Source organism: Tunturiibacter gelidiferens (genome assembly GCF_014201335.1).
GTDB classification, from domain to species: domain Bacteria; phylum Acidobacteriota; class Terriglobia; order Terriglobales; family Acidobacteriaceae; genus Edaphobacter; species Edaphobacter lichenicola_E.
Map to the genome: position 1 here is coordinate 1 of NZ_JACHEB010000006.1, position 115,343 is coordinate 115,343.

The 115,343-nt window shown below is 57.0% G+C and carries 94 protein-coding genes and 2 pseudogenes (1 of these 96 running past the window's edge); 46 read left to right on the top strand and 50 right to left on the bottom strand.

Annotated elements, in window-relative coordinates; translation table 11 throughout:
* Nucleotides 1-379 precede the first annotated feature (379 nt).
* A complete protein-coding gene (locus HDF14_RS13365; protein ID WP_183977509.1) occupies nt 380-1,255 on the bottom strand; it encodes a hypothetical protein in 876 nt (291 codons plus the stop codon).
* Between the two features lie 599 nt (nt 1,256-1,854).
* Between HDF14_RS13365 and HDF14_RS13370 the strand changes: the two genes are divergently transcribed.
* Nucleotides 1,855-2,235: a hypothetical protein gene (locus HDF14_RS13370; protein ID WP_183977511.1), complete on the top strand. Its 381-nt coding sequence runs from the start codon at nt 1,855-1,857 to the stop codon at nt 2,233-2,235.
* A gap of 364 nt (nt 2,236-2,599) precedes the next feature.
* Nucleotides 2,600-2,803 carry a hypothetical protein gene (locus HDF14_RS13375; RefSeq protein ID WP_183977513.1) on the top strand — a complete coding sequence of 68 codons (204 nt, stop codon included), beginning with the start codon at nt 2,600-2,602 and terminating at the stop codon, nt 2,801-2,803.
* Between the two features lie 10 nt (nt 2,804-2,813).
* Here the strand turns inward: HDF14_RS13375 and HDF14_RS27565 are convergent, their stop codons facing one another.
* The 5 genes and pseudogenes from HDF14_RS27565 to HDF14_RS13400 form a co-directional block, all read right to left on the bottom strand.
* A complete protein-coding gene (locus HDF14_RS27565; RefSeq protein WP_406707220.1) occupies nt 2,814-3,188 on the bottom strand; it encodes an FtsX-like permease family protein in 375 nt (124 codons plus the stop codon).
* 178 nt (nt 3,189-3,366) lie between these two features.
* Nucleotides 3,367-3,741 (bottom strand): annotated as a pseudogene (locus HDF14_RS27570) (ABC transporter permease); the annotation flags it as partial.
* Nucleotides 3,672-4,505 (bottom strand): FtsX-like permease family protein, encoded by an 834-nt coding sequence (locus HDF14_RS13390; protein ID WP_183977519.1) that lies wholly within the window; start codon nt 4,503-4,505, stop codon nt 3,672-3,674. The pseudogene HDF14_RS27570 and the gene HDF14_RS13390, both read right to left, overlap by 70 nt.
* 123 nt (nt 4,506-4,628) lie before the next feature.
* A complete protein-coding gene (locus tag HDF14_RS13395; RefSeq protein WP_183977521.1) occupies nt 4,629-5,504 on the bottom strand; it encodes an ABC transporter permease in 876 nt (291 codons plus the stop codon).
* A gap of 11 nt (nt 5,505-5,515) precedes the next feature.
* Entirely contained in the window at nt 5,516-5,854 is a 339-nt protein-coding gene (locus tag HDF14_RS13400) for a PadR family transcriptional regulator (protein WP_183977523.1), read from the bottom strand.
* Between the two features lie 978 nt (nt 5,855-6,832).
* Here HDF14_RS13400 and HDF14_RS13405 point away from each other — a divergent pair.
* Nucleotides 6,833-7,069, top strand: coding sequence for a hypothetical protein (locus HDF14_RS13405; protein ID WP_183977525.1), 237 nt, complete (start codon nt 6,833-6,835; stop codon nt 7,067-7,069).
* A 193-nt stretch (nt 7,070-7,262) separates the two neighbouring features.
* On the opposite strand, the gene HDF14_RS13410 is transcribed toward HDF14_RS13405, so the two are convergent.
* The 4 genes from HDF14_RS13410 to cysD are packed head-to-tail and all read right to left on the bottom strand — an operon-like array spanning nt 7,263 to nt 11,277.
* Complete coding sequence (locus HDF14_RS13410) at nt 7,263-8,015, bottom strand: sulfite exporter TauE/SafE family protein (RefSeq protein WP_183977527.1); 753 nt, start codon at nt 8,013-8,015, stop codon at nt 7,263-7,265.
* A gap of 21 nt (nt 8,016-8,036) precedes the next feature.
* The gene (locus HDF14_RS13415) at nt 8,037-8,726 is read right to left on the bottom strand and encodes a phosphoadenylyl-sulfate reductase (RefSeq protein WP_183977529.1); all 690 of its coding nucleotides are present in this window, start codon (nt 8,724-8,726) and stop codon (nt 8,037-8,039) included.
* The gene (gene cysN / locus HDF14_RS13420; RefSeq protein WP_183977531.1) at nt 8,716-10,311 is read right to left on the bottom strand and encodes a sulfate adenylyltransferase subunit CysN; all 1,596 of its coding nucleotides are present in this window, start codon (nt 10,309-10,311) and stop codon (nt 8,716-8,718) included. Before cysN ends, HDF14_RS13415 begins: the two co-directional genes overlap by 11 nt.
* On the bottom strand, nt 10,312-11,277 hold the full coding sequence (gene cysD, locus HDF14_RS13425) for a sulfate adenylyltransferase subunit CysD (RefSeq protein WP_183978018.1): 966 nt from the start codon (nt 11,275-11,277) through the stop codon (nt 10,312-10,314). It lies immediately after the preceding gene.
* Between the two features lie 646 nt (nt 11,278-11,923).
* Between cysD and HDF14_RS13430 the strand changes: the two genes are divergently transcribed.
* Nucleotides 11,924-15,124, top strand: a complete 3,201-nt coding sequence (locus tag HDF14_RS13430; protein ID WP_313899569.1) for a TonB-dependent receptor — start codon at nt 11,924-11,926, stop codon at nt 15,122-15,124.
* Between the two features lie 343 nt (nt 15,125-15,467).
* Here HDF14_RS13430 and HDF14_RS13435 read toward each other — a convergent pair whose 3' ends face one another.
* A complete protein-coding gene (locus HDF14_RS13435; protein ID WP_183977533.1) occupies nt 15,468-16,025 on the bottom strand; it encodes a cadmium resistance transporter in 558 nt (185 codons plus the stop codon).
* Between the two features lie 223 nt (nt 16,026-16,248).
* Here HDF14_RS13435 and HDF14_RS13440 point away from each other — a divergent pair, with 223 nt between their 5' ends.
* Nucleotides 16,249-17,658 carry a glutamate decarboxylase gene (locus HDF14_RS13440; protein WP_183977535.1) on the top strand — a complete coding sequence of 470 codons (1,410 nt, stop codon included), beginning with the start codon at nt 16,249-16,251 and terminating at the stop codon, nt 17,656-17,658.
* A 106-nt stretch (nt 17,659-17,764) separates the two neighbouring features.
* On the opposite strand, the gene HDF14_RS13445 is transcribed toward HDF14_RS13440, so the two are convergent.
* From HDF14_RS13445 to HDF14_RS13460, 4 genes are all read right to left on the bottom strand, one after another.
* The gene (locus tag HDF14_RS13445; RefSeq protein WP_183977537.1) at nt 17,765-18,613 is read right to left on the bottom strand and encodes a hypothetical protein; all 849 of its coding nucleotides are present in this window, start codon (nt 18,611-18,613) and stop codon (nt 17,765-17,767) included.
* 201 nt (nt 18,614-18,814) lie between these two features.
* Nucleotides 18,815-19,960 carry an alpha/beta hydrolase gene (locus HDF14_RS13450; protein WP_260698262.1) on the bottom strand — a complete coding sequence of 382 codons (1,146 nt, stop codon included), beginning with the start codon at nt 19,958-19,960 and terminating at the stop codon, nt 18,815-18,817.
* 31 nt (nt 19,961-19,991) lie between these two features.
* Nucleotides 19,992-21,359, bottom strand: coding sequence for a M20/M25/M40 family metallo-hydrolase (locus HDF14_RS13455; protein WP_183977539.1), 1,368 nt, complete (start codon nt 21,357-21,359; stop codon nt 19,992-19,994).
* Nucleotides 21,359-22,306 carry a tRNA pseudouridine synthase A gene (locus tag HDF14_RS13460; RefSeq protein ID WP_183977541.1) on the bottom strand — a complete coding sequence of 316 codons (948 nt, stop codon included), beginning with the start codon at nt 22,304-22,306 and terminating at the stop codon, nt 21,359-21,361. The genes HDF14_RS13455 and HDF14_RS13460 overlap by 1 nt, the downstream gene beginning before the upstream one ends.
* 688 nt (nt 22,307-22,994) lie before the next feature.
* Here HDF14_RS13460 and HDF14_RS13465 point away from each other — a divergent pair.
* Complete coding sequence (locus tag HDF14_RS13465) at nt 22,995-25,091, top strand: TolC family protein (RefSeq protein ID WP_183978024.1); 2,097 nt, start codon at nt 22,995-22,997, stop codon at nt 25,089-25,091.
* 122 nt (nt 25,092-25,213) lie between these two features.
* Here HDF14_RS13465 and HDF14_RS13470 read toward each other — a convergent pair whose 3' ends face one another.
* Nucleotides 25,214-25,645 carry a PEP-CTERM sorting domain-containing protein gene (locus tag HDF14_RS13470; RefSeq protein WP_183977543.1) on the bottom strand — a complete coding sequence of 144 codons (432 nt, stop codon included), beginning with the start codon at nt 25,643-25,645 and terminating at the stop codon, nt 25,214-25,216.
* 264 nt (nt 25,646-25,909) lie between these two features.
* Between HDF14_RS13470 and HDF14_RS13475 the strand changes: the two genes are divergently transcribed.
* Nucleotides 25,910-28,072 (top strand): thioredoxin domain-containing protein, encoded by a 2,163-nt coding sequence (locus HDF14_RS13475; RefSeq protein ID WP_183977545.1) that lies wholly within the window; start codon nt 25,910-25,912, stop codon nt 28,070-28,072.
* 135 nt (nt 28,073-28,207) lie between these two features.
* On the opposite strand, the gene HDF14_RS13480 is transcribed toward HDF14_RS13475, so the two are convergent.
* Both HDF14_RS13480 and HDF14_RS13485 read right to left on the bottom strand, forming a co-directional pair.
* Nucleotides 28,208-31,765, bottom strand: coding sequence for a TonB-dependent receptor (locus HDF14_RS13480; RefSeq protein ID WP_183977546.1), 3,558 nt, complete (start codon nt 31,763-31,765; stop codon nt 28,208-28,210).
* A 543-nt stretch (nt 31,766-32,308) separates the two neighbouring features.
* Entirely contained in the window at nt 32,309-33,238 is a 930-nt protein-coding gene (locus HDF14_RS13485; RefSeq protein ID WP_183977548.1) for a mechanosensitive ion channel family protein, read from the bottom strand.
* Between the two features lie 107 nt (nt 33,239-33,345).
* On the opposite strand from HDF14_RS13485, the gene HDF14_RS13490 reads away from it, so the two are divergent.
* Entirely contained in the window at nt 33,346-33,696 is a 351-nt protein-coding gene (locus HDF14_RS13490; RefSeq protein ID WP_183977550.1) for a hypothetical protein, read from the top strand.
* A gap of 45 nt (nt 33,697-33,741) precedes the next feature.
* Here HDF14_RS13490 and HDF14_RS13495 read toward each other — a convergent pair whose 3' ends face one another.
* The gene (locus tag HDF14_RS13495) at nt 33,742-35,433 is read right to left on the bottom strand and encodes a S8 family peptidase (RefSeq protein ID WP_183977552.1); all 1,692 of its coding nucleotides are present in this window, start codon (nt 35,431-35,433) and stop codon (nt 33,742-33,744) included.
* Nucleotides 35,434-35,673: 240 nt separating this feature from the next.
* Here HDF14_RS13495 and HDF14_RS13500 point away from each other — a divergent pair, with 240 nt between their 5' ends.
* The 4 genes from HDF14_RS13500 (at nt 35,674) to HDF14_RS13515 (ending at nt 44,139) form a co-directional block, all read left to right on the top strand.
* A complete protein-coding gene (locus tag HDF14_RS13500) occupies nt 35,674-37,956 on the top strand; it encodes a sodium-translocating pyrophosphatase (protein WP_183978026.1) in 2,283 nt (760 codons plus the stop codon).
* 185 nt (nt 37,957-38,141) lie between these two features.
* Nucleotides 38,142-40,328: an alpha-ketoacid dehydrogenase subunit alpha/beta gene (locus tag HDF14_RS13505; protein WP_183977554.1), complete on the top strand. Its 2,187-nt coding sequence runs from the start codon at nt 38,142-38,144 to the stop codon at nt 40,326-40,328.
* Between the two features lie 138 nt (nt 40,329-40,466).
* Nucleotides 40,467-42,686, top strand: coding sequence for a DUF1800 domain-containing protein (locus HDF14_RS13510; RefSeq protein WP_260698264.1), 2,220 nt, complete (start codon nt 40,467-40,469; stop codon nt 42,684-42,686).
* A gap of 130 nt (nt 42,687-42,816) precedes the next feature.
* The gene (locus HDF14_RS13515) at nt 42,817-44,139 is read left to right on the top strand and encodes a DUF1501 domain-containing protein (protein ID WP_183977556.1); all 1,323 of its coding nucleotides are present in this window, start codon (nt 42,817-42,819) and stop codon (nt 44,137-44,139) included.
* 266 nt (nt 44,140-44,405) lie between these two features.
* Here the strand turns inward: HDF14_RS13515 and HDF14_RS13520 are convergent, their stop codons facing one another.
* Nucleotides 44,406-44,804 (bottom strand): DoxX family protein, encoded by a 399-nt coding sequence (locus HDF14_RS13520; RefSeq protein ID WP_183977558.1) that lies wholly within the window; start codon nt 44,802-44,804, stop codon nt 44,406-44,408.
* Between the two features lie 52 nt (nt 44,805-44,856).
* Nucleotides 44,857-45,789, bottom strand: a complete 933-nt coding sequence (locus tag HDF14_RS13525; protein WP_183977560.1) for an alpha/beta hydrolase — start codon at nt 45,787-45,789, stop codon at nt 44,857-44,859.
* 98 nt (nt 45,790-45,887) lie between these two features.
* Between HDF14_RS13525 and HDF14_RS13530 the strand changes: the two genes are divergently transcribed.
* From HDF14_RS13530 to carB, 3 genes are all read left to right on the top strand, one after another.
* Nucleotides 45,888-46,199: a Rieske (2Fe-2S) protein gene (locus HDF14_RS13530; protein ID WP_183977566.1), complete on the top strand. Its 312-nt coding sequence runs from the start codon at nt 45,888-45,890 to the stop codon at nt 46,197-46,199.
* Between the two features lie 396 nt (nt 46,200-46,595).
* Nucleotides 46,596-47,735, top strand: a complete 1,140-nt coding sequence (carA, locus tag HDF14_RS13535; protein ID WP_183977575.1) for a glutamine-hydrolyzing carbamoyl-phosphate synthase small subunit — start codon at nt 46,596-46,598, stop codon at nt 47,733-47,735.
* Between the two features lie 73 nt (nt 47,736-47,808).
* Nucleotides 47,809-51,123, top strand: a complete 3,315-nt coding sequence (carB, locus tag HDF14_RS13540; RefSeq protein ID WP_183977582.1) for a carbamoyl-phosphate synthase large subunit — start codon at nt 47,809-47,811, stop codon at nt 51,121-51,123.
* 26 nt (nt 51,124-51,149) lie between these two features.
* On the opposite strand, the gene HDF14_RS13545 is transcribed toward carB, so the two are convergent.
* Nucleotides 51,150-51,635: a hypothetical protein gene (locus HDF14_RS13545; protein WP_183977584.1), complete on the bottom strand. Its 486-nt coding sequence runs from the start codon at nt 51,633-51,635 to the stop codon at nt 51,150-51,152.
* Nucleotides 51,636-51,757: 122 nt separating this feature from the next.
* On the opposite strand from HDF14_RS13545, the gene HDF14_RS13550 reads away from it, so the two are divergent.
* Nucleotides 51,758-52,822: a dihydrodipicolinate synthase family protein gene (locus HDF14_RS13550; RefSeq protein ID WP_183977586.1), complete on the top strand. Its 1,065-nt coding sequence runs from the start codon at nt 51,758-51,760 to the stop codon at nt 52,820-52,822.
* A gap of 3 nt (nt 52,823-52,825) precedes the next feature.
* Here HDF14_RS13550 and HDF14_RS13555 read toward each other — a convergent pair whose 3' ends face one another.
* The 6 genes from HDF14_RS13555 to HDF14_RS13580 form a co-directional block, all read right to left on the bottom strand.
* On the bottom strand, nt 52,826-53,809 hold the full coding sequence (locus HDF14_RS13555) for a tetratricopeptide repeat protein (protein ID WP_183977588.1): 984 nt from the start codon (nt 53,807-53,809) through the stop codon (nt 52,826-52,828).
* 144 nt (nt 53,810-53,953) lie between these two features.
* Nucleotides 53,954-54,712, bottom strand: coding sequence for an OmpA family protein (locus HDF14_RS13560; RefSeq protein WP_183978030.1), 759 nt, complete (start codon nt 54,710-54,712; stop codon nt 53,954-53,956).
* Nucleotides 54,713-54,795: 83 nt separating this feature from the next.
* The gene (locus HDF14_RS13565) at nt 54,796-56,166 is read right to left on the bottom strand and encodes a PD40 domain-containing protein (protein WP_183977590.1); all 1,371 of its coding nucleotides are present in this window, start codon (nt 56,164-56,166) and stop codon (nt 54,796-54,798) included.
* A gap of 96 nt (nt 56,167-56,262) precedes the next feature.
* Nucleotides 56,263-57,132: a TonB family protein gene (locus HDF14_RS13570; protein ID WP_183977593.1), complete on the bottom strand. Its 870-nt coding sequence runs from the start codon at nt 57,130-57,132 to the stop codon at nt 56,263-56,265.
* Nucleotides 57,071-57,484, bottom strand: coding sequence for an ExbD/TolR family protein (locus HDF14_RS13575; RefSeq protein WP_183977595.1), 414 nt, complete (start codon nt 57,482-57,484; stop codon nt 57,071-57,073). The genes HDF14_RS13570 and HDF14_RS13575 overlap by 62 nt, the downstream gene beginning before the upstream one ends.
* Before the next feature lie 2 nt (nt 57,485-57,486).
* Nucleotides 57,487-58,275 carry a MotA/TolQ/ExbB proton channel family protein gene (locus tag HDF14_RS13580; protein WP_183977597.1) on the bottom strand — a complete coding sequence of 263 codons (789 nt, stop codon included), beginning with the start codon at nt 58,273-58,275 and terminating at the stop codon, nt 57,487-57,489.
* Nucleotides 58,276-58,442: 167 nt separating this feature from the next.
* Between HDF14_RS13580 and recN the strand changes: the two genes are divergently transcribed.
* From recN to HDF14_RS13620, 8 genes are all read left to right on the top strand, one after another.
* Entirely contained in the window at nt 58,443-60,137 is a 1,695-nt protein-coding gene (gene recN, locus HDF14_RS13585) for a DNA repair protein RecN (protein WP_183978032.1), read from the top strand.
* 389 nt (nt 60,138-60,526) lie between these two features.
* A complete protein-coding gene (locus tag HDF14_RS13590) occupies nt 60,527-61,540 on the top strand; it encodes a 4-hydroxy-3-methylbut-2-enyl diphosphate reductase (protein ID WP_183977599.1) in 1,014 nt (337 codons plus the stop codon).
* Between the two features lie 32 nt (nt 61,541-61,572).
* Nucleotides 61,573-63,597 (top strand): squalene--hopene cyclase, encoded by a 2,025-nt coding sequence (gene shc / locus HDF14_RS13595; RefSeq protein WP_183977601.1) that lies wholly within the window; start codon nt 61,573-61,575, stop codon nt 63,595-63,597.
* A gap of 35 nt (nt 63,598-63,632) precedes the next feature.
* Nucleotides 63,633-64,769: an adenosyl-hopene transferase HpnH gene (hpnH, locus tag HDF14_RS13600; RefSeq protein ID WP_183977603.1), complete on the top strand. Its 1,137-nt coding sequence runs from the start codon at nt 63,633-63,635 to the stop codon at nt 64,767-64,769.
* A gap of 2 nt (nt 64,770-64,771) precedes the next feature.
* Nucleotides 64,772-65,218, top strand: coding sequence for a hypothetical protein (locus HDF14_RS13605; protein WP_183977605.1), 447 nt, complete (start codon nt 64,772-64,774; stop codon nt 65,216-65,218).
* 79 nt (nt 65,219-65,297) lie between these two features.
* Nucleotides 65,298-66,308: a hopanoid-associated sugar epimerase gene (gene hpnA / locus HDF14_RS13610; protein ID WP_183977607.1), complete on the top strand. Its 1,011-nt coding sequence runs from the start codon at nt 65,298-65,300 to the stop codon at nt 66,306-66,308.
* Complete coding sequence (locus HDF14_RS13615; RefSeq protein ID WP_183977609.1) at nt 66,305-67,051, top strand: phosphorylase; 747 nt, start codon at nt 66,305-66,307, stop codon at nt 67,049-67,051. Before hpnA ends, HDF14_RS13615 begins: the two co-directional genes overlap by 4 nt.
* Before the next feature lie 13 nt (nt 67,052-67,064).
* Nucleotides 67,065-68,141: a zinc-dependent dehydrogenase gene (locus tag HDF14_RS13620; RefSeq protein WP_183977611.1), complete on the top strand. Its 1,077-nt coding sequence runs from the start codon at nt 67,065-67,067 to the stop codon at nt 68,139-68,141.
* On the opposite strand, the gene HDF14_RS13625 is transcribed toward HDF14_RS13620, so the two are convergent.
* A complete protein-coding gene (locus HDF14_RS13625; protein WP_260698266.1) occupies nt 68,138-69,583 on the bottom strand; it encodes a sigma-54-dependent transcriptional regulator in 1,446 nt (481 codons plus the stop codon). The genes HDF14_RS13620 and HDF14_RS13625 overlap by 4 nt on opposite strands.
* Nucleotides 69,576-72,554 (bottom strand): GAF domain-containing sensor histidine kinase, encoded by a 2,979-nt coding sequence (locus HDF14_RS13630; protein ID WP_183977613.1) that lies wholly within the window; start codon nt 72,552-72,554, stop codon nt 69,576-69,578. The genes HDF14_RS13625 and HDF14_RS13630 overlap by 8 nt, the downstream gene beginning before the upstream one ends.
* A gap of 328 nt (nt 72,555-72,882) precedes the next feature.
* Between HDF14_RS13630 and HDF14_RS13635 the strand changes: the two genes are divergently transcribed.
* Complete coding sequence (locus HDF14_RS13635) at nt 72,883-73,809, top strand: alpha/beta fold hydrolase (protein WP_183977615.1); 927 nt, start codon at nt 72,883-72,885, stop codon at nt 73,807-73,809.
* A 4-nt stretch (nt 73,810-73,813) separates the two neighbouring features.
* Here HDF14_RS13635 and HDF14_RS13640 read toward each other — a convergent pair whose 3' ends face one another.
* Nucleotides 73,814-74,500 (bottom strand): alpha/beta hydrolase, encoded by a 687-nt coding sequence (locus HDF14_RS13640; protein WP_183977617.1) that lies wholly within the window; start codon nt 74,498-74,500, stop codon nt 73,814-73,816.
* 65 nt (nt 74,501-74,565) lie between these two features.
* On the opposite strand from HDF14_RS13640, the gene HDF14_RS13645 reads away from it, so the two are divergent.
* Nucleotides 74,566-75,606: a M20/M25/M40 family metallo-hydrolase gene (locus HDF14_RS13645; protein ID WP_183977619.1), complete on the top strand. Its 1,041-nt coding sequence runs from the start codon at nt 74,566-74,568 to the stop codon at nt 75,604-75,606.
* Between the two features lie 11 nt (nt 75,607-75,617).
* Complete coding sequence (locus tag HDF14_RS13650; protein WP_183977621.1) at nt 75,618-76,235, top strand: YdcF family protein; 618 nt, start codon at nt 75,618-75,620, stop codon at nt 76,233-76,235.
* A gap of 21 nt (nt 76,236-76,256) precedes the next feature.
* On the opposite strand, the gene HDF14_RS13655 is transcribed toward HDF14_RS13650, so the two are convergent.
* Complete coding sequence (locus HDF14_RS13655; protein WP_183977622.1) at nt 76,257-76,631, bottom strand: DUF3592 domain-containing protein; 375 nt, start codon at nt 76,629-76,631, stop codon at nt 76,257-76,259.
* A gap of 71 nt (nt 76,632-76,702) precedes the next feature.
* Here HDF14_RS13655 and dnaE point away from each other — a divergent pair, with 71 nt between their 5' ends.
* The 6 genes from dnaE to HDF14_RS13685 all read left to right on the top strand — a co-directional run bounded on the left by dnaE (nt 76,703) and on the right by HDF14_RS13685 (nt 84,960).
* A complete protein-coding gene (gene dnaE / locus HDF14_RS13660) occupies nt 76,703-80,239 on the top strand; it encodes a DNA polymerase III subunit alpha (RefSeq protein ID WP_183977624.1) in 3,537 nt (1,178 codons plus the stop codon).
* Nucleotides 80,240-80,289: 50 nt separating this feature from the next.
* Nucleotides 80,290-81,147 (top strand): acetyl-CoA carboxylase carboxyltransferase subunit alpha, encoded by an 858-nt coding sequence (locus tag HDF14_RS13665; RefSeq protein ID WP_183977626.1) that lies wholly within the window; start codon nt 80,290-80,292, stop codon nt 81,145-81,147.
* Nucleotides 81,148-81,178: 31 nt separating this feature from the next.
* Nucleotides 81,179-82,213, top strand: coding sequence for a CPBP family intramembrane glutamic endopeptidase (locus HDF14_RS13670; protein WP_183977628.1), 1,035 nt, complete (start codon nt 81,179-81,181; stop codon nt 82,211-82,213).
* Between the two features lie 137 nt (nt 82,214-82,350).
* Nucleotides 82,351-83,463, top strand: coding sequence for a hypothetical protein (locus HDF14_RS13675; protein ID WP_183977630.1), 1,113 nt, complete (start codon nt 82,351-82,353; stop codon nt 83,461-83,463).
* A gap of 199 nt (nt 83,464-83,662) precedes the next feature.
* Entirely contained in the window at nt 83,663-83,842 is a 180-nt protein-coding gene (locus tag HDF14_RS13680) for a hypothetical protein (RefSeq protein ID WP_020713649.1), read from the top strand.
* Between the two features lie 209 nt (nt 83,843-84,051).
* Nucleotides 84,052-84,960, top strand: coding sequence for a dimethylarginine dimethylaminohydrolase family protein (locus HDF14_RS13685; RefSeq protein ID WP_260698267.1), 909 nt, complete (start codon nt 84,052-84,054; stop codon nt 84,958-84,960).
* A 181-nt stretch (nt 84,961-85,141) separates the two neighbouring features.
* Here the strand turns inward: HDF14_RS13685 and pyrF are convergent, their stop codons facing one another.
* Both pyrF and HDF14_RS13695 read right to left on the bottom strand, forming a co-directional pair.
* On the bottom strand, nt 85,142-86,026 hold the full coding sequence (gene pyrF, locus HDF14_RS13690) for an orotidine-5'-phosphate decarboxylase (protein ID WP_313899571.1): 885 nt from the start codon (nt 86,024-86,026) through the stop codon (nt 85,142-85,144).
* Between the two features lie 140 nt (nt 86,027-86,166).
* Entirely contained in the window at nt 86,167-88,083 is a 1,917-nt protein-coding gene (locus HDF14_RS13695) for a DUF1570 domain-containing protein (protein ID WP_183977631.1), read from the bottom strand.
* Nucleotides 88,084-88,132: 49 nt separating this feature from the next.
* Here HDF14_RS13695 and htpG point away from each other — a divergent pair, with 49 nt between their 5' ends.
* Nucleotides 88,133-89,998, top strand: coding sequence for a molecular chaperone HtpG (gene htpG, locus HDF14_RS13700; protein WP_183977632.1), 1,866 nt, complete (start codon nt 88,133-88,135; stop codon nt 89,996-89,998).
* 65 nt (nt 89,999-90,063) lie between these two features.
* On the opposite strand, the gene HDF14_RS13705 is transcribed toward htpG, so the two are convergent.
* The 6 genes from HDF14_RS13705 to HDF14_RS13730 all read right to left on the bottom strand — a co-directional run bounded on the left by HDF14_RS13705 (nt 90,064) and on the right by HDF14_RS13730 (nt 94,033).
* Nucleotides 90,064-90,819 (bottom strand): anti-sigma factor family protein, encoded by a 756-nt coding sequence (locus HDF14_RS13705; RefSeq protein WP_183977633.1) that lies wholly within the window; start codon nt 90,817-90,819, stop codon nt 90,064-90,066.
* The gene (locus HDF14_RS13710) at nt 90,803-91,345 is read right to left on the bottom strand and encodes a sigma-70 family RNA polymerase sigma factor (RefSeq protein ID WP_183977634.1); all 543 of its coding nucleotides are present in this window, start codon (nt 91,343-91,345) and stop codon (nt 90,803-90,805) included. Before HDF14_RS13710 ends, HDF14_RS13705 begins: the two co-directional genes overlap by 17 nt.
* A gap of 32 nt (nt 91,346-91,377) precedes the next feature.
* Complete coding sequence (locus HDF14_RS13715; RefSeq protein WP_183977635.1) at nt 91,378-91,815, bottom strand: c-type cytochrome; 438 nt, start codon at nt 91,813-91,815, stop codon at nt 91,378-91,380.
* Nucleotides 91,812-92,315: a heme-binding domain-containing protein gene (locus HDF14_RS13720; protein WP_183977636.1), complete on the bottom strand. Its 504-nt coding sequence runs from the start codon at nt 92,313-92,315 to the stop codon at nt 91,812-91,814. Before HDF14_RS13720 ends, HDF14_RS13715 begins: the two co-directional genes overlap by 4 nt.
* A 14-nt stretch (nt 92,316-92,329) precedes the next feature.
* Nucleotides 92,330-93,340, bottom strand: a complete 1,011-nt coding sequence (locus HDF14_RS13725) for a metallophosphoesterase family protein (protein ID WP_183977637.1) — start codon at nt 93,338-93,340, stop codon at nt 92,330-92,332.
* Nucleotides 93,341-93,583: 243 nt separating this feature from the next.
* Nucleotides 93,584-94,033, bottom strand: a complete 450-nt coding sequence (locus tag HDF14_RS13730) for a group II truncated hemoglobin (protein WP_183977638.1) — start codon at nt 94,031-94,033, stop codon at nt 93,584-93,586.
* A 220-nt stretch (nt 94,034-94,253) separates the two neighbouring features.
* On the opposite strand from HDF14_RS13730, the gene HDF14_RS13735 reads away from it, so the two are divergent.
* From HDF14_RS13735 to thiS, 6 genes are all read left to right on the top strand, one after another.
* Nucleotides 94,254-94,853: an isochorismatase family cysteine hydrolase gene (locus HDF14_RS13735; RefSeq protein ID WP_183977639.1), complete on the top strand. Its 600-nt coding sequence runs from the start codon at nt 94,254-94,256 to the stop codon at nt 94,851-94,853.
* 17 nt (nt 94,854-94,870) lie between these two features.
* A complete protein-coding gene (locus HDF14_RS13740) occupies nt 94,871-95,260 on the top strand; it encodes a winged helix-turn-helix domain-containing protein (protein WP_260698268.1) in 390 nt (129 codons plus the stop codon).
* Between the two features lie 94 nt (nt 95,261-95,354).
* Nucleotides 95,355-96,104 carry an SDR family NAD(P)-dependent oxidoreductase gene (locus HDF14_RS13745; protein ID WP_183977640.1) on the top strand — a complete coding sequence of 250 codons (750 nt, stop codon included), beginning with the start codon at nt 95,355-95,357 and terminating at the stop codon, nt 96,102-96,104.
* A gap of 104 nt (nt 96,105-96,208) precedes the next feature.
* The gene (gene thiD, locus HDF14_RS13750; protein WP_260698269.1) at nt 96,209-97,015 is read left to right on the top strand and encodes a bifunctional hydroxymethylpyrimidine kinase/phosphomethylpyrimidine kinase; all 807 of its coding nucleotides are present in this window, start codon (nt 96,209-96,211) and stop codon (nt 97,013-97,015) included.
* Nucleotides 97,016-97,261: 246 nt separating this feature from the next.
* Nucleotides 97,262-97,618, top strand: coding sequence for a hypothetical protein (locus tag HDF14_RS13755; protein WP_183977641.1), 357 nt, complete (start codon nt 97,262-97,264; stop codon nt 97,616-97,618).
* Between the two features lie 27 nt (nt 97,619-97,645).
* Nucleotides 97,646-97,864, top strand: a complete 219-nt coding sequence (gene thiS, locus HDF14_RS13760) for a sulfur carrier protein ThiS (RefSeq protein ID WP_183977642.1) — start codon at nt 97,646-97,648, stop codon at nt 97,862-97,864.
* Here thiS and HDF14_RS13765 read toward each other — a convergent pair.
* Nucleotides 97,840-99,048 carry a glycosyltransferase family 4 protein gene (locus tag HDF14_RS13765; RefSeq protein WP_183977643.1) on the bottom strand — a complete coding sequence of 403 codons (1,209 nt, stop codon included), beginning with the start codon at nt 99,046-99,048 and terminating at the stop codon, nt 97,840-97,842. The two genes, thiS and HDF14_RS13765, sit on opposite strands and share 25 nt — an antisense overlap.
* Nucleotides 99,049-99,115: 67 nt before the next feature.
* Nucleotides 99,116-100,198: an acyltransferase family protein gene (locus tag HDF14_RS13770; protein ID WP_183977644.1), complete on the bottom strand. Its 1,083-nt coding sequence runs from the start codon at nt 100,196-100,198 to the stop codon at nt 99,116-99,118.
* 362 nt (nt 100,199-100,560) lie between these two features.
* On the opposite strand from HDF14_RS13770, the gene HDF14_RS13775 reads away from it, so the two are divergent.
* Nucleotides 100,561-103,920 carry a TonB-dependent receptor gene (locus tag HDF14_RS13775; protein ID WP_183977645.1) on the top strand — a complete coding sequence of 1,120 codons (3,360 nt, stop codon included), beginning with the start codon at nt 100,561-100,563 and terminating at the stop codon, nt 103,918-103,920.
* Between the two features lie 260 nt (nt 103,921-104,180).
* The gene (locus tag HDF14_RS13780; RefSeq protein WP_183977647.1) at nt 104,181-104,351 is read left to right on the top strand and encodes a hypothetical protein; all 171 of its coding nucleotides are present in this window, start codon (nt 104,181-104,183) and stop codon (nt 104,349-104,351) included.
* Between the two features lie 765 nt (nt 104,352-105,116).
* Here HDF14_RS13780 and HDF14_RS26635 read toward each other — a convergent pair.
* From HDF14_RS26635 to HDF14_RS13805, 5 genes and pseudogenes are all read right to left on the bottom strand, one after another.
* Nucleotides 105,117-106,309, bottom strand: a pseudogene (locus tag HDF14_RS26635) (VIT1/CCC1 transporter family protein).
* Between the two features lie 42 nt (nt 106,310-106,351).
* Nucleotides 106,352-107,164, bottom strand: coding sequence for a hypothetical protein (locus HDF14_RS13790; protein ID WP_183977649.1), 813 nt, complete (start codon nt 107,162-107,164; stop codon nt 106,352-106,354).
* Nucleotides 107,157-108,533: a multicopper oxidase family protein gene (locus HDF14_RS13795; RefSeq protein ID WP_183977658.1), complete on the bottom strand. Its 1,377-nt coding sequence runs from the start codon at nt 108,531-108,533 to the stop codon at nt 107,157-107,159. Before HDF14_RS13795 ends, HDF14_RS13790 begins: the two co-directional genes overlap by 8 nt.
* An 87-nt stretch (nt 108,534-108,620) precedes the next feature.
* Nucleotides 108,621-109,184: a YceI family protein gene (locus tag HDF14_RS13800; protein WP_183977660.1), complete on the bottom strand. Its 564-nt coding sequence runs from the start codon at nt 109,182-109,184 to the stop codon at nt 108,621-108,623.
* Nucleotides 109,185-109,241: 57 nt separating this feature from the next.
* Nucleotides 109,242-110,372 carry an NAD(P)/FAD-dependent oxidoreductase gene (locus tag HDF14_RS13805; protein WP_183977662.1) on the bottom strand — a complete coding sequence of 377 codons (1,131 nt, stop codon included), beginning with the start codon at nt 110,370-110,372 and terminating at the stop codon, nt 109,242-109,244.
* Nucleotides 110,373-110,587: 215 nt separating this feature from the next.
* Between HDF14_RS13805 and HDF14_RS13810 the strand changes: the two genes are divergently transcribed.
* The gene (locus HDF14_RS13810; protein WP_183977664.1) at nt 110,588-110,857 is read left to right on the top strand and encodes a hypothetical protein; all 270 of its coding nucleotides are present in this window, start codon (nt 110,588-110,590) and stop codon (nt 110,855-110,857) included.
* Between the two features lie 35 nt (nt 110,858-110,892).
* Nucleotides 110,893-111,252 carry a hypothetical protein gene (locus tag HDF14_RS13815; protein WP_183977666.1) on the top strand — a complete coding sequence of 120 codons (360 nt, stop codon included), beginning with the start codon at nt 110,893-110,895 and terminating at the stop codon, nt 111,250-111,252.
* 91 nt (nt 111,253-111,343) lie between these two features.
* Here the strand turns inward: HDF14_RS13815 and HDF14_RS13820 are convergent, their stop codons facing one another.
* The 3 genes from HDF14_RS13820 to HDF14_RS13830 form a co-directional block, all read right to left on the bottom strand.
* Nucleotides 111,344-111,979: a DUF2306 domain-containing protein gene (locus tag HDF14_RS13820; RefSeq protein ID WP_183977668.1), complete on the bottom strand. Its 636-nt coding sequence runs from the start codon at nt 111,977-111,979 to the stop codon at nt 111,344-111,346.
* Nucleotides 111,980-112,085: 106 nt separating this feature from the next.
* Nucleotides 112,086-112,799, bottom strand: a complete 714-nt coding sequence (locus HDF14_RS13825) for a methyltransferase domain-containing protein (RefSeq protein ID WP_183977670.1) — start codon at nt 112,797-112,799, stop codon at nt 112,086-112,088.
* Nucleotides 112,789-113,850: a type III polyketide synthase gene (locus HDF14_RS13830; protein WP_183977672.1), complete on the bottom strand. Its 1,062-nt coding sequence runs from the start codon at nt 113,848-113,850 to the stop codon at nt 112,789-112,791. The genes HDF14_RS13825 and HDF14_RS13830 overlap by 11 nt, the downstream gene beginning before the upstream one ends.
* Nucleotides 113,851-114,484: 634 nt before the next feature.
* Between HDF14_RS13830 and HDF14_RS13835 the strand changes: the two genes are divergently transcribed.
* Nucleotides 114,485-115,162 carry a response regulator gene (locus HDF14_RS13835; protein WP_183978044.1) on the top strand — a complete coding sequence of 226 codons (678 nt, stop codon included), beginning with the start codon at nt 114,485-114,487 and terminating at the stop codon, nt 115,160-115,162.
* Nucleotides 115,143-115,343 carry the start of an ATP-binding protein gene (locus HDF14_RS13840; RefSeq protein WP_183977674.1) on the top strand. Its footprint extends 1,269 nt past the window's final position, so the window shows 201 of its 1,470 coding nt (coding positions 1-201); the start codon lies at nt 115,143-115,145; its stop codon lies beyond the right edge, outside the window. Before HDF14_RS13835 ends, HDF14_RS13840 begins: the two co-directional genes overlap by 20 nt.

The following is a 115,343-nucleotide window of genomic DNA, read 5'->3' on the forward strand; positions in this document are numbered from 1 at the left end:
GCTTTGGGGAAGGTGGAGCGCAACATTGCGTCGGCATACTGAGTGGTGTTACCGGCTGCGAAAGCGAACTTGGAGAAGATGGGGGAGCGGAGGACAGGCGCTACGTCAGAGGCTGCGTCCATGACGAAAGGCTTCCTGCCAAGTTCTTCACGTCGAAGGAGAGCGCGATGGGAATGAGCACGGTAGGAATGGTGGTGATCCTTTCCTGAACTGGATCGCGGCCCCGCAACGCAAGGCCGGATTGGCAATAGGTGTGTGTCGTCTACAGGGACGTCGCTGGATTTCTTTCGCAAAGAGTGGTCGGACGCAGGAGAACTTGCGCTCCCATGGCCAAGCAGATAAAGCGGTTGTTAACTGACTAAACTCATCTCATTTTGTTTCATGAGAGCCATCCGAAATCCGAAAGGTCGGCGATAGGTTCAGTGAACGAACAGGAGCCGAAGCCAATAGCGAAGTTCTCTCGCGCTTCTCTGATTTGTTTCGTGGATAGTTCCTGATCGCGCCATGCAAGAGCGTGACTGCTCCAGCGAAAGGCGGTAGGATCGTGTTCCTTCAACACTGCCAAAACCTCCTCTTCTGTTGCTCCGTAATAGGCGATGACCGCCGCGACGAAGACATTGATGAAACCGTTCATCAGAGCGAATGCGCTCCCCGGTTCATACGTAAGCTGTTGAACGGAACGCAAAGGATGATGCAGTCCAGCCGTTGCCTTGAAGGGGACCTTTGCTTCGGCGCAGGCGACGAGAAACTCCGCGACCTGCTCGGCGGAGGGGATGGCATCGGCAGTAACTCCTCCAGTGCGAATCTTTGCGCGCGCGTTCCCTTCCTTCAGTGCAGGAATAATTTGCCTACAATTCTTCAGCGGAAATTCAACGTAGAGAGTTGTATTTGGGGTTGCGTCTGAGAGCAGCTTATGCACTTCAACCAGATCTGCAGCCTTGGACTCGAGGACGTCAACAACTGCGACCCTCTGATCGAGCGCATATATCAGGCGAGCATCTTGCTGCGCATTGCCCGTGCTGAGTGCGCCCAGGAGCCATGGTGTCAGCTCCTCGTCGCTGCCAACTTCCATCATTGCCGCGGTGAATTCTGGCAGCCTCGCAACCGGGACGATCAAGCGTCCCAGAGCCCATGCATTTTTACCAGAGCGGTAATTGGCATAGTTCCGAATCGACGTTAGCATATCGAGGCCTGCGGGAGGAAAAAGTCCCGCGTAATCTATCAATCTGTTCAGGAATGGTTCAATTGCAGTCATTTGCTTTTTCTCTTCTCTACCTTCGTCGTCGGCGTTCCGAATTCATCCTTCCATATGCGATGCCAGTCTACCTCCTGAAAGGTCGGGTCGTTGGCAACTTGCCGAAAAGTTTCGCCGGGGCGGGCCGCGTGTCCATATTCGCGCCAAGTTCGCCTAAGTGCGACCGGAGGGCTGTCGCTATCGTCGGAAGACCAGCGACCCTGGTCGTCAAGCGAAGTTGCCGAAAACTCCGTTTTCCATGTACCAGGGCGCCTCGTTCGGATCGCCAGCCGGCTGTATCATTTCCGACTTGCTGATAGGCACCTGAACCTCTGAAATCGCCTTGTTCGATGCCTCAATGAATGACATTGCGTGTTGTCGTGAGGCGGGCCTGTGTAGTTGCTTGGCGCACCAGGTTGAAAGATGCGGCTGACGTAGATTTGTATTTTGCCGTAGACCAGATACCCTGTCCGCTTCTGGACAGGCAATTTTCACAAATGGACACTTCAAGAGCCTCTTCTCATGTAGACATTCAACAGACACCTTTGTACTTCTGTGGACATCCAACATGGCCATCTGAGTACTGTTGATGGATGCGGTCATTTAGGAGGACCTTATTCATGAAAGCCTTTTCTATGCTGTCCAGTGGATTCGTCTCGCGGTCGAAGAGATCGTATCTCTTTCTTGTTTGCCTCGCGGCATGCTGTGCGAGCGGCTTGCGACTCGATGCGCAGATCCTGACACGGGAAGATCTGCAAAGAGAGACGTCAGCGTATGAAGCAGCTTCCGGCAGCGTGAAACCCCCGCAGATGCCGGCAGTCGAGGCAGGGCGGATATGGTTACGCCTCGGCATCCTGTACCAGGACGCAGGCAGGTTTGGTCAATCCAAGATGGCCTATGAGCACGCAATGAGACTGCTCACTGTAGTGCCGATCTCCAGACCGGACCTCGCTGATGGCATTGATCGCTTGGAACGCTCTACATGGAGACCGGGAATCTAAAGGGGACCTAATATACGGGAAGCGGTCGGGTTGGAGTCGGAGTTGCCGAAGAGTTGGTATCACCTCGCTACGCTTTATCTTCGAGAACATGAGGCGGAGAGATCGCGATTGTTAGCGGCCCGGGCTTTCGACGCGTTTTCGAAGGAGAGGAACACTACTCCTGAAGACAAGATCGGCGCTCTGCTGGTTCTGTCCGGCTCTCTGTGCCAGTTGCATCGATACTCTGAAGCCATCTCGTATCTGCGGTCCGGACTAGCTATCGAACGAATCTTACGGTGCCGAACAGCTGCCAACCGGACTCAACTCATTTCTGCTGGGCTATGCGTACTGGAAGAATGGCGACGCGGTAGCGGCAAATAGCCTTATGAAGCGTGGATTAGAGATTCTGGGCAAGACGTTGGGATGGCATCCCACTCACCTAACTGTGCTCATACACTACGCGCACTTTCTTCGAGAGGCGCATGATCAACGAGCTGCCCACGATGTAGAGAAGGAAATCAAGCAGAGGCGTGCTCATTTGAGCATGGAGCCAAACGGCCAGACGATCGATATCGCTGCGCTCCTTTGAAGAAGGGCGGCTACTCCGTGTTAAGTGCCCTGCATGGGATCGATGGACACGGCACGCCGTGCGGGCAACAGAGCGGCCAGCACGGCGATCGAGGCGAGCAGAATCGCCGAGGACAGGAAGATGACGGGATTGCCGGGCTGATCTCAGAGAGGAAATTACGAACCACTCGAGCAGCGAAGAGTGCGCCTAGTCCGCCGGCGAGAAGACCTACGGCCAGCAGGCGCATCACCTGGCGCATGACGAGGTGAAAGACTTCCATGCGGGTCGCGCCGAGTGCCATTCGGAGACCAATCTCCGTCGTTCTCCGGGTCACGTTCCATATTGCGAGACCATAGACGCCAATGCCGCTTAACAACAGACCGAGGAATGCGAAGAAGCCTGACATCGCGGACAACAGCCGCTCGCGCGAGACTGAATCGAGAAAGGTCTGCTTGAATTCGAAATGGGGTGATCTCTGGACTGGACGGGGCCATCTCGTGCAACGTAGCGAGGTAAGCCGACCTCGCCGCGGCGGCGTTGCGCGCACGAATGATGAAGAAGAGATTGGCTCCGGCGTTGGTCATGCCTGCATTGCCGATAGTAATTGGAAGATAGACGATGGGTGGGGGCGATTCGCGCAAGGTGTACTTTGTGTCCTGGACGATGCCGACGATCTGGAAGTCGTGGAAGGGATAGCTGGGAGCTTTCGGGTAACGAACGATGTTACGCAGGGTTTTGCCAAGGGCCGAGGAGTTTGGGAAGTAGAGCCGAGCTGCGGCCTGGCTTATGACACAGGAGTTTCGATCGGAGTCTTTATTTTCCAGGTCACGCCCGGCGAAGATGGGTATGCCTATCGCAGAAAAGTAGTGGGAGGCTATTACGTTCGCCCTCACTTCAGTGGGCTGGGCTTGCCCGGCCTTCTCTGCAGCCACGAATTCGTCCATCCAGCGATCTCCCATGAGGGGTGAGATTGCAGCGACACTGGCCTGCTCGATGCCCGGAAGCTCCTCCATGCGCGTGGCCATGCGGTGGTAGAGGCGACGAAGGCGTCACCTTTTTCGGGGATGCGAAGGAAGTCGGTCAGCGCGATGAATACGTTGTCGGTTTTATAGCCTGAGTCCTCGGTAAGCAGATGAGTCATTGTGGCGCCGAATAACGCAGCGACCACAACCAGGGTGAGCGAGAGGGCCAACTGAAACGGGACGAAAAAACTTCCCAGCCCGGCCGCACCGAGATGCATCCGCGGATGGGAGTTGCGGAGGTCCGCGTCCATGCTGGTGCGACTTGCGGTCCAGGCGGGAACCATGCCGAAGAGGAAGGCGCAGAAAACGGCACAGGCGATGGTGACAGAGAGCACGGTCAGGTTGGGCCGCACGGAAATAGCCTGTTCCGCTTCGGCGTTGCCGAGCATATGCAAGATCCAGGGGCCACTGAGAGTGGCGAGCCAGATGCCGAGGAGAGCGCCGGGAAGGGCCAGCATGAGGCGCTCAACGAAAAGCTGCCGCATGAGGCGCGGCCGGCTTGCTCCCAAGGCTCCCCGAATCGCGAACTCCTGCCGGCGGGCGGAGGCGCGGGCGAGAAAGAGGCCGGAGAGATTGGCACAGCAGATGAGCAGAACGGCGGCGACCATCAGTTGCAGGAGTAAAAGCGGTTCCGTGTAATGGGAACGAAGCCTGCTCCAGCCAGTACTCGCGGGCCTGACTTCGAGACAGGCTCTCTCCATCTGAGGGATATGCCGCATGACTGGCGGTAGAGTTGCATTTAGGATGGCAGGAAAGAGAGCGCTGATCTCTGCTTCGGCCTGTGCGCGGGTGACGCCGGGGTTGAGACGGGCGAAGGTATCGAGTCACAGGCGGCCGCCGTCGCGCTTAGTGTCCTTGCCATAGAGAATGGTCTGGAATTCAAGCGGCAGATAGATGTCGGGATGCTCGGCGACGATGACTCCCTCGAATCCAGGCGGGGTTACGCCGACGATGGTGGCACTGTGGTCGGTCACGGTGATGTGCCTTCCAACCACGGAAGGACTGGCCTGATAGCGTTCGACCCAGATGCGATGGCTGATTACCGCGGCCAAGCCCGTCGGGTCCGCCACCCGGCTGGTCTCGGCGGGAGTAAGCAGGCGGCCCAGCGCCGGTTTTACGCCCAGAGACTCAAAAGCATTGCCGCTTACGATTGCGCCGTGTAAGTCGCAGTTGATGCCTCCATCTCTGAAGGGAAAGTCGTAGACGCACCAGGCGAAAATGCCATGAAAGGAGCGCGAATGGCTCTCGATGAATTCGATGATCGGGAGGTTGAGAGGCGCATTCCGGCCGTTCCTTTCGGCTCTCATACTGACGGTCAGCCGCACCAACTCTCCGGGGTCTGGGACAGGCAGCGTCTTCAGCAACAGGGCATGCGTCAAGGTGAAGACTGCTGTATTTGATCCAATACCCAAGGAGAAGGTAAGGATGGTAATCAGAGCGAAGCCGGGAGAGTGCCTGATCTGACGAGCTCCAAAGCGCATATCCTGAATCAGCGCATCGACGAACGGGAGTCCTCGTTGCCGGCGATAGCTTTCCTTAGTCTGGGCTACACCGCCAAATGAAGAGTACGGCCCGCCTCGCATCTTGTGGCGACATACAAATTCGAGGTGCGCAAGCAATTCTTCGTCAACCTCATCGTCGAGCTTCCTCTCGCCGAAGAAAGCAACGCAGCGGCTCCACAAAGTTTGCAGCCAGTCCATAGAGAGGACTCCTAACGAGGCGTCGTAAGGAAGCGGGCCATCGTAGCAGCGATCCGTTCCCAACTTTCAATCTCTCTTTCGATCTGCTTCTTGCCTGATCGGCTTAGGGAGTAATACTTGGCACGACGGTTGTTCTCTGAGGTTCCCCATTCGGCCGTAATCCAGCGCTTCTGCTGCAGACGAAGAAGTGCTGGATAGATGGTCCCCTGATTCAAATCGAGAGTGTCATCGCTTACCTGCTCTATCCGACGCGCTATGCCATAGCCATGCAATGGGCCCATGGACTCCAGTGTCTTCAGCACCATCAGATCTAGCGTGCCTTGTAGAACATCAGATTTGCGCTCGCCCATCTACTCCCCTGTTGGTTCTCAACAGATAGTTTGTGCTCATTTCCAGTTGAATGTCAACAGGGCACCCCTCGATTGTCTCAAGAATGTGGTTCGCCTTCGCGGAAACTAGGAACTCATTACGCATCGTCAAGGACGAGCAAACCGGAAGTTGTTCCGCAGTTCATACAAAGTCCGGTTTTCAGCAACTTCGATCTTTTTGTTTCCGAAAACTCCGTTTACAACAGCGACGCGGCTGAGGGCAACAAATCGTCTAGTGATCGTGGCCGAAATCCGCCAGTATGAGCAGACACTCACACCGCAGAATGATACGTCGCTCTGTATGTGGCTGGTTGATTTCCGTGGTCGTGAGGTCAATTGTCCCTAGTACTGACGTGGTTCGATCGAATGTACTTCCCATCTATAGGGAAGAGAATCGGCAGTTCGCCAGTTCTGGAAAGAGCGTTTGACCCAAGTTGCATCATCCCGGTAAGTTCGATGTTGGAGTGGAAGAAAACTACAACAGGCCCGAAGCCGAAGTATCGACTCTCAGTGAAAGGCCGTCATGTCCTTGGGATGGCTGGACTGTGGGGGCCGCGGAAGAACCCGAAGACGGGCCAGTGGGAAGATATTTGCGATCATCACTGACGCTCCCAACACACAGAGAGGCGCCAACGTGGTTGTTGATGTATCGAACTCTCCCTCGTTCGAGGAAACAGCAGCCCTGAATTTCTTCCTACTGCCAGTTCCACCCTGCTTCACAACGAACGAGCGGCAGGAGTTCGGCATCACGTCGCTTTGGTCCAACAAAGGGCATCGGATGCGGAGAAAACTATTCGGGGAATATTCCCGTACCAAGCTCTTCCAGGAAGAGCTGATCAAAGAACCCTCGTTTCCGCTTTCGATCGTCCACGCGACCCAGGTCTTTGATTATTTCGAAAATATCGCGGATGCTTCGCGCACGGCACGATCGTTCGATTGGCATCCGTCCTCATCCAGCCTATGGCGGCGGAAGATGTTGCCGCAGCGGTCGGACAAATCGCGATGGGCGCTCCAGTGAATGGAATCATTGAAGTGGCAGGGCCCGAGCAGTTCCGCCTCAATGAATTCGTTCTTCAGGCAAGGCTCGCAAAGCTCGGCTTCTCTTTCCTAACCCACAGAACAGAAGAAAGGCTTAGGAAATCAAACTTGAAGAGCGCAAAATTAGTCATTTGCGTGGCGTGGCTGGTTTTTGGCTGACTGAGGGCTCAGGCCGCGAAGGTGACAGAGATCATCTCCAAAGATCTCACAAATATGCTAGGCAAGGGTTCGGTGAAAACCTCGGTTGGATGGGCGAAAAGCAAATGTGGCTGGAACCCAATCTTCTGATCTTGGCTGCCGTTCTGGTTTTGATTGCAACGCAGGCATCTTCAATGAACTGAGCGCCGTAGACTCATTTGTTCGTTGCTTGGTAGCAGAACTGGATACCGATCACAGTGAGCCAAAGAGAAAGGGCGAGCCGAAGATTGCGATTGGGAATCTTCGGGGCAGCACTAGTACCGACGATGCCTCCTGCAATTCCGCCGATCGCAAGACGCAGCAGGAGCGGCCCCGCATAGTGACCGCCAATCATATGAACACCGGTTCCGACCAGGGCAATTGCGAGGCCGAAGGCGAGGTCGGTCCCAACGACCCGCGTCGCGCTGAGGTCGGTCATGCCGAGCAGAGCCACGGTGCCTAGCGCGCCCGCGCCGGAAGAAGAGAACCCGACCTCTGCACCGATGGGCAACATGGTAGCTCCAATTAGCCGGGAACGGTCTTTGCCCGGACGCGCGATTCCGGCGGACTTGAAGTGGCGAAAAATATGCCATCCAGATGTGAAGAGAATGATGGCGCCCAGCACGAAATAAAGGGCAGAGCGAGGGCCGTGAGTCGCAACGTGCTTAAACGCGATGGAGCCGATAATGACGCCCGGCAGTCCGCCGATCAACATAAATCCGAGTACACGGTAATCAATCTGGCGGCGTAGCACTTGGACCGGGACGACAATCAGCTTCACGATGGCCGAGTACGCCAGCGCTGTACTGACTGCTATTTCGACAGGCACATGTAGAAAGAGGATGAGCAGTGGAGCGGTAATGACACCCGCTCCCACGCCCGTCAGCGCGATGACCACAGCGATGAGAAATCCGATGACGAAGTCCATGAAGCCTGCCTTTCGATACAGCTACGGCTGAAGATGGATGCCGCACTCCTGCTTCTGGCCGCCCCACCGTCCGGAACGGGGATCGTTGGGGTCGGTGGGCAGGCTGGTGCAGGGTTCGCAACCGATGCTCGTATAGCCCTTGTCATAGAGATCAATCAGTGGAATTTCATGGCGGCCTGCGTAGGCCCAGACATCCTTTGCGGTCCACTCGGCCAACGGACTGATCTTACGAATGGTCTTGCCACTGGGGAGCGCGAAGTGATCTACCTCACAAAGCGACGCGCGGCTTTTTGCCTGTTCACGACGCAGGCCAGTAAACCACAGCGAATAGCCTTCCAGTGCGCCGAAGAGTGGCTTAACCTTGCGGATGCCGCAACAGCGGCTGGCGTCCGTTTGGTTGAGGATGCCGAATTGCGACTCCTGCTCTGCCACGGTGATCTCCGGTAGCACGTTGATTAGGTTTAGCTTCCATTCACGCGCCATACGGTCGCGATATTCATAGACCTCGACGAAGTGATAACCAGTTTCGAGAAAGACGACGGGCAGATCCGGCAAAAGCTGCCGCGCCATATGCAGTACAACCATGTCCTCAGCTTGAAAGCTATTCGTGAGGACGAGGTCGCGGCGATGCTTCGAGATCTCCTCTGCGATCAGCGTTTGTGCGGTAGCGATCCTGTCTTCTGTCGATGCATACGGCAACTCATTGGCCATGAAGCTCTCCCTTTGCAGGTTGGTAGGTCTCGGCCTCGATGGGGTGGATACCTGCAGATGCAAGACTCTCCAGCACATCCACCGGCAAAGCCCTTTCAAGCAGGACAATCAGCCCCAGCGATAACAAGCTGTGGAGAATCGCCGCATCGTCGATCTGCGTTCTTACCACCTGCGTGCCTGCTGCTATCAGCCGCTCTTCCACATCGCGCGAAATCACTGTACCGCGCGTATCGAGGAGCAACACCCCGCGCGGCTGCGGCCTGGATGACCCGCTTGAAAGGCTGCTTCGGATCATCCCCGCGGCCAACGTGGCGTTGGTCTGCGGATGGATCAGGATGAAGCTGCCCGAGGCGCGGTTTTCAGCATAGGCATCGGAGAAGATCGGCAGCGTCAACTCGATCTCAACGACGCCGATGTCATTCATGCCAAGTGTGCTTACAGCCTCCTCAGCCAGTGTGTGGACATTGGTGCGCTGCACAACCCGCGTGATGCGAGCACTGCGCATCGACGCGCCGTGCTTCAACAGGTACGGTCGATGTGTCTCCAGTCGCTGGTTGTCGAACCACACGAGCAAAGCTTTCAGTGAGGTCGCTTGTTGCGGAGCGCGCTGAGGCTCCGACAGAAGATCGCCACGGCTGATGTCGAGCTCGTCTTCGAGGGTTAACGCGATAGAGAGCGGGGCACGGGCTTCTTCGAGATCGCCATCGAAGGTGGTGATGGAGGCAACGCGGCTACTGCGGCCTGAGGGCAGCACGGTGATAAGGTCGCCCTTGCGAATGGTGCCTGCGGAGATCTGCCCGGCGAAGCCACGGTAATTTTGGTCGGGGCGGATGACGCGTTGGACGGGCATACGGAAGGGCTGTGTCGCAATATCGGTCCCTACGGGTACGGACTCGAGATGCTCCAGCAGCGTGGGCCCTTCATACCAGGACATCCGCGTGGAGCGGTCGACGACGTTGTCGCCTTCAAGTGCGCTGACTGGAATGGTTAGGAGAGCGTGGCTACCGACTTGTTCGACCAGCGTCTGCAACTCGGCTGTGATCTTACGGTAGACATCTTCTGAGAACCCAACAAGGTCCATCTTGTTGATGGCCGCGACTAAGTGCCGCGTGCCGAGCAGCGAAGCAATGTACGCATGTCGTCGCGACTGTGTGAGGATGCCCTTGCGCGCGTCGATCAGGATAATGGCGAGGTCTGCGGTAGAGGCGCCGGTCGCCATGTTGCGCGTGTACTGCTCGTGGCCAGGAGTGTCCGCGATGATGAATTTGCGTCGCTGCGTTGAGAAGTACCGGTATGCCACATCGATGGTGATGCCTTGTTCGCGTTCTGCGCGGAGTCCGTCGGTGAGCAACGCAAAGTCGATCGTCGGTCTCAGGCTCACCTGCTTGCCGGTGACTGCGCGTACTTGGTCTTCATACACGTTGCGCGAGTCATACAAAAGCCGCCCGATCAGCGTGGACTTTCCGTCGTCCACACTCCCTGCAGTGCTGAAACGCAACAGATCCTTCGCTGCCTCCGCCGCCAGGAACTCGTCGATGGCAAAGCCATTGTCCTCGATCTGCGGGATAGCCTCCTGCGTCGTCATCTAGAAATAGCCCTCGCGTTTCTTGATCTCCATCGATCCATCCGTATCATGGTCTATGACGCGATTTGCACGTTCTGACGATCGGAACGACACCAGCTCGGCGATGATCTTTGGAATGGTATCGGCGTCGGAGCGAATGGCTCCCGTACACGGGCTGCAGCCAAGTGACCGCAGCCGTGACCGCACCCATTGTTCTTCGCCAGGCAGGCTATTCAAGAAGCTCTGCTCCACTGGAATCAGGCTGTTGCCGCGCACGATCATGCGCCGCTCCTTAGCGAAATACAGTGGCACAATTGGTATCTCTTCCAGCAGGATGTAATGCCAGATGTCGAGCTCCGTCCAGTTTGACAGCGGAAAGACCCGGATGCTCTCACCCGGTGAGATCCGAGCGTTGTAGAGGTTCCACACCTCTGGACGTTGGTTCTTGGGATCCCACTGCCCGGCGCGATCTCGGAATGAAAATATCCGCTCCTTGGCGCGTGACTTTTCTTCGTCGCGGCGAGCCCCGCCGAAGGCTGCATCAAAACCATAGTGACGCAGGCCATCAAGCAAAGCTGTCGTTTTAAGCAATCCGCAACAGCGTTGCGTGCCCAGTGCGACGGGGTTGGCTCCGTCAGCTAACGCCTGCTCGTTGCGCCAGACACGCAGGTCGAGGCTAAGCTCGCGTGCGATCGAATCGCGAAACGCAATCATTTCGCGGAACTTATAGCCGGTGTCCACATGGAGAAGAGGGAACGGGATTGGCCCTGGAAAGAACGCTTTCTGCGCCAATCGCAGCATGACGGCAGAATCTTTACCGATGGAATACAGCATCACTGGCTTCTGAAACTCGGCGGCAACCTCGCGGAAGATGTGAATGCTCTCGGCCTCGAGCAACTTAAGATGACTCAAGCCAATCGCGGGGGTAAGAGTTTCAACCCGTTGAGCTGGTGTCGCGGGATATGCGGGATGGATAGGGGCAAGCATGCCAGGAAAATGCCTTTGAAAGGTTGTTTGAACTGAAAGAGAAAACCCACATAACCGGAACGGTGCGTGGGCGTTTGCGTCGAAGAGTTGTGCGATGGTTAAAAGTCTATCGACAACACTCACACCCACGGAGACACGCCATACCGCAACAAGCATTGCGGCGCATACAACAGGCAGTCAGGATCGCGTGAGCGTTCATTGTCTTAGCGTGGACGACTGCGGGTCATTTGTCAAGGCAAAGCGCCCCAACACTACTTGACACGAATTTCCCCTACCGCTACCTTCAGGTCAGTGATGAAGCTCTCCGCTCATATCGCCTGTTGTCTCCGTCGCATCTGTTGCGACATGACCTGTGCGTCGTGAGAGCTCTCCTGTGACCCTTCTACCCTGATCGAAAGATAGAGCGAAGCAATAACTGGATAGTCCCAAGACCACGCAAAGGCGCATTGCTTGCGTGGGTTTTTTGACCTTTGAACTCAGACGAAAACATGCCCATCGAACACAATCCGCGAAGCCTCGGCACTATGACCTCAACAGCCATGCGCTGTTGTTGACGTCTATTTGTCGCACTGCACTCTTCCCTAGCAACCAAATATCTCGACGCTCCAGCATCGAGCATTCCGCTTTGCTTCTCCGGAGGATCACCTTGTCTCGACTGTCTAATGCAATTCTATCTTCAGTTCTTGCGCTAACCCCAATCGCGATCAACGCCCAGGTCGTCGGTGGCTCTATCGGCGGTATCGTCACCGACCCCTCCGGCGCAAACGTTAACGGCGCTCAGGTCGTCATCCACAACACTGACAATGGTGCGGAGCGCGCACTAACGACCGGCACGGACGGCCGCTACATCGCACCTTCACTGCCCGCGGGTCTCTACAATTTGCTCATCAAGGCGAAAGGCTTCGGCCCTCAGCAGCGCTCAGGCGTTGCGCTCACGGTAGGCCAGGTGAACGAGGTTGATGTAGCGTTCTCAGTTGGAACTGTGACACAAACTGTGGATGTGGAAGACACACCACGGGCGGTCAACATCTCGACGCAACAGACCTCCGGCCTGGTCGACTCGCGTCAAGTGAAAGAGCTTCCGCTTAACGGCCGCAGCTACGATCAACTCCTCACGCTCAATCCAGGTACCGTGAACTACACGAACCAGCGCTCCGGTGGCGTGGGCACGTCGAATTCGTCGGTCGGCAGTATGTTCTCCGTCTCCGGCAGGCGTCCCCAGGACAATCTCTTTCTCCTCAACGGCATCGAATACACCGGAGCTTCGCTCATCAACACCACCCCCGGCGGTACGTCGGGACAACTCCTTGGCATCGACGGAATACGCGAGTTCAACGTCGTCAGCGACACCTACTCCGCCGAGTACGGCAAGCGCGATGGCGCACAAATCTCGATCGTCACCAGCGGCGGGACGAACCGACTCCACGGTTCGATCTTCGAGTTCGCGCGCAACAGCTTCTTCGACGCCCGAAATTATTTCGATGGAAACCACATTCCAGAATTCCAGCGTAATAACTTCGGTGCCGCGCTTGGCGGTCCGATTCGAAAAGACAAGCTTTTTCTCTTCGCAAACTACGAAGGCTACCGGCAGAACCTTGGTGAATCCATTGTCGCGCTGGTACCGGATTCAGCCTCTCGTGCCAAGGCTGTTGCCAGCGTCAAACCGCTGCTGAACCTGTGGCCCGTTGCGAATGGCCCGGAGATCACGACGAACGGGGTCGCCAGCGGCATCGCTACTTACACCGGTACGGCACCGCAACATATACGTGAGGACTTCGGCACCACTCGCCTGGACTATACCCTGAGCCAGAAGGACAACCTCTCTGCCATCTACACGGTCGACGATTCCTATGCCAATTCGCCCAATTCCAATCCATACTCTTATGTGGACGAGAGTTTGCGCGAGCAAGTGTTCAGCGCACAGGAACAACATGTTTTCTCACGCGGAGTGAACGTCGCCCGGGTCGGCTTCTCGCGCTCGACCTTCTATTTCTACGGATATGTTCCCGCCGAAGTGCAGGCGCTCACTCCGAGTGTGCGTCCGGGAGTGCCTACCTATGCCGTTGTCATCGCCGGCTCCACGGCCTCTAACGGGGCTTCCTCTATCACGGGTGCAGGAGCGAACGTCGGCTCCAACAACGCGATCACCCGCAACCTCTTCACCGTCGATGACCACGTGTATTACACGATCGGCAAACACACTATTCAGGGCGGCGTCTGGCTGCAGCGCCTGCAGTCCAACGACAACCTCGCGCAGGACCAATACGGACAAGCCTCCTTCGCCTCGCTCAGCACATTCCTTGCGGGCTCGGTCAAAACCTTTACCTATGCGCCCGAAACGACGGAACTCGGTTGGCGAACGCTTTTCGTCAATGGCTTCCTGGAGGACACATGGCGCATTTCGCCACGCTTTGAAGCCCGCATCGGCTTTCGTAGCGAGTCTTCGACCGGCTGGAGCGAGTCGCAGTCCCGAGCTAGCATCTACACATTTGTGAACAATGTGATCAGCACCAATCCCACCAGCGGCCTTTCCAATGCACTGACCAATAACCGGGCGCTCTTCCTGCCGGAGCCGCGCGTCGGATTCGCATGGAACATCTTCGGCGACGGCCGAACCAGTATTACAGGCGGTGTGGGTTTTCATCACTCTCTGCTCGACGCTTTGGACTATCGTCTCGATCAGGCTGCGCCCTACAACACCGTCTACTCCTACAGCAGCACAACGGTTGCCAAACCGACCAGCGGTGCCGGGCTTGTCTCTCCTTCTACCGTCGACACGGGAATCTCGACGCCTGCGCTCCTCGCTTACGATCTAAAGATCGAGCAACAGTTATCCCCGTTCACATCGATCTCCGTCGGTTATGTAGGCTCACACAGCTATCACCAGATCCTCAATGGGGACCTGAACGCGCCTGCCTATGTTGTGCTTCCCAACAGTCGGATCTTTTATCCAGCCGCTGGGACGCCTGCCTCACCGGCAGCTCCAGTCAAGGCAAACCCAGCTGTAGCCAACACCACGTCCTGGTGGTCGGGCGGCTCCGGCAACTACAACGCGCTGGTCGTGGATGTGCGTCACAACTTTGCCCATGGCCTTCAAATCCGTGGGAACTACACTTGGGCGAAGAACCTCGACGACGGCTCGGCGTGGAACACCTCGGTCTCCTCAAACACGCCTGCATTTGTCTCTGTCCCGGCGCTCCCGCAACTGGACTACGGTCCTGCTGCTACCGACATCCGCAACGCCGCGGCCATCAATGCGACCTATGAACTTCCCTTTGGCAATGGAAAAGCCTTTTTTAGCAACTCAGGTACGCTCACTCGACGCGTTGTCTCCGGCTGGTCCATAGCCTCCATCGCAAACATCCTCAGCGGTTTTCCCTTCTCCCCGCAGCTCGGGTACAACCCAACTGGTTCTGGCGATACGCGCAATCCCGTGCGGCCCGACATAAACCCGAACTTCAGCGTCCCACTCTACATCCACGGAACCACAGCTCAGCGCGCAGCGCTATATTTCAACCCCAATGCTTTCTCCGCGCCGGCTGCGGGGTTCGTGGGCGATGTGCGCCGCGACTCGCTGACTGGTCCCGGCTTTGCCAACTGGGACTTTTCCCTGCTGAAGTCCACTCAAATCAAGGAGGGCACGCAGCTTCAGTTCCGCGCGGAGTTCTTCAACATTCTCAATCACACCAACCTTCAGCTGCCCAATGAAGTTGTCTACTCATCCGGACCGACGCAGGGGACTATTGCCAATCAAAACGCTGCTGCCACCTTCGGCTCGCCAGGAGTCATCTCAGCAACAGCCAACACAAGCCGACAGATTCAATTGGGAGCGAAGATACTATTTTGATCGAATACTGAGGCCAAATTCTCAACGGAACCTTCAGCGGAAGACTGCAAGTATCAGTCCGACGGTATAGGGGGAGAAATGCTGGCAAATGGCCGGCTTGTCGGACAAGCGACGTACCGGAGTCCCCAGAAACGGGATATCCGGAAACTATGAATTGCCATAAGGAAACAGCAGGTTCCACGGAGCAGGATAAGAGCCGTCCTAGTATGGTCGTCGAAGTGACAGATTTTTGTTGTTCTCTGGATTTTCTGTGAACCGCATTTGTTGGGACTAAACTGCCCTACGGGCAATTGTTTAGGTGCCTACACTGAGTCTGCGGAGCAGCTCGCATCAACCGCCGTGATCAGAACAGGAGGATGTGAACTCCGAGAGCGATGAATACGAAGGGGACCAGGATGGTGCCGGCGCGGTTCACCGCGTTCAGGATAATTGGGTGGTTCCCAAGCCACTTCCCAATCATGCACCACAGGGCGACAAGAAACGCGTACGAGGTCAGGATCCAGCAAAGGTATTGGCGATTTACGCTGAAGAAAGGAATATAAACCGCTACGTTATCTGCCCCGTTAGACAGTGTGACCAGGGCTATCGAAATGAGGCTTTGTCGATCCCCTTGTGTTCCTTTCGTTCCGGGCGGTCTAAAGAGCAAGACGAGGTGCTTTAGCCCTAATGCCAGAGGGACCAAACCTAATGCGCGAGTCCACTGATGAGGAATTACCAGTGTCGCGAGAAGCCCTGAACAGCTCAGAAGGATAATCGCCAGAAAACCTAGATATTGGCCTGCCACGATGTTCCGCGTCGGGACGCGACGGGCGAAAAAAAATGTGAGGAGCACGATGTCATCGATGTTGGTCGCCGCAAATGTGGTGACGCTGGCGGTAACGACTGCTGCAATGGCGTTCACTCTTTCCGAGGCTAGCATACGAATCGGATTGCTCTGGAGAGAGCCAGGGAACTTCGGACAGGTGCTAACAACATCGAGGCTTGCGACTGATAAATTAGGGTCGCTACGCCAAACTTCGAAGATCGCACGGCAGGATTGGTTTGCGTTCGGTCAGTCACTCCCTCCTCTATCTTGTTCACCAGCGCATAGACACTTCGACTTTCAGAAAGACGGGAGAAAAATTATGGCACTGCACAATACGGAAGAACTCCAAGCTGCCCCAACCAGTCAGATCGAGTCCCATGTTCTGGACCACGAGACCCAGACCTACGTATTCCCCGAAGTGAAGCAGAACCCGCAAACCGTCTACCAGACCATCCACGATCAACTCATCCTCGACGGCAACTCCCAGCAAAATCTTGCTACCTTCTGCACGACCTGGATCGAACCGGAAGTGAAGCAGCTGATGGACGAGTCCGCCGATAAGAACATGATCGATAAGGATGAATATCCGCAGACCGCGGCTATCGAAGAGCGCTGCGTTCACATGCTCGCCGATCTCTGGAACTCTCCGGAAGCCGCGAGCACCATCGGCTGCTCCACTACCGGCTCAAGCGAGGCGGCCATGCTCGGTGGACTTGCCCTCAAGTGGAAGTGGCGCAAACGCCGGCGCGCCGAGGGACAATCAGCCGATGCCCCGAACCTTGTCATGGGGCCTGTTCAGGTCTGCTGGCACAAATTCTGCCGCTACTTCGACGTCGAAATCCGCGAAGTTCCCATGGAAGGCGATCGTCTCCTGCTTACTCCCGAGGAAATTCTGAAACGCTGCGACGAAAACACCATCGGCGTTGTCGTCACACTTGGCGTTACGTTCACCCTTCAGTACGAGCCGGTCCACGAGATCAGCGTAGCTCTCGACAAGTTGCATGCCGAGACCGGACTAGACGTACCTATCCATGTCGACGGAGCCAGCGGCGCTTTCCTGGCGCCCTTTATCCAGCCCGATCTTCTCTGGGACTTCCGCCTGCCCCGCGTGAAATCCATCAATGCCTCTGGTCACAAATTTGGTCTCGCGCCGCTAGGCGTGGGCTGGGCGCTCTGGCGCGAGAAGGGCGATCTGCCCTCAGAACTGATCTTCGACGTAAACTACCTCGGCGGCAACATGCCAACCTTCGCGCTCAACTTCTCGCGGCCAGGCGGCGAGATCATCTGCCAGTACTACAATTTCCTACGCCTGGGCAAAGAGGGCTATCGTGAGATCCAGACTGAATGCTCTGCATTAGGCCGCTATCTTGCGGACAAGATCGCTGAATTTGGCCCTTTCAGGATTATTTACGATGGTGAAGGCGGAATCCCCGGACTCTGCTGGGAGTTGAAGGATCCATCCTCTTCAAACTTCACCCTCTACGATTTCGCTGATCGTTTGCGTGAGCGAGGCTGGCTGGTTCCTGCCTACTCCATGCCGCCCAACCGCGAAGATCTGGTGATTCAGCGCATCCTGATCCGTCACGGCTTCACGCTGGAGATGGCTGGGGAACTTCTCATTCAGATGCGGGGCGTCCTGGACGAATTCGCCCATCATCCACCAGGAGAACTGCTGACCGTTTCGCTCGCAAGCGCTGAATCGAGCGCGCATGATCACTCGGGCCGCTAGTGTCTGGGAGAATGGGTTTTGGGAAGATGCCCGGTGCCGCCCAGGAAGCTTCGATCGCTAGCCGACTCGATCGAAGCTTTGGGTGGAGTGGAGACGGTTAAGGCGACTAGTAGGGGCGGTAGTAGCCGTAGGGGGCTGGGTAGTAGCCGTAAGGTGGTGGAGCCGGCGGGTAGCCATAGATCACGGGACGGGGCTGCACGACGACGGGAGCAGGCTGTTGGATGTAGGTTGGGGCGGGCGCCTGGGCCTGGACTACGACCACCGAGGGGTTCTGTTGGGGGTAGGACGGTGGGGGCGCGTAGGACTGCTGGACCGGCTGAGGGTAGGATCGTTCGACCGGTGCGGGCTGCTGCTGGACGGCGGGGGTGGGGTCCGCGTAGTTGAATCGGGAGATCATCTCGGGCTGGTGTTGGACCTCGGACTTGGTGGGAATGCCTACGTCGTCGAGGAGTTTGACGGTGAGACGGGTCTCGGGCTTGAGGACGGGATAGGGGCCGCGGCGCGGGAGGTTGATGAGGTCGATGGGCCAGAGGACGGGGATGAGCCATTCGACGGTGTCGCGGGTTGCGTGTCCGGTTCCGAGGATTCTTCCGTTACTGTCGACTGGATTCTTGCCAGAGTTTGCGATGACGCGGGTCGAGATGGGAATGACGGTGTCGTTACCGACTACGATGCGATCAAATCTGAGTTCCATCCAGCCTTTGCCGACAAAGTGGCCGGGATCTTTGTAGTCCTCGAAGTGGCCGACGAGGTAGCTGCCGTAGGGGAAGACGGAACGGCCGTACATTTCTGTGCGGCTGAGCTGGCAGAGGACGGCGTCGCCAAGGTGCAGGGTTTTGGAAGAGATTTTGTCGGAGACCATGCATTGCATGGATGATCCGGCTGGAATGAGCTGCTCCGCACCAGCGAAAGAGATGGGCAGAATAAGCAGCAACGAGGCAAGTATGCGCTTCATGGGGGCCTCCTCATCACACGGAGTTGCTTCCGTGTGCCTTACATCTTCGGTTCGCGGGATCGCGGGGGTTGATCTTAGACGTGCGAGAAATGTAGAGCGAGTTTTGTTGCCGAAGATATTAGCTTAATTTGCGGCGGATGCTACTTAAATTTTGCACACAGATAGAGGCTGGATGGGGGCATCGGCGCTAGTGAAGTGGGATCAGTTCTTCGATTCTGCGATGGGATAGCCCTGCCACAGGTACTCGAGAGCTTCGGGCAGGGTTTGTTGTTTTACGGCATGGTCTACGTGACCGGCGTCTTTGGCAAAGACAAATTGATATTGATATCCCTTGGCCGCTAGCACTTTGGCCATGAGTTCGTTGGCCAGAACCCAGTCGTGCATGTCGTCGCGCATGATGTTGGGGTTGAAGAGATCACGGTCGCCTACCTCCATCCAGATTCTGATGGGTTTGACTGTGCTGGCCGGGATAAGGTGTTCGTGGAACTCCCATGCGCCGTGGGGGGTGTCTGGGCTGTAGGGCCACTGCTGGTTGATGTAGGTGCCGGAGTAGGTGAGGACGCGGTGATAGAGCTCGGGGTGATACCAAGCCATAATGAGGGCGCATGAGCCTCCGGAGCTGCCGCCCATGGTTGCGCGTCCGTCGGGATCTTTGGTGAGTTTGACGTGATATTGCTTTTCGACTAGAGGGAGCACTTCGGTCTCGACGAACTCGGCGTAGCGGCCTGACATGGTGTCGTATTCGAGGCCGCGTTCGCTGCCTTGAGCATCGCCGCTGCCGTTGCCGATGGAGATCGCAATCATGACGGGAATGCGGTGTTGCGCGATGAGGTTATCGAGGGCTGTGAAGAGGGTGATGTCCGGTCCGTCGGCCCCGATGATAAAGGGCGCGGCGGTGCCGGGTACATATTGCTTTGGGAGGTAGACCGCTACTTTTCGAATGTGAAGCGCGGGGTGGCTGGTGGTGACGATAAGTTTGGCTGGGTCTTTGGGGTCGGGAGTGCCGAAGGTGCCGGGGTCGCGTGCGATGCCGGGGTAGAGCTTGCTGTCGGTGGAGCTCATGGTGAACTCGTAGATGTTTCCTTGCGGGACGGCCGGCCGGGGAGAGGTCTCGGGCGCGGGGTTGTGGGTCGGGCCGAGGATGAAGTTACCGTCCGCATGGGGCGAGGGTATGGTGCCGTCGGGCAACTCTGTTGCTGCCACGTATCCGCTGGTGTGAGGGTCGCGGGTTGGTGGGGTTGGGCGCTGGGCGATTGTCGCGGTGATGTCGATTGTCAGGAGGAGCGCGAGTGCCGTTGTCTGGAAGATGATGCGACGAGTGGGGTTGTTCCGAAGATGGGTCTTCAAGTTGGTCCTCGCGTACGGATACCTGGGTGAGCTAAGAAGTCGGGTCGGCGGTGGTTTGGAGGGTGTCGAGCAAGGTGAGGAGAATTCGGCGGAGGGCAGCTTCGCGGCCGGTGGGGTCGTACCACTCCTGCAGGGTGTGGATACCGCCGCCGGTGCCGCCGCTGCCCAGGGCGAGAGCGGGGACTCCGCGGTAGAGGGGGATGTTGGCGTCGGTGGAGCCGAGGCGGAGTTCGGTGCGGAGGGTTAGGTGGCGGTCGACGGCGCGAAGGGTGTGGAGGATCGGGGCGTCGTCGGGAAGGGAGGCGGCGGGACGGTTTCCTATGGTCTCGATGTGGAGTTTTAGTGGTGAGTTGGTGGTGGAATGTGTGGTGACGATGTCGTCGAAGATCTGGTGGACTTCGGTGGCGGCGGAGATGAGCTGGGTTGCGTCGGTGGAGCGGAGGTCGAGGAGTGCGGAGGCGGACTCGGGAATGGAGTTGATGGAGGTGCCGCCGGAGATGTGGCCGACGTTGAGGGTGAGGAGAGGGTCGGTGGGGAGGTTCAGGTTGGAGATTTGGGCGAGGGCGCGGCTTAGGAGGAGGATGGGGTTGGGGGTTCCGGCGTCGGACCAGGAGTGGCCGCCGGGGCCGGTGATGGTGACGCGGAAGCGCAGGCTGCCGAGGGCTCGGGTGACGGCGGCGCAGGTGCCTCCACCTTCGAGGATGAGGGCGGTGGCGATGCGGGTGCGGTAGGGGCCGCGTTCGAAGAGATGACGCATGCCCCGGAGGTCGCCCTCGCCTTCTTCGCCTACGTTCGCGGCGAAGAGAATGGGGATGGGGGGGGCGATGTTGGCGTGGCGAAGGGCGGCGGCGATGGCGAGGAGTGCGGTGAGGCCGGCGGCGTTGTCGCAGATGCCGGGGGCGAAGATGCGGGGGGAGTCGGTGGTTTCGACGGGGTCGATGGGGGTGTCGGCGGGGAAGACGGTGTCGAGGTGGGCGGAGAGGAGGATGCAGGGAGGGGCTTGGCCGAGTTGGCTGTCTGGTGAGGCAATGGCGGGTTGATCTAAATGCGGGGGTCTCTCCACTGCGCGGCGGACGGTGAGACTGTCCGTCGCTTCGGTCGAGATGACTTTATTTATATTTATTGGGGGTGAAGCGAAGGTTGCATCGGGTTGGAGTTCGGCGAGGGCGTTGCCAGCGCCGTCGAGGTGGATGTTGGTTAGGCCGAGGTCGTGGAAGCGATCGAGAAACCAGGCGGCGCGGGCGGATTCGCCGAAGGGTGGGGCGGGAATGCGGACCAGTTCGAGTTGCCATTGGCGGAGCTGGGGCTGGTGGAGGTGCAGCCAGTGAAAGGCGCGGTGGACTGCGGTGAGAGCGGCGAGGCGGGCTATGCGACGCTGGGCGGAGGCTGTGGCTGACATCAGTACTCGACCTCGACGAGGAAGAGTCCGCGGGCTGGGGCGGTGGGGCCGGCGGCGGAGCGGTTGCGAGCGGCGAGGATTTTAGAGATGGCGTCGGGATGGAGGCGGTTGGCGGCTGCTTCGACGAAGGTGCCGATGAGGTTGCGGACCATGTGGTGGAGGAAGCCGGAGCCGGTGACGCGGTAGATGAGGATGTCTTCCTGCTGGTGCCAGGCGGAGTGGAAGATGGTGCGGGTGTTGTCGGTGGGGATGGGAGGTAGGAAAGCGGGTTTCTTCACTTCGTCGGCAAGTTCGCCGACTTCGGTCGAAATGACAATATTACTAACACTGGAAAGGTCGTTCGTAACGACATTCTTCGTGACGATGTCTTCGGCAGCGGGTTTGTGCGTACTGTTTGCTTCTGCCGGTGCAGTTTCCTGCTGCGATCTGGTTCGGGTGGTGAGGTCGGGATCGACGGCGGCGAAGGAGGTGAAGTCGTGCGTGCCGAGGATGTGGGCGGCGGCTTGTTGCAGGGGGGCGATTTCGAGAGGGAAGCGGTAGGCCCAGACGTAGGGAGCAAGCATCGGGGGGCAGATACGGTCTTCGGGATGGGATTCGCAGGGGAGGATGCGGTACTCGTAGGTTTTGCGGCGGGCGCTGTGGCGGGCGTGGAAGTCTTCGGGGACGGGTTCGACGGAGAGGATGCGGATGCTGGGGGGAAGGGCGCGGTTGAGGGCGCGGTGGAGGTTGGCGGCAGGGATGGGTGCGATGAGGGAGAAGGTGGCGACCTGCGCGAGGGCGTGGACTCCGGTGTCGGTGCGGCCGGAGCCCTGCGGGAGTACGGTTTCGCCTGTGATGCGATGGATCGCCTGAGCAAGTGTGCCCTGAACGGTGGGGAGGGCGGGTTGAATCTGCCAGCCGTTGTAGGGGCTTCCGTCGTAGGTGAGGATGGTCTTCCAGTGAGGCATGGGCTGCTTTGGACGGTATCACGGATGGTGGGGCGAAGATGCGGTTTAACGGTTATCCAAGTGGGTTGGATTAGGGCGATGAATGATTTGATGATCGGGGCGAGTGGTTGTCAGACGCGTGATCTTTTTGCTTTGAATGAGGATGGTGGAGCTGCAACGGCACGTGCAACAGTAGATCTCTTCCGGGAATGACAACAAGAAAGGCAACAGCAAGTGCACAGCAGATCCCCTATGGGACGACAGCTGGATAGGCAAAGGCAAACAAAAGCGAGTAGGAAATCCTGAGTCCGGATGCTCATAAACTGGGGGTAAGGGTAGGGGGTTGATATACTTGGCGCATCGTATCCGAAATGAACATTTGCCGCAGATGTTGGGAACGAAGCGAGCGATGGGTGCGTATCTGTGCTCAGCCCAAGCAGCGCTTTTGAACAGCGATGCCGGGTCAGCAGGATTTTTCCAGGTAGGTTCACGGATCCGTTGTCTTTAAGAGTCGTTGGGAAGGTGCTGCGCGTCTGAGTGAGAACTGAAAAATCTGAGTAAGACTGCAAAATCTGGTTGCGAGACTGACCCTCGCGTTTTGGTGCGGGGTTGGGAAGGCTGTGAGTCCGGTGAAGGCGCCGGGCATTGCCGGTAAAACATCGAGAGGTTTCAGGAAAGAGTTGGAGAGCGAATCGTGAGATCAAAGAATATGCAGGGGGCGGCGAGCATTTCGTTGCTGCTGATGAGTCTGTGCACACAGCCGGGATGGTCCCAGCAGACGCAGAGTAGTCCGACGGCACCAGCAGCCCCGCAGGCGGTAGTGAATGACACGACGGGAACGCCTGGGTTGCCGCAGGCTCCGCAGCCGAAGCCGACCGAGCCGCTGTTTATGCGCCCTACGAGCGTCGACTACACGAAGCCGAAGAGCCATATCTGGAATCCGATTGCTCCCTATACGCCGATTAATGTTCCTACCTTCTCGATGGGGAACACGACACTGGGTAGTTTGCTAAAGGACGGGAAGATTTATCTGAGCCTGGCGGATGCAGTGACGCTGACGCTGGAGAATAACTACGATATCGGGATCTCGCGAATCAATCTGGATATCGCGGATACGGACCTGCTGCGTGCGAAGGCGGGATCGTCGCTTCGCGGTGTTTCGACGGGCCTGTTGACGAATACGATTGGCGGAACAACTACTACGATTACGACGGGCGGCGGACCGGGCGCGACGTCGGCGGGTGTGGGCGGTGGCGGTACGGGTGTGGGTGGAATCGTTGTGAGCACCAACGGCGGTGGACCTGTGCCGGAGAATCTGGATCCAGTTCTGACGGGGCAGTTGGAGTATGAGGCGTCGACACAGCCGCAGCTGAATACACTGTTCAGCGGTGGATTGTCGGTGTTGACGACGGATACGGCGACGTACAACTTCAATTATTCACAGGGATTTTTGACTGGCACGCAGTTGACGGTTGGCTTCAACAATACTCGCGTAACGACGGACAATCCTTTTAGCAACTTCAGCCCTTCGTTGACGACGAGCTTTCGCGCGACGGCTACGCAGCACCTGTTGCAGGGGTTTGGCTGGGGCGTGAATGGACGGTTTATTGTGCAGGCCAAGAATGACCGGCGGATTACTGACTCGGCATTCCGGCAGCAGGTGCTCTATACGATCAACCAGGTAGAGAACATCTACTGGGCACTGGTGAGTGCGTACGAAGATGAGCAGGCGAAGGAACGTCAGTTGGCGCAGTCGTCGCAGCTGACCTCGGACAACCGGAAGCAGTTGGAGATTGGCACACTGGCGCCGCTGGATGTGGTTAACTCCGACAGCGCGGTGGCAAGCGACAAACAGGCGCTGGTGGCTTCGAAGACTAACCTGGAGTATCAACAGTTGTTGATGAAGCAGGCGATTGTGCGAAACCTGAACGATCCGGCACTGTCGCTGGCGCCGGTGATTCCGACCGACCGTGTGGCCCTGGACAGACTGCCGGAAGAAGACCTCCAGGTTGAGGACTTGGTGAAGGTTGCTTATGCCAACAACCCGCAGATTGAGCAGGCGGTGTTGAACATGAAGAACAACGAGATCACGATCAAGGCGTTCAAGAACGGATTGTTGCCGATTGTCGATGCGTATGCTTTTTATGGAGGCAGCGCGCTGGGTGGTGCTCAGAATCCAAATGCGATCAATTTCAATACGAATGCGCCTTATGCTCCGGGAACATTTCCTTCGGTTGGTTACGGTGATGTCTTCCAGAATACGTTCAACAACAATGCTCCAGATAAGGGTGTTGGCGTGAACATGACGATTCCGATACGGAACCGGACGGCGCAGGCAGACCAGGCGCGGTCGCAGATGGAGTATCGCCAGTCGCAGATGCGGTTGCAGCAGCTCTACACGTTGATTCGCATTCAGGTGACGAACCAGCAGTATGCGTTGACCAATGACCGGGCGCAGGTGCAGGCGGCACAGGCGGCAAGAGACTTTGCGGCTCAGAGCCTGGATGCTGAGGAGAAGAAGTACAGGTTAGGAGCATCAACGACTGCGAATGTGTTGCAGCAGGCGAGGAACCTGGCCACAGCGGAGAACAACTCAATCTCCGCAACTGCGGCGTATGCTCGAGACCGGGCGCAGCTGTTTCAGCTTCTTGCCAATACGCTGGATCGGTATGCGATCAATATCGAGTCGGTAGCACAGGCAACAGGCGGCGGAGCGGGGATGCAGAATCCTGTGATTCCGGGGCTTACGGCTCCAAAGGCTCCTGAGGCGCCGAAACCGATTGATGTGGCTCCCCCACAGCAGTAGTGGGCGGCGCACGGTTGAGGAGAGGGTTCGGGCTGCGGCTCGGGCCCTTTCGCTTTTCATGAGACGGTTATGGTGAGTTGCGGTGCGCACTCTCGAAATAAAGTTTGGATTATCGGGGAAAGCTACAGGCGCCGGAATCTTCTGCGTGCTATTGCTGCGAGGCTCAGGATGCCGATGCCGAGTAGCATGAGACTGGATGGCTCGGGAATTGCCATGGGAGTGAGGCGGAAGGAGCCAATGGTGACTGGGGTGATATCGACAGAAGCGTGCGTGTCGAAGGCGCCTATGTAGTAGCCGTCGTTATCATAGACCTGAGTGGGGCTGATTCCGACCGAGCTGTCGAGATAGAGAAGGGCTTCATCAGTGAGATCGATGGCAGACGGGATGCGTGGATATGGTTTGCCAGTGAGCGTTCCGCTTGTGTCGAAGGTGGCTCCCCGGGTGGTGGGGGTGGCTGCGGCGATGATGATGAAGTTGTAGGTGTCGGCGCGGCCCGCAACGTTTGATGCCGTCAGGGTGGAGGAGAGCATCAACAGACCGATCTTTATACGCATTCATGGCCCCAGTGACCCAAACTACCGTTTACCGTAGGATGCGGTTGTTATCGCGGCCAAAGCAGATTGGCTAAGTTTCGTTTTTAGTTCGGTCAACAAATATTCGCGAGAGAGCAAATCGGTGCTGATAACACGTGCGCAGAGAAGATGGTTGAGGAGGCGTTCGCGACCTTGAGCGATGCACCGGAACTCGGTGCACGATGGGTCGGCTGATCGGTATCTCGATTCATATCGAACTTCAAGATTCGACTAGACTAATGTTCTATGGGTCATGAGAATTCTGAAGAGATCAGTGTGCACTTGAATGCGTTGGCCAAGGCGGCTTCGGCGTATCTGCGGTCTGCGATGCATCAGCCGGTGGAGTGGCAGGAGTGGGGCGAGGACGCGTTTGAGAAGGCTAAGGCTGCGGATAAACCGATTCTGCTGGATATTGGCGCGGTGTGGTGCCACTGGTGTCATGTGATGGATCGCGAGTCGTACGAGAGTGCGGCTACGGCAAAAATTATCAACGATCACTTTATTGCGGTGAAGGTGGATCGAGATGAGCGGCCCGATGTGGATACCCGGTATCAGGCGGCAGTGTCTGCGATTAGTGGGCAAGGTGGGTGGCCGTTGACTGCGTTTTTGACTCCTGAGGGGAAGCCCTACTTTGGAGGGACGTATTTTCCTCCGGCGGATCAGCATGGACGGCCCGGATTTCAGCGAGTACTGCTGACGATGGCGGAGGCGTTTCAGAATCGGCGCGATGAAGTGAATGAATCGGCCGGAAGTGTGATGGCGGCGATTGAACATAACGAATCGTTCATGGGGAGGAGTGGGAACCCGGGGCCGGAGTTGGTGGCGAAGCTGGTGGCGTCGACGTTGAAGCAGTTCGATTCGCGGTCGGGCGGGTTTGGATCGCAGCCGAAGTTTCCGCATTCGGGGGCGATCGATCTTTTGTTGGATGTGGCGTCGAGGGTGTCGACGGTTGGGGCGGAGGATGGGAGTGAAGCCGCAAAGACGGCGGCGATGGTGACGCTGCAGAAGATGTCGCGGGGTGGGATCTATGACCATCTGGCGGGGGGATTTCATCGTTACTCGGTGGATGAGCTGTGGGTGGTGCCGCACTTCGAGAAGATGTCGTATGACAATAGCGAGCTGCTGAAGAACTATGTTCACGCGTTTCAGACGTTTGTGGAGCCTGAGGCGGCGCGGGTGGCGCGCGAGATGATTCGCTGGATCGATGAGTGGCTGAGCGACCGCGAGCGGGGTGGATTTTATGCTTCGCAGGATGCGGACTACTCGCTGGAAGATGATGGCGACTACTTTACCTGGACTCGCGATGAGGCTGTCGCAGTGCTGACCGATGACGAGATGGCGGTTGCGAGCGCGTATTACGACATCGGTGAGATAGGCGATATGCATCACAACCCTGCGAAGAATGTTTTGCATGTGCGGGGCACGCTGGAGGGTGTGGCGAAGGCGAATGCGATTACGCTCGAGGTGGCGAAGGAACGGCTGGATGCGGCGAAGGCGAAGTTGTATGCGGCTCGGCTGAAGCGGCCTACGCCGTATGTGGATAAGACGATCTATGTGGGCTGGAATGGGATGATGATCTCGGCCTATGTGGAGGCGGGACGAGTGCTGGATATGCCTGAGGTGCGGGCGTTCGCGCTGAAGTCGCTGGATCGCGTGCTGGCGGAGGCCTGGGATGCGAAGGCTGGATTGGCACATGTGGTTGCGTATGGAGAGCAGGGTGGAAACGGCGCGCGGGTGGCAGGGGTGCTCGATGACTACGTGTTTCTTGGGCATGCGGCGCTGGATGCGTGGGAGCTGACCGGGGAGTTGCGATACTACACGGCGGCTGAAGCGATTATGGAGAGCGCGCTGATGAAGTTTTATGATCCGGTTGGGTGCGCGTTCTTCGATACAGAGAGTGCCGCGGAGGGTGAGACGAGGCTGGGGGCGCTGGTGACGCGCAGGAAGCCGTTGCAGGACTCGCCTACACCTGCGGGGAATCCTGTGGGAGCGGCGCTGCTGTTGCGGTTGGAGGCGCTGAATGGGCGGGCAGATTATGCAGTGAAGGCGCTTGAGACGCTGGAGACTTTTGCTGGCGTTGTGGAGCACTTTGGGTTGTATGCAGCGAGCTATGGGTTGGCGCTGCAGCGGATGGTGCTGCGGGCAGTAGAGGTGTGTGTGATTGGGGACGATGCTGCGGCGAGACGCCTTGAGGCCGTGGCGTTGGCGCGATATGCGGTGAATAAGAGTGTGATTCGTTTGCGGAAGGATCAGCTGGGAGCTTTGCCTCCTTCGTTGGCGGAGACGCTGCCACATCTGCCTGGGTTGGGTGGTGATGGGAGCTTTGCTGTGGTTTGTACGGCGAAGGGATGTCAGCCGCCGGTGTCTGGGGTGGATGAGTTAATAGAGGCTATGAATAAGGCTTTGTGAGTTGTCTCTCCGATATCACTGCTTCGCTTGTGATCTCGGAGAGATGTCCTGCCGGACGGGCCCACTGCGCGTGGGGCGGTCACTTCTTGACTTGTGTACCTTGTTTGGTTTAACCGCTGCTCCCGTTAGTCGCCATCAGAAGGTGAATTTCGCTGCGCCTTGCAGGATGCGTGGCGGGGCTGCGCTGATGGCGTCGCCAAAGGTTGAGCTGCCGATGTCGCCGTCGACCGATGACGGGCCGCTGAACTGAGTGTGGTTGAAGACGTTGAAGGCTTCGACGCGGATAAGCAGCGCCTTCGATTCGGTGATGGCTGTTCTTTTGCCGATCGCCATATCGAAGTTGTCGGTGCCCGGACCGTAGAAGAAGCGCCGTTTTGAGGTACCTGGGGTTCCGAGCGCGTTCATGCTGAAGGTGGTTGTGTCGAAGTAGCTTTTGCCGTTGCGGGGATTGTGGTTGAGCTTGAGGCCGGAACCGTTGTAGTCGGGCTCGTCGATGCTGCTGTTGTTGATGCCGTTTGGATTGGTTCCGATCAGCGAGTTGTCACCGTTGTTGATGACGGTGATGGGGAAGCCAGTGGCGAAGTGAGTGATGCCGGAGAGAGACCAGCCATTGGTGAGCCGATTGGGATGAAGGAACTGATCAAAGGGGAGTTGATATTCGTAGCTGATGACGAAGTTGTGCTTCACATCGAAGGATGAGATTGCGTAGCTGAGGGAGGGGTTGAAGGGATTGACCTCTTCGCCGAGGTTCGAGGACTGGTCGAGTGATTTGGCGTAGGTATAGGCGACGGAGAACTCGAGACGGCCGCTGGTGTGGCGGGCGCTGAGTTCGAGTGCGTTGTAGTTGGCGTGGCCCAGGGTGGATTGGAGGGCGTTGCTGCCAAAGTTTGAGCCGAGGGGGCCTCGGGTTCCGTTGACCTGGCCGCCGCCGATGGGGAAGTAGACGGTGTCTTCACCTCCAGGGCCGCAGGTGAGAGTGCCAGGTTGGACCTGGTTGGGTTGGCTGAGGCTAAGGCAGAGCGCAGGGTTGCCGGGGTTGGGTTCGATGAGGACGAGCTGGCGATGGCTGGAGGTGCCGAGGTAGCTTGCGCTGAAGACGGTGTTGGGGCCAAGCTGGCGTTCGATCGAGAGGACCCACTCTTCGGTGTAGGGAATCTTGTTGTGGATGTCGTAGCCGGGGATACCTTCGATGGGTTCGAAGGTGCTCCAGTCGATGTTGGGGTCGGGGTTGCTGCGCGAGGAGTTGAGCGGCGCGAAGGTGTAGGGGAAGGGCTGGCCATTGCTCTGGCCGTCGGCCGCGTTGACGAACGGAGTAGCGAAGAGTGGCGCCTGGGGGCTCGTGTAGGTGGTGCCGTAGGGAGCGTTGGCTGCAAGCACGCCGATGGAGAGCGCGGGGATCGCGGTATAGAAGTTGCCGTAGCTGGCGCGGATGCTGGTGGATCCGGGTGCGCCGAGGATTTTTTGAAGGAAGCTCGAATCAGATTGGGGAGACCATGCTAGACCTACGCGTGGGGCGAAGTTGCGATTGCTGATGGGAGCGAGGGTATCGGGGATTCCGGGGTCGCCGGGATAGAGGATTCCTGGAGGCGCTCCGGGAAAGACGGTGGATTGCGCGCCGGCGACGAAGGTGGAGATCTGGTTGTAGCGCTCGCTCCATGGTGTGACGCGGTCCCAGCGAAGGCCGTAGTTGAGGGTGAGGTTGGGAAGGACGTGGAAGCTGTCCTGCGCGAAGAGGCCGGCGTATTTGTTGCGGGCGTAGAAGGGATTGAGCTGGCTCTGGTTGTACTGGCTGGGGACGCCGATGAGGAAGTCTGCGAAGTCGACGCCGGTTTCGGTGCCGGTGAAGACGAAGTTGCCGTTGAACTGCGCGATGGGTGCGCCGTTGACCTGATCGGCGTGGAACTCGCCGCCGAACTTGAGGGTGTGTCGACCAATGACCTTCGAGAAGACGTCGGCGGCTTGGTAGGTGTTGTTCGCCTGAATGAGCTGGTTAGCCGCGGCGCCGGTGGAGTAGCCGTTGAAGTTTAGGTTCATGACGCTCTGGCCTTTGGGGTCGAGCGGGACGATGCTGGTGCTGCCGTCTTCGTTGACGAAGCCCTGCGAGGCGAGACTTACGTTGCGACCGCCGATGGGTTGGCCGAGGTTGGTGAGGTTGCGCATGAAGCTGAGGTGGAATTCGTTGATCGAGGAGGCGCTGAAGGTCTTGGTGTCTCCGAGAGAGAAGAGTTGGGCGCGACCTGTGGTGAGGGCATCGAAGCCGGGAACGCTGGCGCCGCTTTGCGCGACGGGGTAGGGGTTGTCGAGATTGAAGTCGTCGATGAAGTAGTAGGCGGAGATGAGTCCGATGCGGGTGTTGACGTCGAATCGTGCTCCGGCTTTGTCATCACGCACGGTCTGGTTGAAGGATGAGGTTGCGAAGGTACCGGAGGCGTTGTTTGGTGCGGGAATGTATTGGAGGAGCTTCTGCGCGGGCGTGGACCAGGCGCGCTGCGGGATGACGGCGTTGGGGAAGACGCACTGCACGGAGCTGGTGCAGCCGGGGACGTAGTAGAGCTCGCCTGCGGTTACGCCGTAGCCAAGTTTTTGAGTGAGGAGGTTTGCAAAATATGGTCCGCCCACAGCCAGGTTCAACATGTTTCCGCCGGGGCCGTTGGTGAAGTCTGACAGATTGCCGGTGCGGTCGGCGGTGGAGGGTATGCTGATGTTTCCTGTGTCGACGCCCTGGGTCTGGCGTGTGCCTTGATAGTCGATGAAGAAGAAGGCTTTGTCTTTGTGGACTGGGCCGCCGAAGGTTCCCCCGAACTGGTTTTGGCGGAAGGCGCCTCGAGCGGGAGAGAAGTAGTTGCGGGCATCGAGGTCGGTGTTGCGGAGGAACTCGAAGGCACTGCCGTGGAAGGCGTTGGTGCCGGACTTGGTGATGACGCTGATCTGGCCGCCGCTGAATTCTCCGTACTCGGCGTCGAAGTTGCTGGTGATGATGCGGAACTCGGCGATGGCATCGAGGTTGGGGACGATGGCGGTGCCGCCGTTGACATCTTCTTCGACGTCGCTGCCGTTGACGCTGAAGTAGTTTGAGAACTCGTTTTGTCCGTTGACGGAGACGGTACCGGGGTTGAGAGTGCCGGAGGGGTTGAGGATGGTGGCGCCTACGTCCTGAACGGTGCTGGAGGTGATGGAGGTGGCGGGAGCGACGCCGGCCTGGAGGGAGAGAAGGTCGGTGTAGCTGCGGCCGTTGAGCGGGACCGCAGTCATCTGGCGGCCGGTGATGACCTCGCCCATCTGCGTACTGATGGCTTCGACGTGGAGAGTGTCGTCGGTGACGCTGACGGTTTCTTTGACGCTGCCTAGCTCGAAGGCGACGTCGATGGTGAGAGCTGCGTCGGTGTCGAGGACGATGTCTTTGCGCTGATAGCTGCGGAAGCCGGGGGACTGGGCTTCAAGTTCGTAATGGCCGACGGGGAGGACGGGGAGTGTGTAATAGCCTTTGCTGTTGGCGGTGGCGTGATAGGAGAGACCTGTGCTCGTCTCGTGGATGGTGATCTCGGCTTTTGGAACTACTCTTCCTGAGGGATCCTTTGCGGTGCCGGAGATGCTTCCTGCGACGCTGGCCCAAGCGATAGAGGAACAGATAACGGCAACGATGCAGAAAGCTTTGCTGATACGGAAGACGACACGGCCAAAGTTGTTCAACATACTTCTCCTGATCTTTCTAAGAGCGCAATGCGCGAATGCGTCTACTTGATGGTGATGAGTAGGTTGACTGTGGCCTGGATCGCAGTTGGATGTCGGTGAGATATTTCTTGCAGCGTTCATTGACCGGCTTCGAAAGAAGTGCAAGTTTCGTCCTTTGGCGGGGCGGGGAGAGCCGCTCGCCATCGTGACGGATAAATCTCTACGGACAAAGGCGTCCTATAGCGGAGGGAGCCTGCAGCCTAGTCGGCTGTGATTTTCGGATTCTCGCGGCCTCCGCCAAGAGTGGCCGTGAGGGTCTATTTTGTGCGTTTCAGCCCTTCTACCAATCTGAGGTTCAATCGGCCAATGCCTTTTGAATTACGACTGCTACAGTCCGCAATCAGGTATGGCCGAAATATACGACAGAAACAGTCCTAGATACAAGCGCGGTTTGTCAGGGATTTGTAAATTGATTGTGACAGACCGATTTTTTCGACGTCGCACAGCCAGGTGATGCACGTGTGGATCGTAGTGGCTCTGTGGTTGTCTGAGGTAGTGATAACTTCAGCCGACCAATGGCTGTTGAGCGGGCGAAGCCGTCGGATTGGGGGCGCGGAGAATAAGCATGTTGGCGGGGTCGTTGCCGAGAGGGATGCCGTCTTTTTCGAAGGCCAGGATAAGGCGGCGGCGCAGCTCGCGGAGGACGCCATCGCGCTGATTGGCGCGGACGCGGATCTGGACGGGGTAGGTGACGGCGCGGCCTTCGATCTTGTCGACGCCGAGGATGACTGGGTCGGCGATGGCGATGTCTTTGAAGGCGGAGTCGTGGCGGACATCGTTGGCGACTTTACCGAGGATGGCGATGACTTTGTCGGGATTGGCGCTGGCGTCGACCGAGACCTGGAGGGTGGCGACGGCGTAGTCGCGGGAGAGGTTGGAGACGGTGGCGATCTGGCTGTTGGGGATGATGTAGAGGGTGCCGTCCCCGTCGCGGAGTGTGGTGCGGCGGAGGGAGAGGTCCTCGACTGTGCCTTTTAGACCTGCGAGTAGGACGACCTCGCCGACGTTGTACTGGTCTTCAACGAGGATGAAGATTCCATTGAGCATGTCTTTGAAGATCGACTGAGCGCCCAGGCCGATGCCCACGCCAACGATGCCTGCGGAGGCGAGGATGGGCTGGTAGGGGATGTCGAAGATATTGAGAATCTGGAGAAAAGCGATGAACCCTAGGACGCCGATAGAGGTGGCGCGAAGGATGGAGGCCATGGTTCGGAGCTGTGCGGCACGATGGAAGTTGGCCACCTGATGGTCCGCACGTGAGCGCATCTTTTTGACGAAGAAGAGAACGACGCGCTGAAGGACGAAGATGACCAGAAGAACGACGACGATCTTGGGTAGTTTGTACTGGAGAAAGAGAAGGATGTCGTTGTGCCAGTCGCGTTCGATCGTCTGGACGATGCGCTCGTCTTGCGGGGCCATGGCCAGAAGGAGCATGATTACGGCGTCTCGCTTTCGGGAAGAATACTGAGAACAGAATGCGTCAGCTGTTTGTAAGATGCAATTTAGGCAGGGACCGAGACGTGATGGGGGATGCTATGAGAATGCTTCGATTGTCTGTGGTTGGAGCGGTTTTGACGGCGATGGCTTCAGGAAACGTGAGTGGGGGACAGCTTCAGCAGATACAAAGCCAGCATTATCCTGGTCAGGCGCACCAGCCGACCGACCTTGATCCAACCACCGACCCGCACCGGTTGGAACAACAGGAAGAGGCCCGGAGCACGGAGCGACAGAAGCGGTTGGTGGCGGATACAGATAAGCTTCTGGCCCTGGCGACGGATCTGAAACAGCAGGTGGATAAGACAAATAAAAATATTCTGTCAGTGGATGTAATCAAGAAGGCAGATGAGATCGAGAAGCTGGCCCATAGCGTCAAGGAACGGATGAAGGGTTAGATGTAAATGTTGTCACTGTAGCGGTTTGTTGAGTTAGACGACGGATTATTGAGGGCTGAGCTGAGTGAGAGCCGCCGCGGCGTCGATCAGCGGGATAGAGAGGCCGGGGAGGGGGACGGCTGAGTTTCGCATGGCCGTGACGACTGTTGCTGCGCTCCAGTCTGGGTGAGCGGCGCGGAGCAGGGCGGCGACTCCGGCAGCGAGCGGGGCGGAGGCACTCGTACCCATGGCCTGGACGTAGGGAGTATGGCCGAGATTGAAGCAGCCATAGCTGTGGGTGGAGTCGGCGGGGAGGCCGTCGGCTGTGTTGGTGAGGCCTGAGCTGCAGGCGCCTTGAATCCATCCGCTGACGCCGGTGTCTGGGCCGTCGGGGTAGCTGCCGCCGGGTGCCGCGAGGGCGTTGAGAGGGGCTCCGTAGTTGCTGTAGTAGGCAAGCGCAACCGGGCCTGGCGTGCAGGTGGCGCCGGGGGTGGTGTTCTGGGCGCAGGCGGGGTTGGTGGAGGCAGCGATGGCCAAGACGCCTCGTGATTGGGCGGGAAGCTCGATATAGCGAGGATTGGAGAGGTCGATACCATCGTTGCCCCCGGAGGCGACGAGGACGACGTTGGCTTGGGCGGCGGCGTAGGTGATCTGGTTGAAGGCGGCGAGGAGGCCGGCTCCGTCGCCGGTGGTGAGATCGGCGACAGCGCCGACGGAGAGGGAGATAACGTCGGCGCGGTTGGCGATGGCGTCTTCGATGCCCTGCATTACCCAGCTGAGGAGGCCGCTTGCCTCGCCCGCTTCGCACTGGTCGTTGGGATTGGTGTCGCCGGTGATGGAGGCGGGCATGCGTTGGAGCGCTTTGATGTTGAGTATGGTCGCCTGAGGTGCGACGCCGATGATTTTGCCGGTTCCGGGACCGATGGCTCCGGCGGCGAGCGAGGCGGTCCATGTGCCGTGGCCTTGCTGGTCCTGGGGGCTGCCGTCGTCGCAGGCGCTGGGGTAGGCGGTCTGGTCCACTTCGGTGAGGTTGAGACCGAGGTTAGGGGCCAGGTCGGGATGGGATTGATCGACTCCGCTGTCAATGACGGCGATGCGGATCCCTTTGCCCATGGTGGTGTCCCAGGGACCGTGGGCGGGAGCGCCGGGGGTGTTGTTTCCGTAGCCGCCTACCTGCTGGACTGCCCAGCCCTGTGGGGTGGAGGTGTAGTAGGTATCGTAGGACGGCGGTGGGGGAGGGGGTGGTGGCGGAAGAATGATTGGAGCGGTGGAGACGATGGGGCCGTGGGTGGGGAGTCTACCGATGACCGGAGAGGTTGGGGTAAGAGGTTGTGCTCCGCTCTTGATGTCGGCGGCTTTGATCGCGACGGGTTTGAGGCGTAGACGAAGTGCGGAGATGATCCGGTCGTGGAGGACGTAGCTTACGTTGGGTTGGGCGGAGAGGACGCGGAGAGTGGTGGCGTCGTCCTGAGACGGGGGAGACTGTACGGCGGCGATGCCGAGGTGTTCGTTGCGCTGGGTGAGGCGAGCGTTAGCGGAGAGGAGGTGGGCCTCAGCGTCGGCCGGGATGGTTGCGTTGCGATAGAGGACGATGTAGCGGTGAGGAGCGACGCTGGTGGTGTCGATTTGCGCGGCGGCGAGTAGGGGAAGAAGTGGGAGAAAGAAAGCGGCCAGGCGAAAGACGCTTCGGCATAGCGGGCGCGTGTTGACCGTTCGGGGACTCGGTTTTGTGAGAGCGAATTTGATGAGAACGGACATGCTGCACCTCGTTGTTGCGCTGAGTTATGCATCGGCGCCGCAAGAATTTGCATTAGTGCCAGTACAGTTGTGTGCTATTACTTTGGTCTGTCACTTGAGCGAAATCTGACTGATCCTGCTCGATTAACGGATACATTGACCCTGTTTGATCGCACGTGCTCTAATTGCCGCCTTTGTGAAGCTAGTTGAAAGTTTGTGTTCTAAGGAGACCTTTGCATGCTTGGAGTAAGTTTTTTGGCGATGGCCGTTCAGCAGGTTCCCTATGCCCCTGCGGTTGTCGACGGTAGCGATGGACGAGTCTATCTGTGGATTGCTCTGGGAGTTGGGGTGCTGGCATTGGTTGCGGCACTGATGCTGGCGCGGGCGGTGATCGCATCGGATACGGGGACACCGGAGATGCGGGCGATCTCGGATGCGATTCGCGAAGGGGCAGAGGCGTTTTTGCGACGGCAGTATAAGACAATTGGAGCGATTGCCCTGGTGCTGGCGGTGGTGGTGTTTGTGGGGTATAAGCTTTCGCCGAGGACCTCGCCCTATGCGCTAAAGACGGTGGTGAGCTTCCTGGTGGGGGCGGTGTGCTCGGGGTTGGCGGGCTTTACTGGGATGTATTGCTCGATTCGGGCGAACATACGGACAGCTTCGGCGGCTCGGACTAGTTTGAATAAAGCGCTGCAGATGGCGTTGCGCGGCGGGGCGGTGACGGGGCTGGTGGTAGTGGCGCTTTCATTGCTGGGTGTGGGCGTGTTGTTCCTGTTCTTCGGGGGATTGGAGCATCCGCAGGCGGTGCCGTATCAGCTGGTGGGCTTTGGGTTTGGAGCTTCGCTGGTGGCGCTGTTCGCACAGCTTGGCGGAGGAATTTATACGAAGGCCGCAGACGTTGGTGCGGACCTGGTGGGGAAGGTGGAGGCGGGAATTCCGGAGGACGATCCGCGGAACCCGGCTGTGATCGCTGATTTGGTGGGAGACAATGTCGGCGACTGCGCGGGTCGTGGCGCGGACTTGTTTGAGTCGACGGCAGCGGAGAATGTGGGCGCGATGATTCTGGGCGCGGCACTGTATCCGGTGTTTGGCGTGAAGGGGATTCTGTTTCCGCTGATCGTGCACGCGATCAATTTGATTGCGAGTATTGTCGGCGTGTTTGTGGTGAGCACACGTGAGGACGAAGACCCGATGCACGCGTTGAACAAGGGGTTTTATGTGACTTCCGCGCTGGCGCTTGCTGGGTTTGCAGGTGCGGTTTATACGATGCTGAATGGGCCGCAGGTACAACCTATCTGGTTGCTCGGCTGCGGCGTGATTGGGCTGGTGACGGCATTTCTGTTTGTCTGGATTACGGAGTACTACACGGAGGCGATCTATCGCCCGGTTAAGTCGATCGTCGAGGCTTCGGTGACGGGGCCAGCGACGAACATCATCAGCGGACTGGCTGTGGGGATGGAGACGCCGGCGATGCCGGTGGTGGTGATCTCGGCGGCGTTGTTGCTGAGCTACTACTTCGGCGTGCAAGGGTTGGCCGGTGTGGCGGGGATCAGCGATTACGCGAAGGGGATCTACGGGACGGCGATTGCCACGATGGGAATGCTGAGTTGCGCGGCATACATTCTGGCGATGGATACGTTTGGACCGATTACGGATAATGCCGGCGGAATTATCGAGATGTCGAATCAGCCGCATGAGATTCGCGACAGGACGGACAAGCTGGACTCGGCGGGGAATACGACGAAGGCGTTGACGAAGGGATATGCGATCGGGTCGGCTTCGCTGGCCGCGTTTCTTCTGTTTTCGGCTTACCTAGAGGAGATTAAAACAATTGTAACCGATAAGGTTGCACTTGCTGGTGGGTACATGCCGCCGGGCTGGAGCTTTACGAATATCAATCTTGCTCAAGTGCCGGTGTTTGTGGGCGCGCTGCTGGGTGCGATGTTGACCTATCTGTTCAGCTCGCTGGCGATCAAGGCTGTGGGACGGACGGCGCAGATGGTAGTGAAAGATGTGCGTGATCAGTTCAAAGAGAATCCGGGGATCATGCTGGGATCTTCGAAGCCGGACTATGCACGTTGCGTGAACATCGTGACTGGTGCGGCGTTGAAGGAGATGGTGGTACCGGGGTTGCTGGCGGTGGGGCTGCCAGTTGCGGTGGGGCTGATCTTTCGGCACTTGAGTTCGAGCTACCAGGCTAACTCTGCGTTGTATGCGCCGGGAGCGATTCTGCCAGTGCCGGCGATCGGCGGCGTTCCGGTGAATCTGGCGGGAGCTGAGGCTGTGGCTGGGTTGTTGATGGTCGGAACAATTTCTGGCGTTTTGCTGGCGATGCTGATGAACAATGGGGGCGGCGCGTGGGACAACGCGAAGAAGTTTATCGAGACAGGGCAGTATGGGGGAAAGAAGTCGGAGGCGCATAAGGCGGCCGTGGTTGGTGATACCGTGGGCGATCCTTTCAAGGACACAGCGGGGCCGAGCCTGCATGTGCTGATCAAGTTGCTGGCTACGATTACGCTGGTGCTTGCTCCGTTGTTTGTTTAGCTGCGGTGAGGTTGGAGACGGGTGGCGTTTTGGGTTGCCCGTTTTTCTGTGATTTTTTCTTATACCTGAGAGGTTGAAAACGCTCGGGGAGCAGAGCCAGGGATGGCGGCTTCCCGGTACAATCTTGTCTGCAGCTGTGTTGCGCTGCGGCTTTTGAAGATGGTTTCAACGTAAAGGATGGGCGTATGGCAAGACAGTCTGGATCCAGTGTGCAGGAGAGCAAAAAGACGACAGCAAGCGTGGCGGAGAGTTCGCTGACGCGCGAGCAGTTGGTGGAGTTCTATCGACTGATGTATCTGTCGCGGCGCACTGATGATCGCGAGATTGTTTTGAAGCGGCAACAGAAGATTTTCTTTCAGATCTCCTGTGCGGGGCATGAGGCATTGCTGGTTGCTGCTGGCATGGCGTTGAAGCCTGGATATGACTGGTTTTTTCCGTACTATCGGGATCGGGCGATTTGCCTGACGCTGGGCAACACGGTGGAGGAGCAATTGCTGCAGGCGGTGGGTGCGGCAGACGACATAGCGAGTGGTGGCCGGCAGATGCCTTCGCACTGGTCGAGCAGAAAGTTGAATATCGTTTCGCCGTCTTCGTCGACGGCTACACAGTGTCTGCATGCGGTTGGATGTGCGGAGGCGGGGAGATTTTTCACGAAGCATCCCGAGGCTGCGAAGGAGCATGACGGCGACTATCGCGAATTCAAGGACGTGAAGTTTCATGGCGATGAGGTGGTTTATGTCTCGATCGGCGAGGGGTCGACGAGCCAGGGTGAGTTCTGGGAGTCGTTGAATTCGGCTTCGAATGGGAAGCTGCCGGTGTTGTATGTGGTCGAAGACAACGGGTACGCAATTTCGACACCTGTGGAGGTGAATACGCCGGGGGGAAACATCTCGAAGCTGGTGGCAAACTTTCCTAATTTTCACTTTGCGGAGATTGATGGGACCGATCCGATTGCAAGTTATCAGGCGATGGTGGAGGCAGTGGCTTATTGCCGGTCGGGTAAGGGGCCTGCGCTGGTGCATGGGCATGTGATTCGGCCGTATTCGCATTCGCTGAGCGATGATGAGAGGTTGTACCGGTCGGTGGAGGAGCTGGACGCGGATGCAGCGCGGGACCCGATCTCGCGGATGCAGATGTGGCTGCTGCGCGAAGGGATTCTGGATGCGGATGGGATCAACAAGCTGGAGCGGCAGGTGGATGAAGAGGTGCAGCGGGCGGCCGATCGTGCGGTGATGGCGACGCTGCCGACTGTGGCTTCGATTACGAAACATGTTTACTCCGAGCATTTGAGTTCGCAGGATGCGCGGTTCGCGACGGAGCCAATGCCGACTGCGGATGCGACAGAGCGGACGATGGCGGATCTGATCAACTGCTGCCTAAAGGACGAGATGCGGCGGGATGAGCGGGTGGTGGTGTTCGGCGAAGATGTGGCCGATGCAACGCGCGATGGAGCGTTGCGGGCGGGGAAGATCAAGGGCAAGGGTGGTGTGTTCAAGCTGACGGCGGGGCTCCAGACGGAGTTTGGCAGTGATCGCTGCTGGAACTCGCCGCTGGCCGAGGCGAATATTACCGGCCGCGCGATTGGAATGGCGGTGCGCGGGATGAAGCCGGTGGTGGAGATTCAGTTCTTCGACTACATCTGGCCGGCGATGCACCAGATGCGCAATGAGCTTTCGCTGATGCGGTGGCGTTCGAATGGAGATTTCAGTTGCCCACTAGTGATGCGCGTGCCTATTGGTGGTTATCTGACGGGTGGATCGATCTATCATTCGCAGTCTGGTGAGAGCATCTTTACGCATACGCCGGGAGTGCGGGTGGTGATGCCGTCGAATGCTCTGGATGCGATCGGACTGTTGCGGACGGCGATCCGTTGCGACGATCCGGTGTTGTTTCTTGAGCACAAGCGGCTGTATCGCGAGACATTTGGGCGGGCGGCTTATCCGGGGCCGGAGTACTGCATTCCGTTTGGAAAGGCAAAGATCGTACGTCCAGGCAAGGACTTGACTGTACTGACGTACGGTGCGGTTGTCCCACGGGCGCTGCAGGCGGCGCAGAAGCTGCATCGCGACAAGGGTGTGGATGTCGAGTTGATCGACCTGCGGAGTCTGACTCCTTACGACTGGGAGGCGATTGCGGAGAGCGTGAAGAAGACCAATCGCGTGATTGTTGCCCATGAGGATATGTTGAGCTGGGGGTATGGCGCAGAGCTCGCGGCGCGGATCGGGGATGAGCTGTTTCATGATCTCGATGCTCCGGTAAGGCGCGTGGCAGCGATGGATACATTTGTTGCGTATCAGCCGTTGCTGGAGGATGCGATTTTGCCGCAGCCGGAGGACTTGTATCGGGCGATGGCGGAGTTGGCAGCGTTTTAACGTCCCTCATGTGGATACGAATGCGACCGTTTGAGATTTTTCGCAACTGCTCGGTGGGGTTAGTGTCTTTGATTGCAGACGTCAATCTGTGACTGGCTGCGCCGCGTGATTTCGGCTGGGGCACTGTGAGGAGCTGTGATGCGATCTGGACGGAGATCTGCCGGAGTATTTTTCGGTTGCGTACGGGTTTTAGTTTCGGGCTTGTTGTGCGTGTCGATGGTGGAGCAGCCGGTGGTGGCGGCTGCGGCTTCGAAGAAAGCGGTGGTGCCCTCGGTGCCGCAGATTCAGGCAGAGCAGCGGGTGCTGCACGCGCTAAATCGATTCACTTTCGGACCCAGGCCGGGAGATGTAGCGGCGGTGCAAGCAGTTGGGGTGAAGGCATGGTTTGAGCGGCAGTTGAATCCGTCGAGTATCGATGATTCGGCGCTAGAGGCGCGGCTGGAGATGTTTCCCGCGATGCAGATGGAGCAGGCAGAGTTGATGCAGCGGTATCCGAGCCCCGCTGTGCTGCGGCAGATGATTGCAAAGGATGAGCGGCTGCCGAGCGATCCTGTAGAACATGCGATCTATGCGGATCAGATTGCGTTTTATAAGGCGGCAAAAGCGAAGAAAGAGGCTGAGCAGGCTGCGGCTAAGAACGATGGCGGTGAAGGCGGGATGGCTGTGGCGAGTGATGGCTCGATGGCCAAGGGTGCGGAGGAGATGAAGAGCAACGCGGCGTTGCCAGGGGATGGGGTGGATCCTGCCACACCAGCGGTGGCGACGCATGAGGAGCAGTTTTATTCGGGGTTGGATGCGGTGAAGGTGATCAACCTGCCTCCGGATCAGAGGATGCAGCGGATTCTGGCGATGCCCCCGGATGAGTTGGTGCGGTTTCGCAAGAGTTTGAGCAAGGCCGAACTGTTGGCTGCGACACAGGGGCTGTCGCCGATGCAGCGCGAGACGCTGGCTGCGCTGCAGGGTTCGCCACGAATGGTTGGGGCGGAGTTGCTTGAGACGCGAATGATTCGGGATATCTATAGCGAGCGGCAGCTGGAGGCGGTGATGACCGACTTCTGGCTGAATCACTTCAACGTGTATATCAAGAAGAATCAGACTGAGCCGTTTCTGTTGCCCGCCTATGAGCGGGATGTGATTCGTCCGCATGCGCTGGGTAAGTTTGAGGATTTGTTGGTGGCGACGGCGAAGAGTCCGGCGATTCTGATGTATCTGGATAATTGGCAGAGCATTGGGCCGGATTCACAGGCGGCGAAGAATGGCGGCCGGTTTGCGATGGTTGCAAAGAATCCGCAGGTGAAACAGGCGCTGAAGGATCGAGGGTTGAATGAGAACTACGCAAGGGAGTTGATGGAGCTACATACATTGGGGGTGCAGTGCGAGGTGAGCGCGGATCGCCCGGTGAGCATGCTGGATAAGACGTGTGGGCGCGGGTATACGCAGCAAGATGTGACGCAGGTGGCTGAGGTGCTGACGGGGTGGACGATTGATCAGCCGAATCGGAGTGGGACGTACCGGTTTGAGGAGCGGCGGCATGAACCGGGTTCGAAGACGGTGCTGGGGAAGAAGATTGGGGAGAGCGGTGAGGCTGAGGGGCTGGAGGTGCTGCATCTCCTGGCGACCAGTCCGGCCACGGCGCAGTTTATTTCGACGAAGCTGGCGGTGCGGTTTGTGAGCGATACGCCTCCGCAGGCGTTGATGGATCGGATGGCGAAGGCTTATCTCACTAGTGGAGGAGATATCAAGACGGTGCTGCGGACTATGTTCGATTCGCCGGAGTTCTGGTCGCCGGAGGTGTACAGGGCGAAGGTGAAGACACCGGAGGAGTTTGTGGTGTCGTCTGTGCGTGCGAGCGGGGCGGAGGTGACTACGGCTATTCCGCTGTTCCAGGCGCTGGAGAAGCTCGGGATGCCGTTGTATGGGATGCAGACGCCGAATGGGTATAGCTGGATGGCGGAGCCATGGGTGAACTCGGGGGATCTGGTGAACCGGATGAACTTTGCGGTGTCGTTGAGCAATGATCGCGTTGCTGGAGTAGAGACGGATTGGGCACGGTTGCTTAGGGAGCCGAGTTCTTTATCTGCTGGAGGCTCTGCTGCTGAGAAAGAGAGAAAGCTGGAAGCTGTGTTGCTTGGCCAGGCAGTGAGCAATCGCACGAGGGAGACGGTGCTGGCGCAGTTTCAGGATCAGACGACGCAGCAGCAGGCTGAGAAGAGTTTTGGCATAAGGGCGAATGAGCAGGAGCCGATGGCGCAGGTGTTGAATGTAAGTTCGCCGAAGCGGGTACGGCCGCCGTTTGATCGGGAAGCTGCGGGGATTGCCGGTTTGTTGCTGGGTTCGCCGGAGTTTCAGCGGCGTTAGCGAGTTGGAGGCTGGTTCTCGCTCAGCATTTTGGCGAGTGAATTGAATTGTTCCGATTTGGCAACTTCTCGGACGAGGATGCGTTTGTAACTACAGACGACGGGAAGAGCTTGGCGGAGAAGGGGCTAAGATGGCGAACATGAAGAATATGGTGGATCAGAGCGACTGGGGATGCGATCTTCATGGGCGGGACGCAGTGAGACGTGGAGTGACGCGGCGTGGGTTTATGAAGGGTGGGGCGCTTGCGCTGATTGGGACTTCGACGATTCCTGCGTTTTTGTCGCGGAGCGTTCTGGCCGAGGTGACGACGGCGGCGGCGAATAGGAAGAAGCTTGTGGTTCTGTTTCAACGGGGCGCGGTGGATGGGTTGAACGTCGTGGTGCCGTACAAGGAGAAGAACTACTATGCGATGCGGCCTTCGATCGCGATTCAGGAGAAGGATGTTCTGGATTTGAATGGATTTTTTGGTCTGCATCCAGCGATGACTGCGTTCAAGCCTCTGTACGAGCAAGGGCATCTTGCGATTGTGCAGGCGGCGGGATCGCCTGATACTACACGGTCGCACTTCGATGCGCAGGATTATATGGAGAGCGGGACGCCTGGGGTGAAGGCTACCCCGGATGGATGGTTGAATCGCGCGTTGCAGACGGAGGCTTTGACGAGCAAGCCCTCGGCGTTTCGCGCGGTGGCGCTGGGGACCCAAGTGCCGAGGACGCTGCAGGGAAAGATTCCGGCGATTGCGGTGAATAATCTGGCGGATTTCTCTGTCGCTGGAAAGGGACCGCAGACCTCGCCGATCAGCAACGCGTTTCAGGCGATGTACGACGAGAGCTCAGATGCTGTGCTGCACGGGACCGGACAGGAGACCTTTGAGGCTGTGAAGATGCTGAAGTCGGCGGATCCGTCGAGGTATCGGCCAGCGGCTGGGGTGGTTTACCCGAATACTCCGTTTGGAAATAGTTTGAAACAGGTAGCGCAGTTGATGAAGGCAAACCTCGGAGTGGAGGCTGCGTTCTCCGATATCGGCGGGTGGGACACGCATCAGAACCAGGGGAATGTGAATGGGCAGCTGGCGAATCGTCTGAAGGAGTTTTCCGAGACGATTGGTGCGTTCTGGAAGGATATGGGAGACGACGCTGAGAATGTGACGCTGGTGACGATGTCGGAGTTTGGTAGGACCGCGCGGCAGAATGGAACCGGTGGTACCGACCATGGGCATGCGAACGTGATGTTTGTGCTGGGCGGCAGGGTGAAGGGCGGCAAGGTTTATGGGAAGTGGCCCGGGCTTGCGGAGGAGCAATTGAACGAAGGAAGGGATCTGGCTGTGACGACGGACTTCCGGCGTGTGATGGGTGAGGCGGCGTACAAAACTCTTGGCACGAAGAATCTTGAGTTGGTGTTTCCGGGAGCGCAGGTTCGACCGGACGAATTTTTGAATTTTTCGCAGGTGTGAGGGAGTGAGAGGTGGTGAATGTATCCGGCGCGTCACTCTTCTGTTTATGGAATGTAAAAATGAACGAGATACAAAATAGTGGAAAAAAGACGGCAACTTTTCTTTAGATACTGCGTCTTATTGGGTGTACCACATAAACAGTCGGGCTTGCAGTTCCCACAGTTCCGGCTTCCAATATCCGCAACAAAAGAACTCCCCCACCACAAATGTAAGGCTCCCAGAACACCGGGAGCCTTCTCTCCTTTTGGACGCTTGTCAGGTATTGATCAGGCGAATCCGATCTTGCGATCGAGGGCCATCGCTCCGGCGCCGTAAAAGAAGAGCATGATGGCCAGGACGGCGAGGGCGAGGATGTAGCCGTAGAAATCGAAGTCGTGATGGATGCCGACGGTGGCGAAGGCTACCAGCATATTTACTCCAACCAGGAACGCAATCAAGCGGGTGAATAGGCCCAGGATTAGGAAGATGCCGCCGATGAATTCGGTGTAGGCGGAGACGTATCCGAGCCAATAAGGCAGGCCGAGAATGGTGACGTAGTGAGCGTAGTGGTGCAGCGCGCTAATTGGGTGAACCTTCTCATACCCGTAGATCGTCATGGAGACGCCGAGAATCAGACGCATAAGAAGCGCGCCGATAGGTTGCAGGCTATTAAGCCATTTGGTCATAAAAAATCCTTTTGAAAAGGGTACCGCGGAGGAGTGGAGGGCGAGGTGGATCTTAGCGAATGGGTGCCGCGGAAGGTACGAGTTGGGAAGCGGGTGCCGGAGGGAGATATTGGTCGAGAAAGCGGGTGAGGCTTTGGTTGTAGAGAGGGTCAGAGGAGATGGAGAGTTCCACGGTGAGTTTGGGATCGGCGGCTGTGCGATAACTTTGGTCGGCGGCAGAGGTGCGGGCGAGGAGAAGCTTTGGGGTTTTGAGGGTGGCGAGGGGCGTGGCGAGGGGGAAGTTTTCGTGGAAGAGAAGGCTTAGTGGTATGAGGCGGGAGCGGGGGTCGCGTTGGGCTGCTTTGAGGAGGTCGGCGTGGGGGGTGTCGAGGACTAAGGCGGGAATTTTAGAGTGATCGACGGCGAGTTGAGTGGCGAGAGAGGCTCCGACGCCAGTTCCGTAGGGGATGATTTGTTGCTCGGGGATGGCGCGGGAGTTGGTGAGATACTGCCAGGCGGAATCAACGTCGCGGGTCATATTTTTCTGGCTGGGGCGGGTTGGAGCGCTTTGGCCGTAGCCGCGGTAGTCAAAGGCGAAGACGTTGAGGCCAATGTTGTGGAGGCTGGAGAGAGTGGGAATGGAGTCGGCGAGGGCGCCGTCTCCGCTGGGGAGGAAGAGGATGGTGGTGTCGGCGTAGCGGGCGCGGGGAGAGGCGGGAATCCACCATCCGGTGAGCTGAGGAGTTGCGGATTCGTCAGGGCCGAAATGGATGAGTTGGTAGGGTATGCCTGCAATGAAGGCCGGCGCGGCTGAGGTGCGGTTGGGGTGCAGGACGAGCTGCCATTGGCCTTGATAGAAAAGCAGGCAGAAGGTTAGATAGCCGCAGAAGAGAGCCACGACGATGGTGATGGCGATCGCTTTCACGAGCCAGAGCGGGCTGACGACTTCGGGTGGAGCATTGGTTGGCGGGGTGTGCCTGCTTGGCTTCGGAGTGGGGCGGGGCATGAGTCGGGCTTCTGTATCGACTTTAGCATTCGCGTTTGAAGTGGTGAGTCGTTTGGGTGGGAGTCAACCTCTAAGATGGAGATAGCGGAGGATTTCGAGTGGCGCAGTGGGTGAGGCTATGTGGACTGGCGGAGGCTCCGCCGGTGGGGCGAGTGATGGAGGCAGAGGTAGAGGGTGTCGCGATTTGCCTGGCGAATTTGAATGGGGAGTTGTCGGCGCTGGATAACGTGTGTCCGCATCGGCAGGGGCCGCTGGGACAGGGTTGGATTGAGGGTGAGGCGGTGGTTTGTCCGTGGCATTCTTGGGCGTTCAATGTGAAGACGGGGCTGGCCGAGTTTCCGGCGCATGAACGAGTGGAGCTGTTTCCGCTGCGGCTGGAGGGTGGGGATGTTCTAGTGGATATCGAATAGCGGCCCGTTTGGGGAATCAAGGTCGGAACATCGACTTGATTGAGGAAAACTTTGTATGTCAGGCGAGAGAGAACGGGTTACGCTGCCTTTTAGAGACACGCCATTCGAAAGGGTGGCTCATCGAGAGGGAGTTCTTCCATGAAGTTGCGTTCGTTGTTTCTTGCTGTCGTTGCTTTTGTCGTTCTTGCCGGTGCTGTAGTACCTGCTAACGCTTCCACCTATCATCATCACCGTCATCACCATCATCATCACCACAGCTAGAGTTTGCATAGAATGTGAAAGAGCTCGGCCATTGTGCCGGGCTTTTTTGCGTGCGAAGTGATTTGCCCTGCGATGAGCGCTTTGCACTGTAAATACTGATAGAATCTATTAAATCCACTCCAGACAGGAGAGGCAATGCAGGCAATACTGGCGCTAGAAGATGGGCGCATTTTTCGGGGTAAGAGTTTTGGCGCGCGAGTGGAACGCTCGGGCGAGGTGGTCTTCAATACATCACTAACCGGCTATCAGGAGATCTTCACCGATCCCTCTTATGCGGGTCAGATCGTGGTTTTGACAAATCCACATATTGGGAACTATGGGACGACGCCTAGCGATGCGGAGTCGAAGAAGCCGTTTATTGAAGGCCTGGTGACGCGTGAGTTTTCGCCGATGAGCTCGAACTGGCGTTCGACGCAGGTGGCGGATGAGTATCTGGAGCGCTATGGGGTTCCGGTGATTGCTGAGATTGATACGCGAGCTGTGGTGCGGCATCTTCGCGCCAATGGTGTGATGCGCGGGGTGATCGCGTCGGGCGAGAATCTTGACGTGGATGCGCTGGTGGCGAAGGCGCGGTCGATCAAGAAGATGGAAGGCACCGACCTTGCGAGTATTGTGAGCACGAAGGTTGCTTATGAGTGGGACGCGAATGAGCCGAAGAATCAGACGGGCGATACGCTGCTGACGCCTGCGGTTGAGGGCGATGCGAAGCAGATGCACGTGGTCGCGTATGACTTCGGGATCAAGGAAAATATTCTTCGGATGCTGACGAGAGAGAACTGCCGCGTGACGGTGGTTCCGGCGAAGACCTCGGCTGCGGATGTGATGGCGATGGAGCCGGATGGAGTGTTCTTTTCAAATGGACCGGGGGATCCGGAGCCGTTGGAGTATGCGCAGGAGAATATTCGCGAGTTGCAGGGAAAGACGCCGATGTTCGGGATTTGCCTGGGGCATCAGCTGTTCGGACTGGCGCTGGGCGGGAAGACTTATAAGTTGAAGTTCGGTCACCACGGCGGAAATCACCCGATCATGAATCATCAGACGGGTAAGGTTGAGATCACCGCGCAGAATCATAACTTCAATGTGGATCCTGATTCGCTTCCGGATGACGTTGAGAAGACGCATACGAACTTGAATGATCAGACGCTGGCAGGTTTGAAGCACAAGACCGACCCGATGTTCAGTGTGCAATATCACCCGGAGGCGAGTCCCGGCCCGCATGACTCGCATTATCTCTTCAAGGATTTTCGGAAGATGATGGAAGAGTTCAAAAAATAGAGATTAAATAGCGCGGCTTTGGTCGCGCATTTTTTCGGCACAAAGAGATTGAGTTAGAGGAAGAAGAGAAGCCATGCCGCGTAGGAATGACATTGCGAAGATTTTGGTGATCGGCTCGGGGCCGATTGTGATTGGGCAGTCTGCGGAGTTCGACTACTCCGGAACGCAGGCTTGTAAGGCGCTGAAGGCCGAAGGGTATGAGGTGGTGCTGGTGAACTCGAACCCGGCGTCGATCATGACCGATCCTGAGGTTGCGGATAGGACGTACATTGAGCCATTGACTACCGCATATCTCGAAGAGATTCTTCGCATTGAGAAGGAGATGCTCAATCCGGATGGGTTGGGCGTGAACGGTAAGTTCGCGCTGCTACCCACGGTGGGTGGACAGACTGCGCTGAATCTTGCTGTGGATCTGGCGGATTCGGGTGTGCTGGATAAGCTGGGGATCGAATTGATTGGGGCAAAGCTGGAGGCGATCAAGAAGGCGGAGGATCGGCTGCTCTTCAAAGACGCGATGACGAAGATCGGGTTGGATATGCCGCGGTCTGCGCTGATCAATAATCTTCGCGATGGGTTGGAGTTTGCGGCGAAGATTGGATTTCCTGTTGTGATTCGGCCCTCGTTTACGCTGGGTGGTTCGGGCGGCGGAATTGCTTACAACCGCGAGGAGTTGATGGAGATTCTTTCGCGAGGGCTCGATCTTTCTCCGGTGCATGAGTGTTTGCTGGAAGAGAGTGTGCTCGGTTGGAAGGAGTATGAGCTGGAGGTGGTGCGAGATCTAAAGGATAACGTCATCATCATCTGCTCGATTGAGAACTTTGACCCGATGGGTGTGCATACGGGCGACTCGATTACGGTGGCGCCTGCGCAGACGTTGACCGATCGCGAGTACCAGGTGATGCGGGATGCGGCGATTCGTGTGATTCGCGAGATTGGTGTGGAGACGGGCGGGAGCAATGTGCAGTTTGCGGTGAATCCGCTGAACGGGCGCATGACCGTGATCGAAATGAATCCAAGGGTGTCGCGGTCGTCGGCGCTGGCGAGTAAAGCTACGGGATTTCCGATTGCGAAGATCGCGGCTCGGCTGGCGGTGGGCTACACGCTGGATGAGATTCAGAACGACATCACGAAGGCCACGCCAGCTTGCTTTGAGCCGACGATTGATTATGTTGTCGTGAAGATTCCGAAGTGGCAGTTTGAGAAATTTCCTGGTGCGGATGAGGTTCTGGGACCGCAGATGAAGTCGGTCGGCGAGGTGATGGCGATCGGCAGGACCTTCAAGGAAGCGATGATGAAGGCGGTGCGGTCGCTGGAGACGGGCAAGAAAGCTACGGCCGATGACATTGAGCCGCGCCGATTGACGCAGCGGCTGGTGACTCCACATCCGGAACGGCTGAATTATGTTCGGTACGCGTTTGAGCGAGGGATGACGGTGCGTGAGGTTGCGCACATGACTTCCATGGATCCGTGGTTCTTGTACCAGATCAAGCAGATTACGGACGAGATCAAGGCTGTCGGCGGCGTGCCGATGGCTGAGGTGACAGCGGCGCAGTTGCGTGCGGCGAAGCGGATGGGGATCTCGGATGAACGGCTGGCGGCGAGTTGGGGGTTGACCGGCGCGGAGGGTACAGCGGCCGTGCGGGCGTTGCGGAAGAAGCTGAATGTGATGCCCGTGTACAAGATGGTGGATACGTGCGCGGCGGAGTTCGAGAGCCAGACGCCTTATCTTTATAGCTGCTATGACGAAGAAGACGAAATGCCGCCGACCAACAAGAAGAAGATTCTGATTTTGGGTAGCGGGCCGAACCGGATCGGGCAGGGAATTGAGTTCGACTACTGCTGCTGCCATGCGGCATTTGCGCTGCGCGAAGATGGATACGAGACGATCATGGTGAACTGCAATCCGGAGACGGTGTCGACCGACTATGACACGAGCGATCGATTGTACTTTGAGCCGCTGACGCTGGAGGACGTGCTTGGGGTGTATGAGCATGAGGCTTCTTCAGGCGCTGAGATCGGAATGATTGTGCAGTTTGGCGGACAGACTCCGCTGAACTTGTCGCTGCCGTTGAAGAAGGCGGGCGTGCCGATTATTGGGACGTCTCCGGAGTCGATCGATCTCGCAGAGGATCGCAAGCGCTTTGGGAAGTTAATTGAGGAGTTGAAGATTCCGCAGCCTGAAGGCGCGATGGCGACGAGCGTCGACGAGGCGGTGGCTGGCGCGAATCGGGTTGGATATCCGGTCCTGGTGCGGCCTTCCTACGTGCTCGGCGGCCGCGCGATGGTCATTGCTTATGATAACGAAGCGATTGTGCGGTACATGTCGACTGCGATTGAGTACTCGCAGGAGCGGCCAGTGCTGATCGACCACTTTCTGGAAGACGCGGTCGAGTGCGATGTAGATGCGCTTTGCGATGGAGATGATGTGGTGATCGCCGGGATCATGCAGCACATCGAAGAGGCCGGAATTCACTCTGGGGACTCGTCCTGCGTGCTACCGGCGGTTGATTTGAGTGATGATGTGTTGCGCACGATTCGTGAGTACACACGCAAACTGGCGATGGCGTTGAGTGTGCGGGGACTGGTGAATATTCAATTTGCAATTCAGCGGGGAACCGTCTACGTCATAGAGGTGAATCCTCGGGCTTCGCGCACCGTGCCTTATGTTTCGAAGGCGACAGGCATCCCGCTGGCGAAGGTTGCTTCGCGGATCATGGTGGGGCGGAAACTGAAGGAGTTGCTGCCGGAGCAGGTCGCGAGTGGGAAAGAGCTGGAGACAGGCTCTCACTACTTTGTGAAGTCGCCGGTGTTTCCGTGGGGTAAGTTTCCGGGAGTCGACACTGTTCTTGGGCCTGAGATGAAGTCTACCGGTGAGGTGATGGGGGTCGCTGACAACTTTGGCGAGGCGTTTGCGAAGGCACAGATTGCCGCCGGGCAGGTGCTTCCGCTGCAGGGAACGGTGTTCCTGAGCGTAAACGATCATGACAAGGAAGGCGCGGTTTCGCTGGCGCGCGAGTTTGTGGAGATGGGATTCCACCTGGTGGCGACGCATGGGACGGCGATTGTGCTCGAGCAGGCGGGCCTGCAGCCGGAGCGCGTCTACAAGGTGAAGGAAGGCCGCCCGAACGTGGTCGATCTGATCAAGGGAGACCGGATTCAGCTGATCGTGAACACGCCGCATGGGCAGGATACTTTCTTTGACGAGAAGGCAATTCGGCGGGCTGCCGTGATGGCGAGGATTCCTACGATTACAACGCTGGCTGCTGCGCGGGCGGCGGCTGATGGGATCTCCGCACTGCAGGAAGGTACTTTGAGTGTCGTTGCGCTACAGACGCTTCATGCGAACAGGATTGCGGGTGAGGTCAGGGCGGCTGCGACGGTGGAGTAGGAGCGGGGCGCGAAACTAGTAGGGAGCTAGTAGGGGTCGTGGGCTAGCCTTGCGCCGATGGCGTAGCCGATCGTGGAAAGAGGGAGCCAGGTGCCGATTAGGAGGCCGTCCCCGCCCATGAGGCCGCTGCCGTGACGAAAGGTGAAGAAGGTGCGCCAGAGTTTGTCGACCGCTCCGCAGTTTTCGCAGAGGCCCTTGCCGGTGGGCAGATCTAGCACCCAGACGCAGACGATGGAAAATATGACCAAGCCTGAGATCCAGGTATAGGGGGCGATGTCGTTTCGCTGTACGCGGGCTATGATAGCGCCGCCTAGCATCGGGATGACGGCGGCCAGAAATGTCGTGAGTACCTTGGGCGTCGTTGAATCGGGATCTGGGTGATTGAGAGAGACGGCTACGATAACGCCCACGAGCAACACAATGGCGATGAGGGTGTGGGTGAGAAACCAAAAGGCTTCGCGGCCAAGGTCACCGAGAGATTTGCCCTGCGAGATGTCTCGTCCGTTCGTCATGGATACCAAAAGCTAGATTACTTCAATGGATGTTGTGGTGAGACGGCCTATTGTTACGTCTTTCGGGTGATGTGATTGGTGACTCAAGCGCTGGTTGAGCGATTCGCTTTTAGAATAGAGGGATGCTTCTCGATGGGCTTCAACTACCGCTGACTACACCGTTTTATCCGGACGGGCGCCTCAATCTACACAAGCTGGAACATAATGTGGCTCGTTACTCGAAGACGCCGGTGGCTGGACTGGTCGCGTTGGGTGTGACGGGAGAGCCAACGCTGCTGTCGGAGGAAGAGACGCGGCATGTATTGCGGAGTTGCGCTGTGGCGGCTGCAGCGGAGAAGGTGCTGATTGCCGGCGTGTCACGCGATAGCGTGGTGGGGACGCTGGAACTGGCGGAGTCGGCCGCTGAGTTTGGGTACGACGTGATGCTGGTGAAGCGGCCGTCGATACTTCGAGATAACGGTCGAGGGGAGCAAAGGAAGGAGCTGCTTGCTTACTTTCAGGCGGTGGCTGATCGGTCGGCGCTGCCGGTGCTGTTATATAGCTCGGCTGCAGAAGATGGCGCGGTGCTGTCAGCGGAGGTTGTGATTGAGCTTGCGGGGCATTCAAAGATTATCGGGATGGTTGAGGGTGCAGGGGACCGCGAACGGATGGAGAGGATCAAAAGAGAAACCGCGAATTTTAAGCATGATGCAACTGTGACCTCCGTATTCGCTGCCGTCACTGGAAGGATGGTGAACCGCAGTGAAGACGCAGAGGCAAAGGATTTGATTTTGGCGACTGCGTTGACGGATGGTGGAGCTGCTGTGGCCACGCCATCGAAGACGATAGCGAAGACACGAATGAAGGTGGTGGGATTTCAAATATTGGCCGGCACGACGGATGGCATGCTGGAATCGTTGCGAGGCGGCGGAGTGGGGGCGATGCCTGCGTTTGCCGCGGCTGCTCCCCAGGCCTGTTATGAGGTGCTGGCGGCGTGGAAGGATGGAGATGAGGGGTTGGCGCGGGAGAAGCAAGTGCGGCTGCGGGATGTGGCGGCAAGGATTGAGCGACAGATGGGGGTCGCGGGAATCAAATTTGGGGGTGATTTGAATGGGTACTACGGAGGGATGCCGCGCCTGCCGTTGTTGCCGCTTAGTGGGGACGAACGAGGTGAGATTGAGGCTTTGATGCAGGGGATGCGGAATTGAGGCTTAGTGTTTTGGGGTGACGGGGATTCCCATGCCGCTGAGTTTGCTGCGGGCCTGCATGGCTTCCGGGGAGTTGGGAAAGCGCTGGATGAGGGTGCGGAGTTCGCGGGTGCCGGCTTCGTTTTCTTTTAAGCTGAAGAGCGCCATGCCCTTGTGGAGATGGGAGACGGGGACCTTGTTGCTGTCTGGGTACTGCTCGAGGACTGCGTCGTAGGCCTTGATGGCTGCGGGGTATCGGCCATCCTTGAACTCGATCTCGGCCTGGTAATAGAAAGAGTTTCCAGAGAGCGGATTGTCGGGATAGTACTTGACGACATCGCCAAACTCAGACGATGCGAGAGGGTATTTGGCGGCCATGTAGTCGCCAAGTGCGGTCTTGTAAAGCTCGTCGGCGGGGGGGACTGCGGGGCCAGGGGCTTCGGCTGCCTGTGGAACGCCGGCTGAGGGTTTGCCCTTTCTCACGACGGGAGCTGCGGTTGTCGGAGGTGGTGCTGTGGTCGGAGAAGTGGGGGGGAGTGTGGCGGAGCTAGTCGGCTGCGGCATGCCAGCACTCATGGACTGCTGTTGACTCTGAACGTCCTGCATCAGTTTCTGGAGGGTCGCAATGCGGGCCTTGATCTCGTCGACCGAGTCGTTGAGAGACTGGATCTGACCGGAGACCTGGTCGACCTTTCCGCCTTGCGCTTCCTGCTGGGTCTGGAGTTGCTTGCGCATTGCGTCGACGTTTGCTCCCATCTTGTTGATGGAGTCGGCGCTCTGTTGGATGAGGTCCTTCATGGCGCCCATGCGCTCGTCGTTCGATTGTTGAAGACGGGCTACGGCATCCTGCAGGGCCTGGATCTGGGTCTGCAGCTGCACCATGTCTTTGCTGACGGCGAAGACGGGTGGCGCCGAGGAGAAGGTGACAGCTACGAAGAGAGCGGCAGACGCGAGACGGAGTCTCGATATGACGAATTTGCGGTGAAGAGTTTGCTCGGGTTTGATCATGGTAGAGCGCTCGGCTTTCTGTCTTCCGTCGAACCCCCCGCGCTGGATTGCGCGAGGACTAAAGAGTTGGGGTCAGGTTAGCAGAAACCCCTGTCCTTGAATCAGGACAGGGGAAGGGTGATCTCGGGTTGTGTTTCGGTTGGGTTAGCGGTCGAGGGAGAACTGGGCGCGGCGGTTTTGTTGCCAGCAGCTTTCGTTGTCCTCGGTGCAGAACTGTTTTTCTTTGCCATAGCTGATGACGCGCAGACGGCTGGCTTGAACGCCGGCTGAGACCAGTGCGGTGCGAGCGGCATTGGCGCGGTTTTCACCGAGGGCCAAGTTGTACTCGGCCGAACCACGATCGTCGCAGTAACCGCCGATGACGACTCGAATGGCGGGATGAGCGGTGAGATAGGCGGCTGCTTTGGATGCGGCGGCGGTTGCGTCGGGGCGCAGATCGTAGCTGTCGTAGTCGAAGAAGACGTCCTGAACGTTCTCGTGGAAAGCGGCATCAGTTCCCATGTCGTTATCTGCGGGTGGCGGTGCAGTTGGGGCGACCGGGACACGCACGGTTACGCGAACACTGGCTTCGGTAGTGCCGCCGTCGCCTTTGGCCGTGAGATGGAAGTTAGTGGAGGTAGATGGGGCAACGGTCTGGGTGCCGTTGGTATTCACGTCGCCGATGCCGTCGATGGTGACAGAGGTCGCGTTTTGTGTGCGCCAGTTGAGGATGACGGACTGGCCGAGATCGATGGCAAGCGGGTCAGCGGTAATTGTGGCAGTGGGTGCAGCGGCAGGCAGAGCGGGTGCAGGACCGAGAGCATTTGGGTCAATGCCGCTGGCTTTCTTATGGCAGCCAGTCACGGCGCCAATGGAAATAAGAGTTGCTGCGATTACCAAGGTCTTGCGAATCCCTGCGTGCATTGCGTTCATTTGATATCTCCTGCCAACGTTAATGGTTCAAAGATCTAGTTGCCTGCGAAGTGTTTCCGCAGAGACGATAAACTTTACTTCCAACTCCAGTTGGGCATGTCTGCGCCAACGCCGGTGAGTTCGTGTTTTTGTGTGCCGTCGGCCAGCATGGTCATGATCTTCATGTGGGTGGCTTTGCCGTCGGGTGAGTTCGCATAGACGATGTGACGGCCGTCGGGGGACCATGAGGGGAAGTCGCAGCGGCCGCCATCGTGAGTGAGCTGGATCCAGCGTTTCGTGGCGATCTCCATGACGTAGATGTCTTGTCCGCCGGGAGCTCCGGGGCCGTATTTACGATCCCAGGCGAAGGTAAGGAACTGTCCGTTGGAAGACCATGAGGGTGAAGTTGCGTAGCCTCCATCGGTCATACGCTGGACGTTGGAGCCGTCGATGTCCATGACATAGAGCTGAGGGAGATTGGTGCGGCCACTGATCCAGGCGAGCTGCGAGCCGGTGCGTGGATTGAAGACGGGAGAGACATCTGGGCCGCGAAAGTTGGTGATGCGGCGAGGGGAGTTTCCGCTGGCGTCAGAGATCCAGATCTCGGGATCTCCGCTGCGCGAAGAGGAGTAAGCGATGTCCTTACCGTTGGGCGACCATGCGGGAGAGAGGTTGGTTCCGCCCGCAGAGGCAAAGTTGACCATGCGATTCAGAACGAGAGAGAACATCCGGATCTGAAAACCGTCGTGGCCAAGCGATGAAAAAGCGAGGCGTGAGTTGTCCGGCGAGATGCGCGGGGAGATCGAGACGGTACCGAGATGAGTGAGAGGGTGCTGGTTGGCGCCGTCGTAATCCATCTGCCAGATCTCTTTGTTCGCACCTGTGAGCTTGACGTAGTAGATCTTCGATTCAGCGATGCCCTGACTGCCTCCGCTGAGGCGGAAGATGATCTCGTCGGCAAAGCGGTGCGCGACCTGGCGCGCAGAATCGTCGCTGGCGTCTTCGTTGTACTGCTTGGCGAGTACCTGCGGATATTGGAGGTTTTTGGCGTCGAAGAGGAAGCCGTTGCAGATGATCTTGCTGCCCTGAACGCCGAAGTTCCCGAAGGCGACCATCGCGGCGGAGGTTGGCGCGTCGGCCCACTGTTGGATTTTAATTTCGGCGGGCGCTCCTGGAATGGCTTGCGGCAGGAGACTTTTGGAGACTATGTCGAAGATGCCAGCGTTGCTGAGGTCTGCGAACAAGGTCGTATCGAAGGTGTGTTTGAAGGCCGCAGTTTGGGGATCAGCGGATGCGGGCTTGAAGTCGGCGACGGCGATGCGAATGTTAGAAACACCGCTGGACGTCTCGGTCTTGAAGCCTTCTTGCGCATGCAGAGCTGAGGCGCCGGCAAGTAGGAGGAGAAGAGTTTCAAGACATCCAATGTAAGCGCGCCAAAGGAGGGTCGTTCGTTTCAGTCTATGCATTCTGTTCCATGTTAGACGCAAAGTCGGCTGTCTGGGGTGTCTTGTCGCGGATGTGAAGGGGAATCAAAGAAATACTCGGCCAAAACCAGGATATTTTCATTGCGGATGCAGGTGGAACGTGTATTCGACGGTGATGTGATCGCCTTGCGGTAGCGGACCAAAGCCGTCGACACGCTGGACGGCGCGCATTGCGGAGAGATCGAGCGTAGGAGAGCCGCTGGGGGTTTCGATGCGCGCGTTCGAGGGGACGCCTTCGCGGTTGATGTCGAAGATGATGGTGGTGCTCTTGCCGATGGAGGTGCGCGGATCGGCCTCTGCGGTGTACCAGTTCTGGGCGACTTTGCTGTTGACGATGTTGACGTAGTAGGCGAAGCGCTGGCCGAAGGTGCGGTCTTCTACCGAGACGCTGGCGGTGCCGTTTTTCAGCTCCAGGGTTGATTGCGCGATGCGAACGCCTGCTGTTTCACCGGTGACTGCCTTTGTTGGTGGCGGAGTGACCGGCTGGATGTGTTTGGGCGGCGCGGGTGTGGGCTTATCGGCTGTCTTGATCGGTTTGGTGATTTTTTCCGGAATCGCGACTTCGTTGGGTGCCGGCGGAGGTTCGGTTCTTTCTTTCGTGATGACGGGTGCGGGACTTGGAGCCTCGGATGTGAGGACGCCTGTATCAAGTGTGCGCTGTGTGGGCGGAAGTGGCAGCGAGGAGACCATGGTGGCCTGGATGGCTCCGGCGTTGGAGGCGTTCTCGCCCCAGTTGTGGCCACTGGTGTGGAAGAGAAAGGCCCAGCCGAGGATGGCGGCGGCGATGAGACCGTGAAACACGATCGAGCCGACGAAGTTCGCGCCAAGCTTGTCGTCGTTGTCGCTGTGGCGGTCGAATGTGAGAGTCGTGGCTATGTCACCCTCCTCACTTTTGGATCGGTTGGGTGACGATGCTGATGTTGGTGATGCCGGCTTGCTTGACGGCATCCATGACGGAGGCGAAGGCTCCGAAGGGTACGCGCTCATCGGCTCGCAGGTAGATGATTCGCTTGGAGGGATCGGCTTTGCCGGTGGATCTCAGAAGCGTGGGGAGTTCGTTGACGTTGACGGGCTTGTCCTGCAGGAAGACGTTCTGTTCGCGGTCGATGGTGACGACCATGCGCTCTTCGGTTAGTTGATTTACGGAGCGCGTTTTGGGGATCGCGACTTCGACGCCGGACTGCAAGACGGGTGCGGTAAGCATGAAGATCAGCAGGAGCACGAGAACGACGTCGACCAGCGGAGTGATGTTGATCTCGGCAAGCGCGGTCTGGGTGTGCCCCTTTGTAGAGAAGGCCATCTTTAAAAGGTCCTCCTGCGCACTTCTTCCGGTTGTTGCTGCTGTTGCGACGGGTTAGGCGGACTCACCATGGCGGCGTTTTCGATGGCGTTGAGAAGTTCGCGGCCGAAGTCGTCCATGCGGGCGGCGAATTCGCGCAAGCGTGCGGTGAGTTGGTTGTAGCCGACTACGGCCGGGATCGCGACGACGAGGCCAGCCGCGGTGGTGATGAGGGCCTCTGAGATGCCAGGGGCGACGGCACGGAGGGTCGCAGCGCCTGCAGTGCCGAGGCCGTGGAAGGCATCGATGATACCCATGACGGTGCCGAAGAGGCCGATGAACGGAGCGATAGCGGCGATGGTGGCGAGCCAGGTCATGCGGCTCTCCATGGAGGTGAGGGCTTCGCTGGAGGCGGTTTGAGCGGCGCGTTCGAGTGCGACGGGGTTGCGGGGAAGGCCGCGTCCGCCGTTCTGCCGCTGGTATTCGTCGTGAATCTCAGTGAAGACGGCGACCAGCGGACTGGGTTTGAACTGGTCGGCTACGGCCGCGATCTCGCTGAGGCGAGTCGATTTACGAAAGGCGCGGAGGAAGCGCTGGCTCTGCGTATGAGCCCTGCTGAAGCTTGACCATTTTGAGAACATGATGGCCCAGGACACGATGCTGGCGAGAAGCAGGATGACCAGAACAGCGAAGGCGACGGGGCCGCTGTTGTGAATCATCTCCACGAGAGCGCTGCTGTTGGCGGCCACGGGGGGCGCGGCAGAGGGGTCTTCCTGGAGGAAGTACATTGCAAGAGCGAGGGTACAAACCATAGTTGTTGTCCACCAGAGGTTAGTGTAAATCGTGGTTGGGGAAAATGAGGCAGGGAATCGGGCCGGGGCATCCGCTGTGGTGCGGCGCTGTGGCCTATTTGGGCGCGTAAGTGATGGTTCGCGGAGAGGTTTGCTATTCTCGCGATACGTGGTTGCCTGGGGAACTTATGCTGCTGGAGTTGCGCGCGGAAAACTATGCTGTGATCGACCGTGCGGTCGCTACGTTCGGGACCGGCCTCAATTTGCTGACTGGTGAGACCGGCGCAGGAAAGTCGATTTTGATCGACGCTCTGGCGCTGCTTCTGGGTGGAAAGGCGTCGACGGACTTCGTTCGTCATGGAGAAGAGAAGGCGGTGGTTGGTTGCGTCTTTGAGTTGACGCAGGGGGCGGCTTCGATTCTTGAAGCGAATGGGATCGATTCTGAGTCGGATCATCTGCTGTTGCGGCGCGAGATATTAGCCAACGGCAAAGGGCGGGTATTTGTGAACAATCAGCCGGCAACGGTGGGGGTCTTGCGGCAGCTCGCGCCTCAGCTTGCGCTGGTTCACTCGCAAGGGGAGACGATGGGCTCGTTCGACCAGACACAGCAGCGGACCCTGCTGGATCGCTTTGGCGGAGTGAATGTCGACGGTGTGGCGGAGGCTTTTGCTGCCTGGCGAGCAACCACTGACAAGTTAAACGAATTGCAGTCGGCCGAACAGGATCGTCTCAGGATGGCGGATCTTTGGCGATTTCAGAGTAAGGAGATCGACGACGCCGGGTTGAGTGCAGAGGATGAAGATGCTCAGCTTGAGGCTGAGAAACGGGTGTTGGGGAACGCTGAGAAGCTGTACACAGCTGCGATGAGCGCGCATGAGCTGTTGTATGAGTCGGAGAGCTCTGCAGAGAGTTCGTTGGGCGCGGCGTTGAAGCATGTAGAGGAGTTGGCGCGGTACGACGCGCGGTTTCAGGAGCCTGCGCAACAATTAGCCGCGGCAAAGGCGATTGTTGAAGATGTCGATGCTGATGTGCGTGATTTTGCTGATAATGTTCACGCTGCGCCGGGACGATTGGAAGAGATTGAAGACCGGTTGGCGGCGCTAGATCGGCTGAAGCGGAAGTATGGGCAGACCTTGAAGGAGGTCATCGACTTTGGGGCGGAGGCAGCGCGACAGTTGGCTGAGGTTGAGAATCGTGATGCCCTGCTGGTTGAACTGAAGGCACAGCAGGAGCGGGATGCGCATGCCTACAAAACTGTGGCGGCGAAGCTTACCGCAGCCCGTACAGAGGCGGCGAAGCGATTGGAAAAACTGGCTGAGGCGCAGATCAATGACCTTGCGATGAGCACGCGGTTTCACGTTCGTGTGACGGCTGAGAAGGCTTCGGAGAGCTGGACGGCACATGGGTGGGATCATGTGGAGTGTTTGATTGCGACCAATGCCGGAGAGCCGATGAAGCCGCTGCATGAGATCGCTTCGGGCGGCGAAATGTCGCGCGTGATGCTGGCTCTGAAGGTGACCGTAGAGGAAGCGGGATCTGGGGGAGCGGGGCGCAAGAAGAAGCCGGTGCTTCCGCGGACGCTCGTCTTTGACGAGATCGATATCGGTATAGGCGGACGGGCGGCCGAGGCGGTCGGGCGCAAGCTGAAGACCTTATCCAAGGGCCAGCAGGTGTTGTGCATCACGCATCTACCTCAGATTGCGGCGTTTGGAGATCAGCACTTCCTGATCGAAAAGACTGAGAGAAAGGGGCGTACACAGACCGAGGTGCGCAGGATGGAGGATTCAGAGAGGACGCAGGAGATTGCGCGAATGTTGAGTGGAGCGAAGTTGACGGAGACGAGCCTTAAGCACGCGGAGCATCTGCTGCAGAGCAGCCGATAGTGTCTTTGCGCACATCCCGAAGACGCAGATCGGCATCCGAACAGGCTAAAACAGGAAGCTTAACTTTGGGAGAGTATGAGACATGCCGAACATCAACAAGTGCGCAATGAAGGACTGTCTCTGTAATGTAGCCGACGGTCAGAAGTATTGTTCTGCCTACTGCGAAGCCGCGAAGGGTGAGACTAAGCTTCAATGTGACTGTGGCCACCCAGCGTGCGCCGCTCAAAAGCTTTAGTCCGCCCGGGGGCGGGGGCGTTTCTGGGATGCAGAAAGTTACAAAAAGACTCCACTATTTGTTTGAGATTTGTGGCTTTCTGAGCCTGGAATGTTGCACCTAGGATGGTTCAATTCTGTTCCGATACGGGTTCGAACGCGGTATACTGGGAGACGTGACTACAACCACCCTTGACCACGCTGCTGTAGCTGGAAGCGGCACCGAAACGAAAACTAAACGGGTTCTCCTTCTCAAGCCACGCGGCTTCTGTGCCGGCGTTGTGCGTGCGATCGATATTGTTCAGATTGCGCTGGAGACCTTTGGCGCTCCCATCTATGTTCGCAAAGAGATTGTTCATAACAGCTATGTTGTGACCGACCTTGCTAAGAAGGGCGCAATCTTTGTCAACGAGTTGGATGAGGTGCCGGAGGGCGCGCGGGTCATCTACTCCGCTCATGGAGTTTCACCGGCCGTTCGGGAACGGGCGAAGGAACGCGGCTTGAAGGTCGTTGATGCGACTTGCCCTCTGGTGACAAAGGTTCACGTGGAAGCGATCAAGTTTGCGAAGCAGGGGTACTCGCTGGTGCTGATCGGTCATCGCGATCATGATGAGATTGAGGGCACTCAAGGTGAGGCGCCCGATGTGACGCAGGTAGTGTCGACGGTTCAGGAGGTTGCCGATCTGGTTGTGCCGGATCCGAATCGTGTGGCGTATCTGACGCAGACGACTTTGTCGCTCGATGAGGCCAAGGACATGATTCAGGCGCTCAAGAACAAGTTTCCGAATATCGTGGGACCTCACTCGCAGGATATCTGCTACGCGACGGAGAATCGCCAGGTTGCAGTGAAGAACGTAGCTCATGGAGCGGATCTCGTGCTGGTCGTCGGATCGACGAATAGCTCGAACTCCAATCGCCTAGTGGAAGTTTCGAAGAACCTGGATACGAATTCGTACCTCATCGATACGGCGGATGCTATTCGTCCGGAGTGGCTTGATGGTGTCGATACGGTTGCTGTGACGGCAGGTGCTTCTGCTCCGGAGGTTCTGGTGAAGGATGTAGTCGAGTATCTCCAATCGATGGGTTATGGCTCGGTTGATGAAGTTGAAGTGATGCCAGAGAACGTGCGATTTGGCCTGCCACCAGAGATTGTTCAGGCGATTGCATCTGCTCCTCCGGTAAATCGGTAAATGAGAGTCGTAGAACAGAGAGTCTGTTTTTCATGGGAATAACTGCAAGAAATCCGAAGGACGTCGATCAGCCGGAACAGCCTCGCTTTGGCCGGATGGATGTCGGCTTGGAACGTATTACGCAGGGCATCTCGCGAGCGAAGGATTGGTTGTTCGACCAGCAACACCCCGATGGGTACTGGTGCGGCGAGCTCGAAGCCGACAGCATGCTGGAGTCGGACTACATCTTCATGCATACGCTGCTGGGCACGGGCGAGCCGGGGCGGATGGAACGCGCGATCAATGAAATCCTGCGCCATCAGAACGAGGATGGAGGCTGGGGTCTGTTTCCGGGCGGCCCGTCCAATATCAGTTATGGGGTCAAGGCCTATCTTGCGCTGAAGCTGATGGGATGGTCGAAGGATCATCCGGTCTTGGTGAAAGCCCGTGAGTGGGTGCTGGCTCATGGCGGCGTTGTAGAGTGCAATACGTTTACGAAGATTTACCTGTGCGCGCTTGGGCAGTATGACTATGACGCAGTCCCTGCGATTCCGCCGGAAATTGTTCTCTTTCCCAACTGGTGCTACTTCAATATCTACGAGATCTCTTCGTGGTCGCGCGGGATTCTTGTTCCGCTGTCGATCATCTATGCGAAGAAGCCGTTCAAGAAGCTCGCTCCCGAACAGGGAATTGAGGAGCTTTTTGTGGGCGGCCGCAAAAATGCAAACATGCATCTGCGCTGGGATAAGAAGAAGCCGCTGGGTTGGCGGAACTTCTTTCTTGCTGTGGATCGCGTCATGCATCTGGCGGAACGAGTGCATATACGGCCTTTGCGCAAGGTGGCATTGAAACGCGCAGAAGCGTGGATGCTGGAGCGGTTCGAGAAGTCTGACGGACTAGGTGCCATTTACCCGGCGATGCTGAATTCGATCGTGGCACTGCGATGCCTAGGACGCTCGGTTGATGATCCTCAGTTGATTCGTGCGTTGGATGAGTTTGAAAAACTTGGTATCGATTGTCCTGAGGGCACGGAAGACTATTCGACTCCCACGTTCCGCATGCAGCCTTGCTTCCCGCCAGTGTGGGACACGGCACAGGCCATGTACGCGTTGGGTGAAGCGGGGGTTCGCAAAGATGACCCCCGGATGATTAAGGCTGCTGACTGGATCCTTTCGAAGGAAGTGCGTCAAAAGGGCGACTGGGCTGAGAAAGTCAAGAACGTTGAACCCGGCGGTTGGTACTTCGAGTTCAACAATGAGTTTTACCCAGATGTCGATGATACCGGGCAGGTTCTTCTTGCGCTGAATTGCGTGGATAACCCACGCGAACGGTATCAATACGATGCCTGCCAGCGAGCTCTGAAGTGGATTTGGGCGATGCAATGCAAGAACGGCGGATGGGCGAGCTTTGATCGCGACAACACCAAGATGATCTTTCAGTACATCCCGTTTGCGGACCATAACGCGATGCTTGATCCGCCGACGGTCGACATTACGGGCCGCATGTTGGAGATGTTGGCACTGTATGGTGTGACGAGAAGCGATCCGCGCGTCGAAAAAGCTATCCAGTTCATCCTGAAAGAGCAGGAGCCTGACGGGAGCTGGTTTGGACGCTGGGGCGTTAATTATTTGTATGGAACGTTTCTGGTTCTGCGTGGTCTTGAGGCGATGGGCTTCTGGAACCACGAGCCAGCCGTGCAGCAGGCAGCTGAGTGGATTCGCATGGTGCAGAATGCAGACGGCGGATGGGGCGAGACCTGCGGTACCTACGACGATCCGAATCAGCGTGGTATTGGACCGAGTACGCCATCGCAGACGGCTTGGGCTGTGCTTGGATTGCTGGCAGCCGGGGATACGCGTTCCGACTCGGTTGCGAAGGGTATTCGCTGGCTGGTGGATCGTCAGCATGAAGATGGAAGCTGGGATGAACTTGTTCCGGGCCGCAATGGCGAGAGCTACTACACCGGCACAGGATTTCCTCGTGTGTTCTATCTCGGATACCACCTTTACAAACAGTACTTCCCGCTGCTGGCGCTGACGACTTACGAGCGTGCAATGAAGAGCGGAGCGGCGCATTAGGCCGCACATTTCGAGAATTTCTGGAGGAGACACCAATGGCAGTGCCAGTCTCGCAAGCCTGGACGGTTGCAACTTATGTTTTGAAGCAGAAGCTGATGGGACGGAAGAAGTATCCGCTTGTGCTGATGCTGGAGCCGTTGTTTCGCTGCAACCTTGCCTGCGCCGGCTGTGGAAAGATCCAATATCCCGCGCACATCCTGAAGGCCGAGTTGTCGCCTGAGGAGTGCTTTAAGGCAGTCGAAGAGTGTGGGACTCCGATGGTTGCGATTCCTGGTGGAGAGCCGCTGTTGCACCCGCAGATGCCGGAGATTGTTGCAGGTCTGGTGGCGCGTAAGAAGTACGTTTATATGTGCACCAATGCTCTGCTGCTAAAGGAAAAGCTGCACCTGTTCAAACCGAGCAAGTATCTTTCGTTTTCGGTTCACGTGGATGGGCAGAGGGAGCATCATGACTTTTCGGTCTGCCGCGAAGGTGGGTACGACATCGCGATGGAGGGAATCCGGGTTGCGGTCGAAGCTGGCTTCCGGGTTACGACGAACACCACATTGTTCGACGGGGCTGATCCGAATAGCGTGCGCGCGCACTTCGACGAGTTGATGGTTGCGGGTGTAGAAAGCATGATGGTTTCGCCTGGATACACCTATGACAAGGCCCCCGACCAAAAGCACTTTCTGGGGCGCGCGCGGTCGAAGAAGTTGTTTCGGTCAATCCTCTCGAATCGGAAGAAGACATGGCGCTTCAATGCATCGCCCATCTTTATGGAGTTCTTGATGGGCAAGAAGGATCTGACGTGTACGCCATGGGGAATGCCGACGTTTAGCATCTTCGGTTGGCAGAAACCGTGCTACCTGTTGCAGGACGGATATGCGGACAGCTTCAAGGAGTTGATGGAGACGGTGCAGTGGTCGAACTATGGGACCGAGAGCGGGAATCCACAGTGCGCGAATTGCATGGTGCACTCTGGCTATGAGGCCAGTGGTGTGAACTATACCTTCAGTTCACTGAAAGGCCTCTTGCAGACTGCGAAGGGGATCTTCTTCAGCGAGTACGAAGATGAAGGCGCTATGAAGCTCCTTAACGAGTGGAAGCCGGCGAATCATGGACCTCTTGTGCAGATTGGATCGCCTATAAGTAAGAGCGCTACTGAACTTCAAGAGGTCTCAGGAGACTAACGATGGCGACCGAGACACAGGAATCCGCAAAGCTTGCGCAGTTGGCGCATGAGAATCCAGATGAGATCGAAGTAGCAGCGGGACGTGAGCGGGAACAGCTTGAGGGTTGGATTCCTGCGCTAGCAAGCGACGCTGAGATCCGCGAGGCACTCGAGAAGGCTTTTGATTACCGGGGCGATATCACGATTACGAAAAAAGATGGCTCGCAGGTGGTGGGCTATCTCTTCGATCGTCGACGCGGTGAGTCTCTATCGGACTCGTTTGTTCGTCTGATTCCGTCGAATGAAAAGATACGGGTGAGCATCGCCTATTCGGAGATTGCGGCCATTGCGTTCAGCGGCCGCGATACGGCGGCAGGTAAGACCTTCGAAGCTTGGGTGAAGAAGTACTGGGAGAAGAAGGCCGCCGGCGAACGGAACATCCAGATCGAGCCAGAGAAGCTGGACTAAGACTGCTGTCGGGCGTAGAGTTTGCCGGGTAACAGTCAGGGCTCCAGAATTGTCTGCCAGTTGGCTGGAAAGAGCGAGAGTGCGCGTATTTATTACGGGAGCGACGGGCTTCGTCGGAGGCCATGTGGCCAGGAGTTATGCAGCAGAGGGTGCAAGCCTTCGGTTGCTGACTCGGCAAACTAGTCGACTGGACTCGCTTGCTGACATCGATGCGGAGATTGTGACTGGGGATCTGCGCGAGCCGGAGAAGCTGCGGTCTGCGTTAGTCGGTTGCGATGCATTGGTGCATGTGGCGGCTGATTATCGTTTATGGGTGCGGGATCCTGACCAGATGTATGCGTCCAATGTGACGGGCACGCGCGAGCTTTTGAAGCTGGCTTGTGAAGTTGGCGTTCGGCGCGTGGTGTATACCTCAAGCGTAGCTACGATGGGCTTTAAGACGGACGGCACGATTGTTGATGAAGAGTCGCCTGTCTCGTCGGGGGAGATGATTGGCCATTACAAGCGATCTAAGTTTCTTGGGGAGATGGAAGCGATTAAAGCCGCGAAGAGTGGTCAGCACGTGATGATCCTGAACCCGACAACGCCGATTGGACCGGGTGATTCGAAGCCTACACCGACCGGAAGGATCATCGTCGATTTTCTCAATAAGAATTTTCCGGCGTATGTGGATACGGGACTTAATCTGGTGGATGTTGCCGAGGTGGCGCGCATGCATGTGGTTGCGCTGGAACGCGGGGCGCCGGGAGAGCGGTACATTCTGGGCGGCGAGAATCTTACCCTCAAACAGATTCTGGATCGCATGTCTGCCATTACGGGACTTCCTTCTCCGACGATGAAAGTGCCGCATGCTGTTGCAATGGCGTTTGCCTTTTTTAATGAAAACTTTACGGGCAAGTTGAGAGGCAAAGAGCCGCGTGCGACCGTAGAGGCTGTGCGAATGGGAAAGAAGATGATGTTTGCTTCTTCGGCAAAGGCAGAGAGAGAACTGGGATTTCAGGTGGTGCCGATCTACAACGCGCTGAGAGCAGCGATCGAGTGGTTTGTCTCCCATGGTTATGCGCCTCCCCTTGATGGACAGGCGGCATGAAGGGAAACATTGCGATTGTTGCTGCGCTGGAAGGTGAACTGAAGCCATTCGTTCATGGACCGGGCGCTAGGAAATGGAAGCGAAGACAGTCAGGTGAAGGGTGTTCGGTATGGGAGTATCGCCATAAGGATGGGTGTTGGATAGCCGCGTGTGCGGGCATGGGCGAAGTGAGGGCCGCGTTAGCTTTTGCTGAGACTGAGAAGGTTGCTGCGATTGAGGCGGTTTGCTCCGTAGGGTGGGTAGGCGCGCTGGATGGGGCGATCAAAGCTGAGTCGGTTTCAAGTGCGTCTCTGGTGGTCGATACGAAGACGGGAGAACGGTTTCGGCCGGCGGATTCGCAAACCGATTGGCCCGTACTAGCAACTACGACCCGTGTGGCTGACAATCGTGAGAAGCAGCGGTTGGCGGCGAGTTATGGAGCCGGGCTGGTCGATATGGAGGCAGCGGCTATCGCCCGGATTGCGTTGGGGAAGGATATTCCATTCTATTGTTTCAAAGCCGTATCGGATGATGCCGAAGCGCGATTGCCAGATTTCAATCCTTTCGTTGCAGAGAGTGGGCGATTGAAGATGCTGCCGTTTCTCGCACATGTTGCGGTCCGGCCAAGCTCCTGGCCGGGTTTGATGAAGCTGGGAAGACATAGTTCTGCTGCGGCAAAGAATCTTGCTGAGGCGCTTTATGAATGGCTGGACCCGAGTGGTTCGGTACGCAGATCTAACGACGACTACACTGAGAAAAGATAGGTAAGGATCGGTCATGTCACAAATAGTTCCAGAGACGATGCGTGCTGCGGTTTATCGCGGCATAAATGATGTTCAAGTTGAAACGATTGCTGTGCCCGAGATCGGTGGGGGCGAGGTGTTGGTGAAGATCCACACCTGCGGAATCTGTGGGACGGATTTGAAGAAGATTCATACGGGGTCGCATGATGCGCCACGTGTGTTCGGACATGAGATGGCAGGGACAATTGTGCGGGTAGGCGCGGGGGTTGAGGGGTTCGCTGTTGGAGATCGGGTTATGGCGTACCACCATATTCCCTGTGGCGAATGCTACTACTGCCGGAAAAAGACGTTTGCTCAGTGTGAGGTTTATAAGAAGGTCGGTTGCACGGCGGGCTTTGCGCCTGCGGGGGGTGGGTTCGCCGAATACATTCGTGTGATGGATTGGATAGTGCAGCGAGGATTGGTAAAGATTCCGGATGATGTGCCGTTTGAACAGGCCGCGTTTCTGGAGCCAGTCAACACTTGTTATAAGGCGATTCAGCTGCTTGATTTGCAGGCGGATGAGACGGTGCTGGTAGTCGGGCAGGGTCCGATTGGAATTTTGCTGGCTGCATTGGCTCGGCGAACGGGAGCTACCGTGTTGACTAGTGATCTATATGCGGAGCGGCATGCGGTGGCGGCGAAGTTTGGGCTGGATCGGTCCATCGATGCTCGTGGCGACGTAGTTGCGGCGACGAAGGCGGCTACCGAAGGGCGTGGATCGGATGTGGCGCTGCTGGCAGTTGGCAGCGATGCGCTGATAAAAGTTGCCATGGATGCAATTCGACCAGGAGGCCGGGTGATGTTGTTTGCCTCGACACAGCATGGAGCGGCGCCGTTCGATCCTGCGGCCGTTTGTATGGACGAGAAGACGTTGATGGGGTCTTACAGCGCGTCAGTGGCGATCCAGGACGATGTGACGCGAATGGTGTTCGACGGCTATCGCAATGGGTTTGATCTGACTAAACTGATCTCGCACCGATTTTCGCTGGAAGATGCTGTTGCTGCGATTGATCTCGCTTCACATCCTCAGGCTGATTCAATGAAGATCGTGATTCAACCTAAGAGCTAGTCGCGGGTTCGCTTCTTGACCTCTACGTTGAGGCGCTTGATCTTCTGGTTGAGAGTAGAGAGTGGGATCTTGAAGTATTCGGCGGCTTCGGTCTGATTCCAGTGGCAGCGTTCGAGACGATCTGAGATGATGCGGCGCTCGATCTCCTCCATGAGGTCGAAGAGGCTGGCGTTGGGCTGGTGATCGAGAAGGCTGGCTGAGTAAGTGCTGCCGGTGAGTTGGGTGGGCAGCAGGTCCGGGCTAATAGTGCGGGAGGTGGAGAGAACAACACCGCGTTCCATGGCATTTTCGAGCTCGCGAACGTTGCCGGGCCATTCGTAGTCCATGATAATGCGCATCGCTTCGGGGGAGAGGGAGCGGATTTCAGTACCGTTTTCGTCTGCGTAAAACTTGAGGAAGTGGGCGGCGAGCAGAGGAATGTCTTCGCGGCGGGAGCGCAGAGGGGGGAGCTCGAGGCTGATGACATTGAGACGGTAGAAGAGGTCTTCGCGGAACCGGCCTGCGCGGACAGCATCGTGCAGATTGACGTTGGTTGCTGCGATGATGCGGACGTCGACCTGAATCTCCTGTACGCCGCCAAGGTGCATGAAGCGGCGGTCCTGCAGGACACGAAGTATCTTGGCCTGCATGTCCATCCCCATGGTGCCGATCTCGTCGAGGAAGAGCGTGCCTCCGTTGGCGACTTCGAAAAGGCCTTTTTTCGCTGTGACCGCAGAGGTAAAGGCGCCTTTGACGTGGCCAAAGAGGGTCGATTCGAGAAGTTCGGACGGCACGGCGCCCGTGTTGACCGGAACGAAGGGGCGATCTTTGCGCGGCGAGTTGGCATGGATCGCCTTCGCGATGAGCTCTTTCCCGGTGCCGCTTTCCCCCTGAATAAGGATAGTGGAGCGACTGGGGGAGACCTGGGCGATGAGATCGAAGAGGCGAAGCATCGGCTCGCTTTTGCCGACGATGTTTTCAAAGTTATAGCGCTGCTTGAGTGTGCGCTTGAGTTGAACGACTTCTTCTTCAGCGCGATGACGGGCTACTGCGGCCCGGATGTCTGCGAGGAGCTTTTCGTTGTCCCATGGCTTCTGTACAAAATTTTCTGCGCCGGCACGAATTGCATCGACCACGTTGCCTACCGTGCCGTAGGCCGTAATCATAATGACGGGAAGGTTAGGCTGCATCTCGACGATGCGGGGGAGGAGGTCGAGGCCGCTCTCTCCGGGGAGTGCGAGGTCGAGAAGAAGCAGATCGAACTCATTGCGTGAGAGAAGTTCGAGGCCGGAGGGGCCGTCGCTCGCTGCGCTGACGGTGAAGCCCTCCAGGGTGAGCAAGGTATCGAGCGATTCGCGGATGGCTGCTTCGTCATCGATGATGAGAATGCGCGGATCTCCAACGACTCGGGCGGTGCGTTGCAGGTGGAGGGTCTCGGCGGCGAGCTCTGTAGTCTCAGACATGCATCGCCTTTCTCTCTACAACCTCGGACTCGCTCTTTGGCGGTTCTGCCAATGAGGCGGGGCGCGTGCCGGAGGAGGGGAACTCCAACTGGAAGGCGGTGCCGATGCCGATTTCGCTTTCGACATGGATCTTGCCGGCATGTTCCTGCATGATGCCGTAGCTAACGGCGAGGCCGAGCCCGGTGCCTTTATGCTCGCCCTCCTGGGGCTTAGTCTTGGTGGTGAAGAAGGGATCGTAGATGCGGTGGAGGTGCTCCTTCTCGATGCCATTACCGGAGTCCTGAATGCGGACCATGACGCGACCTGCGCCGTTGAAGGTTGCTATCTTGAGCGTTGCATTGGTGGTTCCAAACATTGCGTCTTTTGCGTTCAACATGAGGTTCAGGATCACCTGTTGCAGCTTGCCCTGGTTGCCGTGGATGCGGGCGAGGTGTGGATCAAAGTTGGTTTCGACGCGAATCTGCGCGGTCTTGAACTGATGCTCGAGCAGGGTGACGGTGTCGCGGAGGAGTTCGTTGAGGTTGAGGCTGGCAAACTCTGCTCCGCTGGTGCGAGAGAAGTTGAGTAGACCGTTGACGATCTCGGAGGCGCGGAAGGTTTGCTGGGTAATCTTTTCGAGTACAGGGGCGAGTCGTTCATCATCGCGCATGTGCTTGCTGAGCATCTGTGTGTAGCTGGAGATGACAGCGAGCGGAGTGTTGACCTCATGAGCGACTCCTGCAGCGAGGAGGCCGATGGAGGAGAGCTTTTCAGCCTGGGTAAGCTGAGCCTCGAGTTGGATGCGGTCGGTGATGTCGTCAACCAGAATGATCCGGCCGACGGCGACGAAGTTTCGTGTGACCAGAGGGGCGATGGCGATGTTGGCGACGCGCACGTTCCCGTTGGGAAGTGTGAGGCGGAACTTATAAAGAGTGTGTGTGCCATGTTCGTCACGCACACTGTTGAAACGGGCAACGAAGTCCGACGGAAGGACGGCTGAGATGGGTTGTCGGAGGACTTCGGTGCGGGACTTCGAGTACATGCCCTCCATCTGGGTGTTCCAGCTTTCAATGCGGTCTTCGAGGTCGACGGCGAAGACACCGATGTTGATGGATTCGACGATGTTTTCGTGGAATTCCTTGAGGCTTTCAAACTCGGTTATCTTTTGTTCGAGGCGCCGATAGAGTTGAGCGTTCTGGATGGCAATACCAATGTAACCGGCGAGGGATTCGAGCAGCTCCATGTCTTCACTGGAGAGGAAGTCACCGTCGTCAGTGCGGCCCAGGCCGATGACGGCTACGGTGCGAGTGCCCGCGCCTTCGCGGTTGGCAACGCGGCAGGGGAGGTAGTAGTTGAGGTCGAGGCGGCCCGCGCTTTGACGCTGCGCTTCCGGAAGGCGAAGGACCTGCTGGGGATTCTCAAGGAAGATGTGGCTATTGGCACCGGGCCGATCGAAGTCTAGAAAACGAACATCGAGGCTATGGAGTTCGGCAGACTTGAGGTTGGTGAGGCCGTGAGAGGCGGCCAGATCGAAGTGCCTCTGTGTAAAGCTGCCTCCTTCGCTCTCGGAGGCGAGGAAGACAGCTACGCGAGTGACAAGCAGGGTCTGAGGTAGGCGCTCAACGATAGAGTCGAGCAGGGCGCGGAGATCGGTTTGGGCATTGATGCCGCGGCCAAACTCGACGAGTGTTTCGCGGTAGTCGAAGCGTTTTTGATCGAAGACTCGGTCCACCCGTGCCTGAATGGCGCGCTTGAGCGGATCGAAGACGATTCCTGCGATGATGATGGCCGCGAGCAGTCCCCATACGCCGAGATTGGAGAGTCGGGAGTGAACGATCTCACCGGTGAGCGCGATGATGCCGAAGTAAACTCCGACGAGCGAAGCGGTAGCAAGGGTATAAGTAACTCCTCGCTTGAAGATGAGGTCCACATCCATGAGTCGATAACGGACGATCGCCCAGCTGAAAGTGAGAGGAAGGACAACCAGAGAGAGACCGGCCAGCTTCGCTACCTGGCTATTGACGGACCAGTCGGCGAGGTAAGGAATGACGTAGAGCAGAGTGAACGGAGTGACGGCGATGAGAGTGCCGCGGGTGAGCCACTTGAGTTGCTGACGCTCCAAAGCAGACTCGGCCCAACGATATCGGTAGCGGAAGACAATAGCGGCGATGACGTAGTAGAGGGCGAGGTATCCGAGAGCGATTTGATCGAGTCGATGGAGAAGGACCTCAGTTGCAGACCAGAAGCGAATGGCCGTGTACTGGAGACCGATAAGCAAGACCCCGGGGAGGTAGAGCAGCATACACCCGATGCTCCGGGCCAGCCGTTTGCGTTGGTCTGAGGCGAAGTTGTCGGAGAAGCTGACCGCAAAGTGCAGGAAAAGGGCCGGCTGGAGTGCCTGCGCGGCCATGTTCCCCCAATAGATGAACCAGTCGAAGGTACCCGGTTCGCCCGTCGATCGGAAGCTGTAGAGAACGAAGGAAGCAAGGCAGAAGACGTAGAAGTGGACGGACTTGGGGGCGGTCCAGCGCCGGAACAGAACGTAGATGCCAATGCACAGGTAAACGAGGGCGATGAAGCGAAGACCTTGGTTGATGGAGCGGTCTTTGGGTTCGAGAATAACTTGGATGTCAAGCTTAGTGGCGCCATGGAGATCGATGGATTGGGGAACTGGACGAAGGATCGCGTAAGTCGCGTGTGCCCAGATGCCGCTGCGGAACATCTCCCGCGTGAGCGAGGCGACGCGGGGAGTAGGTTGTTCGTTGACGTTGACGAGGATATCCCCCGCACGAATGCCGGCGCGGTGACCAGGAGAGAGGGCTGGAACTCGCTCAGCCCGGAGACCGGTGGCGGCCTCGACCCACCAGATTCCGTCGGTTGGGACGTCGAAGCCGCTCTCCCGATCGAAGTTCAGGGCCGCAAGAACGCAGGCAGCAACCGTAGCGACTGCGAGTACGACAGCCAGAATCCGGGTTTGAGAGGCGTTATTCATCAAGTAAACCGACGATATGGAAGATGGTCAGCACATCGAGGACCAAATCAAATTAGGCCTCGATGCACAGTAGGGAGGCATTTACTGTCTTTGCGCCTACAGAAAATCATAACCTATTCCGTAATAATCGAGATGTCTCCAGAACTACGCTGTAAACAAGAGATTGTTCAATTGAACTGGGCTGTGAATAAGGAATTCCTTCCAAATTGAAGCAACTCGTGAAATATGTATTTTTTACGAGTGATGCGGCTTCGCAAGTATTAACACTCCTGTAATATCAAAGGTTATGCGAAGGTGAATACCTCGCGCCTAGATGAGGCCGTAGACAATGACACAAAAAAAGACCGATCAGATTACTGAAGGTTTCGTTGTAGTTGGCGGGGTCAAGGTCCACTATCAGCGCGCGGGTTCAGGGCGGCCTCTTCTGCTGCTTCACGGTCTGGTGGGGTCGGCTAGAAACTGGCGCCTGAACATCGACTTTCTGTCTCAAGATTCCGAGGTTTACGCGATCGATTTGTTTAATATGGGTGAGTCGGAGCGGGTTCCGGGGCTGGACGCGGGACTTGAAGCGACCGCGGACCGGTTGGCTGCCTATATGGACGCGTTGGGACTGGATGAAGCTGATATAGCCGCCCATTCACACGGTGGAGCAGTGGCCATGATGTTTGCGGCTCGACATCCTGATCGAGTGCGCAGACTCATCTTGTTTGCTCCAGCAAACCCGTTCTGCGACCTGGGGTACCAGTTGATCCGGTTCTATCAGACAAGGTTTGGGATGTGGTTCGCGAAGCAGATCCCTTCTTTCCCGAGGATGTTGAAAGCTACCGCGCTCAGCAGAATGTATGGTGACCCTTCTCGGGTTACGGTCGGAGCTCTGGAGGGGTATATCGAAGGGTTGCATATTCCAGGCACGATGGATCACGTCTTGCAGATCGTGCAGCGTTGGTTCGAGGACATGGGGTTGCTACGCTCTGCCCTTGAACAGCTGGTGGCCAAGCCTACGCTGTTGATATGGGGAGATCGCGACAGAGCGGTTGGTCTACGTTCTGCGCAAGAGCTGCAGCGGATGCTTCCGCAGTCGAGCCTCATGGTGCTTCCGGGAGTGGGACACATCGCTTTTGAAGAGATGCCAGAGGTCTGCAATGTGGCGATGCGGGACTGGCTGTCGAAGCCTTTGCCATCCGAAGCCCGGGTAGCCGTGGGCCGTCATCCGGAGCCGTTCGGAGACCGTTTAGCCGAACGAGGCGTGGCCTAACTCTTTAGGTCAGGCTGTATACGCTTCGCAACCAGAGACGAATCTCCTGCTGCATGAGGTCCAGCTTCGGGTTGGGTGACTCAGTCGTTCCCTGAAAGAAATGACCTGCGTTTGCGATCCAGACCAGACGCTTTGGTTCGGGTGCTCTTTCGAAGATGCCTTCGAGGATGTCGCGTGGGCCGTATTGGTCGTGATCCCCGCTGATGAATAACTTCGGCTGCGTGCACTCGGGCAAAAATTTATAAGTGTAGTCGCGGCCTTCTGCGCGAACTGGAACGCCGAGGCCGATGACACCCTTGACCCGTGGATCTCCGCAACAGGCGCGCAGACCTACGTTGGAGCCGAATGAGAATCCGGCGAACAGGATTGGGCGGTTGAGGTTGTGCTGGATCCAGTCTAGAGCTGCGCGAACATCATCCTGTTCACCGTAGCCGTCGTCGTGAGCGCCCTCGCTAAGGCCTACTCCACGGAAGTTGAAACGAAGCACGGGAAGGCCAAAGGAAGAGAAGGCCTTCATGGCGTGGTAGACGACTTTGTTGTGCATCGTGCCGCCGCCGGCTGGGTGTGGATGGCAGACCAAGGCGGCGTAAGGGGCCGAGTCGTGACCGGTATTGAGGAGGGCCTCGAGGCGGCCGGCGGGGCCGCGAAGGTCGTCGATCGATCGTATCTGGGAGGTAGTGGTTTGCGTCATCTTCTTCAGTTTATCGGGTGCGGGCGTTATCCGTTGTTTATGAACGATGTCGTATGCTGGAGGACATGGCGATTGACCCGGTTGAACTTACTAAGAAGCTCGTAGACATTGAATCCACTACGTATCACGAGGGCCTCGCCGGTGCCTTTCTCTACGAATATCTTGGAGCACAGCGTTACGAGGTTAAGCGGACGGAGGTCGAACAACCGGATGTCGCGAACACGCCGGGAGCAGGCAGCGGAGAGCGCTTCAATGTGTACGCAGCCATGCACGGCGTCACTCCGGATGTAGTGCTGTCTACGCACATGGATACCGTCCCTCCGTTCTTCGGCTGCACAGAGGATGATGAGTTTTTGTATGGCCGAGGAACCTGCGATGCGAAGGGAATTATCGCGGCGCAAGTGGCGGCAGCGGATCGGTTGCGTGATGGAGGTATCAAGGTTGGACTTCTGTTCGTGGTGGGGGAAGAACGAGACTCGGCAGGAGCTGCCGTTGCGAACCTATCTCCGAAGGGGTCACGCTTTTTGATCAATGGGGAGCCGACCGACAATCGGCTGGCCCTGGCGTCCAAGGGTGCGTTGCGGGTTGAACTACGAGCCAAGGGTCGTATGGCTCATTCTGCTTATCCCGAGTTGGGAGAGTCGGCGATCGACAAACTGATCGAGGCGCTCCATGATGTTCTGGCAATGCCGCTCCCAGTCGAGCCGGAGATCGGCCCGTCCACTCTAAACATCGGATTGATTGATGGCGGGCGCGCTCCGAATGTGATTGCGGATAAAGCAGAGGCGCATATTCTGGTGCGGCTTGTGGGGCCGTCGGATGAAGTCAGAAGATCGATTGTAGCGGCGGTAGGCGATCGGGCGGATGTTGAGTTCAGTCTTGATCTGCCGTTCGTAAGAATGAGGAGGGTGGGGAGTCTGCCGACAATGATCGCAAAGTTTACGACCGATATTCCTAAGCTGACGGCGTGGGGTGAGCCGTTCCTGTTGGGCCCGGGCTCGATTCATGTGGCACATACACCGCAGGAGAAGATCTCGAAGCGAGAGCTGCTCGAAGCAGTCGATCATTATGTGGAACTCGCCACTAGTCTTGTTCAGAACGGATAGCCTGAGGCAAGATGCAGTCACTTCGAAAGGTTTTGGCCATCGTACTGGTGGTGGCTTTAGTCGTAATAATCGCCGCCGCCTTTGTGTATCGGAATATACCGAATCACAATACTAAACTTACTCACTTTGATACTTTGATCGTTCTGGGAAATCCTGCCGAGGCTGATGGAACACCTTCACCTGAGCAGCGGGAACGAACTCTGGAAGGGGTTCGTGAGTATAAGGCGGGCGTTGCTCCTCATCTGATCTTTACCGGCGGTGCTGCGCACAATCGGTTTGTCGAGGCAGACGTAATGAAGGCTTTGGCGGTTGCGCAGGGCGTACCGGCCAGTGACATCACGGTAGAAGACCGGGCGCAGAACACGATTCAGAATATCTACTATAGTGAGCACATCATGGAGGCTCATCATTGGAAGAGTGCGGAGGTCATCAGTTCGCCAAGCCACCTCCCTCGTGCTGGACTGATCCTTGCGCACAACTCCTTTGCGTGGCGGACCTCTGCGGCCCCGTGGCCTGCGGAGTACTCGACGCTGCAGAAGATGTTGCGTTTTGCGGTCGAGGCGGAATATTGCCTGAGACTACGGATATTTGGCTTTCCATCTTCGCGCTTTCTGCCGCAGCAAGCGTAAGCCCTGCTTTGCGGGCTATTGTCAGCCAGAGATGATGTGGAAGGGAAGGTTGTCTGGGTTGTCTTCGGCGAATACTGCGGTTTCGTCTGGATTGGCAGGATTGTAGCGAATGTTTACCAGCGGGTTGCCGGTGGCTTTTGACTCTGCCTCGCGATGGGTGAGGGCGACGCTGTGAAGGTAGCCTCCGTAGTACTCGCCATTGAGTTTGAAATGGAAGCCAGCTTCGATTTGATGCGGTGCCCCTGTGGTAGCAATCTCCTCGTCGGCGTTCAGGACCTGCCAATGGTTGATCTCCGCCTCAGTGTGTGGCCAATTGGCGGCAAGACGCAGCTTTTTGTCGCGGTTTCGGCGGCGAATCCGGCGGCTAATTGCTTCGATGAAGAAGATGCTGGCCATTGGTTATGGATTCTGATGCGGCAATTTGGGACCGCGTTTTCCTACGGGGCGTAGGGTTCTAAACTAGAAGAATGGCAGCAGAGTTTACCCACCTTCATCTTCATACTGATTACTCCCTTCTCGATGGCGCGTGTGATGTAGATAAGCTAGCCGGGCATTTGAGCAAAATTGGCCAGACCGCGGCTGCGATGACCGACCATGGAAATATCTATGGCGCTGTGCACTTCTTTGACGCTATGCAGAAGAAGGGAATCAAGCCGATTCTTGGGTGCGAACTCTATATCTGCAAAAACGACGATCATCGCGCTGCACCTGAAGGCGACAAGTATAACCACTTGCTTGTGCTTGCGGAAAACCAGGAAGGCTATCGCAATCTGGTTCGACTGACGAGCGAGGCGGCACTCCATGGGTTCTATCGGAAGCCGCGGGTGTCGAAAGATTTTCTTGCTCGGCACTCCGAGGGGCTGATCGGTTTCTCTGGCTGTCTTGCGGGTGAAGTGAATCAATTCCTGATGGATGACAAGTACGATGAGGCGAAACGTACGGCCGGTTTCTATCAGGATCTTTTTGGGAAGGGGAATTACTTTCTCGAGATTCAGGATCACGGACTCGCGCCGGACAAGGCAGTTTGCGATGCGTTGTTCAAGATGGAACGGGAACTTGATATTCCGCTAATCGCGACCAACGACAGCCACTACGTTGCTGCCGATGATTCACGTGCACATGAAATTCTGCTCTGCGTGCAGACCGCGGGCAGCATGAACGACCCGAAGCGCTTCAAGTTCGACACGCAGGAGTTTTACATCAAAAGCGCGGAGGAGATGCTGCGCACCTTCTCACAAAATCCAGAGGTTTGCACGCGGACGATGCAGTTTATCGAGCGCTGCAATGTGAAGATGGTGAAGGTCGATAATCCGTTTCCTGATTTTGTGGTGCCCGAAGGTGAGACCCTGGACAGTTACTTTGATCAGGTGTGCCGGAAGGGTTTGGAGATGCGGCTTGAAACGGCAGTGGCGCATCTTCGTGACCGGGGCCACCTGAAGAAGACGATTCCTGAGTACCATGCGCGATTGGATCGCGAGCTGAACATCATCAAACAGATGAAGTTTCCTGGCTATTTCATGATTGTTTGGGACTTTATCAGATATGCGCGCGAGCAGAATATTCCTGTAGGGCCTGGCCGTGGATCGGCTGCGGGCTCGCTAGTTGCTTACGTGATGCAGATTACGGATATCGACCCACTACAGAACGAACTTCTTTTTGAGCGTTTTTTGAATCCAGAACGCGTGTCGATGCCGGATATCGATATCGACTTCTGTATGAACCGGCGCGGCGAAGTGATTGAGTACGTCAATCGAAAGTACGGACGTGATCAGGTTGCCCAGATCATCACGTTTAATACGATGGCGGCGAAGGCGGCGATCAAGGACGTTGGACGGGCCTTGGATATGCCGTATGGCGAAGTCGACCGGATTGCGAAGATGATTCCGCCTACGATCGGCATCACGATTGATCAGGCTCTGAAGGATTCGCCTTCGCTGGCGGGCGCGTATGAAGGCGATCCGAAGATTAAAGAGTTGATCGATGCGGCGCTGCGACTGGAAGGGCTGGTGCGTGGTGCTGGCGTCCATGCTGCGGGTGTCGTGATTGCGCCGAAGCCACTGACGGAACTGGTTCCGGTGACGCGGGCAAAGAACGACGATATCGTTACAGCGTATGACATGAAGGCCGTCGAGAAGATGGGACTTCTCAAGATGGACTTCCTCGGGTTGACGACGTTGACGGTCATCGACGATGCGCTGAAGCTGATCAAATCGACGACCGGCAAGGATGTCGACATGTCGACAGTGCCGCTTGACGATGTGACGACCTATGAACAGATCTATCACCGCGCGCTGACCTCGGGGGTGTTTCAGTTTGAGTCGGGCGGGATGCGCGATGTGCTGCGGCGCTATAAGCCGAACACTGTGGAGGACCTGACGGCGTTGAATGCGCTCTATCGTCCCGGGCCTATTCAAGGTGGCATGATCGATGACTTCATCGAACGCAAGTGGGGACGTCGAGCGGTGAGCTACGAGTTGCCTGAGCTTGAGATGATTCTGCGCGAGACTCTGGGAGTGATCGTGTATCAGGAGCAGGTCATGCAGATCTCGAATGTGCTGGCGGGTTACTCGCTCGGCGATTCGGACCTGCTGCGGCGTGCTATGGGCAAGAAAGATCCTGCGGAGATGGCAAAGCAGCGCGACCGGTTTATGAGCGGCGCGGCAGCGAATAGGCATCCGAAGGATACCGCCGGGAAGATCTTCGACCTAATGGCGCAGTTTGCCGGATATGGATTCAATAAATCGCACTCAGCAGCTTACGCACTGCTGGCGTACCACACCGCCTGGTTGAAGACGCATTACCCGGTGGAGTTTATGGCGGCGCTGCTGACGAGCGAAACGTCGAAGCCAGAGAATGTCGTGAAGTACATCTCGGAGTGCCGCGAGATGAACATCTCCGTGGTCCCGCCAAATGTGCAGGTTTCGGACGCTAACTTTACGCCGATCAATGGGGCGATTGGGTTTGGGTTGGCAGCGATCAAGAACGTGGGGCATAACGCCATTGAGTCGATCATTGTGGCTCGCACTGCGCTGCGGGCAGCAGGGAAGAAGGGTTTCTCGAGCCTGTGGGAGTTCTGCGAGAAGGTGGATCTGCGGTTGCTGAATAAACGGGTGCTCGAGTCACTGATTAAAGCCGGCGCGATGGATGCGTTCGGGGGGCGGGCTACACTGTGCGCTGCTCTCGATAAGGCGATGGAGCGGGCACAGAAGTCGCAGAGAGATGAGGCGGCTGGTCAGCATGGACTGTTTGGAATCTTCGATGCTGACCTGCATCCGTCTTCCTCGAATAACGGGGAAGACGCGCTGCCAAGCGTGGCGGAGTGGGATGAACATACTCGCTTGCAGAATGAAAAAGAGGTCCTGGGATTCTTTGTCTCGGGACACCCGATGGACAAATACCGCGAGAAGTTGCGGAACATGAAGGTGGTCGATACAGCGACGGCTTGCGAGATGAAGCCTGAGCCGCAGGTGTTTCGCCGTGGACGTAGTGAGGAACCACAGAACGAGATCTCTATCGCGGGAGTCATTACGGGCCTGAAGGTGGCAAAGTCCAAGCGCTCTGGTGAGATGTATGCACAGGCTTCCCTTGAGGATACGGTCGGGAAGATCGAGTTAATCGCATTTCCTCAGGCTTATGAGAAATTGGCCGAGAAATTGAAGATCGATGTGCCGGTGGTGATCCGGGGCGTGCTACGCGGGGAAGAGGATTCCGCACCGAAGCTTGCGATTTCGAGCATTCAGGCGCTGGAGGACGTAAAGATCAAGTTGCCGGATTCGCTGCGGATCAAAGTGCCACTGCACAATCCGGACGCGGCGCTGCTGGAAAAGCTGCATGCGATCCTGATTGGTGCTCCAGGAAAAGGGAAGCTTCTGCTTGATCTTGAAGAGCCAGGGGAGTTTTGCGCGGTGCTCGAGCCTCACAACTGCCTGGTCGCCGCAGATCGACTTTTTATCGATCAGGTGGAGGAACTAGTTGGCCGCGGAGGGGTTCGCATCATCGACTAGCTGGCAATGCCATACAATCGTTATAGAAATCAGCGAAGCATACCTAGACAATGGCAGAACACGAGACCGGAAGAACAGCGCATTCCCAGGCAGTATCCGCACCAACTCCCGAAGCGTGGATAAAGACGGAGCTGGCACGGCACCCCCAGCGCCCCTACCCGATGGACTTCATTGCGGCATTGTTTACCGACTTCAGCGAGATTCACGGCGACCGCGCCTTTGGCGACGACGCTGCGATGAGCTGTGGCATGGCGCGGTTTCACGGCGAACCGGTGATGGTGATCGGGAACCTGAAGGGGCGCACCCTGAAAGAGCGGGTCGCACGAAAGTTTGGCAGTCCCGACCCTGAGGGATACCGCAAGGCTCTGCGTGCGATGAAGATTGCGGAGAAGTTTGGCCGTCCCGTCTTTACTTTTATGGACCTTGCGGGGGCCTATCCTGGAATTGGCGCAGAGGAGCGTGGACAAGCCGAAGCAATCGCACGAAATCTGTTGGAGATGTCCAGGCTGCGGGTTCCGACGATTGCGACCATTACCGGAGAAGGAGGGTCTGGCGGAGCTCTGGCGCTAGCTGTTGCCGATCGAGTTCTGATGCTCGAGAACGCGATTTATTCGGTAATCTCACCGGAGGCCTGTGCGTCGATCATGTGGAAGGACGCAAGCAAGAAGCAGCAGGCTGCAGCGGCTTTGAAATATACGGCCGGCGACGTCAAACTTCTTGGCTGTGTAGATGAAGTACTGCCGGAGCCCTGGGGTGGGACCCAGAACGATCCCGAAGCTGCGATGGTACTAGTCGACGAAAGACTGCGGGACCATCTTGCCACTCTTCGGGGTCTGCCGCTCGATACGCTATTGGAGCAGCGCTACACCAAGTTTCGTAATATAGCGCAGTTTTACACCACCGCTTAGCGGTGTACGACCGTTTCTGGAGTAGCCATCGTTGCAAGCCATCAATTCGACATATCCAGGCCGCTCTGAGCGCACCTTGCAGCTGGCACTCTTCGTAACATCTGCGACCTGGTTTCTCGCCTCGGATGTGCTGGCAGGGCGTGCAGCGCGTGGCATTTCGGGGCGGCTCAACATCGACGCCGGGCGGCCATTGCTTGAAGCGTTTTTTCTTATCTTTTTGCTGTCGGTCGGGTTCTCGATCCTACAGGCGATTGCACATCGAAACTCGAAGCTCCGCGACGTTCTTGGTCTGCCGAAGCGAGCGACGTCGCTGCGAGAGTGGATTCTTGGGGTTGCTTTGGGTTGGGGCTGTGTAGTGTTGGCCGTTCTTCCAATGGCCTTGATGGGAAAGTTGGATGTCGAGCTGTGGGCGCAACCGCGAGCGGTATGGCTACTGGCTTTGAATCTTGGAACCGTCGCGATCGTAGCTCTGGCTGAGGAGATCGCATTTCGGGGTTACCCTTTCCGTCGCTTGATTGAAGCGGTTGGACCGGTCGCGGCGACCATTGGGATGTCGCTTCTGTTTGGGCTGGGGCACGCTCTGAATCCTGGCGCGACCTGGACAAGTGTTTTCGTGACGATGTTCGCTGGTCTGCTTCTCTCAGTAGCGTGGCTGCGGACACACGGGCTATGGCTTCCCTGGGGGCTGCACTTTGCCTGGAATGCGAGCATTGGGATATTGTTTGGCCTTCCAATCAGCGGAATCAATGACTTCGCAAGTGTGGTGCAAACGCGGGCCGTTGGCCCTCTTTGGCTGACTGGTGGCGGTTACGGACCCGAAGGCGCGGGATTCACCGCGATTGTGCTATTGGTCGGAGTTGTGGTCCTGGTACGCATCACACGCGACTACGCATGGGATTACACGCATAAGCCGATTGTTGCGCGTGGATATGCATTGGAGGTTCAGCCACCTGCGGCTCATGTGGCGATGGAGCAACAGACGCCGTCGGCCGCTGCAACTTCGTTGGTCCAGATTCTGCCGGTAACGTCGCAGACTCGTTCGGCTGGGGATGAGCCGAAACTTTAGCCAACGCCGATAAGTCGCCATTGTTTTCATTCCGGGACACTTTTGCCGATTTCAAGTGGTCTGGTCGAAATTTCGTGAAGCAGCTCTTGTCAAAAGGGGAAGAGAAGGCGCAAGCTGTTGTTATCTGAGGTGCTTCAATGGCACTCTTTCAACACAGATCGGCCCTCCTCATAGGTCTCCTAGCGTTGTCGTTGAAGGCGGCTCGTAGTCAGGTCTTTGTGGTCGGTGAGGGTACGGCGACTGCAGACATCTCCACGGATTTTTCACCCACGCATGTATCGCTTCCAGATACCGTGATGACCGAGCGTGGACGCCGGGAATTGGTTAGAAATCTCGAGGCAGAACAGGGATTTGCTCATCGCGCATTGCCTGTGAGCGCGGCCGTGACCCTTCGCGCGAATGGACCGATTAGCCCTGGCGGCGCCGACTACAGGAAGCTGATCTACCAGAAGGGTGAGGCTGCGGCACTAGGCGACCGCGTCATCATTACTTCGTTGGAGATCAAACCGGACCGGATTGTGCTGGATCTTAACGGCGGACCATATGCGAAACACCGCTTTCTGAGCCATGTTCAGATCAATGACGCTCCGGTCACGCAGACGAACGGCCAGGCGGCTACCGGCTCGCGAATTACGCTGATCTTCGAAGGACATGTTCCGGAGATCTCCGCGCCTGAGGTAAAAGCGCTGTTGGAACCGGTAATCGATTTTGGAGTGAAGACCTCGGAGCAGGCCTATGCGGATACGCTTCCACCCGTATTGAAGGAAGCCATCGCTGCGCATGAAATTTTGGTGGGAATGAACCATAGAATGGTGTTGGCGGCGTTGGGCGCTCCCGAAAACAAAGTGCGTGAACAGCCGAGCGGCGATCCCAACGGGGCCCGATATGAAGAGTGGATCTATGGGCACGTTCCACAGACGATCCGATTTGTGCGGTTTGTAGGAGATCGCGTGACCGTTGTCGAAATTGCAGCATTGGGTAGGCCGGTCGAGATTCATGACAAGGACGAGATGGGTGGGTACAACTCGCCGGATGCGACGCGTGAAGTTGCTATGGGCGACAAGGCTGCCGGTGGTGCGGAGAAGACGAGCGCGCCACCCACGCTGCTGAAACCCGGTGAGGCCGCGTCGACTGGAAGCTCCAATAATAAAGTGCAGTTCCCTGATGACAAAAAGGGGGGCTCGACACCGCCGGCTTCCTCCAGTCAGCCGCCTTCGAATAATCTTGCATTGGCTCAGCGCCCACTCTAGAGCCTCCGTCGTGTAGACTTGTGAGAGAGCTTTAATCGCAGTTCTTCTCCTCCGATTCCCGCCGCGGTTCGTCCCGGACAATCTTTACGAGAAGTACCGGATGATGAGATTTTGCTTGCCCGTTACGGGGGAGCCAATTGAAACCTCCGACGCGTGAGCCGAGATATTCGTAACGTTCGTATTAGGGAGATCATGCATTATGGCGAAGATTGCCAAGACCGGCGACCGTAAGAAGGTCATGGATACTAACAAGAGCACGGATTGCCCGAAGTGCTCCAAACCAACTCGCATCGTGAAGCGCGTGAAGGACCGTGAACGCGGTACTCCGGGCGGGGTGTATATCTCCTGCTCGGCATGCGATTTCTTCGAGAAACTTTAAGCGAGCGATTCAGTAGAGCTGTATACGACAAAGAGCCCCACGTGGGCTCTTTGTCGTGTCTGGAGCTTTATTTTGTGTTCTTTTCGGGTTAGGTTAAAAATTCGTGATGAGCTGTGCACCAAAGTTGTACCGAGAATTTACTCTCCAAGACTTGACGATCGCTGCTTGCGACGGGCAGACTCGACGCTGGAAAGTAGGAACCCCGTTTTATGATGACCAGCTCGCCTGCACTTACCTCCTCTGCCTTTGCGCCTCTCCCCCATTTCAATCGTCCAACATTTCTGATGTGTCCGCCTGAGTTTTATGACGTGAACTACGTCATAAACCCGTGGATGGCGGGGAATCTGCACCAGCCTTCACGCGATACCGCGTTTATGCAGTGGAAGAATCTGTACCGGCAGCTGCAGCGAGTCGCAGATGTTCGGCTTTTGCATGCGCGGGAAGGGTCGCCGGATATGGTGTTTGTGGCGCATGCGGCTGTGGTGCAGCACGGGGTTGCGGCAGTGTCGAGCTTTGCTCATCCACAGCGGCAGACTGAAGAGCCGCATCTGCGGAAGTGGTTGCAGGACGCGGGTTTTCTGCTGTGGGATACGCCGCGGGAGACCTGCTTCGAAGGGGAAGGCGATGCACTTTTTGACGCCAATGGCGGCCATCTGTGGGCTGCGCATGGGGTTAGGACCTGCCGGCATAGCCATAAGCATGTGGCTGATGCGTGGCATACTCGTGTGACTTCGCTGCACCTTGTAGATCCGCGGTTTTATCATCTGGATTTGTGCTTTGCTCCGCTGGCTGGAGGGTATTTGTTGTACTTTCCGGGGGCATTCGACGCGGCCTCGCTGGAGAAGATCGAAGCGGCGTACGAGGCGGATAAAAGGATTGCTCTCAGTGAGTTAGAGGCTACTCAGTTTGGCTGCAATGTGATCAACGTCGGGCGAGATATTTTGATGGGTTTGGTGGAGACGGATCTGGCTAAGCGGTTGATGGAGCGTGGCTTCGATGTGACAGAGATGCCGCTGAGCGAGTTTCAGCAGGGCGGTGGGTCAGCGAAGTCGCTGGCGCTGCGGTTGAGTGATTCAGAGCTGGCTTTGGGGGCGGTTGAGGTGAAGTCGGCTACCTAAATTTTGGTTTTCGACTAAGATTTTTTTCCAGCGTGGTGAGACGGCGTTTTTGCTGGTGGTTTTCAGCAAAACGCGTATTTCGGCGTGGTGTTTTGGTGGTGAAGTTGTGGTGGTTTGTGTGGCTGACGTGGTGTTTTGACAGCGCATTTTATGTCGACTAAAAATACGCCAACTTTTTCAACTATTTTCTCTGTGATGCTTCGGCCTGAGCTATCTCGTCGAGAATGTTCTCGGCGACTGCGCCCGGGTCTGCGGCTTGCGTAATGGGGCGGCCTACGACCAGCATCGAGGCTCCCTGAGCGATGGCCTGGGTTGGGGTAGCTATGCGTTTCTGGTCGCCGATGTCGGCCCCTGTAGGGCGGATTCCGGGGATTACCAGGAGGGCGTCGGAACCGGTGGCTGCGCGGACTGATGCGACTTCTTCCGCGGAGCAGACGAAGCCGTCGATGCCGGATTGTCTGGCCAGCTTTGCGAGGCGCAGAACCTGGTCGGCGGGGGAGGCAGTGATGCCTGTGCCTGCGAGTTGGGCGGCGTCCATGCTGGTGAGGACCGTGACAGCAAGGAGGCGTGGGGAGCCGGGGGCCTTGGCGGCTTCGGCGGCGGCAGTCATCATGGCTGCGCCTCCGCTGGCGTGGATCGTCAGGAGGCTTGCTCCGGCTTTTGTAGCAGACCGGACTGCACCGGCGACGGTGTTGGGGATGTCGTGGAGTTTTAGATCAAGGAAGACGTCGAAGCCGCGATCTCTTAGTTGGCGGATCATGTCGTTGCCTGCTGCGTAGTAGAGCTCCATCCCAACTTTGAACCATTGGCAGGTTTGGCCGAGGGAGTCGACTAGTTTCATGGCTTGATAGGCGTCAGGGTAGTCGAGAGCCACGGCGAGTCGGTTCTTCGGATCGGACATGTAGATTAGTTTAACTTTTCTTGCTGTTTGATGGGTGAGGAAAGTAGGGTGGTGATAGGCCCCGCGTCGCTGATTGAGCGCGTGGGTTTGATTGGAGTAGACGTTCGCGCTTGTTGCGAGGGCAGCATCTCGGAGATCAGCTTTGAGGCTGCGAAACCGGTCCAAGCTTTGCTCGAATGCCCACTCATGCGATGAGACCGCATGAATTTGGCACCCGGCTTCTTGCCCGCGTCTGAATCGGGATAGAGCATTCGGCAGTCGATTATCACCCGGTAAGCGCAGAGAAAACAGATCTGGTGCGAGGTTTACTGACTCGACGATGGCGAGCTTGTTGCGGCCGCCAGCTTTGGAAGGTTCACCTCGAGCATGTCATCGCGAACTTCGAGTGCCGTTATCTCTTCGACTCCTGCCGGGTCAACCTTGTAAGCTACGAGCGCTGGCAGACCCTCCAAATGAAAGCAGGTGGTGTAGTGATCTTCACCGACCCAGAGGGTGTCGGAGAATCCGCTTTCATGTGGCCCTGAGGCCACCAGTTTCAGGGGTGTTGCGTTGGATGTTGTGGGCTGCAGAGTCAGGCTCAGCCCAGTCTTGTCGCACGAGGAACTTACAATGGTGCCGCGTACAACTGTCGAGTCCGCGTGAAGCGCTAATATGAGTGCAGGTCCTTCTCCGCGGGTGTCCGGTGGAAGCATATTCCAGAGATCGACTGCTTCATCGTGATCTGAGCCGTACCAGCGCGTAGCAACCATCCGGGCGTATCCTTCCGCGACCTTCGGCTGGTGACCCTGCAGCAGAATGTAGCCGGTCAGCAAGTGGTATCCCGCCCGCCATGGCTCAAGTTTTTCCGCTTCCAGCGCACTCTGGTACGCCTTGTTCATCTCTCCCAGACGCCATTCAATGAGGGCCAGCTCCACGAGCACTGGCGCGAACTTTGGCGCCTTCTCTTTGATCGCTTCAAGAGAGGTCCGGGTCTGTATTAGTTGTGGTGCGTTTTGCTTTTTGAGCGGAGTTCCAGACATCAGCAGGGCGAAGGCGGCTCGGTAACTTGACGGATCAGCGGAGACAGCCTTCTGCCATTCTGCCCGAGCTTCTTCATCTTTTCCCTCACGCCACGCGAGGAAACCGAGTTCCTCATGAGGCCCTGCGAGGGTAGGGTCGGCCGACTCCGCCGCCTGAAGCAGTATTTTGCCTGCAGCGTGATCGTGTGCCCCAATGTCGAATGAGCCCAGTTCGTAGTTTGCTTCGGCTGCGGTCAAGACTTTTGCAGGAAAAGACTTTGCATCCAGTCCCTGAACAGGCGGAAACACGCCTGCGTTCATGGCGAATCTTGAAAGGTAGTTGGAAAGCTGCTTCTCAAAGGTCTTTGAATCGCCAAAGACCTGCTGAAAGGCCTGCACCTGCGGTGTCCCTGCCTCCAGCGCCGCCATGAATTTGTTGAGTTTCGCTCCACCGCCCATATCTGGCCCGAAGGTCATGTAGTGCACTATGGCCCAGGCTTCGCCGTAAAAAAGATCCTCGCGACGCTCGTCCTTGGCGAAGCTCCGGGAGTTCGCCGTCATCATCTCTGACATAGGGAGAGGCGGGTCACTCTGCAGGTGCCTCAACCGGATCGAAGGCGCACCGACGTAGATGCGGTCGCCCTGAAAACGCGTGTAGGCGTAGAACTCCGCGAGGCCCTCATCCAACCATCTGGGGAGCCAATGCACATTTGCATGGAGAACGCTGTGCGCGTATTCGTGGAAGACTATGGCCTGGTTGAGATCGCCGAAGGTATCCAGCCGCACCAAGGCATACTGCCGCTCCCAACCTCGGAAGAACTCTCCTGCCACTCGGTCACGCTGCTTCCAAAATATGGGCGCTAGAGCATGCAGGCCCGGCTCACGCACGGCAACGACGAGCAGAGGAGCCCCGGTCTCAAGAGCAGCATTCGGGAAGCGGAGTGCAAAGACGGAGCGCATCTGCTCAAATTCTTTAGCGACGTCTCTCCCATCCCGCTCCGAGCCGTCCGTCACTACGCGGAAGTGCGGGCTCTGAACCTCGCGCCAGGTCTGGGCCGAAGTGCTGGGAGTTTGCAACAACGCAAGGCAGACAATAAGAAACGCCAAGGGCAGGCGGAAAACAAGTCGTTCAGGCATGACAGTCATTGTGGGGACGGGCTGGGTGTCCGTCAAGGAATAAGTTCGGTCCACGTTTAGAGCGAGGTTGCTTTGAGAGAAGAGCATGGGGCGATGGATTTTCGTTTTGGAGGAGGTTTGGCGATAATAGAGGTCTATGTCGAAACGTGAATTTCAAACTGAAGTTAGTCAGCTGCTGCAACTGATCATCCACTCGCTTTACTCCCATCCTGAGATTTTTCTTCGTGAACTGGTGTCGAACTCGTCGGACGCGCTGGATAAGCTGCGTCATTTGACGCTTACCGAGGACGCGTACAAGGCGCTGCCGTTCAACCCGCGTATTGATCTTGAGCTTGATGAGGAGAAGAAGACTCTGACGATCAGCGATACGGGGATCGGGATGAATGAGGAGGATTTGACTTCGAACCTGGGCACGATTGCGCGATCAGGGACGAAGAACTTTTTGTCTCAGCTGTCTGGCGATGCGAAGAAAGATTCGAACTTGATCGGTCAGTTTGGGGTTGGGTTCTACAGCGTGTTTATGGTTGCGGACAAGGTTGAAGTGGTCTCTCGCAAAGCTGGGGAGGAACAGGCCTGGCGCTGGGTGAGCGATGGCAAGTCTGGGTTTGATATCGAACCTGCAGAGCGGTCGGTTGCCGGAACTACGGTGGTGATTCACTTCAATGAGGAAGGGAATCAGTACGCAAATAGCTGGAGGTTGCAGGAGATCGTTAAGAAGTACTCCAACCACATTGCGTTTCCGATCTTTCTGACTTACGACAAGAGCGAGTGGAACGAAGCGGAGAAGAAGTCGGATAAAGTTCGCACTACGGAGCAGGTGAATGCTGCGAGTGCGCTGTGGCGTCGTCCTAAGAGCGAGTTGACGGATGAAGATTATAAGGAGCTTTACAAGTCTGTTTCGGGGGGATGGGATGATCCTCTGTTCTGGTTTCATACCAAGGCCGAGGGGAGTCTCGAGTACACGACGCTGTTTTACATTCCGGCGAAGGCTCCGCTGGATCTGTACCACGCGGAATATAAAGTCGGCGTGAAGCTGTATGTGAAGCGTGTCTTCATCATGGATGATGCGAAGGAGCTGCTGCCGCAATATCTGCGGTTTGTGCGTGGAATTATCGATAGCGAAGATCTTCCTCTGAACGTGAGCCGCGAGATTCTGCAGCAGAATAAGGTGCTGACGAGCATTCGAACGGCGAGCGTGAAGAAGATTCTTTCTGAGTTGAAGAACGTTGCTGCGAATCAGCCGGAGAAGTACCTTGAGTTTATTGCGGAGTATAACCGTCCCTTGAAAGAAGGGATTTATGGGGATTTTGCGAATCGCGAGGCGTTGATGGACCTAGTTCGGTTTAAGTCGACGAAGGTGGAAGGGTTGACCAGTCTTGCCGACGTGAAGTCGCGGATGAAGGAAGACCAGAAGAGTATTTACTACATCACGGGTGGAGCGGAGTCGCTGCTGCGGACCTCGCCTTTGCTTGAGATTTATAAGAAGAAGGATGTTGAGGTTCTCATTCTCGATGATGATTTCGATGAGGTGATCTTCTCTGGTGTTGAGAAGTATGGAGAGATCGATCTGAAGGCTGTAAATAAGTCTTCAACGAGCGAGGATTTGAAGAGCGAAGAGGAGCCTGGGAAGGCCGAGGATCTGAAACCTTTGTTGGAGATGTTGAAGAAGACGCTGGGCGATCGCGTGAAGGATGTGCGGGCATCGGTGCGGCTTGCGGATAGTCCTTCGTGTATCGTCTCCGACGAAGAGGAGCCATCGTTGAAGATGCAGCAGATGATGAGGGCGATGGGGCAGAAGGATATTCCTGCGCTGAAGCCTACGCTTGAGATTAATCCGGATCACGAGATTGTGAAGAAGCTGCTTGCGCGGTCGGATGATGCGGTGGCGCAGGATGCGGCGTGGTTGCTGTTTGATCAGGCTCTGCTGATGGAGGGAGTTGCAATTCCTGATCCTGCGGCGTTTGTTCAACGGCTCAATCGTGTGTTGAATCTTTCGGTTTAGGTTCGGATGGCGGTTGTTTGTATATGCAACCGCCACTGTTGCCTAAATTAGTAGCTGAAGTGCTCTTAGCTGTTTGCCTGCTTGAGAGATTGTGCGAGTCTTTCGATTTCGGTTGCGTCTACGTCGCCGATGACCAGGAATCGCAGGCCGTTAGACTGCCAGGTTTCGACGGTGAACGCGTTGTGAGCGCCGGCTTCGGTGGAAGCAGGGAAGGGCAGAGCCTGGCCGGGCGATGCCTGGAAGATCAGAACAGAGATCTTGTGCTGGCGCATGGCGACGATTAGCTGTGCACCCGGCTGCTGATGCAGATAGACGACACGGCCGCCCAGCAGCGTGAACTCGGTGCCGGTCAGCTCTGGCACGTTGAAGGAGAATGGGATTCGACCCTGAAACCAAGGCTTTACGGTGTGACGGTCGGTCGAGATGACGTCGAGAGGATTGGTGCTGGCGAGGGCGTTGACGTGGAGGTCGGCGACTTCGCTGAAGGCGTCCTGGCGGCGGGAGTGTTGGGTCCAGGTGAAGGCAAGGAGAAGCGTCGCTGCTAGTGCGAGAGCTGCTGGGATGAAGCGAAGCACGTTTAGACGAGGGCGGCGGGGTGGGGCTACCTGCTGTTGCAGCTTTTTCTTGAACTCGAGTGTTGGAGTGTGGTGGCCGCGGGCTGCGCGAAGGCCGTGTTTCAGCCTTGTCAGCTCGGCTATCTCGATGGCGCACTGGGGACAGGTCGCGATGTGTTCGTGCATTGCCGGGATCTGATCGGGCGCGAGTTCGCCGTCGAGGTAAGAGGCCAGGGTGATGGGGTTTTGATCACAGGGTACGGGCATCGATTGGCCTCCCCAACGGATTTGTTTTCTGTGGTTGTCGCAGGGCGGTGCGAGCGCGCGAGAGACGCGACATCACTGTGCCGATAGGAACGTCCAGGACTTGCGCGATCTCTCGGTAGGAGAGCTCCTCGACTTCGCAGAGCAGGATGATCTCGCGGTACGGGACGGGGAGCGCGGCGAGGGCCTTCAGGACGGTCTGTTGATCCTCCTGCTGAAGCAATAGCAGTTCGGGGGTGACGGTGTGTGCGGTCACGGCATTGCCTTGCGCCTCCTCCTCTTCGAGCGAAGAGGTGTTTTGCGCGGCCAATCCGGTGCGCGAGGTGTGGAATGTGTTTCGGAGGATGCGATACATCCAGGCTCTCAGATTGGTGCCTTGCTGGAAAGAACGGAATCCCTTGAGTGCTTTCGCGTAGGTCTCCTGCACCAGGTCCTCGGCGTCTGTGCGGTCGCCGGTGAGCCAGTGGGCGAAGTTATAAAGCTGATCGAACAGCGGCATTGCGAGCTGCTCGAAGAACTCAGGGTCCATCCTTCTCCCTCTTTGTGTCAGTGCGGATCATTCTATTTGCCTGAGGCTGCTTTGAGAAATCGGATGATGTCAGCGCGTTCGTCGGGTTTTGGAACATGAAATTCCATGTCGTTATCTGGAACGAGGGAGTCGGGATCGGCGAGCCATTTGTTGAGTGTCTCGTCGGTCCAGGTGATCTGTGAGGATTTGAGGGCTGAGGAGTACTTGAATGTGGGGGTGCTTCCGGCTTTCGCCCCGTAGACGTTGCGAAGGCGTGGACCTTCGCGGTCCTGATCGAGGGAGTGACAGCCTGCGCAGCGCTTTTCAAAGAGCACCTTGCCAGGGCCTGCAGCGTCGGCTGCAGGTGGTGAGCCGCTGCTGGGCTCTGGAGACACAAGCAGGAGGACGAGCGGGAACAGGAAGATGAGATAGCTCAGACTGGATGGGGGGAGGGTGCTCTGGCTTTTCTGGTGTGCGATTTGATTGGTCATTTTTTCTGTTCCTTATTTGCTGATGAGTTTTCCTGGGCGTCGGCGGCCTGATGCTTGAGGAGTTTGCGTTCGGACTTTGCCCAGTCGTAAAGGAGTTGCTGCTCGGACGTTGAAAGCCTGGCGTTTGGGTGAAGGATGAGATATTGCTTTACGGGCATCTCTCCGCTGCGGGCTTCGGAGCCGATTTTGGAGAGGAGGTCGATGCGAGTCTCGCGGTCGTATCGTTTCCACTGAGAGAGGTCGAGATGGGTGCGGCCTTGATGTACGTCCACCTCGATGAGCCAGGAGACTGGGGCGAATCGACTGTATACGGGCCAGTTGGTGTTGCTTGAGTGGCAATCGGCGCACTTGGTTTCGAGGACATGACGTACCTCGAAGGGAACATCGGCTCCTTCGAGGATAGGGTGGTGGCCGAGCGATGAGCTGGAGCGGACGTCGCCCCAGGGATGAGCGAAGGAGAGCGCGATGCTGGTGGCGAGGATGGCGATTGTTGCGAACATCTTTCCTGCGGGTTTCATAACGATGTGGGGTGTTGTGGTGCGACGGGCGCACCAGATAGGGGCGCGTCGACGATTGCGAGTTGATGATGCTGGGGAACGAAGTGAACGTCGGTGACTCCGAGGACGTCGCGGAGTTTTTCGGCAGGGACTTTCATGGGGCCCGGCGACGGCGCGGTTCCGGGAGCCGGTTGCGGGAAGGCGGTGGACATTGCGGTGTGAAAGGTTACGTTGCCTTCGACTTTTTGGAGGATTTGATGAATGTGGCCGTTGAGTACGGTGACTGAACCGAAGCGCTTCAGCATGGCGAAGGCCTGTTCGCTGTCCGAGGTTGCCCATCCCCAGTCCGGGTAGACGGTCCAGAGCGGGATGTGCGCGAAGATAACGATGGGTGCGCTGCTCTTGAGAGTGGCGATGTCCTGTTTGAGCCACTCCAGTTGGGCTTGTCCGAGTTTTCCCATGCCCTCGAGCTGGAGAACGTTGACCAGAGCTATGAAGTGAACGCCCTTGTGATCGAAGCTGTACCAGCCGCTTCCCCTGGTGTCTTTGCCATAGCGTTCAAGGTACATTTTGCCGTCGTCAACGGAGGTGTCGTGCTCTCCGGGGACGTAGAAGACCTTGCGTTTGGAGCCGAGCATCTGGGCGAGGGTATCGAACTCGGCAGGCTTCGAGGAGTGGGTGAGATCGCCCGTGTGGATGAGAAAGTCGGGGGGCGTGGCTGCTGCGTCGATCTTGTCGAGAGCTGCCTGGAACGTCCCGGTTACGTCTGGGTTTGCGGCTTTGTTGAAGCCGAGGTGGCTGTCGCTGATCTGGATAAAGGAGAAGTCTGCTGGTTTGATCAGGCGTTGCGATTGACCGAAGACTTGCGAGACGGGGACGCCTCCGGCGAAGCTCCAGATTAAGCCGGTGCCTGCCCAGGCCATGCAGCGGAGAAAGCCGCGCCGATCAATGCCATCGGAGCTGATCGAATTTTGCTGGGAGTTGGATTGTGATTGAACTGGATCGTTGTGTATTGATGTTTTGCTCATGACAGCTCCTGGGACACAGTGGTGTACACCTTGGGAACTGAGCGGAGCGATTTTTATTCCACTAAAAGTTGTCGAATAGGTGGGAGTTTTTCCTTGTCTTCGATCTCTGGGAGCAAAGACGAAATGCGGGGGTTTCTCCGCTGCGCTGTTCACGATGAGACTGTAAACAGCTTCAGTTGAAATGACGACGTTTTTGTTTGAGCGACAAGTACAAGCAAGAGCAAAACGAAATGGGTGGGGGTCTTAGAGTTGAAGTCCGTCCCATGACCAGCGTGGGATGCGGAGGCCCTTTGGCACGTCGGCGGCGGAGTGGTGATAGCGGGACATCGTTGTTGTGGTGGCCCAGGCGAAGTAGTCGTGCAGCACCCGCCGCAAAGTATCGTCGCTGGTTAGTCCGACATCGGCCAGAGCCTGGTCGAAACAGACGATTGCGCGGCGATCCATTTCATCGTGTTCTCCGTTGCCGCTGTGCATCTTGACGACGGTGGTTTCGTCGCCATAGGAATCGGAGTACGTGGTCGGGCCACCGAGTGCCTCGGCCCAGTATGCGGCGAGCCGCTCTGTATGCTGGGGATGGAAGCCGTGGCTGAACGCATGGGCGACGACCTCGTCGGCCATCACGCGACGATGCCAGGCATCGGCAAGGCGGTGTATACCGTCGTTACCACCCGCTGCCTCGAAGACAGTTTGCATTTATCAATCATCGCAAGCCTCCTGTGTCTGTGCAAGACTTTCCGGCGGCGGGATCAAAAGAAACTCTTGAAGCGGAGATTGAGTCTAACTAACCAAAGGTTTACGAACCACACCGGTCTCTTCAGTATGGGACTCTGAGCGTTCCCGAGGGTCGGTTCTTTACACGAACCCTGCCAGGATGAGAATTGCTGGAGTTCGAAACTGCTTCTCGGGAGTGTTCATGTCCACTGCGTTCCGTATTAATCCCGCTCACACTGCTGTCCTTAGCATGGATTGTCAGGCCGGCATCGTCTCCATCTATACGAAGGGTGATCAGGCCGCATTTCTTGCGCGTGCTGCCGGCGTCCTGAAGTACGCTCGCGCGTCCCACATGACCGTCATCCACGTTAAGGTTGGCTTTCGCCCGGGTCTTCCGGAGGTAAGTTCTGAGAACCAGCTATTCGGCGCGATCAAGGCTTCTCCGCAACATCAAAAATTTTTTCAGGAACCAATGGGCAGCATCGACCCTGCGCTCGGTCCCGTGGAAGACGAGATTGTTATTACCAAGCATCGTGTCAGCGCCTTCACCGGCACCGATCTCGCGATGATTCTCCGCGCCAATGATCTTGATACGCTCGTCCTCTTCGGCATCGCTACCAGCGGCGTTGTCCTCTCCACTCTTCTTGAGGCAAGCGACGCCGACTTCCGCCTCGTCGTCATCAAGGACTGTTGTGCCGATCTCGACGCGGATCTGCACAGCACGCTCATAGAGAAGCTATTTCCGTCGCGGACCACTGTCCTCTCAGCCGCTGACTTCCTCAAGCTCCAGCTTGTTGAGTAGGTTTCGCGGCGTCATCAATGGGTTCGCGTTCGCCAATGATGCGTTTCTTCGACTCTTTGCTGCGCCGCGTCGCATCGTATAGTCGGAAAGGGATCTTTGGGACGGCGATGAAGAAAAAGGCGACAAGCAAACGGGTGAGCCTGTCGGAGGAGCAGTTTCAAGCGATCGCTCGAGTGCTGGGTGATGCGCGAAGGCTTGCCATGGTTCAGCAGATTGCGGGTTCGGAAGGGATGGAGTGCAGTGCGTTGCGTGTGCATGAGTACATTAGCCCTGCGACTGTGTCCCACCATATGAAGGAGTTGAGCGAGGCGGGACTGGTGGAGATTAGGCGGTCGGGTCGGGGAGCAAATCTCTTTTTGTGCCGTTCTGTTTTCGATGCTTACGTGAGGCGTCTTGCGTCTCTTTAGTTTTTGATGAATCGGGGAATCTCTGTGGCTGGTCTCGCATCTACTTTGATAGCTGTTCAATAGTTCGATCGATATCGAAATGAGGAAATACGAGATGGGAAAGCTTACAGGTAAGGTAGCGGTTGTAACCGGAGCGTCGAAGGGAATTGGCGCAGCCATTGCGAAGGAGTTGGCGGTGCAGGGCGCGTCGGTCGTGGTGAATTACGCGTCGAGCAAAGAGGGTGCTGACAAGGTTGTCGCCGAGATCACCAAAGCCGGGGGCAAGGCGATCGCTGTGGGCGGCAGCGTTGCGAAGGCCGCAGAGATAGAGTCGCTTTTTGCTGAGACGAAGAAGGCTTATGGCAAATTGGATATTTTGGTGAACAACGCCGGCGTGTATGAGTTCGCTCCGTTGGAGGGGATCACCGAAGAAGCGATCGAAAAGATGTATGGCATCAATGTCAGGGGGCTGTTGCTGGCTACTAAGGCGGGTGTGGCTCTGTTTCCGCCAGAGGGCGGCAACGTTATCAATATCGGATCGGTCGCGAGTGACCAGACGCCGCCGATGTCGGCTGCGTACAGTGGCACGAAGGGAGCTGTCGATGCGATCACGCGTGTGCTGGCTAAGGAGTTGGGACCGAAGAAGATTCGCGTTAACGCAGTGAATCCTGGCCCTGTCGTCACTGAGGGCTTCAAGTCGGCGGGCGTTGAGGGGAGCGACTTCGAAAAGGCGATGCTGCAGGGCACACCGCTCGGCCGTATTGGCCTGCCGGACGATGTCGCCAAGGTGGTTGCGTTCATCGCTTCTGACGACGCTGGCTGGGTTACCGGTTCGCTGCTGCAGACTGCGGGCGGGATGCGGTAAGGCCTATTTGCTGAGGGGCGCTCCCGAATCGATGGATGGTTCGGGAGCGCTTTGTTGTTGGACGACGGGTGTGGTGGCGCTTCCTTTATGCTGATGGGAAGCGAATGATGCAGACAGTTTTGACGATTGCCGGATTCGATCCCTCTTCGGGCGCTGGTGTGACTGCGGACCTGATGGTTTTTGCAGCGCATGGGCTGTTTGGGACTTCGTGTATTACAAGCCTGACGGTGCAGTCGACAGTGGGAGTGCAGGCGAGTACGCCGGTGTCGGCGGAGACGGTGCGGGCTACGCTTGACTGCCTGGAGAGCGATCTGCCAGCGGAGGGGATCAAGATCGGAATGCTGGCTACGGCGGGGAATGTAGCCGCGGTGGCGGAGTTTTTGGAAAGGCTGCGGGGACACGGGGTGCGGATTCCGGTGGTGCTCGATCCGGTGATGAGGTCGAGTTCGGGCAGGGAACTGCTGGATGCCGAGGGAGTGGGTGTGCTGCGGGAGAGACTGCTGCCGCTGGTGGATTGGGTGACGCCGAATCTGGAGGAGTTGGGGATTTTGGCGGGGCGGATTGTGATGCAGCGGGGGGATATGCCGGAGGCGGCGCGGGATCTGCAGGCAATGGGGAAGGAGTTGAACGTGGTGGCGACGGGAGGGCACCTGAACCCGCCGGACGATCTGCTGATGCAGGCTGGCGGGGAGATGAATTGGCTGCCCGGGGAGCAGATTGTGAGCCGGTCGACGCATGGGACCGGATGTGCGTTTTCGAGTGCGCTGTTGAGTCGCCTCGTGTTTGGGGATGCGCCGTTGGACGCGGCGGTGATGGCGAAGCGATATGTTGCGGAGGCGATTCGAACGGCTGAGCCGAGGGGGAAGGGGCTGGGGCCTTTGAATCTTCTTTTTCCGCTGCGCAGCAAGTAGCGTTGAAAGACCCCGTCACGGGGCGTGCTGATTTGGGAACGGCGGGGGCGGCCCGGGTTTCGGGTGGGTGGTGGAATGACTCAGCCAAGTTAAGTGTTGGATCTACATCGATTGGGTCATTGCGGGGCTCTGTTTGGGCTGTTTCGATAACCCAGAGGGTTCGTGTGTTGACTTGGTTGAGGGGATATTCCGGATAATGCCGAGGCGGAGGTTCGCCGATAGGGATTAGGACGGAGGATTTGGTTCATGTCCACAGTACCGTTTCCCGGGGTCTTTCGGCCCGAACTCGTAAACCGGAGCGCGTCGAGCGTTCCAACTCTTTCGCCGGGGAATCCCGCGCCGAAGAATGCAGACCTGACGATTCATCGGATCACCAGGACACATCATGGCCGTACGCTGCTGACGCTGGGACATGCGGCCGAGTATCTTGCGAACTCGCGGCGGTATTCCATTCAGGCGTTTGACAATAAATCGGACGATGAGGCGATACACATCCTGATGGGGCTAAGCCGCACTGTGTTTGAGGATTTTGCCCAACATCCGGCTTGGAGTCGCCGCTTTTGGAATTGGGTTGTCGAGAGGGTTGTGCGGCTGCTGGATTAGCCGCGAGTGCTGCTAGGCTGGAAGAGTATGGCACTCACTTTAATTTTAAACGGCCAGTCCCGCGACTTCGAAACGCTTCCCGAGTCCGCCAACCTTGAACAACTTGTGGTCGAGCTTGGACTGAAGGGTGACAGGGTGGCGATTGAACATAATGGCGCGATCGCACCGCGCTCAAGCTGGGCTCAGACCGTTTTGAGCGGAGGCGATCGGCTCGAGGTAGTTCATTTTGTCGGTGGAGGGGTGTGAGGGGTTACTTCGTTCGCGATTTTGTTCGCCACGAGGTGCTTTAGGAGCGACTCCCAGCGATCGCCATAGTCGTCCCAACCGCCGAGAAGGCGGACTCGACGCAGGGCGGCCTCGCTCATCTGTGATTGAAGGGCGGGATCGTCGGCGAGCCGCTGCATGCGGTCGGTAAGCGCTTCGACATCGCGCACGGGGACTACGAAGCCTTCGACGCCACTGGTAAAAAGGTCTTCGCCGCCGGTGTTGGTGGAGCAGAGGACGGGACAGCCGCAGGCGAGGGCTTGACCCTGGACGAGTGCCAGACCCTCTTCGATGCTGGGGAGGACCATGACGTGGCTGGTGCTCATGAGGTGGGCGAGTTGCTCTTGCGGAAGGGCGCCGAGGAATTCGACATCTTGTTGCGGGAGGCGGTCGAGGACGGTCTTCATGTCGGGGTGAAGGGGGCCGGCGAGGCGAAGACGTTTTGCTGGATGACGAAGCTGGGCGAAGGCCTCGAGCAGGTAGGGAACTCCTTTGCGAAGGGTGACCGAGCCAGCGAAGAGGACTTCGAAGCGATCCGTGGGTGGCTCTCCGGTACGGGTGAACTTTTCGAGTCGAACGCCGTAGGGGATGACGTGCATCTTGTCGGCGGGCAGGCCCATTTCGATGAATGAGCGGGCGGCGAAGCTGGAGGGGACCGAGATGGCGTCGGAGGCGGCATAGATCTTTTCTTCGCGGAGGATGTCGCGTATGTCAGTGACTGGGCGGTCAACCCTCCAGCGGCGGTATTCTTCGGAGACGATGGCTTCCTGGTAGCGCTGATGAGAGGATCCGCGGTCGCAGATGAGGAGGCCGCCGCGGGACTGGACTTCGCGGCCGGTCTTAAGGCTGGAGCCGGAGATCGCGATGACGGCGTCAGGGGTCTCGGCGGTGCGGATTCGGCGGAGAGTCCACTCGTCGAACGAGAGCGCGTTGGCATAACTTGTTTGATCCAAGACCCATGGATGGTGAATGCCAAAGCGTTGCATGAGGATTTCCGGCGTGTGGACCCAAGGAAAGGTTTCGACGACTTCGTGGGGTAAGCCTTCGCGTTTGAGGCGTGTCCAGGGGAAGGTGGAATAGATGCGCTGTAGATGGCCACGGCGGTGAAGCTCGCGGGCAAGTTCGAAGTGGTGAAAGACCCCAAAGACCGTTTGGACGATTCTCATAGCGCCGGACGGCGGTTGACCTCAAGGTCATCGTAACAAAAGGTCATCGCCTCGCTTTTGTAACCTGTCAGGGGGCAGATTGAAGGGCGGGGTGGTGATATTTAGAAGTGAGGAATTGAGTCAGGGGTTTTTCGACGTAGAGGTAGCAGAGGGAACCAACGACCGCGACTGACAGAAAACCCAGAACCACGTTCGCGTCCGGGCCTAAATGCGCGAGGCGAGGATAGAGACGGTCGTAGCCATAGAAGACGATGAGCGTAACCAAATAGATGGAATAGGACGCGTTGCCGAGGAAGACACCGAAGCGCCCGAATGGGGATGTGATTTGTGTGGATCGGAAGACGAGCCCTGCTGTGATCATGGCGGCGGGAATGCCCCAGAGGAAGACACGATACCAACTGAGAGTACCGTCGAGAACGTACCCGGCGTTGCCGAGGTTGTAGTCGAAGAAGAAGAGGGTGGATAAAAGCCAAAGTGTTCCGATCGAGAGCAGGCCAGTACCTAGTGCATGGCGTTTGCCGAAGCGTGCGTATGCCAGACCAATGAGACAGCCAAAGATGAACTCGATGTTGAGAGGGTTGGCCAGCAGAATCAAAAGGGTTCGGTGGAAGCCGAACAGTCCACCTACAACAATGAAGGAAAGAATGGTGAGGATCGTTCGTTCGACGACTCGAGTTACACCAAAAAAAAGGTTAAGGGTGAGGAGATAGTAGAAGAACATTTCAAAGATCAATGTCCAACCGATGTAGATGAGCGGGGTTGGGATGGGGAAACGCAAGGAGGGAAGCAGAAGGTAGGAGTTTACAAGCCATGAACGCGTTAGATGGTGTTGCTTCAACTGAACCAGGACGAAGAAGAAGGAAAGTATCCAGTAGATGGGAAAGATTCGAATAAAGCGGCGAAGGAGAAAGTCGATTGCCCCGTGGGGAAGGCTCGGATGAGTGGGCCTGACGTTCATCGCGACCGTGGAGAGGATAAATCCACTGATGGCAAAGAATATGTCGACGCCGCAAGCCCCAAAGTTAGTGAGGTTGAAGAAATGAGTCTGGTGCGGAATCGCATGTGCCGAGATGGTAAAGAGGGAGTGAACGTAAACGACCAGGAGGGCGGCAATAGCACGGAGGATTTGGATCGAATCGTTCCGTTTCATCGACAGAGGCCGACCACCTTCAAAGTCAGTGGCTTCGACTCAGGGGTTTCTTTCCGAATGTAGTTACGATCACAGCAAAAAACGTGGTTCTCAATTGGAAGATCGGCGAAGGTGAGGCGCGCAATCGACAGCTTGAGCGAGAGGGAAGAGATAGCGGTCTTACGTTGCGTCAGGGCCGAGCCTCCGGGTTGTGCTTCAAAAGAAGTATAGAGTCTTCCCGATGGGATTGGACCAAACAATTACTTCCTCTGAGCGATGAGGATCGTTGACTGAACCCGGGTAGGCAACGAGCTACGGCAAAAGCGAAGAAGAAATTATTGATCGGGCCAATCCTCTTAAGCTCTCCCTATAATGGCTGCTACATGCGATACATTCGAATACTCCTCTCCGTGTTTGTCCTGTCTTCCTTGCTCTGTGCTCAAGAGCTGGTCACTCGATATTGGGGAGGAAGGCTACAGAATCAGGTTGGAGAGGCGATCAAGGGCGCAACCATCCGCCTGGTCGGAAAGGGAGGCGATCTTGTCTCAAATTCGGGGACAGATGGGCGCTTTCGATTTCCCAATTTAGCGCCGGGTGAGTACAAACTGGAAGTGACGATCGATGGAAATGTACGCCGGTTCACAGAGCCGCTAAAACTCAAAGCGGATTCGTTACCTGCTGTCGTGACTATCACGTCGGAGAACGTTGTGGCTATCGCCTTTCGTTCGGCTGAAACTGCGAAGACGGGCGGGGAGAAGCTTTCGAGCCAGACCGTAAGCGCAATTCCACTGAACAAGCGCGACTTTAGCCAGTTGCTGTTGCTCGCGGCCGGAACTATGACCGATTCGAATGGCCAGACAAATTTCACCCAGCAGTTCGCCATCAACGGGCAACGCGGCGTTGAGGCTGTCTTCGCAATGGATGGCGCGGACACGAGCGATCCTGAGATGGGAGGCGCGACGTTCAGCAACTTTAACGTCGATGCTGTTGAAGAGATCAAGTCGGTGTCGGGTTGGATGCCTGCGGAGATCGGCCGCGGTGCGGCAGGCTTTACGAATATCACTACCCGTTCCGGAAGCGGTGGATTTCACGGCTCTGTCTTCGAGTTTCTGCGGAACTCTGCGCTTGATGCGCGGAACTATTTTGATCATCCGTCGATTGCAGAACCGGGTCGGATTCCGCCATTCCAGCGGAATGAGTTTGGCTTTACGAATGGCGGCCCAATTATCCTGCCACATATCTATGACGGGAGCGGAAAGACCTTTTATTTCGGACAATATCAAGGTTTTCGCCAAGTACTTGGGACTACACAGGTGTTGCCGGTGCCAACCGCTGAACAGCGTCTAGGCGTCGATACGACCGCGTTTCCGGGCGATACGTTGAAGATCACCCCAATGCCTGAGATCGCAAAGATCCTGGCCCGCTATCCGTTGCCAAATAATCCAACGGGCTCGTATGGCGTCAATACGTATGCAGCGTCTTCCAAGGTAGTCACGAATGCGAACCAGTTTTCTGTGCGCATCGATCAGGTACTTTCTCCAAAGGCGCACCTTACTGCGAGATTCAACTTCAACAATCTCTTCGGGCCCACTACTAACCCGGACCAGACTGCGATCGATCCCAGCTTTGGTGTGGTGTATGTCGATCATCAACGCAACGGAGTTCTTACCTACAGCCAAACTGTCTCGCCGCGCTTCGCCTTCGAAAGCTCTGTCAGCTTCACCAGAACTACGCCGCAGTTCGCCACTTCGAATCACACTGACCCGGCGGTGAAGTTCAACGATGGACTGTTCGAGGCTTTCAACTCGGCGGCGGGTTCGGTTGCGTCTGCTTACGGCAACCTTTTTCTGATAAGACAGAACTTCATAGTTACCGCCGGGCGTCACCTTATCAAGGCTGGCGGGGAGTTCCGGGCTAATCGCGATACGACTTACTTTGGTACGAGTCCCAACGGGGAATACGATTTCGGTGGTGGGACCGCTTACTCGCCTGTAGATATTACTTCGCAAAGTGGAATGCATAACATTCATGTGGGCGATCCTCTTCCGGATACACTGAGTGGTCTGCTTACCGGGAGTGCTTTTGTTTACACAACAGCAGTACCGGCGCCGTACGTTTCGGGAGGGAATCACATTGGGCCCGCTGCCATCTCACGGTACGGCGGAGCGATCTACGCACAGGATACCTTCAAGATCTCCGACCGATTTGTTCTCGATTATGGGATTCGCTATGAACTCTACACTCCCATCACCGAACGCGCACACCGCACTTCAGGGTTCCTGACGAATGGACTTCATCAGGAGTATCTCGATAACCCGCAGCCGGGATATCGATTCGATTGGGATGGAGTTGCTCCTCGGGTTCAGCTTGATTGGAAGGTCAAGGACACCCTTCACATTCATGCCGGAGGGGGCCTCACAACGATTCCACCGAACATTTGGCAAGACAATTTTCTTACTGGAGCTGTCCCGTTTGTCATTTATCCCCACATCACCGCGGCTGTGGGGACGCCTCTGCTATATGGCTTCACAATTACTCCTGCGCAGCTTCCAACGTTTTACACACCGGCAGGGCAAGACGTATTCGCCAGCGGCAATCCGAAGAACGTGCCGTCGAATACGGTTCTTGACGTGGAACGATATCAGCGGGATCTCGCTGCGCTTTCGCCTGGGTCGCAGTTCACGCCGCTGAACTTGACTGGAATCGATCGCAACTTCGGCAACGGATATCTCCAGACGTGGACACTCGGCGTAGAGCGGCAGATTGGAAAGCTTACCGCAGATGCTGCGTATGTAGGCACTGCGTCGGTGAAACTGCCTCGCACTACCTTTACCAATGCTTATTCGGGAGCTACGCCGGGGTTTGCACCTTATACCAAATTTGACAGTGCAGGGAACGCCGTTGGGGGTTTCGGCACGGAGCAGCTGATCACGGGTACGGCGCACTCGACGTATCACTCGCTGCAGACGTCGCTCACGGGTACCCTTTTTCAGGGCGGCCCAGGCGTGCAGGTAAGCTACACTTGGTCGAAGGCCATCGACGACACGAGCGGGGTTGTGGCAAACGGGAATACTACCGGTGCGATCTCCAGTCCGTATCCACAAAATCCCTTTAATACCCACGCCGAAAAAGGCCCTGCCAGCTTCGACGTCACTCACGGATTCACGATGAGTCTTGCTCAGGATCTGCAGCTGGAGAAGGTCGAATGGCTGCAATCGATCAATAGAAGGGTGACTGCCGGATGGGAGTTGTTGAGTATCTCAACGATCAGCAGCGGTCTTCCGTTCACGGTTTATTCCGGTGTGCAACAAACTGGCGCAGGTTCCAATGGAGTGGATCGGCCGAATCAGATCGCTAAGGCAAATCTTTCCACAGCCAGAAAGGTGCGCGAAGATTACTTCGGACAAGGCGCAAACAATGCCAGCATCTTTTCGATCCCTATCAACCAAATTGGCGGCAGCGGACCGAATCAGGGGTTCTTCGGATCTCTTGGGAGAGATACCTTTCGCGGGCCCGCGTTTTATGATTTTGACTTTTCACTCATCAAAGACACGCCGGTTGGTAGACGATCGGGGGGCGGGGAACTGTTCGATGTGCAGTTTCGTTCGGAATTTTTCAACTTGCTTAATATTGTGGATATGGGATTGCCAGCCAATACCATTCGAGGGTCAGGCTTTGGCGTTATAAGCAAAACTGCGGGAACCTCACGGCAGATTCAGTTTTCGTTGAAGCTGCTGTTCTGACCTGCGTTATATGCGCCCGCTCGCTTTGCTAAGTCCACGTTATCGCCGGCGTTATTGACCTGTGCTGAGGCTAAGAGCAAGGATTGCTGCCGCACAGGGACTGCTTGGGCTAAATCCAGTCATCCGAGATCGAAGCGTAACCAAAGAAAAAATCCTTTAGGCATACAACCAACGCCTTCAAGCGATCTCGCAGTCAAGCACAACAGCGTAGCAATACCAGGCATCTACCCGTAGTGAAGACGATTTTATGGAGGTAGCGCATGAAGACTTTGAAGAGTTGGTTATTGGGAGTTGTGGTGGTTGTTGCACTCATTACAACGTCAGCTTCGCCAGCATCGGCCCAGGTTGTCGTGAGAGTTGGACAGGATCATCCACACCATTATCACCACCACTATCGTCACCATCATCACTATCACCACGAATATCGCTAGTAAGCGACAAAAAGCCCCATTCATTGCACGCGCATCGGTGGGGCTTCTTTTTGTTTTAGCAAAAAAGGATTAACAGGGTAGAGGCTTCCGTAAAGCTCATCCACAGTGGCTTCACTTGAATCGACCGCCGGCAATGATTTACTTCACAGAATGACCCTCTTTAGTTGAACGTACGTGCGCATCCCTCGAGCATTCCTGCCGGCAAGAAGTATACATAATATGTGTTATCGGACACTGGTGTTCTTTTCCCATTGTTGCCTAAGGATCTATATAACGACCCTTTTCATGCGACAGATACCTTGGCGCCGCAATTCGTCAGAATGTGAGGCGATGGAACGCCGACTCCTTCCTAGCCTATTTGCCAGATCGAGATAGCTTATTGAAATCCGACCGGTCCTTTACAACCTGGGCCCGATAAAACTCTGCATTCATCTGAGCAGGCTGGATTCGAACATTTGTAGCCCAGGAACTCATCGTACGAACCTCACATTACGAAGATCCTTCATCGCTGTTCACGTCTAGTGCTGACTCCTGCGTATTGGATTCCCTACCGACGACTTCCGGCTCTGCTGGTCTAACTGCGGTCCAAGCAATTGGCATTCCAAAGAAATAACAGCGGAAATCATTCAACACAAATGCCAACCATCGCTTCGCACATCACGAACTTCATGAAGAACATCCGCGGAAGATATCGCGTTTTGGGTACAACTCCGCGTCAATGGATTCTAAACCGAATAGAGCTTGCCAGAACTGGGCTGACCAGCTCTATTGACCGCTTCCAATTTTGCCGATGCCGATTCCAATTACGTAAGTTACGAGACCTTCAACAGCGCCGACGATTGTCATTTCGAGACCACTACTCCACCAGGAGCGAATGGTAATCAGAGACTTCGCGGCCCCTACGGCGAAATGTGCGATCAGTGACACGATCGCGGCAACAATCACTGCCGGGATCCCTGCCATGAAGAAGAATGGAATAATCGGGATCAACGCTCCTACTGCAGTGGAAAGCGCTCCTGAGAAAGCAGAGACCAGCGGTTTGCTGAGCCCTTCTTCGGTTGTATTCAGACGCTCACGTGCAAGGGCCTTGATCAGTTGCTCCTTGTTCTTCGCTAGTTGCTCGACAAAGCGTTCTGCATCTTCTTCCGGGAGTCCCCGGATTTTATAGCTGAGAGAAATCACCTCGCGGGCCTCAGCTTCGTTATCCTCAACGGCCTTCCGCTCTCTTGCAAACTCTGCTTCGAAGATCTGCCGCCCGCTCTTCGCGCAAGGTACGCGCCAGATCCCATGGAGAGCGCACTAGCCACCATTCCGGCCAAGCCGGCAATGAGAACAAAGTGGCTGTTACCAAGTGTCGCTCCCGAGACGCCGGAGACGATCCCGAAGATAGAGCCAAGGCCATCGTTCACGCCGTATATGGAATCACCAACCCAACCTGCCGCTTGCGGATGGCCTTCTTTCCGGGCGTTGAGGAGACGATCAAGCTCTTCCTGTGCCTGCTCAGGAGACATTGCTGGCAGGGGACGTCGCGACCGAACAAGGTTTCTCAGGGCTTGATAGTGCTCTCGTTCATCGGCGATCACTTCCTTGAGAATCGCGATGCTTGGTTCATCGCCAAGCGCCTTCAACTGCTTTCCATACTTGGCAATGTCACGACCCTCGTCGATCTCCAGGCGGCGCAAGGCGAGATCCGTTCCACCTATCTGCGTCGCCAACGAGTCAGCCTGTCCGAGTTCACTCCCCGTGTACTGGGGCACTTGTCCACCGAGTTCCATGATGCGTTCAGCCCAGAGACTGGCATGATGCTTTTCTGCGGCGGCCAGCCCTCGTAAAGCGTTCCGCCGTTGTGGATCATTCTCTCTTTTGGCTAAAGCATAGTAGGTGTAATGGCCTTCCATCTCTGCCTGCAAGTTGGCCGCCAGCGCTGCGAGTAGTCTCTTATTGTCCGAATCGGCCATCGTCTCTCCTTCGGGCCTCAGCAAATATCTATATTTAACTACCTATTCGATCGCCGATTTTCTCCCCCAATCGAAGCGTCTGCCGAGGATGCCCTTCACAATGAGATGGTCCGTACTTGCGGTGGATCCAACTCCTACTCCGATGTTTATCTCCCACTTGGGCGAAGTATTCAGATCGGTGACAACGAAGATTTGCTGTTGCTGGTAGTGCAATGAGTCGAAGGCTCCGAGGCGTCCATAATCGGCGTAGTATTCAACGCCGCCGCTCACTACTCGTGTGAAGTCATAGCTCACCTTTGCGGCCGGAGAAAAGCCGAGCCCTTGATTCACGTCGGGGCCGTGCAAGGTGCGTTCCAGTGCCGGATTCACTGCGAAATACCACCTGCCTGCGGTCTTATCAATGATGGGCCGTATCTCCCATGTCCATGTGTCCGGCGAGTAAGCGGCACGCTGGTAACCAATCTCGGTAGACAGACTGAGACCCACCGGAAGGTGCCAGCTATCAGGCGCGCGGACGCGCGGGCGTATGTGATCGCCGACCCACTGAACACCGTGACCGTCCTGTTCGCTGGTGAAAACATAGAAGCCGATCTCCGACCAACTCGTAATACCTTGGGTGAGTTCGAGCGTTTCATGCTCCTGATGATTGGTCGGGATCACACCGTTGATGTAGTACTTCTGACCTTCCGGCGTGAAGTTGGAATGTAATTCAGTCATCAACGTCTTCGGTGGAACGGTGGCTGCTCCGTAGACCTGAATTTCATAGTTACCTTGGGCCACAGCGGATCGCACGCACAAGATGGCCGCGATTGCGAGGACCGCGTTGGCAGCGAGCTTGATCGTGGAATTACGCATAGTTGAAAACCATCATGAATGCCCGGTCCATGTGATCTTGCTGGTGACAGTGAAAGAGTGTCTTTCCCGGATTATCGGCCACAAACTCTACCTCGACGGTTCCACCGGCGTGCACCAACACCACATCCTTGCGCACACCGGCGATCTCACCGCCATCTTCAAGCCGCCGAATCTCAAATGTGTGTCTGTGCAGATGAATCGGGTGATCGTCCATGCTCTTGTTTTTCATGATCAGGCGATAACGCTGTCCGGCCTGCAACAAAAGCGAGTGCTCTGGCGTTGAATTCTGCGGGTAGCCCAGACCGTTGATACGCCAGAGCTCTTCGTTACCGTGCCCCTGGAACTTTGAGTCAAAAACAAGCTCGATCTTTTTTGCGTCTTGATGTTGTGCGGCATCGCCTGCCTCTGCGAACTGGCGATAGTTCCACACAAGATCCTCCGGTTGCGTCCACACCGGCTTGCCGGAAGAGTTGGCGTATTCGATGACAACGCCCATTCCGCTGGCTTGAACATGCTTGCGGACTTCACCCAAGACCCATACGCCGGGATTGTTCATCTCGACGATGGCAGAGACGCGCTCCGCGGGTGCGAGCCGAAGCATGGAAACTGTCTGAACCTGGGCTACCGGATTGCCATCCAGCGCCACCACCTTGAAGCTGTGCCCCGAGAACGAAATCCAGTGAACCTCGGTCGGGCTGCTATTGAGAATATGCATCATGACGCGCTCGCCCTGTTTGACCTTCACTGGATCTCCAGAGCCGAGCATCTTGCCGTTTATCGTTGCCACGTCGTAGAGCGGGTTCATATAACCGTCGTCACTGCTCAGAAATTGCCCGTTCCAGTCATGGAGTCCAAGGAAGACCTCCCGATCGTAAGCAGCAGGGTTGTCACGCGCTTCGATCAGAAGGAAACCGTGCAGCCCAGCGTACTGCGCTTTAGTGAGATTCTTCCCCGCGAACGTATGCGTGTGATACCAGCGGAAACCTGCCGGCTTGGGGATCATGGTGTAACGCACAGACGCACCAGGCGCGATCATCGGTGTGCCTTCTTCCATGGCTCCGTCGATATCCGGCGGCAAGTAGAGCCCGTGCCAGTGAACGACCTCGGAATCTTTCGTGAGGTTCCGAATCTCAACAGACTGCGTCTCTCCTTCGTGCATACGGAACAACGGTCCGGGAATCTGCCCGTTGTAGGCTACGGTCCGTATGTGGTGTTTCGGCGAAGCCTCTAGGGTGTATGGCGCAATCTCAAGCGTCACGTCCGGCGCCGCAGCGGCCGCGCCCGATAGCGCGAATGATCCGAACGCCATTCCAGAAAGTTGAGTGAAACGTCTGCGTGTCAGTGGATGGGGAGACACGGAATTAAGCATAGTTCTTTGTAACTCCGATTGAGTTCAATGAAAAGCGAGTGCATCAGAACGGAATGGTCCTATTACAGTGTGCAAACAGGTGGTCGGTCAGTTAGAAACCTGGCCAACGAGATTAAGATCAATCGCAACGTCATTGTCAGCTTTCCAGATCAGAAAGTTCGGGTTCTTAAGACCCCACTGAACATAGGGAACGACGAATTGCGCCCTCGCCGTTGCCTTCGATCCATCGATGTGAATCTGCATCGGAATCGTCAGGTCGTGAGCAGTGCCGAGGAGAGTGAACACTCCGCTCACTTGAATAGTCGAGTCCCCCGAAGCAGCAATTGTTCCGTTGTATGCTTTCGGCGCGAAAGAGACGGTGGCGAACTGGTCCACCTTGAGGAGATCTTTGTTCATCTTCTTATCGCGGCTGTCGTTTCCCGTCTTGCCGCTGCCCGCTGCCACGATGACTACCCCCGATATGTTGGAAGCGGTGCGATCGAAATTGATCGATCCAAATTGAATATGAAACGTGCCGTCGACGACCTCGTGGGTCGTGTTCAGTTTCATCTTGACCTCGCTGGCATCGGAGTTGACGGCGAAGGTCTGATGCTGGGCGAGTACGGCTGGAGCGAATATGAGCGCGAGGGCTACGACTGCGAGGCATTTCATTGCATCATCTCCCCCAAAAGGGCTAACTGCCGAGAATTGTTTTGGCGTGGCTCGATTTCAGTTCGCGAACGCCTGTGGAGCCACAGCAGCGGTCTGGGTGACACGCGTGAGTCTAGCCGTTACGCGCATCGCGCCGGGCCAGACCCTGAGGCAAAACGGTAGTACAGCGCGCGCGAGTGCGTTGTTCAAGCCGTTGGCAGCGATCTCGGCAAGACGCATCTGGGGCAGCATTGCGGAGCGCAGTTTTGGCTGAAAAACCGGCGCCGGCTCCGCGGCAAGATAGGCAGCGGCGGCACGGCGAGCAGTATGCAGGGCGATGGATATGCCATCGCCGGTAAACGAAGGGATTACGGCTGCCTGATCGCCGATACAGTAGAGCCCATCCTCGGTTGCGCGGCGGATGTAGCCATACGGTATATGAGTGATGGTGATCGGTTTGTCGAGCAGCGGCTCCGCACCGTCAAGCCGCATCGCGAGATGGGGACAGTCCTGCTGCATCCTCGCAAGGAGGCCCTCCCAGCGAAGACCCCCACGTGCAAAATACCGCCGTTGCACCACACAGCAGAAATTCGTAATGCCGTCTTCGACGGGTTGGATACCACCGTAGCCTCCGGAATAGAGCGTCAACTCGGAGGCGTCCGCCAGGTCAGCGGTCTGCGCGCCGGACAGTCGGTAATACATCTTGAAGGCGACCCATTGGTGAGGGTCCTTCGGGCGACCGTGGCCACGCAGATCGTGCTTGCCCGTGGCGAGAAAGGCGGTTGGAGCTTCGTAGGTAGTGCCGTCGTCGAGCGTAGCCTGCCAGAGGTTGGCGGTCGCGTGGCTGAGCGACTGCACACTGCGACCACGCATAACACGGACTCCCGCGGCGATGGCTGTGGCGATGAGCGCTGTATCCAGCGCTTTGCGCGTGAGCGAGGCCGCGGGAAAAGGCAACGGAGCCTCCGCGGCACGTCTGGAGGCGGCAAGGCGAACGTAATAGATGGGCACAGCGCCAAGCGAGGCCACGTCGATGCCGAGCGCGTGCAGGTCCTCAAGAGCCTCACCGCTTAGAAACTCACCGCAGACTTTATGGCGCGGTGTGGGCTCGCGTTCAATCAGCGTGACGCTTCGTCCCTTTCGAGCGAGCGCGATCGAAGCCGCACAGCCTGCTACTCCACCACCGAGGATCAGTACTTCGTCTTCCAAAACATTCCCTCCTAATTCACTGGATGTTCAATCAATTTGTGGCGGGATTCCATCTTTCTAGTAGACGTCCAAAAAACAGTTCGGCACTTCATTCTGTACAAATCGTCATTTTGAAGCTGGGAGAACGCCGGCTGGACGGATGCACATGTCGACGTGAAATGATGCGGGGTTCGCAGGGTATCGTAAGGCGTCTAAGGTGTTAGGACGAGGTATTGATGAGGCGAAACGATTTCCTGGTAGCCGCTTTTTGGGCGATAACGTTGGGCACCGCAGCGCCGGCTGAACCAATTTCAGTAAGACATATTCAACGCCCGATGCATCGGTTTATGGTGGCGCGCTCCGAGGCTGGAAAAATCATCGCCAGTGGAGAGTTTTCGCAGGTCGTGCAGGGCGATGAAGTGACGATGCGCCTGACCTATCACTTTGTAGTGGGTCGATTGACGACGAGACGACGACGTGTAGGCAGCAGGGCACATTTCGGTTAGTACGCAACCATCACATACAGAATGGGCCGTTCTTCGTGAAGCCGGTCGACTTTACAGTAGAAGCTGCGACGGGCATAGCAACCAGCCGCACGGAGGACAAGAGTGGGAAGATACAAGTCGAGAGCCACCACATCGCCGTGTCGGATGATCTGGCGAATGGATTCGTTGGAACCTTGCTGCTGAATCTGCGGCAAAATGCGGCGCCGTTTCGCATCCATCCCGAGTTGGGCGGTATCGTGGGCGTGATCGCGCAGCTGATCGGCCTGCAGCCCAAAGATGTGATGGTATGGGTTTTGGACGGTCAGGAGCCTGCCGTAATGAGGATAGTCGGACAACTAGGTGGTTACGGCCCTCTGGTCAGCTCGGATCTTGAAGGAATCAGCTTCGAGAAATAGGACACCTGCAAACCCAGTTCACGAGGGCGAGATGTGGATCGCCTGGCTTTATGACATTGGTCTGAAGATCCCATGGCCTCCTGGCCAGCGATCAGTCACGTCGGGTGGTGAGTTCATGCCAGTTGAGGCCGAGGTCCACGATCAGTAGCGAGGCAAGTGTGAAGGCAATCACGCCGACTGCGGATAACACGTCGCCCAGGTGGCTCCAGTAACGCGGCCAGAGGTTGAGCACCCGGCTGGAGACGAAGGTAAAGGTAACTGCATAGGAGCGCGCCATCCATTGGCGGTGCTGTGTGATTTGGCGGTTGCGCGCGGTAATGAAGGCGGCCGTGGTGCAGACCATCCAGGCGGCGGCCTGCATGGAGGTTCCGGGAAGACCCGGGCGACCAGCAGCGAGAGCGATCCCCGTGAAGGAACCAACAAACACGGAAATGACGTAGATGCGGCCGAGGATGCGATGGAGCTTAAGGTGACGCTGTCGGATCCGCGAGGAGAAGTTGACGGGGCCGATCAGAAGAGCGAAGATTCCGGCGAGTGTATGCGGGATGAGGAGATGGCGGTCGGCAATGACCTGCAGACGGTAGCCGTGGTACATCGGATAGTCGGTGATCAGGAGCAGCTCTGAGGTAATGAAGACGAAGAGTACGGTGAGACCAAGCGAGACCCAGAGAATTGTCTTGAATCTGGAACGGGCGGAGGTGGGCGCTATCAAAGTGGAGATTGGCATTATTCGCCCCTCAGATCGTTAGACGTGACGAGATGAGCCATGAGGCCGACTGGGCCGAGAGGCTTCATATCTCTTAGCCTAACGAGACGCTTCAAAATCACGGATCTCATTTCCACCGCCCCACGCACAACCGTCCCGGCCGCCACTTCTCCACAGCCATCGCCTCTCGCGGGACCTCAGCCGTAGCGAGCAGGCGTACCCAATCCTCCTTCCGGAAGGCCCTCCGGAACGACACCGGCCCATCATGCCGCACAAGCCAGTGCCAACGCACCCACCCAAACATCCGACTATTCCACTCCGCCCGTTCCAAATCATTGATAAACCAACCTACCTGCACGGACGCTTCCATCCACTTCAGCAACGCGACGATCTCCTCGTTCTCCAGATGATGTGCCAGCAGCGAGCTCACGACGATATCGACCGGCTTCTTCGGTCGATACTCCAGAGCATCGCCGGTCACCCATTCGATTCCGAGCTCCTTTGGCGTGGACTCCGCTGCGGCACGCGCAGCATAAGGATTCAAGTCGATCCCTGTTAACTTCACAGCAATGCCCCGTCTCCGTGCCCAGCCTGAAATCTGCCGCAGTAGATCACCGCCGCCACTGCCCACATCGACGATGTGTACCGGATCACGCGATCCATGCGGCAACCGCTCCAGCCAAGCCAGCGTCGGCCGATAACCCAGCAGCCAACGATTGACCGTTTCCAGACTGCGCAGGCAGTCACGGAAGTCTTCATAACTACAGTCACCATCCATGAGCTCCGGCAACTCACGCGGAGAGGCCCGCCGACTGAAGTCGATCTGTGCATTAGACCCCATGGAAGCGCATCGTCTCCGCTGTTAGGCCCGGCCCAAACGACATCGCACACCCACGCTGCCCCGGGCGCGCTTGTTGCATTATTCGCTGCAACACAAACATCACTGTCGCCGAAGACATATTGCCGAAGCACGATAGCACTTCGCGCGACGCTGCCAGCGCATCCGTCGGCAGTTCCAGCCCCTTCTCTACCGCATCCAGAATCGACCGTCCGCCGGGATGCACCGCCCACAGATCGATGCCGTCGCGCTCCGCCATCAGTTCGCCTTCATGCAGCGCGCGGCCCAACTCTGCCGGCACCCGCCCGGAGAGCAGCATGTCGAAACCTAGCCCGCGAATCTTCCAGGTAATAAGCCCACGTGTCTTCGCCACCATTACCGCCTTGAAGCTGTCCAGCGCGAGACCCTGCTCGCGAGCAGTAATTAGGCTCGCCGCTGCACCATCGGCAAACACCAGAAAGGAGAGCACCTGCTCCAGCTCCTGCGTTTCCTGGAAGTGCAGCGTACACAGCTCCAGGTTGACCATCAGAATACCCGCCTTCGGATCTGAGCGCACTATGTGCCGCGCCAGCTTCAGCGCATTGATCGCGGCATAGCATCCCATGAATCCAACCATCGTGCGCTCCACATCCGCCGAAAGCCCGAGGTGGTCGACGATCTCAAAGTCCAGCCCCGGCGCATAGAGCCCCGTGCAGCAGGTTACCAGTACATGCGTAATACCGGAGCGTTCCTTCTCATTGAGCGCAAGCCGATCTACGGCCTTCTTCATCAGCACAGGAGCGCTCTGCTCAAACAGTTCCATACGCCGCGTCGTGTTGGGAAAGTCACCTAGCCGATAAAACTCATTCGCGTTATGCGGCGAGAATTGGCCGGAACCTTTCTGCGGATCGAGGAACGAATAGCGATGGGCGATGTCGGCGCGGCTCACCATGCGGCGGAAGACCGTACGTAGCCGCGGGTCGGCGAGCATCTTCTCTGCAAAGACGACGAAGGTGTCATGTACATCGTGCTCTGGTACGGCAGTAGCGATGCGGTTCAGGTAAGCCGTAGTCAAGCGGAATATGTCCTCAGCCCGGATAATCGAGATTAAATGTCGCGTTTGTGCGTTGGGGAAGCTGGACCACGAAGAGATGACGATCCAGCGACAGTCGACTACTTGAGAGAGCAGGCTCCGTATTCTCGATACAACCCCTAGTCATTGAGACGAGACCTTTGTTCTTTTGATAGCACTTTGCAGGAAGGTATAGGATGACGATTTGTTCATGGAGGCCGCAATCACCGGAGCGCCCCTGAATTTCGTCCGTCCACATGCTAAGTTGCGAAAGAGCGAGGCAAGATGCACGACCACGAGTGTTCTTCGGAATCGACACTCGGCGCTCCGCCAGAGCTTAAAAATTGAGAGGTCGATACTCCGAAATGACATTTGCAGCGTAGCTCCAATCCATCGCTTCATGCATCGATTCCTTGCCGCCACAGCACTTGCGGGCCTCACAGCGGGTTGGGAGTATGCGTGCCGGAAATCGATCGTTTTGCTCACCTTTACGTTAGGGGTCGTTATTCCGGCTATCGTGTTCTTTGTCTAGCCTTTCTCGATTCGTCCATCGATGAGTGACTCAGATGACCGAATCGTCATCTTGCAGCCTCCTGAAGTGTGCGAATCGCGAATCAAAATGGCTTACCATCACTCCATGCAACTCCTGCTCGTGGAGGACGAACTCGAGATCCAGCGTTTCCTCAAGCAATCGCTAACTGATGCGGGTTACGACGTGGATGCCGCCAAGGATGGGCGAGCCGCCGCTCAACTTGCGTCCGGAAAGAAGTATGACGTTCTGATCGTCGACCTTGGCCTTCCGGATCAAGATGGCATTGACCTTATTCTTCAGCTTCGACAATCTGGCGTAAGCAGCCCCGTCCTGATACTTTCGGCCAGAAGATCAGTCGACGACAGAGTCAAGGGACTGGAACAAGGTGGCGACGACTACCTAACCAAACCCTTTGCTCTCGCCGAATTGCTGGCCCGGCTGCGCAACCTCTTGAGACGAAACCTGGCTGCGAGCGAAGAAGCCTCACGTTTGCGTGTACTCGACCTGGAACTCGACTTCATTAGGCGTAGAGCATCCCGTGGCGGCGAAGTTCTGAATCTAAGCCCACAGGAGTTTGTGCTCTTAGAGTACCTTTGTCGCCATGCCGGGAGAGTTGTCACTCGATCCATGCTTCTCTCCGAGGTATGGGGAATGCGAATTCAGCCGGACACTAACGTTGTCGACGTCCATATCTACCGATTGCGCGGCAAGGTGGATGTTGAAGGCCGCGAGCCGCTGATCAAGACTTTACGAGGTATTGGTTATGTCCTCAAAGACCGCTAATCCCATCATGCACAGTGCCGCATGGCGTATCTCCCTCTGGGCAACCCTAGCCTTTGCCATTGGAACAATGCTGGTTTTTGCAATGGTCCATCGCTTCGTAGCGAACGACATTCAGCGTCGGAGCGACGCGTGGCTCACCGGAGAGGTGGCAGTACTCGGCGATGTGGCCGGGCGAACGCCA

Bases quoted from the DNA above. Each gene is read 5' to 3' on its own strand.
- HDF14_RS13365 (WP_183977509.1), bottom strand. From the start codon at position 1,255: ATGACTGCAATTGAACCATTCCTGAACAGATTGATAGATTACGCGGGA.
- HDF14_RS13370 (WP_183977511.1), top strand. From the start codon at position 1,855: ATGAAAGCCTTTTCTATGCTGTCCAGTGGATTCGTCTCGCGGTCGAAG.
- HDF14_RS13375 (WP_183977513.1), top strand. From the start codon at position 2,600: ATGAAGCGTGGATTAGAGATTCTGGGCAAGACGTTGGGATGGCATCCC.
- HDF14_RS27565 (WP_406707220.1), bottom strand. From the start codon at position 3,188: ATGTCAGGCTTCTTCGCATTCCTCGGTCTGTTGTTAAGCGGCATTGGC.
- HDF14_RS13390 (WP_183977519.1), bottom strand. From the start codon at position 4,505: ATGGAGAGAGCCTGTCTCGAAGTCAGGCCCGCGAGTACTGGCTGGAGC.
- HDF14_RS13395 (WP_183977521.1), bottom strand. From the start codon at position 5,504: ATGGACTGGCTGCAAACTTTGTGGAGCCGCTGCGTTGCTTTCTTCGGC.
- HDF14_RS13400 (WP_183977523.1), bottom strand. From the start codon at position 5,854: ATGGGCGAGCGCAAATCTGATGTTCTACAAGGCACGCTAGATCTGATG.
- HDF14_RS13405 (WP_183977525.1), top strand. From the start codon at position 6,833: ATGGCGGCGGAAGATGTTGCCGCAGCGGTCGGACAAATCGCGATGGGC.
- HDF14_RS13410 (WP_183977527.1), bottom strand. From the start codon at position 8,015: ATGGACTTCGTCATCGGATTTCTCATCGCTGTGGTCATCGCGCTGACG.
- HDF14_RS13415 (WP_183977529.1), bottom strand. From the start codon at position 8,726: ATGGCCAATGAGTTGCCGTATGCATCGACAGAAGACAGGATCGCTACC.
- cysN (WP_183977531.1), bottom strand. From the start codon at position 10,311: ATGACGACGCAGGAGGCTATCCCGCAGATCGAGGACAATGGCTTTGCC.
- cysD (WP_183978018.1), bottom strand. From the start codon at position 11,277: ATGCTTGCCCCTATCCATCCCGCATATCCCGCGACACCAGCTCAACGG.
- HDF14_RS13440 (WP_183977535.1), top strand. From the start codon at position 16,249: ATGGCACTGCACAATACGGAAGAACTCCAAGCTGCCCCAACCAGTCAG.
- HDF14_RS13445 (WP_183977537.1), bottom strand. From the start codon at position 18,613: ATGAAGCGCATACTTGCCTCGTTGCTGCTTATTCTGCCCATCTCTTTC.
- HDF14_RS13455 (WP_183977539.1), bottom strand. From the start codon at position 21,359: ATGTCAGCCACAGCCTCCGCCCAGCGTCGCATAGCCCGCCTCGCCGCT.
- HDF14_RS13460 (WP_183977541.1), bottom strand. From the start codon at position 22,306: ATGCCTCACTGGAAGACCATCCTCACCTACGACGGAAGCCCCTACAAC.
- HDF14_RS13465 (WP_183978024.1), top strand. From the start codon at position 22,995: ATGCAGGGGGCGGCGAGCATTTCGTTGCTGCTGATGAGTCTGTGCACA.
- HDF14_RS13470 (WP_183977543.1), bottom strand. From the start codon at position 25,645: ATGCGTATAAAGATCGGTCTGTTGATGCTCTCCTCCACCCTGACGGCA.
- HDF14_RS13475 (WP_183977545.1), top strand. From the start codon at position 25,910: ATGGGTCATGAGAATTCTGAAGAGATCAGTGTGCACTTGAATGCGTTG.
- HDF14_RS13480 (WP_183977546.1), bottom strand. From the start codon at position 31,765: ATGTTGAACAACTTTGGCCGTGTCGTCTTCCGTATCAGCAAAGCTTTC.
- HDF14_RS13485 (WP_183977548.1), bottom strand. From the start codon at position 33,238: ATGCTCCTTCTGGCCATGGCCCCGCAAGACGAGCGCATCGTCCAGACG.
- HDF14_RS13490 (WP_183977550.1), top strand. From the start codon at position 33,346: ATGCTTCGATTGTCTGTGGTTGGAGCGGTTTTGACGGCGATGGCTTCA.
- HDF14_RS13495 (WP_183977552.1), bottom strand. From the start codon at position 35,433: ATGTCCGTTCTCATCAAATTCGCTCTCACAAAACCGAGTCCCCGAACG.
- HDF14_RS13500 (WP_183978026.1), top strand. From the start codon at position 35,674: ATGGCCGTTCAGCAGGTTCCCTATGCCCCTGCGGTTGTCGACGGTAGC.
- HDF14_RS13505 (WP_183977554.1), top strand. From the start codon at position 38,142: ATGGCAAGACAGTCTGGATCCAGTGTGCAGGAGAGCAAAAAGACGACA.
- HDF14_RS13510 (WP_260698264.1), top strand. From the start codon at position 40,467: ATGCGATCTGGACGGAGATCTGCCGGAGTATTTTTCGGTTGCGTACGG.
- HDF14_RS13515 (WP_183977556.1), top strand. From the start codon at position 42,817: ATGGCGAACATGAAGAATATGGTGGATCAGAGCGACTGGGGATGCGAT.
- HDF14_RS13520 (WP_183977558.1), bottom strand. From the start codon at position 44,804: ATGACCAAATGGCTTAATAGCCTGCAACCTATCGGCGCGCTTCTTATG.
- HDF14_RS13525 (WP_183977560.1), bottom strand. From the start codon at position 45,789: ATGCCCCGCCCCACTCCGAAGCCAAGCAGGCACACCCCGCCAACCAAT.
- carA (WP_183977575.1), top strand. From the start codon at position 46,596: ATGCAGGCAATACTGGCGCTAGAAGATGGGCGCATTTTTCGGGGTAAG.
- carB (WP_183977582.1), top strand. From the start codon at position 47,809: ATGCCGCGTAGGAATGACATTGCGAAGATTTTGGTGATCGGCTCGGGG.
- HDF14_RS13545 (WP_183977584.1), bottom strand. From the start codon at position 51,635: ATGACGAACGGACGAGACATCTCGCAGGGCAAATCTCTCGGTGACCTT.
- HDF14_RS13550 (WP_183977586.1), top strand. From the start codon at position 51,758: ATGCTTCTCGATGGGCTTCAACTACCGCTGACTACACCGTTTTATCCG.
- HDF14_RS13555 (WP_183977588.1), bottom strand. From the start codon at position 53,809: ATGATCAAACCCGAGCAAACTCTTCACCGCAAATTCGTCATATCGAGA.
- HDF14_RS13560 (WP_183978030.1), bottom strand. From the start codon at position 54,712: ATGCACGCAGGGATTCGCAAGACCTTGGTAATCGCAGCAACTCTTATT.
- HDF14_RS13565 (WP_183977590.1), bottom strand. From the start codon at position 56,166: ATGCATAGACTGAAACGAACGACCCTCCTTTGGCGCGCTTACATTGGA.
- HDF14_RS13570 (WP_183977593.1), bottom strand. From the start codon at position 57,132: ATGCCGTCAAGCAAGCCGGCATCACCAACATCAGCATCGTCACCCAAC.
- HDF14_RS13575 (WP_183977595.1), bottom strand. From the start codon at position 57,484: ATGGCCTTCTCTACAAAGGGGCACACCCAGACCGCGCTTGCCGAGATC.
- HDF14_RS13580 (WP_183977597.1), bottom strand. From the start codon at position 58,275: ATGGTTTGTACCCTCGCTCTTGCAATGTACTTCCTCCAGGAAGACCCC.
- recN (WP_183978032.1), top strand. From the start codon at position 58,443: ATGCTGCTGGAGTTGCGCGCGGAAAACTATGCTGTGATCGACCGTGCG.
- shc (WP_183977601.1), top strand. From the start codon at position 61,573: ATGGGAATAACTGCAAGAAATCCGAAGGACGTCGATCAGCCGGAACAG.
- hpnH (WP_183977603.1), top strand. From the start codon at position 63,633: ATGGCAGTGCCAGTCTCGCAAGCCTGGACGGTTGCAACTTATGTTTTG.
- HDF14_RS13605 (WP_183977605.1), top strand. From the start codon at position 64,772: ATGGCGACCGAGACACAGGAATCCGCAAAGCTTGCGCAGTTGGCGCAT.
- HDF14_RS13615 (WP_183977609.1), top strand. From the start codon at position 66,305: ATGAAGGGAAACATTGCGATTGTTGCTGCGCTGGAAGGTGAACTGAAG.
- HDF14_RS13620 (WP_183977611.1), top strand. From the start codon at position 67,065: ATGTCACAAATAGTTCCAGAGACGATGCGTGCTGCGGTTTATCGCGGC.
- HDF14_RS13625 (WP_260698266.1), bottom strand. From the start codon at position 69,583: ATGTCTGAGACTACAGAGCTCGCCGCCGAGACCCTCCACCTGCAACGC.
- HDF14_RS13630 (WP_183977613.1), bottom strand. From the start codon at position 72,554: ATGAATAACGCCTCTCAAACCCGGATTCTGGCTGTCGTACTCGCAGTC.
- HDF14_RS13635 (WP_183977615.1), top strand. From the start codon at position 72,883: ATGACACAAAAAAAGACCGATCAGATTACTGAAGGTTTCGTTGTAGTT.
- HDF14_RS13640 (WP_183977617.1), bottom strand. From the start codon at position 74,500: ATGACGCAAACCACTACCTCCCAGATACGATCGATCGACGACCTTCGC.
- HDF14_RS13645 (WP_183977619.1), top strand. From the start codon at position 74,566: ATGGCGATTGACCCGGTTGAACTTACTAAGAAGCTCGTAGACATTGAA.
- HDF14_RS13650 (WP_183977621.1), top strand. From the start codon at position 75,618: ATGCAGTCACTTCGAAAGGTTTTGGCCATCGTACTGGTGGTGGCTTTA.
- HDF14_RS13655 (WP_183977622.1), bottom strand. From the start codon at position 76,631: ATGGCCAGCATCTTCTTCATCGAAGCAATTAGCCGCCGGATTCGCCGC.
- dnaE (WP_183977624.1), top strand. From the start codon at position 76,703: ATGGCAGCAGAGTTTACCCACCTTCATCTTCATACTGATTACTCCCTT.
- HDF14_RS13665 (WP_183977626.1), top strand. From the start codon at position 80,290: ATGGCAGAACACGAGACCGGAAGAACAGCGCATTCCCAGGCAGTATCC.
- HDF14_RS13675 (WP_183977630.1), top strand. From the start codon at position 82,351: ATGGCACTCTTTCAACACAGATCGGCCCTCCTCATAGGTCTCCTAGCG.
- HDF14_RS13680 (WP_020713649.1), top strand. From the start codon at position 83,663: ATGGCGAAGATTGCCAAGACCGGCGACCGTAAGAAGGTCATGGATACT.
- HDF14_RS13685 (WP_260698267.1), top strand. From the start codon at position 84,052: ATGATGACCAGCTCGCCTGCACTTACCTCCTCTGCCTTTGCGCCTCTC.
- HDF14_RS13695 (WP_183977631.1), bottom strand. From the start codon at position 88,083: ATGCTCTTCTCTCAAAGCAACCTCGCTCTAAACGTGGACCGAACTTAT.
- htpG (WP_183977632.1), top strand. From the start codon at position 88,133: ATGTCGAAACGTGAATTTCAAACTGAAGTTAGTCAGCTGCTGCAACTG.
- HDF14_RS13705 (WP_183977633.1), bottom strand. From the start codon at position 90,819: ATGCCCGTACCCTGTGATCAAAACCCCATCACCCTGGCCTCTTACCTC.
- HDF14_RS13710 (WP_183977634.1), bottom strand. From the start codon at position 91,345: ATGGACCCTGAGTTCTTCGAGCAGCTCGCAATGCCGCTGTTCGATCAG.
- HDF14_RS13715 (WP_183977635.1), bottom strand. From the start codon at position 91,815: ATGACCAATCAAATCGCACACCAGAAAAGCCAGAGCACCCTCCCCCCA.
- HDF14_RS13720 (WP_183977636.1), bottom strand. From the start codon at position 92,315: ATGTTCGCAACAATCGCCATCCTCGCCACCAGCATCGCGCTCTCCTTC.
- HDF14_RS13725 (WP_183977637.1), bottom strand. From the start codon at position 93,340: ATGAGCAAAACATCAATACACAACGATCCAGTTCAATCACAATCCAAC.
- HDF14_RS13730 (WP_183977638.1), bottom strand. From the start codon at position 94,033: ATGCAAACTGTCTTCGAGGCAGCGGGTGGTAACGACGGTATACACCGC.
- HDF14_RS13735 (WP_183977639.1), top strand. From the start codon at position 94,254: ATGTCCACTGCGTTCCGTATTAATCCCGCTCACACTGCTGTCCTTAGC.
- HDF14_RS13740 (WP_260698268.1), top strand. From the start codon at position 94,871: ATGGGTTCGCGTTCGCCAATGATGCGTTTCTTCGACTCTTTGCTGCGC.
- HDF14_RS13745 (WP_183977640.1), top strand. From the start codon at position 95,355: ATGGGAAAGCTTACAGGTAAGGTAGCGGTTGTAACCGGAGCGTCGAAG.
- thiD (WP_260698269.1), top strand. From the start codon at position 96,209: ATGATGCAGACAGTTTTGACGATTGCCGGATTCGATCCCTCTTCGGGC.
- HDF14_RS13755 (WP_183977641.1), top strand. From the start codon at position 97,262: ATGTCCACAGTACCGTTTCCCGGGGTCTTTCGGCCCGAACTCGTAAAC.
- thiS (WP_183977642.1), top strand. From the start codon at position 97,646: ATGGCACTCACTTTAATTTTAAACGGCCAGTCCCGCGACTTCGAAACG.
- HDF14_RS13765 (WP_183977643.1), bottom strand. From the start codon at position 99,048: ATGAGAATCGTCCAAACGGTCTTTGGGGTCTTTCACCACTTCGAACTT.
- HDF14_RS13770 (WP_183977644.1), bottom strand. From the start codon at position 100,198: ATGAAACGGAACGATTCGATCCAAATCCTCCGTGCTATTGCCGCCCTC.
- HDF14_RS13775 (WP_183977645.1), top strand. From the start codon at position 100,561: ATGCGATACATTCGAATACTCCTCTCCGTGTTTGTCCTGTCTTCCTTG.
- HDF14_RS13780 (WP_183977647.1), top strand. From the start codon at position 104,181: ATGAAGACTTTGAAGAGTTGGTTATTGGGAGTTGTGGTGGTTGTTGCA.
- HDF14_RS13790 (WP_183977649.1), bottom strand. From the start codon at position 107,164: ATGCGTAATTCCACGATCAAGCTCGCTGCCAACGCGGTCCTCGCAATC.
- HDF14_RS13795 (WP_183977658.1), bottom strand. From the start codon at position 108,533: ATGCTTAATTCCGTGTCTCCCCATCCACTGACACGCAGACGTTTCACT.
- HDF14_RS13800 (WP_183977660.1), bottom strand. From the start codon at position 109,184: ATGAAATGCCTCGCAGTCGTAGCCCTCGCGCTCATATTCGCTCCAGCC.
- HDF14_RS13810 (WP_183977664.1), top strand. From the start codon at position 110,588: ATGAGGCGAAACGATTTCCTGGTAGCCGCTTTTTGGGCGATAACGTTG.
- HDF14_RS13820 (WP_183977668.1), bottom strand. From the start codon at position 111,979: ATGCCAATCTCCACTTTGATAGCGCCCACCTCCGCCCGTTCCAGATTC.
- HDF14_RS13825 (WP_183977670.1), bottom strand. From the start codon at position 112,799: ATGGGGTCTAATGCACAGATCGACTTCAGTCGGCGGGCCTCTCCGCGT.
- HDF14_RS13835 (WP_183978044.1), top strand. From the start codon at position 114,485: ATGCAACTCCTGCTCGTGGAGGACGAACTCGAGATCCAGCGTTTCCTC.